The following is a 115,343-nucleotide window of genomic DNA, read 5'->3' on the forward strand; positions in this document are numbered from 1 at the left end:
CCACATACTGACGATACAAGTAAGGTCCGGTGCGGCCCGGATTGCTGTGACCATACAGGCCAATCACCGGCGTACCGACTGTCACCGCCATATGCGCGGGTCCGGTATCCGGCGCCAGCACCACAGAGGCTTGCTCCAGTAACGCCAGCAGTTGCTTCAGATTGGTTTTGCCAACCAAATCGATGATGTCGGTTTGTGCCTGCGCTTTAATTTCCTGCGCTAATTGCTGTTCCATCGCGGTTGGCCCACCACACAGATAAACACTAAAACCCTGAGTAGCGGCATAGTCAGCGATCGCGGCATAACGCACTGGTAGCCAATTACGTTCGGCTTTGGAGGCGGCCGGACAAATCACCAGATGGCGTGTCGTGGCAGTATTCAGCTGTGTTTTGGCCCAGTCACGGTGCTCATCGGTGATGGGCATTTGCCATTGCGGTTTATCCTGCGGATTTTGTAAAAACGGCACGCCGAGATGACGGGCAAAGCCGGCAAAACCATCCAGCACGTGCGGCTCTTGCTGCGGCGCGATGCGTTCGCGCATAAAGAGAGCATGCAGTTCTTTGGCACGTGACCAGTCAAAACCAATTTTGCGCCGCGCCGGAATAAACAGCGATGCGACATTAGCCCGCAGCGCCACCTGCATATGCAACAGCACGTCAAACTGCTGGCCTCTGAGTTTGTTGCGTAAATCCGTATAGGCGCCAAGACCGAGCTTTTTATCAAACACAATCAGCTCAACGCCGGGCAGGTCTTTTAGCAGCATCGCTTCGACTTTACCGATGATCCAGCTGATTTTGGCTTGCGGATAATACTGCTGGATCGCCTGTACGACCGAGACGGCATGGCAGACATCGCCAATCGCGGACAAGCGCAAAATACAAATCGATTGCAACTGCTGCGGTGCCTGCAGCGGGAATGCTGGAGCGGACATCAGGCTCTACCCTTTGATTTTTTTGATAATGGCGCTGGTAGAACAACCATCGACAAACTGCAGCACTTTGACTTCGCCACCGGCTGCCAGCACTTCACGCGCGCCGACAATAGTCTCAACAGTGTAATCGCCGCCTTTAACCAGCACGTCCGGTTTCACCTGTAGGATCAATTCAAGCGGTGTGTCCTGTTCGCTGGGGTTATCGCCAAACGGCAGCACCCAGTCGACCGACGCCAGACTGGCCAGCACAGTGGCGCGTTCTTCCAACGGATTTACCGGTCTGCTGTCACCTTTTAGACGTTTGATGGAAGCATCTGAATTTAACCCCACCACTAAGCGATCGCCCTGGGCTTTGGCTTGCGCCAGATAACGCACATGGCCGGCATGCAAAATATCAAAACAGCCATTGGTAAACACAATGCGCTCACCATTTTGTTTGGCAAATTCAATATGTTGCAGCGCTTTATCAAACGGCGTCAGGTAAACATCGCCTTGCGAGAACAAATGCGAGTTTAGTTTCGCTGCCAGTTCTTGTGGCGACACGGTCGCAGCGCCTAATTTGGCAACGACCAGACCTGCCGCCAGATTGGCGACTTCCACCGCTTGCGGCAGCGCCATCCCAGCGCCCAGCATCACAGCCAAAGTAGCAATTACGGTATCACCGGCACCGGTGACGTCACTGACCTCCAGTACCTGCGCCGGGAAATGATGGTGCTCACTGGCGGTGATCAGCGTCATGCCCTGTTCAGAGCGGGTCAGCAGCATCGCCGCGACCCCGCAGCGTTCCAGCATGGCACGGGCGGAGCTGAACATGGCAGCTTCTGAGCTGGTGTCGCCACCGGCTAAACGGAATTCTGACAGATTGGGCGTGATGATATCGGCGCCGCGGTACACCGCTAAATCCGCTTGTTTTGGGTCGACCAGTACAAACTTGCCGGCCGCTTTGGCGGTCGCGATGATGCGCCCGACCGCAGCCAAAGAGCCTTTGGCGTAATCGGACACCAGCACAAAATCATAGTCCGGCAGCAGGGCTGCCACTTTGTCGGCGAGGGCTTCTGCCTGATTGCGGCTGAAGTTTTGTTCGATATCCAGTCGTACCACTTGCTGGTGGCGTGAAATAACGCGCATTTTGGCAATCGTCGGATGCTCGTCCTGCGCCAGTAATTCAGAGCGAATGCCGTCGGCAGCCAGAATTTGCGTCAGACTGTCACCGTTGTCATCGCGGCCGACCAAGCCAAGTAAGCCGACATGCGCATCCAGATGTGCGATGTTGCGGGCCACGTTGGCTGCACCACCGGCCTTGTCTTCAATTTTGCTGACGCGAACCACTGGCACCGGTGCTTCCGGCGAAATACGCTGCGTATCGCCCTGATAATAACGGTCCAGCATCACGTCGCCGACTACCAGCACCCGCGCTTCTGACAAATGATTTAAACGACTGATATCAATCATAAAATGCTACTCAATCCGCCAGAACCAGGTCCAGCGCTTCACAAAGCCAGTGACCAATAAACATATGCATTTCCTGAATGCGTGCGGTTTCGTCGTAGTTGACGATGATGGGGAGTTGCGCAATGTCTTTGACTTTACCGCCATCGCGGCCGGTCAGCGCCACAGTAAAGGCGCCCAGTTCATTGGCGGCAGCCAGCGCCAGATTGATATTCGGGCTTTTGCCGGAAGTGGTGAGCCCGATGACGACATCGCCGGCGCGGACCAGACCACGCACCTGACGTTCAAACACGCTGTCAAAGTGATAGTCGTTGGCGTGCGCGGTCAGGATCGAAGTGTCTGTGGTCAGGGCAATCGAAGCCAGTGGACCCCGTTCCGCTTTGTAGCGCACCATAAATTCGGCGGCCAGATGCTGACTGTCGGCAGCACTGCCACCATTCCCCATCCACACCACTTTGCCACCGGCTTTAAGACAGGCTACGACGGCATCCAGCAACTGCTGGCTTTGCGCGGCATATTGTTCGGCAACAGCAAAAACTTCGCGGTGACGGGCCAGCGCAGCGAGAAAACTTGGGGTCTGACTCATGCAATATGTCCTTCAGAAATTGGTTCAGAACGGCCTAACAGGCGGAAAATGTCTTTAAGCACTAACTGCAGCCCGGGTTCAAACTGTTGCGCCGGCTGCAGCGGCTTTTTTAATGCTTTATGGCATTGTGCCACGATGTCGGCTTTGGCTAAAGTCGCGGGATAAATCAAACCTTCAGCAGCGCAGGCTAACACGCGGTCGGGCTGATCGCCGGCCACCGGCACTGCGACAATATTTTTACCCAGTACTATGGCCTGTCCCATCATATCGCCGCCGCCACTGACAATCAGTGTGGCCTGATTTAATAAGGTCATCAGCTGTTGGTTTTGCATTGATTTGACCACGGTGACGCAGTCAGTGGATGCCAGCTCACCGCTGAAGTTGCCACCGGCAACCAGTAACGCCGGTTGCTCCGGTGTCGCAACAGCCAGCGCCGCCTGATAAAACTCTTCGGTGGCGCTACGGCCCTGTACCTGATGCCCGCCGCCGCCGGCCGCCCAGACGCTGTAGGCTTTGCCATGCAATTGACTGAATTCGTCTGGTAATCCGGCTTGCGGCGCGCTGAATACCGGGCCGGTGAAAATCGGTTCATCCTTGTGCAGCAGCCGCAGTTTGAAGCGCTCCAGCGCGGTCAGATCACCATCGACAAACTTAAACTGCACTATCCAGTGTGCATCCAGCGCACTTAAACGCCGTAGTGCAAAACCTTTGGCGCGCTTTTTCTTATGTTGTGAGACAAACACCACTTTGGCGCCGGCTTTTTTTGCCGCGCGGGCCTGGGAGGCTCGGCCTGAGCAGTCAAAAATCACCATGTCCGGTTTCAACTGCTGCAGCAACGCATTCACGGCCGCTTTTTCTTTGGTGGCAGAGTTATTCAGCAGATGGGTTTTAAACGGACAGCTGGCAGCGATGGGGGCATGCCGGTTCAGTACAAACTGAATATCCAGCGTTGGATCCTGCTTGATTAAAGCTTCGGCAATGATCAGCGAACGCATATATTCGCCGATGCCTTTAGGGCTGGAGACGGGCAAAAACACAATTCGGGGAGCAGCAGTTGTCATACTTGTCTGACCTTAGGCAAAGTTGACGTCAGTATAACGGAAAGGCGGTCCATCAAAACAGCAGCAAATGACCATCACGCTGCACGTTGATATGCAGGTCCTGTTGAATACGTTGTTGCCATAACAGCGCAATTTGTTCCAGTTCGCCGCGTTGTTGCAGGATTTTAGCCGCTTGCTGCCAGCGTTGTAGCAGCTGAGGGTCTGCCGCTTTGGGCATGATCAGATAAACATTACTGCTGCGCAGCGTCATCGCCAGTTTCGGAGCAGCTTTCTGTTCGGTTTGTTGACGCAGGGCATAGGCCAGTTCGAGACTATCAGCAACGATGGCCTGCACCCGGCCATTATGCAGCATCTGTAAATTCTGTTGATGGCCAGTGACCGCCACCAGATTGGTAAAACCGAGTTGAACCAGATAACTTTCCCGCACATCCCCACGTACGACACCAATGGCATTGAGTTTGCGCAGATCAGGCAGGCTTTTCAGCTGTAACTGACTTTGCGCCGGAACATACACCTGCCAGCGTTTTTGCAAAACAGGCAAGACCCAATGGTATAGATGTTCGCGTTCTGCAGTGCGGGAAAAACTAAACAACAACACATTGTTTTCCTGTTGTGCTGTCAGCATCGCGCGGCCTTCCGGCATGATCTCGAGTGGACTTTGGTCTTTCAGCTCTGCTTGCAGCGCCTGGACCACGTCGACCACAAAGCCATCAGGTTGACCGCCGGGGCCAATAAAACTGGCCGGCGGTTCATCAACGGTAATAATCCTTAGCGGAGACTCAGCAGCCCAACTAGGGCTGGTCGCCAGTACATACAGCAACCACAACCAGCGACCAAACTTTTGCATAGACTGAATGGACTGATATGAAGACTTATCAGCAGTCTAGTCAGCATTTTTGGCTTCGGCAAAGTCAGCGGTTGTTTACTCCTGCACTGATTTGCTGGCGGGCAACGAAGTCCAGCACTGTGGCGTTGATACAATAACGGGGCAAACCGCCGGGTCCGTCCGGAAAGACGTGGCCCAGATGAATACCACTGACTTTGGCGCGAATTTCAGTTCGTTCCATGCCGTAGCTGCGGTCCGGCAATTCCACCACACTGCCGGCCACCGGTCGGGTGAACGACAACCAGCCGCTGCCGGAATCAAAACGATCGCGGGTGTCAAACAACGGCAGGCCGCTCAGTTTGTCGATAAACACCCCGTCCGGGGTATTCTTGAAAATTTCATATTGTTTGCAAAACCGGCTGTCGGTGCCTTTATCAAAAGCGACGTTGAAGGCCTCCGAGTCACCGAGCTGAAATGCGCCCAGCGCCTGATAAAATTCTTTTGGATTCAGATAACCCTGATGGCCAAACACTTCTTTGCCATCCTGCAAAAAATACAGGGTTGGCGTAGCAAAGGTTGGCGTGGTCAGCGTCAGGCCCTGTAACTGCGCACTGGTGCGAGTCGTCACCGGAATAGTGCCGCGATACTGTTCCAGCACGTCTTTACGGAATTTCTCGCAATAAGGGCAATAACCTTCCGCCTCCAGCACCAGCAGCTGCTTGCCTTTGAGCAAAGCACTATTGTCGGTTGCAGCCACTGCAGTGGGCGCAAAGCGCACGCCGGTGCTGTGATCCGGACAATATCCATCCGGATTCTTCACTAAATAATCCTGGTGATAGTCTTCGGCCGGAAAGAACTCGCTGAGCAGTTTAATTTGTGTGGTGATGGCGCCAAAACCGGCGGCACTCAGTAACTGCTGATACTGCGCTTTGACCGCCTCAGCGAGTGCTTGCTGACTGGCGTTTTGCACCAGAATAATCGAGCGGTATTGAGTCCCCACATCATTGCCCTGACGATTCAGCTGTGTGGGATCGTGCTGCTCAAAATAGACCTGCAGGATCTGGCGTAACGACACTTTAGCCGGGTCAAAACTGACTTTGACCACTTCGGCATGATTATTCGGGTCCATCCGCCGCGCCGTTGCCGTGATAGCGCGGTAGGTGGGTTCCACGCCTTTACCGTCGGCATAACCGGATACCGCATTGAGTACTCCGGGGATGGCGGCATAACGTTTTTCCGCGCCCCAGAAACAGCCAGCCCCCAGCACTATGCTGTCTTTTTGCATACTGGCCTGCGCCGGGACGGCTTCAGCCGCGAGTGCAGCAGGGGAGCACAACAAAGTTAAACCGCAACAAGCGGCAACGAACATAGAAACGACAGTGCTACGCATCACAAATCTCCGGCCAACGCCATTCGGTAGATACCTATACGTGTAGACCGGCTGAATAGTGCAATCTGTGCAACGGACAGAAAAGAAAAGCCCGGCAATGGCGCCGGGCTTTTGGAGTTACGAGTGATTTACTGTCGGACTACAGCGGTCAGAACTTATAACTGACGCCTAACCGGGCAGCACGCGGCGATGCCGGCGTGATATTGTTATTGCTATGCGCGGAAGCGTAATAGGTTTTATCGGTCAGGTTTTCCAGATTCAGCTGTAAGCGCAGTTCAGGCATTGGCGTGTAAAACACTGCCGCATCGACACGGGTGAAACCCGGTAAAGTCACCAGATTATCAACCGCAACAAAAGCCGAAGATTGGCTGACGACACCCAGACCTGCACCCCATTGTTCGTTGATCTGATAACGGTTCCACAATGAGAAACTATGCTCAGGCACCTGGCTCAGCTGTTTGCCTTTTTGTGCGGCTGGCGCCAGGATCTCGCTGTCCTGAAATGCATAACCGGCAACAAAATCCCAGTGCGCACTGAGTTGGCCATTCACTTCAAACTCAACACCGTTAACCTGCTGGCCATCGACCAGAATCGACAGCGTCGGATTGACCGGATCTGTCACAGCCACATTGGTGCGGTCGAGCTGATACAGCGCGGTCGCTACCGACAAGCTGTCGCTGATATCCCATTTCACACCGAATTCGTGGTTGATAAATGACTCCGGATCCAGAGCGGCGTTGCTGATAGTCAGCGATGCCATTTGCTCACCGGCGCGCGGGACATAGGCTTTGCTGTAATTCAGATAAATCGACACATCTTCGACCGGTTTATAAATCAGACCGGCGCGTGGCGACAGCAAATCATCTTCGCTTTCGATCACGCTGCCATTGCGATGGTTTTCCAGTTCGACCTGGTAGTCGTCATATCGCAGACCCAATACGGCCTGCCACTGTGGCGTGATTTCAATTTGGTCCTGTACATACACCGCTTTGGCTTTGGCATCGCTGGTGTTGTCTGCATCTGTCGCCGAGGCGCGGAACACGATGTTACCGCGATAAACCGGATTGGCCAGCGTGACAAAAGCTGCAGTGGCAGTGGCGCTGACATCAGTGAAATAACCGGTCAGCCGCACGTTATCGGTGTCTTGCTGATTCAGCTCAGCACCGACCAGCATTTTGTGGGTGACAGAGCCGGCTTTCGCTTCGAAAGTCAGATCGGTTTGATTCATCAGGTTTTTGCGATCGGTACCACTGGTATAAGCAGATACCGCAACACGACCATTGGCCGGCGTGTAAGCCCCCGGAAACACATTGCCATAAAACTTGTCGTAGTCGGCGTAGCGCGTCTGGTTGACCAGCAGAGCACCGCTTAAAAACTCGTGGCTGAGTGTGGCAGAGACTGCATCTACTGTAGCGGTTGAATCGCTCAGATCCGGGTTACCGATAAAAGTCGCGCGGTTGATTTGCAGCGGTTTATTGGTCGCCGGGTCAAACGGGATGCCGCGATCCGTAATACGCTCATCGTCAAAATGTTCATAGCTAAGTGCCAACGTGGTGCGATCAGCCAGGCGATAGGTCAGGGTCGGGTTCACTGCCGACCGTTCCAGCCGGTAAAAATCACGATAGCCTTCAGAATCTTCGTACATGCCGGTCAGTCGCACTGCCAGTTCGTCGTTGACGGCATAGTTGTAATCGCCACTGACACGGGCTTGCTGCCACGAACCGATAGACGCATCGATGCCGCCGGTATCTGACCAGTTGGCCTGTTTGGTCACACGGTTAATCAGACCACCAGCGCTGCCACGGCCGAAAATCATACCACTCGGGCCTTTTAACACTTCGATGCGCTGTACGTTGTATAAATCGCGCAGGTATTGCACGTCATCGCGCATGCCGTTGATGTAGAAGTCGGCGGTCGAAGTATTGCCGCGGAAGATCGGTGCATCGCGGTGGCCTTCGCCTTGCGCCATTTGCACACCCGGCACATACCGCACCACATCGGCCATATTCTGCATGGCCTGGTCGTCGATTTGCTCTTCGGTCAGAACCGTAATGGCCTGCGGAATATCGCGCAGCGGCGTATTGGTTTTAGTCGCTGTGCTAATGGCTTCGACTTTGTAACTCTGAGCTTCACCTTTGACTTCAATATGTTCGATTTTCTTCGATTCATCATCAAGGATATCTGCGGCGAAAGCGCTGCATGGCAAAGCGGCAGCAATCAACGCAACACGGATTGCTTGGCTAACAGGAGATAAGGACATTGAGAACAAGGCTGACATCTGAGAACTCCGGCGGATTAACCTTTCTTTACTGCGTAATATAACACGAACCATTCTTATTTAGAATGGCATTGTGTTTTACGCGAAGCACGAGCCTTGCGATCAGCGCTTTGGTGGGAAAAAGTCAGCTCACTGGCAAAGCCAAGACACAGCCAGTATGATCGGGTTCTCCATTGCAAATAGACGGAAGCCGTTTTGTCCCGACTGGCCTTAGTGTGTTACAGCCTGCTGATGTATCTGCTGCGTCCTGTGTTGTTGCTGCTGTTTGTCTGGCGTAGCCGCGCTGATGCTGCTTACCGGCAGCGTTTTCTTGAGCGCTTTGCGTTACAACCAATCCCGGTACAGCTTCAGGGCGGATTGCTGGTGCATGCGGTGTCGATGGGTGAGGTGGTGGCCGCTATTCCGTTAATTGAAGCTTTGTTACGGGATTATCCGGCGTTACCGCTGACGGTAACCTGCACCACGCCGACCGGCTCTGCACGTATTCGCCAGCATTTTGCTTCTTATCTTCAAACTGGTCGGGTTTATCACTGTTATCTGCCGTTTGATACGCCGGGCGCAAACCGACGCTTACTGCAAAAACTGGCGCCACAACTAATCCTGTTGCTGGAAACCGAGTTATGGCCGAATTTACTGCGCACAGCCAGCAGGCATCAGGTCCCGGTTTTGCTGGTCAATGCGCGTTTGTCGCGACGTTCAGCCCGGGGTTATCGCCGGTTTGCCTGGTTGGTCAAACCGATGCTGCAACAGCTAACGGCGATTCTGGCTCAGGATGATGCTACTGCGATCCGTTTTAATGTGCTGGCGGGCTGTCAGCATTCTGCTGTACCGCTTGCCAGTCGTGCCGGCAATTTGAAATATGATATGCGTATCGCGCCGGATCTGGTAACGAGAGCCGAGGCGCTTCGTGCGGATTGGGGCGCGCGGCCGGTATTGGTCGCTGGCAGCACTCATGCCGGTGAAGATGAAATCATCCTCAGTGCTTTTGCCCAGATAAGGCAACATCAGCCAGACTTATTGCTGATCTTAGTGCCGCGACATCCGGACCGGTTTGACAGCGTCGCGCGGCTCATTGAAGCACAAGGCTTGAATTATGTGCGGCGTAGCCGTGATAGCCAGATTGTGGCTGACACTGCGGTGTTGCTCGGCGACAGTATGGGCGAACTGATGTTGTGGTATCAGGTCGCGGATTTGGTGTTTATCGGTGGCTCGCTGATCCCGCATGGCGGGCATAATCCGCTTGAAGCCATGTGTCTGGCGAAACCTGTGTTATCTGGCCCCCATGTGTTTAATTTTGCCCAGGCCTATCAGCTGTTGTCGCAACAAGATGCGGTGCGTTGGGCGGCGGATGCTGAAGCGTTGAGCCAGCAAGTGCTGCAGCTTCTGGCTGCGCCAGCTGAATGTCAGCAACTGGCGGCGGCTGGTCTGCAGTTGTATCTGCAACAGGGCGGCGCGACAGCACGAATTCTGGCGCAGGTTGCGCAATTGGCGATGGCCACGCCGGCGGTATTGCCTGGCGAATTGCGTTGGTCTGCGCCGCAGTTACCGGCTGAACTGCAGACGGCTTCGGTGTTTAACTCCACTTATTGGCAAGCGCAGCAGGCTGTCACCGGTCATTCTGTCGGCCGCAATACGGTGTATTTTGTCCGCGCTGCCGGGGCTGAGACTGACTGGGTACTGCGGCATTATTACCGCGGTGGTTTGATCGGCAAACTAAACCGCGACTGGTTTGCACCTGTGCCGGTGGCGACGAGCCGCGGTCTTGCTGAATTCCGCTTATTGTTGTGGATGCGTCAGGCCGGGCTGCCGGTGCCGGCGCCGGTGGCTGCCCGTTATCAGCAACGCGGCTTTGGCTACAGTGCTGATATTCTGCTGGAGCGGATCCCACAGAGTCAGGACTTGTATCATTATTTACAGCAGCAGGCTTTGACTGCCGCACAGTGGCAGCAGCTTGGCGCGCTGGTAGCGCAGTTGCATCAGGCTGGTGTTTATCACTCAGATTTGAACTGTCACAACATTCTGCTTGATGCTGCCGGACAATTTTGGCTGATTGATTTTGATAAATGTGCACGGCGTAAAGGCCAGCACTGGTGGCCTGAACCGCTGGCGCGATTGCAGCGCAGTTTGCAAAAAGAGCTGGGTCTTAGAACCGTGTTCCATTTTACCCCCGAACACTGGCAGGCGTTTGTCGCCGGCTATCAGCAAAACATCGGTATAAATGCCCGAATCCATTGATTACATTGCTCAACCACCAATAAAAAAGCCGCAACAAACATGCGGCTTTTTTAATCCTAGCTGACTGGTTACTGATGGCTGGTTGTCAGTGTCAGACCTGCGACTGCGGCATAACCGTACAAACCGATATGGTAAGTCCCTGCGGTTGGGTTGGTGAAGCTGCAGCTCTCGGTACTACCGGTTTTGTATGGACGGCAGGTATAGCTGCTCAACGTTGGCTGTGAACCCAGACGAACATAGAGGTCAACATCACCGGTGCCACCGGCAGTATTAATAGTCAGCGTGGTGCGGCCTGCCGGCACTGTCAGGGTGTAATATTTCCAGGCGCTTTTCGCCACCGAGATATTCGGTGTGGTTGAAGTGACTGGTGTAGTTCCACCGCTGGTACCACCAGCTGCTTTAGTCACAGCAGCCGCAGCATCAACAATACCGCTACCGCAGTTACTGCAGGTTGCCGGAAAGGCGCGGGTAGTGGTTTTCAGGATAGATTCGATTTCATCCGGTGTTGCCGTTGGTTTTTTCTGTTTGATCAGAGCTGCAACGCCGGCTACATGCGGGGCTGCCATTGAAGTGCCTTGTGAGTAGCCATAGCTGTCTGAACCCGGCGTTGTTGTGCCTGTGTTGTAGGTTGAGAGAACGCCGTTGCTATCGTTCGCTGAGTTCATGGCGCCACCTGGTGCTGCCACGTCAACCGAAGTACCGTAGTTAGAGTAATAAGCCCGACCACCATTACGGTTGGTCGAAGCGACGTTCACCACGCCACTACAGTTGCCCGGGTTATAGTTGTTGGCGTTGTCGTTGTCATTACCGGCAGCAATAACAACCACAGTACCGCGTGAGCGTGCGGAGTTAATCGCAGCCTGAGTTGTTGAGTCGCAAGCGCCTGAACCGCCTAAGCTCATATTGATGACCTTAGCAGGGTTCGCGTTGGCCGGAACACCGGCGACTGTTCCGCCTGATGCCCAGATAATCCCGTCAGCGATATCCGAGGTGTAACCACCACATTTACCTAAAACACGAACGGGCACTACTTTGGCTTTATATGCGACACCAGCGACGCCGCTGTTGTTATTGGTCACTGCAGCGATAGTGCCAGCAACATGGGTACCATGCCAGCTGGAATCTTGCGCTTGTGTCGGCTCACCGCCACCACAGGCGCCAACAGCCACCCAGTCACCAGGATCTTTCGGATCGCTGTCACGGCCACTGCCATCGTTGCCGATGAATGAATCGGAGATCATGTCATAACCTGGCAGAATGTTGGCATTCAGATCCGCGTGTGGGCGATAGCCGGTATCGAGTACGGCTACAACTACGCCGGAACCATCTGCCTGATCCCATGCCGCTGGCGCGCGCAAGCCACCGGTATTTTCGTAGTAGTGCCACTGGTTGTTGTATTGCGTGTCGTTTGGCGTAGCCATGATTTGTAACAGCCGATCTTCCTCAACCTCGCCAACGCTTGGGTCATTTTTCAGCGCTTTGATCATGTCAGCCTTTTCTTTTGCGCTGAGGCGACGCTCGGCGCGGACAATATGCCGGCCATTCACCGCACTGGCGCGGACATAATCCAGCTCAGAACCGGCCAGCACGGACAGTTCCTCTTCAATGTGTTGCTGCACATTGATTTGTTCATCGGCGAAACTCTGTGACATCAGATCCGACTTGGCTGAGCCTGTGGCATTGCCGGTCTGTTTGTAGGTCAGGATAAATTGGGTATTGGCTTCAGAGGCTTGTTTGGTATCCGCCAGAATGATTTCTTGAGCGGCGACTGGGGGCAGCATCAATGCTGTCAGGGTTCCAATGGCGATTTTATGTAATTTGAATTGTTGCATTGTAAGTTCTCAATAACGACATGTTGTAATTGCCTGGACAGTACCCGCTATAGTTTTTTGCTGTTGTAACGGACGTACAACGCTGTGCTGCGGGCAGGGCAATAATTCATCAATGCATTAGTGCTGTAAAGATAACTAAATTAACATTTGGTTATATAAATGGGACTCGAAGAAAATCAGAATGCACTGAAATGGTGCAATTCATTGGCAAGGATCGCGCTACAACCGGCATGACAGCTACGAATTATTACAAATAGTTACAACTGTAAAATTATAGCTGTCGGGAATAAGTTAGATTTAAAAGGTATAAAAAACACGAATGTTTCTGGCGTTTTTGTCATGTTTGGCTGTTAAAGCCTGTCTGGAGTTTGCCTTTCGGGGCAATCCACCGGACAATAGCCGGCTTTTAGCGCGATACTGCCTGTAGTGGCGCTGAACCTTCCATTCAGAGGTAAAAACCAGATGCAGCAGTGGGATGTGATTGTGATTGGCGCCGGGGCCGCCGGCTTGTTTGCAGCGATTGAAGCCGGTAAACGCGGTCGGCGGGTGCTGGTGTTGGATAACGGTAAAAAGATCGGTCGGAAAATTCTGATGTCCGGCGGCGGGCGTTGTAATTTTACCAACATCTATGCCAGTCACCAAAATTACCTGTCGCAAAACCCGCATTTCTGTAAGTCTGCTTTGAGCCGCTATACCCAATGGGATTTCATTAGCCTGGTGCAGCAATATCAAATTCCTTACCACGAAAAAACACTGGGTCAGCTGTTTTGTGACGACAGTGCCAAAGACATTGTCGAGCTGTTAAGTAGCGAATGCCGCAAGGCCGGCGTACAGATTGCGCTGCAGCAGCAGATTAGTAGTGTTTCGTACAGTAATGGCTTGTTTCAGCTGGTGACGCCGGAGTTGACGCGGACTTGCCAGAGTCTGGTGGTCGCGTGTGGTGGCCTGAGTTTGCCGAATTTAGGTGCCACCGCTTTTGGTTATCAGCTGGCAGAGCAATTTGGCCTGAACGTTTTACCAGTGCGCGCGGCGCTGGTACCACTGACTTGGCAACCGGCCGACAAAGCGGTATTTGAAGAGATCAGTGGCGTCGCACTGCCAGTCACTGCTGAAGCGAACGACGTGGTGTTTCCGGAAGATATGCTGTTTACCCACCGGGGTCTGAGCGGCCCGGCGATTCTGCAAATTTCGTCGTTCTGGCAACCTGGCGATGAATTGTTGATCAATTTACTCCCTCAGCTCGATTTGTCGGCGTTTTTGCAGGAACAACAGCAAAAACATCCGGATCAGGAACTGAAAACTGCGCTGGGAAAAGTGTTACCGAAGCGTTTGGTTGAGAAGTTGTTAGAAATTAAAGTGATCAACAATCAGCCACTGAAAGCGCTGCAGCATAAATCCATCGCAAATATCAGCCAGACTTTGCATCACTATGTATTCAAACCCAACGGCACCGAAGGCTATCGGACTGCCGAAGTGACGCTGGGTGGTGTTGACACCAACGAGCTATCGTCTAAAACGATGGAAGCGAAAAAGCAGCCGGGTCTGTATTTTGTCGGCGAAGTGATGGACGTCACCGGCTGGCTGGGTGGGTATAACTTCCAGTGGGCCTGGAGCTCGGGCTGGGTTGCCGGGCAGTATTGCTGATGGCCACTGTGAAAGCCGGCCCTGACTGGCTCAGTCGCAAATTGTCGGCTCGTTGCCAGCAGCAAGAGCAGAAACTACGTGAAGTGCTTCAAGCGCTGTGGCCACTGTGGCAAGCACAAGGCTGCAGCGGTTTTGCTTATCAGCTGCAGTTTGAACATTTTCCGCAAAGCTTGTTGGTTCATCTGGTGGCGCCGGCAACGCAACGTGAGCTGTTGCTTGGCCTCTTACCCGGCTGGCAATTACAGCTGCAGCAAGCCCTGTTAAAAAAGGGCATTCTGCTGAAGCCGCCATTGCGTCAAATCAGCGTCTGCAGCGAATTGCCGGTAGTCGATCGCCGAAGTATGCACCTGTTCTGCACCGATCAATAGGGTAGCACGCTACCATCCCAATGCAGCAATGCACCGGTTTGCGCCGGTGTCAGGTCTGCCACAGTCGCTGCCAGTCGTCGTGCGGTATCCGCAGGATGTTGTAACTGTCCGGCTGGCAGATTGCGCTGAAACGGCTTCGACATCGAGGTATCTGTGGTGCCCGGATGCAGCGCCACCAGCGTCGCCTGCGGCAGTGAACGCTTCAGTTCAATCGACGCACAACGCACCAGCATATTCAACGCCGCTTTACTGGCACGGTAGCTATGCCAGCCGCCGGCCTGATTGTCGGTGATACTGCCAACCTTCGCTGACAACCAGCATAACTTCACTTGTGGCGACTTGCTCAGCCATGGCCAGACTGCCTGCAGCCACAACGCTGGTAATACCGTATTCACTTCGAATGCTTGACGTAAACCAGCCGCGCTGAGCTGACGGATACTTTTTTCCGGCTGCAGCTGGTCCTGATGCAGCAGACCCAGGCAGCAAAACACCAGATCTACCGGTTGGCTGAAGACGGTTTTCAGCGCTTCATGCAGCGGCGACTGTGGTTGCTCCAGCATCTCGGGCTGATATAAAAAATGCTGTAACCCCGGCAGAGACGTATCTGCCAGAGCTGCACGGCTGAATACCGACACCTGTGCCTGTAGATGCAAATAATGAGCGGTTAGCGCTGCACCGATCCCGCCGTTACCACCCAAAATAACTATGTGCATTTGCTGCCTCCGTTTGCTGCCTTTACACAGTTACGTAGCAGCACTCGCTTCGATCAGGGCTTCGGCGTCAGTAAAAATTGCAACGGAATGTCGAGGCGTTTGGCCCAGGCCTGCTCCGAGTGATCTGTGCCTGGGAAAAACCGGCTTTGCCATAGCGCCGGTGGATATTTCAACTGCTGCATTAGCTGGTCGACTTGTCGTTGCAATGGTGGGTAGAGCGCATCCAGCGTTTGGTCACCATGATCAAAATACACTTTATGCTGGCCAGCTTTTGGCAGGTTGTGTTGCATGTAGCTGAGAAAGGCAGCTGGTACCGGATTTTCTTTATCCGGGAACACACCTGGCCAATGTGTCGATAAACATCCTGCGCCACCAAATACCTGCGGATATTCACTGATGGCATACATCGAAATCAGGCCGCCCATGCTGGAACCCATCACAAATGTATTAGATTGGTCGGTTAGTACCGGGAAATGGCTATCGATATAGGGCTTTAGCTCTGTGACCAGAAACTTTAAATATGCATCTGAATACACCTCGCGCTGAAACAGTTTTTGACCGGGCTGACGATCTAACTGGTAGAAATTTTGCCGAGTCTGTGGTGTTAAACTCTGGAAGGGGCGCTGCGGGAAATATTCAGCATGCCGGTTCAGATCAGCATTATGCACACCGACCACAATAAAAGGCCGGGTTTTGCCGCTGTTGATCAGAGCCTGAGCGGTTTCATCAACCTGCCATTCCTGTTTGTTCCAGGTACTGTTGGCGTCAAACAACATCTGGCCATCGTGCATGTATAACACAGCGTACTTTTTGGTTGCGCTAAATCCGGCCGGTAGCCAGATATCGATATGGCGCTGTGGAACCAGTTGTGATGGGAAGTTTTCCAGCCGTTGCAGACTGCCCTGACTGACTTGCGGCAGTGCCTGCGAAAAAAAACTAAAAAGAGTAAACAGCACCAGCAGAGACCTACGCATAAAACCCTTCCCGCACAAAAACTATCATTGTCAGCAATATAGGGGATCTTACTGCCAGATAAAGCTGCATACGAATGCATCGCCTGTAAAGCTGACGTGGCGCAGAACGCCGGTGTTTTAACAATATCGCTTGGCGAATTGGCAGCCTTGACTATAGTAAAAAGGTTCAGGCAAACACCGCAGGAGGGATGCTATGGCAACAATCTCGGAAAATGCATATCGGATGATTCGTTCGCACGCGATTGATCCGGTCGAGGCAGAACAGTTTTATCAGCAAGGTCTGGCCTATTTCGGCTCTGATGCATTGTTTGCGCAGTGGCTGACTAATGCCAATGCTTATACGATGGGACAGGCACCTATTAATGCTTTATCAGCAGAAAATGGCATCGCATACCTGACCAGCCTGATGGATCGGATGCAGGATGACTACTAATCCGGTTACTCCGGAACGGGTCATCAAAAACAATAAAGGCGGCCGAAGCCGCCTTTATTGTCCTAACCACACCGGCCCCAACAGCCGGTTCCCAACCTGGTTTGTGTAACCCGACGCTTAAAACGTTAGGCGTACAGCCGGTCGAAGATATTCAGGAACGTTGGTTGCCGTTCAATATCCAGCGGCGGTAAATGTAAGCGGCTGGCAATATCACGTGCACTGATCACACCGCGGATCTGATGGTTTTCCAAATCGATGACGACGCAATATGACTCACCATTGTGTTGCAGTGTATTCAGCACATCGCCGACTGTGCAGTATTGGATCTGCTGATAAGACAATGCGATCAGATTTTCGCGTGACCGCATTAAATCAACCACTTGCAGCTCGCTGGCTTTAAGATCTTTGCTGACATGCTGCATGATGTTTTGGGTCGATAGCTGTTCAGTGCTAATCAGACCAATCATCTCTTTGTGCGCATCAACCACCAATTTAAAGGTGCAATGTTCATGCGTCATCATATCCAGCGCTTCCAATGCATTGGTTTCAGCATCGAGGATGGCCGGTGCGCTGTGACGGAAGTCATTAAAGATCTGCAACGCAGGTGATTTTAACGTGGTGTCAGCGAATTCAGTTGGTTGGATCAAGTGGTCGATATGATCAACGGTATAAACGTTTAACTTTCTCATACATGCCTCACATGGACCCGCGCCGGCAGGTCCTATCTAAACTGGAAAAAAAGAATGCGGTGCTGTGTCTACAGCGGACAAAAACCAGATCAGGCGATAGCAGGTGGCGCGCGTGGAGCTGCTGTTAGCAGAGCTGAGCGCTGTGGCAGCTGCTCAGGGGCAAAGTGGGCAATGGCATTAGAGTACAACGCAGTGGCGGCAGTTTTGCTCTGCAACAGCACTGGATGTTTGATTTCGGGATCTTTTGGCGTTTCAGCGTCGGCAATTTTTGATGATTGCTGGCTGATCAGGGACTGACTGTGACTGAATTGCGCTTCAGTGTTATCCACCCAAGCCTGAGATGCAGATCGGGTTTCCCCCGACAACAGGACGCTCAGATAAAGGATGGCTAAAAACACATTCAGCAGACGCATAGAATTTCATCTCAGGCAGGTTCAACGGCAGAACCATAATCCGACTATAGCAGCGGCTGTTTTGAAAAGACAATGAAAAAAAATCTACAGCCTGACTGGGAAAGTCAATCAGGCTGTGTTTGAAAACCCTGATCCACGTCAAGATTTACTGCAGTTTTTTCTGTAGGAGATTGTTTGAAAACCCAGTGATTACAGCATTTTTATACCAAATTTCAATAAGCTGGCGATCGCCATGATGCACAGTAGCCCCCCCAGATACAGCAGAAAAAACCAGTGATTACCCGGGCGTTGTAACCGCTGCCATTTGCGACGAATGGTAGTTGTAAGAGAAAAAATTTCAGCTGTTTGCGGCTGTTTGTCCATCATTAATCCCCTCAATAACCTTCGGTGAAGTCTTCTACTTTGCCGGCAAAAATGCGGTAGCCCCAACAGGTATACGCCAGAATTAAGGGCACAAAAATCAGCACACCCGGCAGCATAAATTGCAGGCTGGCCTGCGGTGCTGCTGCTTCGATATAACTCAGCTTACCTGGCATGATGGCTGGGAACAGGCTGACCAGCAGGCCGGCAAAGCCCAGTGCAAATAAACTCACGGCCAGCCAGAACGGACGGTCTTCATGGCGGCTGTGGGGGAGTGCGCCGGCTTTTAGCTGGCGTTGTACCCGGCCCAAATCACGATAGAGCAGGCGGGCAGCCAGCACTGACAAAAGCGGCAGTGGCCATAACCACAGGAAGTGCCAGCCACCAAACCAGCGTTGCCAGATCTCTTCACTGCCAACGGCCGTGGAGATACTGACCACCAGCATCGCGCCCATCAGCACCCACACCAGCCGCCGGCCATAACGGGCTGCGCGCTGCTGGCGATCATCACGGCATTTCATCACCAGATAAGTACATCCGAGTAATGCATAACCCGCTAACAAAGCAAAACCAGTAAACAACGTAAACGGCGTCAGTAAATCCAGCGGCGATGCCGAGACCAGCGGAGTACCGCCAATCAGAACTCCCAACATCAGGCCCTGGCAGAACGCGGCGACAGTCGAGCCAATGGCAAAAGCCCGGTTCCACCAGCGTTTGGACGTGGTGGATTTAAAACGGTATTCAAAAGCGACTCCGCGGAAAATCAATCCAATCAGCATCAGCATAATGGGTGCGTACAATGCCGATGTCAGGCCGGCGTACGCGGCCGGAAAAGCGCCGAACAGAATGACCCCGCCAAATACCAGCCAGGTTTCGTTGCCGTCCCAGACGTGTGAGATGGACCGCATCAGCTGGTCTTTGTCGGCTTCGTCCCGAAACCATGGGTACAAAATGCCGATCCCTAAGTCAAAGCCATCCAGCAGGACGTACATCAGAATGGCAAAGCCGAGTAACAGGAAATAAAACAGTGGCAAATCCATTATTTCGCTCCTTCGTTGTGACGGTCGGTGTCGGTGCGGTGTTCAGCCGGGTGCAGCGTTTTGGTCAGCGCCAGCGCATAACCTGAGGCTTCCACGCCAATCAGATGTTGTTGTAACGACTCCAGCGGCGGTGGGCCTTTTTTAATCAACTTGCGGAAGAAATACAGGTAGACCGCAAATAACAGGCTGTAAGTCAGCACAAATAAAGTCAGCGACAACGCGACGCGCTCCGGTGGCAGTGGCGATACCACATCACTGGTACGGACCAGACCATAGACAATCCAGGGTTGCCGGCCTATTTCGACCACATACCAGCCAGCCAGCACGGCAATTACGCCAGTGGGAGCCAGCATACTGCACAGCCACAAGAACAACGGTTGCTGATACAAAGCTTCCCGTCGGCGCAGCCAAAGCCCCCAAAGTGCGACAACAATCATCAGCACGCCCAGCCCAACCATGATGCGGAACGAGAAAAACACCAGCGGCACATTAGGTCTGTCGGCTTTAGGTACTGATTGCAGACCGGTCAATTCACCTTGCCAGTCATGCGTCAGGATCAAACTTGCCATGCCGGGGATCGCCACTTCAAAGTGGTTTTTCTCCTGTACCGGGTCTGGGATCGCAAACAATAATAGCGGCACGTTCTGTTCGCGCGCTGGCCAGATCCCTTCCATCGCCGCCAGTTTCACCGGCTGATGTTCTTTCACATTCAAACCATGCAAATCACCGACAAAAGCCTGCAGCGGCGCAAAAATCAATAACCACCATAGTGAAAACGACAGGCCTTTGCGGGCGAATGCGATATGTTCTTTGCGGCGCAGATACCAGGCCGAAGTGGCCAGTACGACCAGGCCTGCGGTCAGCATGGTGGCGAGTAGCATATGGCTTAGCCGGTAAGGCATCGATGGGTTAAAAATGACTTCCAGCCAGCTTTCCACCACAAATTTGCCGTCGACGATGGCGTGACCGGCCGGTGTTTGCATCCAGCTATTGGCGGCGATGATCCAAAATGCCGAGATCCAGGTGCCGACCGCCACGGTACATGTGGCGAAGAAATGCAGACGGGCGCTGACGCGTTGCCAGCCAAACAACATGACGCCGAGGAAACCGGCTTCGAGGAAAAAGGCAGTCAGCACTTCGTAAGCCATCAGAGGCCCGATCACTGCACCTGTCAGCTCGGAAAACTTCGAGAAGTTCGTGCCGAATTCGTATGACAGCACGATGCCGGACACTACGCCCATGCCAAAAGTGATGGCAAAAGGTTTGATCCAGAATTTAGCCAGTTGCAGATACAGCGGGTTACGGGTTTTCAGCCACAGGCCTTCCCAAATCGCGATCAGTGTCGCAAGACCAATAGTGATAGACGGGAAAATAATGTGAAAGCTGACAGTAAACGCAAACTGCAGCCGGGACAATATCGCGGAATCTAATTCCATCATGCAGCTCCCCGGCGATTTTCAGCCCAATACAGCAGCGGGGCCAGCAAGGCGGCAATGCCCAACAGGAAACAGAACTCAGTGAAAAACACAGACCATAACATCAGGTAACTCCTCTCACGGCGAACCAATCAGTCAAAAGCGATGCCAGCTCAATGCGATTGTTGGGCCAGTGTTTTGATTTCTGACAAAACATTGATCTGTATCAATAAATTGAAAGCTGCTTGAGGTGGCTGACAAGCTGGTTTACGCTGTACATCTTTGCATCTGTCAACAGCGTTGACATGCAGAACTCTGGAACCGGGAGATCCAATGGATTTAGCAATGTTATTTGAGACCATGCTGGGGCTGACCAGTCTCAGTGCCCTCTGGACCGGGCTCTGGTTGTGGTGGCATGCCCGTTTTCAGCCGGTACTGAAACCACTGGCCGGCTTTTGCGCCATGATGGCTGTCTGGTGTGGTGGTCATCTGGCGCTGCAACATGATTTGTTGTTACCGGGTAAAGCGCTCATTCTGGCCAATCCGTTAATGCCGGCCTTTTTCCTGCAATTCGCTTTGGCTTATGTCACAGCGCAGCCGCAACAGCCACAGCTGCGCTGGATTGAATGGTTGCGGCAATACCAGTCCTGGTTTTTGCTGGCGTCTGTGCTGGTGGTGTTACTGAGCTGGTCGCAGCCGTCGGCCCGGGTGCAGGCGCTGTACGGCATGCCGGTTTTTTTCCTGTTTGACGGTTTTGGCTGGTTCAATCTGGCGTACACAGTGCTGCTGGGCATGCTGGCGCATTGGGTGCTGTGGCGTGGCCGTCATGCCTATCACGGCAATAAACATCATTCGGTGGTAGCCATTTCGATGACGGCTGGTCTTGGTTTGTTGCTGGCCACCAGTTTTGTCTTCCCGTCGCTTGGTTTGAACTGGTATCCCTATCCGATGCTGGTATTGCCGTTGTATCTGGTGTTGCTGGTGTACAGCGTGGTGCGGTATCAGATGCTGGCGGTGAATGCCTTTGCCAGCCGTGCCCTGGTCTATCTGGTGATGGGCTTGTTGCTGCTACTGCTGATGGCGCTGATGAGCTCGCTGTTTGGTCAGTTTGGCATGCCTGCGCTGGCCGCAGTGCCGGGCTGGCAGCTGTGGTTATATTCCAGTTTATTGCTGTTATTGGCAGCTGCGGCCTACAGACCCGCCAGTCGCCTGGCTGAGAGGCTGATTTTTCCCGGCGTGCAGCTCAGTGAAGCCATGGTTAGTCGCTGGCAACAACAGCTGTCTCTGGCGGCGGACTGGCAGCAACTGGCGGAGCAGTCGGCTTTGCTGATCCGACAGCCACTGAAACAACCGGTGCAGATTTGCCTGCTGCAGGGGGCTGAACTGCTGGCACAAAGTGCTGAGGTGTCGGCTTTAAAGCTGATGGTCATCGCCACTGACAGCGACGACCAAAGCGGCAAGCACTGGCAGTTCAGTATTCCGGGTGAGCAGGGCCTGACACCGACGTTAAAGTTGACCGCCGAAGTGTTTGGCTCGTTGCTGGTCAGCAGCTGTGGACGCTTGCAGTCGGCGCTGGCGCTGGCCGAAGCACAAAAACAGCAGCTGGCGCAGCAACACCTGGTTGAGCTGGGCGCGCTGGCAGCATCGATGGCGCATGAGCTGCGCAATCCGCTGAATATTATTTCGATGGCGTCTGCTGCCGTGGATGCTGAACTGCGCGGTCATATTCAAACTCAGTTAAAACGGGCGGACCGGCTGATCGCCGACATGCTGGTGTATGCCGGCCGGCTGCAGCTGCAACCGACGTTGTTCCCGCTGCAGCCCTTAGTGCAGTCGTTATTGCTACAGGCGCCAGATGGCGTGCGCACTGAGCTTGCGATGCCGGCCGATTTGCAGTTGTACGCCGACCCTTATCGGATTCAGCAAGTGCTGCAAAACCTGTTCGACAACGCCTTTGCTTTTTTACGCAATCAGCCCGGCGCTTGTTTGCGCGTTGAGGCTAGTACTTCAGATACAGAAGTGCAGATCCGGGTGCTGAATAACGGTCCGGCGCTGGACCCTGCGTTATTGGATGGTCAGCTGTTCCGGCCTTTTGTCAGCAAAAGAGCCGGTGGCAGTGGCTTGGGTCTTGCCATCGTGGCCCGCATCATTTTGGCCCATCAGGGCCGTATTCAGCATGATACCGACCCTGACTGGCCGGTCTGCTTCACCCTCTATTTGCCTGTTGTTTCCGGAGAGATACGCTGATGAGCGCTGCTTTTTCTTTAGATAGTTTCCGCACCGCCAAAGTGTTGCTGGTGGATGACGAACCGGCATTCCGGCTGCTGGCCGAGCGCTTTTTGCAACAGCAGGGTCATCAAGTGTTACTGGCTGCTGATTTGGCACAGGCCAAAGCCATTCTGGTGCAGCAACAGGTTGATTTAGTCTTGCTGGATTTATCCCTGCCGCCAGTTTTTGACCCGCAGGCGACGCTGAATGCGCTGCCGGAACTGGCTGGGCAGCCAGTGATCATTCTGACCGGTCACGCCGAGCGTGAACTGGCGCTGCAGGCGATTAGCCTTGGCGCCTGGGATTTCCTCGCCAAGCCGATAGATCCCGATTTGCTGGCGGTGGTGGTGAAACGCGCCGTCAGCAAGCACTTGCTGGAACAGGAACTGAATAGTCTGAAGCGCGGCGTCAGCGCCGCACAAGGCTTATTGCCGCTGGTTGGGGTGTCGCCGGCACTGCGTAATATCCGTACGCTGATTGAACGAATAGCACCGACGGACGTGCGGGTATTGGTGACCGGGCCGTCTGGTACCGGCAAAGAAGTGGTGTCTAAAGCTTTGCATCAACTCAGTTTGCGCGCGGCCGGGCCTTTTGTGTCGGTGCATTGCGGTGCTATCCCGGCTGAATTACTGGAAAGCGAGTTATTCGGCTATGTACGTGGTGCTTTTACCGGCGCCGACAAAGACCGCCAGGGCTTACTCAATATGGCTGACGGCGGTACGTTGTTTCTCGATGAAATTGGCGAAATGCCGCTACCGATGCAGGTGAAACTGCTGCGCGTGTTGCAGGAAGGCACTTTTTATCCGGTCGGTGGCCGCGAGCAAAAGAAAATTGATATCCGGCTGGTGTCGGCAACCAATGCGCAGTTACCGGAGCTGGTGAAACAAGGCCGGTTTCGCGAAGACCTGTATTACCGCATCAAAGGCATCACGCTGGAAACGCCGGCGCTGGATGAACGTCGCGAAGATATTCCATTGCTAATTCAGCATTTTTTACAGCAAATCGCCGCAAAATCAGCACAAAGTGTCCAGTTATCGGCACCGGCGCTGCAATGGTTTTTACAACGGCCCTGGCCCGGCAATGTGCGTGAACTGCGCAATACGCTGGAAAGTGTCGTGGCGATTGCGCGCCATGGCGTGGTACAGCTGGCCGATATTCAGCTCTTGCATCTGGACGTGCAGGAAGTGTCTTTTCCTGACGTACAGCTACCGCCTGGCAGTTCGCTGGACGAACAGGTGCGCCAGCTGGAAATTCGCCTGTTGAGCGAAGCACTGACTGCGCATCAGGGCAATCGCAGTCAGGCGGCGCGCCAACTCGGGTTATCGCGCCAGGGTTTACTGAAAAAAATTGAGCGCTATGGTTTGCAGCAAATGGGCTTGAGCGACTGACGCAGTGCGACCAGAGCACCGCACGAGTCCGGTTTAGCCGGCAAACACCGGCTCCAGCAGCTGCAGAGTGCCGGCGGTGGCGTCGAGCCGCACCTTGGCGCCGACCGGTAAAATAAACTGTCGTTTCAGATGACCAATCATGGCGCCGCGATAGGCCGGGATCTGCAGCGGCAATACATAGTCCTGCAGGATCTGGTCGAGGGTCAGATTGCCATAGCCATGTTCCGGTTCACAGTCCGTACACTCACCAAAAACCAAGCCTTTGATTTGCTTGAGTGTGCCGTTTAACGCCAGCGTGCTGAGCATCCGGTCGATGCGGTAAGGGGCTTCGGCAATGTCTTCAATAAACAGAATTTTGTCGCGGCAATCCGGAAAATAAGGCGTGCCTGATAAAGCGGTTAATACGGTCAGGTTGCCACCAACCAGCCGGCCCTCCGCAATACCGCTGCGAATGGTCAATGTCTGACTGTTGCGTGGCACCAGTTCATCGTTGATTTCTGCTTCGTTTTTATACAGTGGCAATACTTTGGCAAAAAATAGCTGTTGAAATTGCTGCACATTAAAGGCCGGCCAGCCATCGGTGCCGTTTGGGCCGTGAAAGCTAATCAGGCCGGTTTTCGCCTGCAGCGCACAGTGCAGCGCTGTGATGTCCGAATAGCCGAGTAGAGGTTTTGGATTGGTCGCGATCAGCGCGTAATCGAGCAGCGGCAAAATACGGGCGGCACCGGAACCACCGCGCAGACAAATCACCGCTTTGACTTCAGGATCAGCAAACATCGCATTGAGATCCGCGGCGCGTTCCGCATCGGTACCGGCCAGATGACCACGCCGGTTGGCGATAAAGTTGCCGTTTTTCACTTTGAAGCCAAGCGCCTGCATCGCCTGTTGCACCAGCTGAAAATCCATCGCGTCTGCGGTGGCAGCAGAGGGGCTAACGAGTCCGACCGTATCGCCCGGCTGCAGCGGCCGCGGTTTGATCATCGGCAGAGGCGCCGCCGCCATCGCGGCGGGCGCGGCGAGACTGAATAAAGTCCCTGTTGCCGCCAGACCGAGTATATTTTTCGCGAGCTGGCGACGGGGTAAGTTGGCTTCTGACATCTGCATCTGCAACCCTGTGGTGGAATTTTCACCACAGTTATATCGCGTTGGTGACGCAGCGGCCAGAGTTTGTTGATAATTTATTCTTGAAAAAGATATTCCAAGGAATAAATTACGGTAATTTCATCAAATCCAACACTGGCGCTACGGTCGCATCGCGACTGAATTTGCTGCCAAATGTGGTGAAATCATCAAAAAAACCACCATTTTTTAAGTAAAAACGGCCATTCTTCACGCCACCCTGATAGTCCCAGCGCGATTGTCGCCGGGCCGTATCGTCATAGCTGAAGCTGGCGTGTTGCAGCGGCAGCCACTCGCCAGAGGCGGTACGGACCCAGCCATTGCCATAGTGGGCTTCCCGGCTGAATTGACCGGCTTCAGGGATAAAATTTTCCAGAAAAGCATGCTGATTGGTCAGCCAGGTTTGCGTTTTAGGCCGGCGGAAACTGGCGATCAGGCGCCACTGTGCCTGTTCTGGTGCATAGAACCAGGCACTGTAATCGGTGCTGTTGTTGTCCACCGGTTTGGCTTTGAGTAAGAATTTATAGGTGGTAGCCGCTTGCCACGGATAAATCAGGTAACTTTGCCCGCCGGAGCCTTCGTTACCAAATTCACCGGCTTGTACGTCCGGACCTTTGCGCAATAACTGTACCCGGTCTTCCGGCGGGATTTTACTCGGATCATCGGTTTCATAAGGGCTCCAGACCGAAAACAAGACGCGGCGTTCGCTGGCGGAATTCACCTGAATGCCAAAATAGCCCTGACCAAAACCATTGGCCATGTAGTAAGAGCCAATCACATCCTGACCGGCAGGGACTGTCAGTTCAGAGTAGAAATATTCCAGCGGCGCGCTGGTTGGGCTTTGATAGTTCAGGTGCACTGATGGTCCACGCCGGCCCCAGTAAAACTCGTCTTTGATAAAGTAGGTGTCACTGCCGACTGCGCTGCCGCCGATCAGGATGTCATCGATATCGGCAAAAACGTCGGCACTGGCGCTGACGCCCTGCAATACAATTTTCTGATAACCGGGCTGGCTGACCGCAAATTTGCCGACATAGACCTGCTGCAGCGTGGTGTTGTTCAGTTCAATTTTTTTACTCAGTCCGCCGACACTGACTTCGATCGCCGACGTGCCGGACAGCACTTTAGCATTCAGTGCCAGCTCCAGTTCACCAGCTTTGCCAAGGCGCAGGTAAGTGACAATTTTGTCAGAGCTACGACGCCAGTTGCGGATGCCATTGGCCTGAATGATGGTTTCAGTTTCTTTCGGATTGCCTTCGACCCAGCTATTGGCTGCAGTGGGGACTTTCAGGCTCAGTTGCGGTGCCTGTGGCTGAGTAGGCGTTTGCTGCACCGGCTGCGGCGCGGCAGCCGTTTCTTTACCACCACTGCTACCGCAGCCTGCGCTTAATAACGAAATGAAAAGTAAAGCCGGACCTGCCAGCAATCTATTGAACATGACAACACTCCTGCGACATTGCTGAAATAGTGAGAAATATTTGTAAACAATCTGGCAGGATGCTAGCTTTTGCTTAAAAAGAAAGCAAATGAAACTTACGAATATATTTATTGTAGTGGAAAATATTGCATCAGGTCGGCATGGATCAGGGCATAATCCGAGGCACTGAAAAACTCGCGATGGTAACGGACTAAATCTGCCTGATATTGCCGGTCCTGCATTTTCTGGTCGAGCAGGCGAATCAGCTGTAAGCCGAGCGGGCTTTTGTTGCAGACGATAAAGCCGCGCGACAAGGCCACTCCTTGCAGTTGCTGACCGATGATGGTTTGGTTCAGCCCTTGTTTTTTCAGGCTGGCCCGCACAATAGCGGCAAATTCAATCACCGCATCCAAGCGATTTTTTCCAAGCATTAATGCGAGGTTTTCCGCGGCATCGTCGCCGCTACGCTGATAGAACTGCTGCGGATATTGTTTGATCAGGGCGTCGATGCGGGCATTGTAGCTGCGACCACTGACTACGCCGATTTTTAACTCAGGTTGTTGTTTTAATAAGACTTCGAGGTCGATGGGATGATCGGATAAAGGCCGGGTACTGAGCAGCTGCAGTGGTGGATAGACGCTGGTTGGCAGTTTGGCAAAATACAAAAAGGTAGCGCGCTCAGGGGTATGGACTTTATTCAGCGCGCAATAATGGCCGGGTTGACGCAGCATCTCCCAGGCGCGGGCATTGCTGAGTAATTGGGGTTCGATTTGAATTTCAGGTAAGGCGATTTGTTGTAGCTTCGGCAAGATCCGCGTTTCAACATTGATCCTTTTGTCGGCACTGAGTGGCATGTGGTTTTCCAGCAATACCATTTGCAGCGGCGCTGCCACAGCCGCAGTGCCGGTTAAAAACCAGAGAGCAGTAAAAATGCGTCGTATCAAAGTCGTTCCCATCATTGGGGCTTTGCTCAGACTGTAACGCAGCGACCGGTATTTTCGACGGGGTTCAATCGAAAAATACCGGCGTTTCGACGCAATTTAGGCAAAATCGTCGCTATTGCGCGCTGATCAGATGTAGTTGCTGTTGTCTGCCATCGAGATAATGGAACTTGGTGCCGTCAAAATAGCCATCTTCTTCCAACATGATGCGGATCTCGTTACCCCAAGCCGGGATGTCCACTGCGACGTTTAGTTCAATCGAGTAAGCCGTGTTGGCGTGCAGCGGATAATCGCCGCTGCCAGGCGTGCCATGCTGATTGTCCCACATGCCGATGGTTGGACCGGCCGCATGGCCGTGGTGCCCAATTGGATGGCTGTAGATTGTCGCTTTCAGGCCTTTGTTTTTTGCGTCATTCAGGCTTTTTGCCAGTAACGCATTGCCGGTTAAACCTGTTTTAAAGTTGCCGGTCAGGATGTCCTGCGCCTGATTACCCAGTTTCAGCGCCTGTTTTAAATCATCCGGCGCATCAGTTTCGCCGGGCCGTAACACATATGCATGTTGTTGCTGATCCGAATTCAGCCTCAAATAGGTCAGGCCAAAATCGACGTGCAGCAGGTCGCCCGGCTGAATGATACTTTCTGCTGCGGTGTCGGCTTTCGCCGCATTCTTTGCCGACGAGAAGGCTTTAATCTGGTCGAATTTGCCGGAGCTCGGCCGCTGAATGGAGACAGTGGGATGGAACCAAACCGGTAAGCCAAGCTTGGTGCTTTGCTGACGTAACCACCAGACCACATCTTCAGTGCTGGTTTTACCCGGTGTCACCACCTCGTTAGAAAAAGCCCGCGCAATCAGTTGATGGCCAATCGCGGTCAAATTTTTATATTGCTCGATCTCGGCCGGCAAGCGCGTTTCCAGCCAACCCACCGCGAGTTTCTCCGCACTGACCAGTTTGCTGGATTGCTCAGCACCGAGTGCCTGCTTGAGCAGATCAAGTTCAGTCGCGACCATGCCATCGGCATGGCCATAACTGGCCGACTGATTAATGCCAATGCGTTTCGGCTTTTTACTGCGGATAAGATCTGCCAGAGCCTGCCATTGGTCTGGTTGTTTTTCCACATCCCAGGCTTTTTTAAACGCAGTGCCGACGTCATAACGCGCTACGGCGTAGAGCTCTGGCGCTTTGCCGGCGCCCGGATTAAAGATCACCAACATGGTGCGCCGGCGCGCCGACAGCCAGGTAGCCGGCAACATCGTTTTCAGCACCGGGTCTTCGTTGTATTCGCGGGAAATAAGCAGCCACATATCGATGTTTTCGCGCTGCATCAGCGGCGGCAAAATCTGTGTCAGCCGTTGCTGCAATAACTCATCAATCAGCTGCGCCTGCTCACGCTCCGGCAGTACATTTGTGTTGATTGCAGATTCATTGGCAAAAACCACCGGGCTGAAAGCCAGCAGCAGAGCAAGATAAAGTGGTTTCATAGGTAATTTCCTTTGGATGCGCCTGACTGATGTGCGGACAATTGGCTGAAATTTATCCTAAAAGAATTTTCTGGCTACCAACAGGGGATTGAACCGGGATCGGTGGGGTTTGGTCTTGTTCGTTGATTTTTATCAGTAATGGCGGGTATGTATAGGTGAGGGGATTTGAGTGGCGCCGGACAGGCACAGATGTCGTTCGCCCTGTGACTGTCCGGTAAGGATCAATTTGTCCGGGTTTCAATCTTCACTTCAGACTTCTGCGCCAGATCCATAATCTCCTGATAGGTCAAACCATTGATTTTGGTTGCGAGGTAGGCGTAGTTGGTAGATTGCAGAGACTTGTTATTGAGCAGGTCGATTACACTGTTCATGTCAGACAGTTGGATCCGCATCAGCGCCACCGCAAACTCGAGCCGCTGCCGCTCGTTCAGTGCCCGATTGATTTTCACGACGCTTTTTTCGGTCGACGTTGCACTCGAGCCATCGACTCTGAAGTCAGCCTTGGTGTTGGCGCAAGCGGCTAAAGTGGCGACGAGCAAAAAGGGGATTAACTTCTTCATTGCTTATACTTCCTGTGGCAAATAATTTTATCCGTACGCAGCTAAGTTGCTGACAAATATTATTTTTTCACAGGTAGTCCAAGGTGGCAACCAATTTTCTGTTGCATCCAGACCTGTACCGCAGTGGCCGAATTTGGTTGTTGGATCTGACTGCTGCTATTGAACCCTCAGGCCATTGCAATTGAAAAACACCATCACACAGTCTGCGGTGTGATGGTGCTTGTGGCAGATGCCGGCGACTTAATTATTCGATTTCTTGGTCCAGCTTATTAATTTCAACCTGTATTTTTCTGGCCGCATTGAGGTTCATGGCGAAGACAACGAGGAAAGGAACAATCACGACTGACGTGATCTGCCAGGGAAAATCCGCTGGATTTGGTTGCGCCATGCCCCAGAAAAATACACTGATCCCCGGCAGCACCGGGCCAAACTGATAAAGCCAGATGCTCTGCAGCATATTGCGTTGCCGTACCAGCTCGGCACGGTAATAACTGATCATAGGCAGCCCGAGTTGTTCAGCGGGCAGTTCTTGTAATGCTGCCCGATATTGCAGTTGGTACAGGATCACAGCACTGCCTAACACGATTAAACCGCTGCCGACACGCATGAGAAACTCTGGTAATGCCCAGCAGTAATAGCCGAAAATCAACATGACTATCACTGCACAAATGCTTTCCTGCTGATTACGACTGGCAATTTTATGGCGAAAACTGCGGATATCTTGCTGAATGTTTTGCTCAAATGCATGACTCAGGCTTTGTGTATTGCTGATGGGTTGCGACTGCCATAACGACTGCAGGTTTTCGTCATTCATGGTGGTTTACTCCTGACTTGAATATATTGCTTAACAGATGTTTAATCCGGTGAATTTTCGTGGCGATGTTTCGAACGGACAGTCCGGTGATATCACTGGTGGTGGCTGCATCCACGCCCTCCAGATACAGCAACATGATTTCCCGGTCTATCGGGCCAAGCGAGTGAATGAATTGCATGACGCGCGCTAAGTCCAGATTGCGGTCTGTTAAAACTACATCTGTGCTTTCATCAATATGCAGAGCAAGTGCAGCCAAATCGGCGTGATTTTGCTCAGCCGGCCGCATGTTGCGTTGCACATGGGTAGCGCCGACATTGTGCGCAACCCGATAAACCCAGGTGCGTAAAGAACACTGTTCCTTAAATACAGCCATGCTGCGCCAAATCGCAAAATGGATTTCCTGCAGCAGATCCGCGCGTTTTGCCGGGTCGCGTTCGTAGCCGGCGACAAATCGGATCAACTCAGACTCATGCGCTGCCAGCGCTTGTTGGTACAAGAGATCTTGCGGAAGATTTAAATTTTGTGGCTTCATTGCGTGATTGCTGACTACTTTTTTCAGACATAACAAGGTAGTCGGTTTAACAGCAACTTTCTTACATGACTGATTGGCAAAAACTGCTGCAAACACTGGTTGATTTTTCAGCGGACGCCGGACGCCGTGGCGCAGCGGCCCGTTGCTGTTCTAGCTGGATAGGCAGCTAAAAACTGAGTAACTCTTTTAATTCAATCGCATTACGCCGAGAGATCTCCAATTCCTTGCCATCGCTCATCGTCACGACAAAGCCGTCACTGATGGACTCTTCGATCCGGCGGATCTCTTGCAGGTTGACTACATATTGCCGGTTGGCGCGGAAAAAAATACTGTTTGGTAAGCGTGCTTCGATACTGTTCAGCGATTTTTTCACAAAAGCTTTATTGTTTTCAAAGAAAAGCTGGACGTAGTTTTTCTGACTTTCGATATAGCGGATAGTATCGAGCCGGATTAAAAAGCAGTGGTCGCCGTCTTTGACTAATAATGTGCTATGTTCTTCTAATGGATCTTTAACTGTTTGATTTTTATCATTGTCTGACTGAGTTTCATCCTCAGTGTCGATGTCATTGTTATTGGTGTTTGTGCGGGCCAGTAACTTATTAACCGAAATGGTTAAGCGTTCTTTGCTGATGGGTTTCAGTAAATAATCAATGGTATTGAAATCAAACGAGCGGATCGCATGTTCTGAATAAGCCGTTGTAAAAATGATCTGCGGCAAATAACTGAGTTTTTCCAACAGGTCAAAGCCAGTGCCACCCGGCATATGGATATCGAGGAAAATCACATCCGGGTGTGTCTCATTAACCAAAGTTAAAGCGCTGCCGGCATGATCTGCTTGCCCGACCACCGTCAGCTCTGGATAGTCTTTGAGCATCCGCACCAGGCCTTCGCGGGCCAGTCGTGAGTCTTCCACTACTATTGCTTTCATCGGGTACGCTCCTTCGGGATCGTCAGCGTCACGACAAACTGATACATAGCGGCTGCAGTCTGTTGATTGGTGATGTGCAAACTGGCCTGCTGACTATACAACAGTAGTAACCGCTGTCTGATATTGTCTAAGCCGATGCCCATGTTTTCCGTGGCATTTGTCGTCTTGCTTGCGCTGGTTGTGTGCGCTGAGTCGGCACGGATTGCGGCAAAATCATTGCTGATGGTGAAAACTAATGTTGCTTCATGTTCTTCGGCCGTCAGCTCGAGCCGGCCGCCGCCTGCGATATTGTCCACGCCATGTTTAATCGCGTTTTCTATCAACATTTGTAACATCATCGGCGGCAACAAATAGTGCTGTAGTGTCGCCTCGACACGCTGTGAATACTGTAGCCGCGCTTCCATCTGAATGCTGACGATAGAAATATAACGCCCGATGATGTCCAGCTCCTGGCTCAGCGTGACCTTGGCATGTTCACTGCTCGCCAGCGAATAACGCAGAATGTCTGACAAAGCGATCAGCATATTCTCCGCATGAGCTGTATTTTCGTGCATCATAAAACGGATATTATTCAATGCGTTAAATAGAAAGTGGGGGTTCAGTTGATTCGCCAGGTTGGTTAGCTGTGCTTCTTTGAGGCTATGTTGCAAACGCAGATTGTTGATTTCGGTCGCTCTGGTTCTGCGGCTATTGCTGATATATGCATAGACAAAAATCCACGAACAAATAAATAGTTGAGTATTCAGGCTGCCGCCGATCAAATTGCGGAAAATGAAACTGCTGGTATCAAAATGAGCCTGACTTTGGCTCAAAATGGTCCAGAAAAATGGCAGCGTCAGCAATAAAACGCTGGCTACCACCAATACACCAGCCACAGTGCTGTAGAGGATGATCATGGTGATCAGCGCTGTGATGGATTTTTGCTGCCACTGACGTTGTTTATAGATAAAGCGCAGCAGCAAGACGGCATAAGTATAGGGCAGGGCCCAAACCACAGATGCCGTGATGTTAAAGCCAGAAAAATCGCCCAGAAAGAAAATACTGAGCAGCGTGATCCCGCAAACAAACAACAAAGCGCCACTATGGAATAACCAGAACTGCCGGTCCCGTGGGTAGAAATACAATGCAGGCATAATGCGATATGACCTCAGTTGCTGTGCAGGTGCCAGAAAAATGCGCCGTCAGATTTGCCCATCTGACGGCGTTCATCAGTGTTGACTGATCACCGGCTGGACCTTACCAAATCCGCAGCCGGTTTGCTTGGCTGTTAAACATGCCATCACCAGGTTGGGTGTGAAATGCCTGATGGAAGCCATCGATATTAATCACCACGCCATTGATACGAAACACATCAGGCGCGTGTGGATCTGTGACCAGCCATTGTGCCGCTAGCTCAGGGCGAAATTTACTGCGCCGGCTTTGGGCGTAACTGTAGAAGAATCTTTGTTCACCGGTCAGGCCGTTGATCAGCGGCGACTTTTTTCCTTTTAATGTGTTGATGTACGCATCATAAGCGATTTGTAAGCCGGCTAAATCTGCCATGTTCTCAGACAAGGTCAGCTGCCCGTTCACATGTTTGCCCGGAAACAGTTGGTAAGCGCTGAATTGTTGCACCAGCTTGTCGCCCATCGCTTGAAATGCAGCTTTGTCTGCCGTTGCCCACCAGTTGCGAAAATTGCCGTCGCCATCAAACTGACTGCCCATATTGTCAAAGCCGTGGCTGATTTCGTGACCAATAACCGCGCCGATCGCGCCATAGTTGCTGGCATCATCAGCACTCATATCGAAGTAGGGCGCTTGCAGGTGCGCCGCCGGAAATTCGATATCATTGCGCAGCGGATTGTATTGCGCATTGACCATTTGCGGCAGCATATCCCAATCGCGTTTGTCGGCTTTTTTGCCGGCTTTAGCGGCTTTAAATTCCCAGTCAAACCGGGCGGCACGATGCTGATTGCCGAGCGCATCACCGGCAACAATATTTAGGCTGCTGTAATCACGCCAGACATCAGGGTAACCAATTTTCGTGCCGTATTTGGCGATTTTATCCAGCGCCTGCTGTTTGGTCGCAGGGGTCATCCAAGTCAGTCTGCTGATAGCGTCGCGGTACGCGGTCAGTAAGTTTTTTACCAGTTCCTGCATACGCGCTTTGTGGTCGGCGGGGAAGTGACGCGCCACATAGAGTTGGCCAAGCGCTTCGCCCATCGCGCTATTTAACCTGGCCACTGCTTTTGTGCTCTGCGGCTCTGGCTCGGTCTGACCATTTAAAGTGGTACCGTAAAAGTCAAAATGGGCGGCACGAAATTCGGCCGACAGCAGCGGTGCCGCTTCATTCAGGCTTTGTAGTTTGCTGTAGGCTTTCCAGTGCGCCAATGGGATCTTGGCATACAGCTGAGTGATTGCCAGCACGGCTCCCGGCTGCAGATTACTTAGTGTGGTTTGCCCCTTTAAGTTCGCGCCGTCTAAAAACGCCAGCCAGTCAAAGCCTGGCGCAGCTTTGATCAGCTCTGCGATTTGCATTGTCGCGATGTTGCCAGGATCCCGGCTCTTCGCCAGTTCCCATTGTGCCTGTGCGATTTGGCTTTCAACACTGAGTGCCTGCTCGACCAGTGCTTGAGCCTGTGGCAGTTGTGCTAGCTTGGCTAATTTCAATAAATAGATACGATAAGCCGTGAAGATGTTGGCAGATTGCGCGTCGTTGCCCGGCAGATAATAACTGCGATCCGGTAAGCCTAAGCCGCCTTGTGCCAGCATGGCCTGATTGGTGGTTGGGTCCTGCAAGCCAGGCATTACAAACGGAAAATGGACCGGCGTCTCCATACGGCCTTGTGCTTTGCCCTGCCAATGCGCCAACTCGCTGGTGCTGGCCAGTGCATCGATTTCGGTCAGAATTGCGTTAAGCGGTGTCCGGCCAAGCTGGTCTAACCGAGCTGTATCGAGGTATGTGGCATAAAAAGTGCCCACTTTTTCCGCTACGCTGCCAGCAGGATTTTTGCTACCGGCCAGCTCTACGATGATTTTATGGAGTCGTTTTGACGTGATGCCGGACAAATCTGCACCAAAAACAAACGACGCATCGGCGGGGATCTGCGCGCTATTTAGCCAGTCGCCGTTCACCGCCAAATAAAAATCATCCTGCATACGCGGCTTTGCCGCCGTTGAGTGTTGCATTGCCGGTGTCGGGTTGAGCGGTGCTGCCGGGGTTGCCGCCATCGCGCAGCTGCAACTGAACAGGGTGGTGCAAATAAGGCGCTTGTTCATCTGATTTCCTTTTAACTAAACCGTGATCTGCGAAGTGGACGCAGCCGGCTGTATGGGTCTGGTCGGTATTATCAATCAGCGAAAATCAGCAGAGGAAATTAGGTGCCAGACGGAGATTTGCGGGTTTAAGCGGTAAAAAGCGGCAAGATTTGTTGCGAGCAGTGGATTTGATTGCATAGTGATTTTTCCCTGTTACCGGCAGCACAATCCGGGGCAGACACCATCTTGTTCTGTTGGAGCCATTCAGCTCTTTGCATGCGGATGACAGACAGCGCTAATGAGGCTTGTAGATGATTCCACACCGCATTTTCAGCATGGCGTGTGCCAAATTTTATCCCATGTATGGGCAAATAATCCTGAGGCAATAGGGGGGGCGGTACTGAATGGAATTTCTCAATGCTCGCTAGAGACTTTCATCGAAAATGAGTTGGACATTGTTATAGTAAAATCATAATCTACAGGCGTTATGTTAATTTTTTGTTTTTCAGCATTAATGCGGACCGCAGGACCGCCAAGATTTACTAAAGACACTGTTTAGTGGAGTCGTAGGTACACATGGAATTTTTAAAAGGACTTTTACATTGAACACAAAAATGTTGAAGAAGCTTTTCATACTGCCACTGAGTTGCTTTTTTATTGGTTGTGGTGGTGCTTCTTCAGATAAGCAAGAAATCCCAACGGAACCTGCCAAACTCAGTTATGAAGTTTCAGCAATCACTTCCATAGGTGGCAATATCACCCCCAAAAGCCAGTTAATTTTGACTGGCAACACAGCGACTTTGAATGTTGCTGCTGATAATGAATATGAAATTGAGAGCATCGTTGGCTGTAATGGACAGCTCAGCGGAAATATCTACACAACCGGCCGCATTACCTCCGCTTGTGAAATATCCGCAAAATTCAAATTAAAATCACATTCAGTCACAGCGACGGCCTCGCAAGGCGGCGCCGTCACCCCGGTCAGCCAATTAATCCAGCATGGTGGCGTGGCGGTGGTAAATATTGCAGCTGCCGCGGGCTTTGACATTGATAAAGTCGAGGGCTGTAATGGACAACTCAATGGCAATCTCTACACAACCGGCAGCATTACCGCTGCGTGTGAAGTGTCTGCAAAATTCAAATTAAAATCCTATACAGTTACAGCGACGGCCTCAGAAGGCGGTACCGTCACCCCGGTCAGTCAATTAATCCAACATGGTGGTGTGGCGGTGGTAAATATTGCAGCTGCCGCGGGCTTTGACATTGATAAAGTCGAGGGCTGTAATGGACAACTTAGTGGCAATATCTACACTACCGGCAGCATTACCGCTGCGTGTGAAGTATCGGCAAAATTCAAAATAAAAATACATACTGTGACAGCCAGCATACCAGACACAGCTGTAAGTATTACTCCGATGGCGCAAACGGTTGGACATGGTGGTCGTTTAATATTTTATACTGCTCAGAATACAGGTGTTGGGCAATACAAAATATCAGGTTGTGGCGGTTATCTTAAGGATAGTATTTATATTATTGACTCAGTGACAGCCGATTGCCAGATTGTTGCAGAGTTCACTGAAGGTATTTTAAATTTAGATTTATATCCATATCATGAAGATAGTTCTATTGTTGTTTCTATGGATTTGAGTCAAGTGAATGTTCCAAACACTGATTTAGGCTACCTTATTTACAAGGAGAATGGTGTTGTTCATTCCTCTACTGAGGAAGTAAATATAAACTATAGTACTTCGATTCGAATGCCGATAGCCAGAAATGTGTATAAAAAAGTTATTTCCAATCTCAAGCCCGACTCAGAATATGAAGTATGTATGCGTGGTGTAAACGATTTTAAAACCACTGGCTTCTTTGGCTGTAAAAAAATTAAGACGGCACCAAAACTTCATGAAAAAGCAATAATCATTGTTAATCATGATGTTGAACCAGAGGCTGTCGTGCTTATTGAAAAGTGGATGGCGGCAGTTAAGCGTAATAATCAACATATACAGGCTGATTTGCGCAAACTCCAGCCAGGTACTTCTGCTGCAGTTCTCAAGCAGTCTTTAAAAGATAGCTATAATTCTTCGAATCTTAAGCATGTTGTGTTTATTGGCTACGACGTTCCTGCATTAGCAGATAATAATACTGGTACTAAATATCTAGGGATGTACTCCTCTTTGTCAAATATAGTCAAAGGGGATTGGCATAATGAACATGAGATGGGCTCAGGTGAAGTCACCGTAGCTGTTATCAAACCAAGGGACACAACTGTTTCCCAATACTTCAAACGCTTGAACGACCATTATGATGGTATAAATATTTATCCGCGTAGAGTTTTATTGGCTGATGCTCAGATAGATTCAGAGAAAACCTTTTTCCGAAAGGATTTTGAGAAATTTAACTTCGAAATAGATATGGTGACCGGAATTAAGGACTATAACGACCTATCAGAAGCAATCCGCTGGCAAGATGAATACTCCAGAAATCTTCTGGAAAACAAATACGAAATATTATTTATTGGTGCTCACGGTTCTACAGAACTTCATTACCCGTGTGCTTATGAATGTATAGACTATAACTTCATTGAAAAAGCAGAGCCTAAGACAAAATTTGTAATTGCCATCAGTTGCAATATAGGCCATGTGCTTACATATGGTTCGCCCATTATTTCTTATATATTCGGGAAAAATTCAGGGTCACTCAGTGGTCTCGCCAGTGAAGTTCTTTATTTTGATGTGAATGGTTCTTCTGGTCGGCGGATTATAAATGAATTAAAGATTCAAAAAAAATCTATTGGTGACGTGAGCAGGTCGTTTGGCTTTTTAGTTGTAGGTGACCCATTCTTAACTTTGATTTGAGGTCGACTATAGATATGAGACCAAGTCATCGAGTGTTTTCAGGGAGCAGGTGTGAGTCTCTTTCGGTTGCTATACAAGCAGCTGACGGTGGCCGTCAGAGTTATGTGGGATCACCTTTACTTGCCCAAAGCTGCCGCCGGCCTTAAACTTTGCGCACTTTTTTCCCGCCACAGGACTGCCACTTTGACCGACGCGACTTCGTTATTCCGGCTTAACAAATTTATCAGTGACACCGGCTTTTGCTCGCGGCGTGAAGCGGACAAGCTGATTGAATCCGGACAGGTTAAAGTGAATGGGCAGGTGGCGGTGGTTGGCACCAAAGTGTCGGCCGACGACCGCGTCGAAGTGGCCGGCAAGCCGCTGAAAAACAAACCGCGCCGGGTTTATCTGGCTTACCATAAACCGGTGGGTATCACTTGCACCACCGAGCTGCATGTCAAAGGCAATATTGTTGATGCGGTGCAATATCCGGAGCGGATCTTCCCGATAGGCCGGCTGGATAAAGAATCCGAAGGTTTGATTTTTCTGACCAACGATGGCGATATCGTCAATAAAATCCTGCGTGCCGGCAATGCACACGACAAAGAGTATGTCGTCACGGTCGACAAACCTATCCACGACCATTTCTTGAAAAAAATGGCCGCTGGCGTGCCCATTCTTGAGACTGTGACTTTGCCTTGTCAGGTCACGCAGAAATCGCGGCAGACCTTTAACATCGTGTTGCGCCAGGGCCTGAACCGGCAGATCCGGCGCATGACGGAATATCTGGGTTTTAACGTGACTAAGCTCAAACGGGTACGCATCATGAACGTCCGCCTCGCCGGCCTCGCACCGGGTCAATGGCGCGAACTGACGCCGGCCGAGATGGCCGAGCTGGAAGCCATGTTGCTGACGTCCAGCAAGACTGAAGAAGCGTCCAAGCTTGGCGGCGGAGCTTATCAATACGAAGAGTGACGGGGAGATTTTTACCCTGCGGGCGGCTGTTGTATTTTTCGTTTTTACTTGAAGCCGCAAGTCCGTCTAGCAAAGATTTCACCTGTCGGTGAGTTACTTTCTTTTGTTTCAGCAAAAGAAAGTAACCAAAGAAAAACCGACCCCGGTTACGCTCGAAAGCCCGATGAAAATCAACAGTTTGAGGCGCCGGGGCAACTCGCGCGGCACTACCGTCGCCGCACTCAAACACTCCCCAGCTTAAAACCTCAAACTATTGATTTGCATCGGCTCACTTCAACGGGGGATTGGTTTTCTTAGTTGTTGCTGTTTTTAGCATAAGAGAATTGAAAGCAAGGACCACTACTGAGGCCAGCTGCCCGTTGGAGCGAGCCGGCTGAAAATCGTTGGCCAAGGTTTTAAGAAAATGGGTGTCTGAGCACGGCGACGCTAGCGCCGTGCGAGTTACATTTTCGCCTTGGACGGCGACTTTTCAGACGGGCTTTCGAGTGGAATCGGGCGAGCGCTTTTTGGTTACTTTTTATCGCGATAAAAAGTAACTCGCCTGCAGGGCGAAACAGCCGAACGCCAGTTCAAAGACAATATGAGTCTTTGCTAAGCAATCTTACCGCAAAAGATAAATTGAAAGGTAAACCAAAGCCGCCCACCGGGCAAAACCAATCTTACTCAGCGTCCGCTAGACCTAAATAATACTGCTCAAACAGCACTTTTTGCAGCGCCTGTTCCATCGCTTCGTTGATTGGGAAATTCATCCCGCCCAGTTCGTAGTCGATTTGGCGGATTTGTTCTTTGCCGTTGCGGATCATCGGTGGTGGGTCGGATTCCAGCGCGATTAAGCTGTCCTGATAGGCTTGCGGATAATCGGCTTTGATATTTTTGCAGACACTGAGCTGCACTTCGCCTTCGCGGCCATTATAGCCGGCGGCGCCGAACAGACGGCAGATGCCAGGGCGTTTCATGTAGACACTGCACTGGCCTTGTTTGCCGTCTTCCGAATGGCGGCTGTAGAAGAAACAACCGGGTTTGTCGTGTGCAGCTAAGGCGTCGAGCGTGCTTTCCGCTTTGCCTTCTTTGATCAGTTCAAATGCCAGCGGCAGCATTTCCAGCACTGTGGCTTCAATGCCCGGATGCAAACAACATTCACCACAACCGCTGCGGCAAAATAGCCCGCGGTCGCGCTGATATTGCGCATAACGCTGGCCAATGTCGCTGAATACCAGCTCAACCTGATCGGATAATTGTTGTAAACGTTGCATAGCGGCACCTCAGAATGGGCGCGTATTGTACTGAGCGGCAGCCCAGCGCGGCAAGCGCTGTCTGCAGCTACCAGCGTTTATCAGCTCTGAATATCTGCCAGTGGCCGCGGTTTGGCGATGCCGTAGCCTTGCGCGTAATTGACGCCCATCCGTTTCAGTTCCAGCATAATGTCCTGATTTTCAACAAATTCGGCGATGGTCTGGATACCCATGGCGGTCGCTACATCGTGTATCGAATTAACGATGGCGCGGTCGTATTTATCTTCCAGCAAGTCGCGGACGAAATTGCCGTCAATTTTGACAAAATCGACCGGGAAGTTTTTCAGATAGCCATAAGACGAGAAACCGCTACCGAAATCGTCCAGCGAAAAATGGCAGCCTAATCCTCTGAAATGATGAATAAATTCCAGTGTATTCTGCAGGTTCAGAATGGCCATACTTTCAGTGATCTCAAAACAGATATGTCGCGCCGGGATCTGATATTCATCCAGCAAGCCCTGCACATAAGCTTTAAACAGCGGGTCGACCAGAGACGCGCCGGACAGGTTGATGCTGGCAAGGCCAAGCGTGGTCAGATGCTGGGGATGTTGCGCCAGCCAGCGGAAATAATTACGCAGTACCCAACGGTCAATCTGCGGCATCAGACCATAACGTTCGGCTGAACTTAAGAAGTTACCCGGTGCGATAATGGTTTCGTCTTCACCGACCAGCCGTAGCAGCAGTTCATAGTGCGCCACGCTATCGCGCTGCTGAATGGCCTGGATAGGCTGCATATACAGTACAAATTTATCGTGTTCCAGGGCATGACGCAGCACCTGCAGCCATTGCACTTCGGACTGATGTTTTTGTAATTCCTGATCGTCGGCATTAAACAGATGGATACGATTGCGGCCTTTTTCTTTGGCAACAAAACAGGCGGAATCGGCTTTTTTCAGCGTTTGTTCGGCGGATAAATCATCCAGCGTGATCTCGGTCAGGCCAATACTGACACTGATACTGAACAGGCTGTCCTGCCAGAAAAAGCGGAATTCTTTCACCACATCCAGCAATGAATAGGCAATGCTGAACGCTTCCTGCGCGGTTTTACCTGGCAATAATACACCGAATTCGTCACCGCCAATCCGCGCCAGCGAGCCGGTCTGACCGAGCGCGCGTTTCAGTTGATCGCTGATTTGCTTCAACAATGCATCGCCGGCCGCATGGTCGCAGGTGGTGTTAACCAGCTTAAACTGGTCGATATCGATAAACAGCACTGCACTGGTTTGTTGTTCCAGTTGGCGGCGTTGCCAGGCTTGTTGCGCCAGCACCAGGAAATGGTGGCGGTTATACAAGCCGGTCAGCGGGTCATGTGAGGCCAGATACGCCAGCTGTTCATGCGCAACTTTTTGTTCGGTGATATCGACCAGCGAGCCGTGGATAAAGGCTTCACCTTGTGCGTTGCGGCTAAGCCGCGCCGACATCAGCGCCCAGAAGGGTGCACCGTCGGCGCGCAGGCCACGCAATTCAAAACTCTGATTACTGATATGTTGCAGCTGACGCACCATCTGCAGCCGGTCGTCCGGGTTGGCGTAATAACGACCCATGCCGTGTTTTTGCACGTCGACTTCCATCTGACTCAGTTCCTGATAACCGAGAATATTCAGCAGGGCACGGTTGGCAGACAATAAATGGCCGTCCAGCGTCGTGCTGAACAGGCCTTCCACGGCGTTGTGATAGATGTCGTAATATTGCTGCAGGGAGCGGATGGTCTGCTGATGGGCTTCGGCACTCTGAATGCTGGCACTTTGCAGCCGTTGCGCCAGGCTATAGCTCATCAGCAGCATGCTGCAAATCACCGATAACACCAACAGCCATTGCCACAGGTGCAAGTGATCGAGATAGCCAAATTCAGTCAGTAACAACACCGCACTGGCGACAAAAAACAACAGCCAGCCGATAGCAAAAGTGCGCGCCAGCGGCAGTCCGCTGAAACCATATCGCACCGCCTGCAACAAATTGGTCAGCATCACCTGACAGACCACAATCAGCAATAAATCCAGCTGGATACTGCGCGGCGCATACAAAGGCGTGAACAACAGTGCTGCGCTGGAAGCCAGATTCAACCATAACAACCAGCGTTGCTGGTTTTGCACTATGGCGTTGGTGAGCAGGGTTAAAAACAGCATGCAGGCGCCGCCGGCGACATAAAACACTGACGGGTTCAGCTCTGGATATTCCGGCCAGACCATGGCAAAACCAGCACCGTTTAAAATAGACACCATCAGGCTGAAACTGAAAAAGAAGCCGGAGAAATGGCAATACAGCGGTTCGCGCACGTTCAGATACAACATGGCGTTGTACAGCGCCATCACTAGTAAAATACCGAGGATCAGGCCATCAGAAATTTGCCGCTGCAGCAGCTGTAAGCCAAATTCTTCTGCGCTGAACAGCTGCAGGTTGGATGGGATCACTGCGCCATCCTGCACTTTGACCAATAAATCCAGTTCCTGATCAGCTTTAAAATTCAGGGTTACGGCGAAACTGCGTGCCTGCAGCATCCGTTCGCTAAAAGGGAACTCAGTGCCGGAGCGGTTGATTAGGCTTAGTTCGTGGCTTTGTCGGTCATACAGATAAAACTCGACCCGGTCGGCATTGATGGATTCGTAATTCAGCACCACAGTGCCTGGCTGCTGGCCGCTGTAATGCAGGCGGGCCAAAAACCAGACCGCCTCCGGATAACTGCGCAGCGCCTGATTTGGCTGATCCAGCGGCACAAAAGCATGCAGACGCGCTGGTTCAAACACGATGTCTTCGACGCCAACGTTGGGGTCGACCTGTTGATAATATAAGTTCGGGAACAGACTTTGCTGTTTCAGCGCAGGGTCAATGCGAATAGTTTCGGCATGGAAGGCCAGAGCAGCCGGACTAAACCAGCCTGACAACAGCAGCCAGCAAAACAAAAAAAAGCGCTGTCTCATGTTTTTCTTCCCGATCTGGACTTAAGTGAATGAATTCTAAACAAGATCTTGCGCAAGTAGCGCATGGAGTTCCGACAGTAGCATATCTGCCTGCGCACTGTCAGTATCAATCCAGCAGGCCTCAGTATAGTGTTCCAGATGCAGATAAAACGGCTGGTCGCAGAAACTGAACCGGATCAACAGTAAGTCCATACTGATCTCGGTTTGCAGTCGGCACAGCGGTGCAAATTGCTGTAGCCATTGTTGCAACAGTGGCGCGTCGCTGACCGGGTCCAGCGGCTGGCAAAACACCAGTTGCAATTGTGGTGCAGGCTCAGCAGAAGCGTTGATCTGTTGCAGACGGAGCATAGGCGGCAGTCCTGTTGCTGAAGATATAAAAGCCGATTTTAGCAATTTTCTTGTGTAATCAGGACCTTTTGCTTTACTCAAACCAGTTATCACAATCAGGAGCGGCGTATGCGAACATTGATGTTATTGATCCTGCTAGCTTTTTCGGTATCGGTATCGGCAGGATCAGCCGATATCAGCCGCGGTCAGAGCAAAGCGGCAATGTGCACGGCTTGTCATGGCGCCAACGGCATTTCAGTACTGCCGGATTACCCGAATCTGGCCGGACAAAAAGCCGGTTACCTGGAGCAGGCATTAAAAGCCTACCGCGACGGGCAACGCCAACACCAGATTATGGCGCCGATGGCGCAGGGCCTGACGGATCAGGAAATCACCGATGTCGCGGCGTTTTATGCATCGCAGCAACAAGCCCCTACCGCAGCGGCAGCGACTGTTGCCTCACAATAGTCAGCCGGATTAACGACCGTCTTCAAACCGCAGCGATGCGTTCAGATTTTCATAGGTTCCATCGGTGTACAGCACCAGCACTGACGCTGAATATTCTACAAAGGAATAAGCGGTGAAGGCGCAGCTGGCAGTGGTTTTACTTTTACACACTGAAGGTGATTGCCAAATGTACTGGCTCACCGCTTTGGTGGTGTTTTCTACTTTAAACGATGCTGGCGCTGTACGTTTGCCCCAAATCATCGTGTCGCAGTAGCCAATTTGGCTATCGCCCCCGACTGTGCAGCGCAAATCTGCGGCAAAGGCGGAGGAACTCAGTAAAAGTGCGGATAACATCAGTAATTTTTTCATCGAGATGTCCTGTATCTTTTTGTGGCTTTTGGTTGGATGTTTCCGGCAAAGGAAACGATCCCAGCATGCAAAAAGCACAGTTGCTGGCCTAGAGCCTGCAGTGCGATATCAAAAATTTATGCAGGCTTTATCAGCTGTCCATCAGAAGCTTGGCGCAGGTTTGGTTTTCTGCCCTGACGGGCGGCGGTTTTCTGTTTTCATTATAAATTTTTTTGCATCAAGACCGCATAGAAAAGAATTCATTTTGTCTTTGAACTTGCGTTCGGCTGTTTCGCCCCTTGGGCGAGTTACTTTTTATCGCGATAAAAAGTAACCAAAAAGCGCTTGCCCGATTTCGCTCGAAAGCCCGGCTGAAAATTTGCCGTCCAAGGCGAAAACGTCACTCGCGCGTCGCACGATTAAAACCTTGGCCAACAATTTTCAGTCGGCTCGCTCCTACGGGCAGCTGGCCTCAGTAGTTGGCTTTGCTCTTAAATTTCTTTCGTTCAAAACAAAAACAACGAAAAAGACCAATCCCCCGTTGAAGCGAGCCGATGCAAATCAGCGGTTTGAGGTCTTAAGCTGGGGAGTGTTTGAGTGCGGCGACGGTAGCGCCGCGCGAGTTGCCCCAGCGCCTCAAATTGTTGATTTTCATCGGTCTTTCGAGCGTAACCGGGGTCGGTTTTTCTTTGGTTACTTTCTTTTGCTGAAACAAAAGAAAGTGACTCACCGTCAGGTGAAATCTTTGCTAGACGGTCTAACCGTGAAGGTAAAAACGAAAAATAAGCCAAGTGCCGCCCGCAGGGCAAAAGCCAGCGCCAGCATACAACCTATTGGTCCAAATACTCGCTAATCAAATCGAGGAATTCATCGCCGTAGCGGGTGAGTTTGGTCTGGCCGACGCCGCTGATGGCGAGGAAGTCGCTGCGGCTGGTGGGCATTTGCTGGGCCATTTCTATTAAGGAGGCGTCGCTGAACACAACAAAAGGCGCGACGTCGCTGCGTTCGGCGATTTGTTTGCGTAAGGCTCTGAGTTTACTGAATAAGATCCGGTCGTAATCTTGTTTTTGCTGCACTTTGCCGGCTTTGGGTGATGTCGGTGCATTTAAGCGTGGAATCGCCAGCTGCAGGCTGGTTTCGCCTTTGAGCACAGGTCTTGCCGCCGGCAATAATTGCAATACGGAGTGGCGCGTGATGTCCTGTTGCAATAAACCGTAATGGATGAGCTGACGCAGCACCGACAGCCAATAATCATGGCTTTTGTCTTTGCCGATGCCGTAGGTGGATAGTTTGTCGTGGCCAAGTTCGGTGATCTTCTGGCCCTGACTGCCTCGCAGCACGTCGATAACATGGTGCATGCCAAAACTCTGGCCAACGCGCCAGACGCAAGACAGCGCTTTTTGCGCCAGTTCAGTGCCGTCAAAACGCTGCGGCGGATCGAGACAAATATCGCAGTTGCCACAGGCTTGCTGACTGGCTTCGCCAAAATAATTCAGCAGCACCTGACGCCGGCAAGTCTGGGCTTCGGCAAAAGCGGCCATCGCATTAAACCGTTGCAGAGTGACTTCAATCCGGCTTTGGTTTTCGTCGGTTTCAATCCATTTGCGTGTGCGCGCCGTGTCAGCCGGGTCAAATAACATGATGGCTTCAGCGGCGACGCCATCGCGGCCGGCGCGGCCGGTTTCCTGATAATAAGCTTCGATGGTGCGTGGCAAATCAAAATGCACGACAAACCGGATATTGGGTTTATTGACGCCCATGCCAAAGGCAACAGTGGCGACAATCAGCTGCAACTGGTCGCGTTTGAACTGGTCCTGCACCAACGCGCGCTGTTCGTTACTAAGGCCGGCATGATAAGCACCAACGGCAAAACCTTTGCCTTTAAGCTGCTCGGCTAACTCGTCGACTTTTTTCCGTGACGAACAATAAACAATACCGCTTTGATTTTCCTGACTTTTCAGCAATGTGACCAGCTGCTCCAGCGGGCGGAATTTTTCCAGCACTGTGTAGCGGATATTGGGGCGGTCAAAACTGCTGATGCTGATAAACGGCTGATACAAGCCGAGTTGCTGGCGGATATCCTGCTGTGTGGCCGGATCGGCGGTCGCGGTCAGCGCCAATAACGGCACTTGCGGGAATTGTTGTTTCAGCCGAGATAGCGCTATGTAATCCGGGCGGAAATCGTGACCCCATTGCGATACACAATGCGCTTCGTCGATGGCAAACAGGCTGACACCAACATCGCCAAGGCGCTGCAGAAACTGCTCTTGCAGCAGGCGTTCGGGCGCCACGTACAGTAATTTGATCTGGCCGTCACGCAGGCGGCGGAATACATCTAATACCTGGTCGCGCGTCAGGCTGCTGTTGACGAAATCAGCGGCGATGCCCATCGCCTGCAGGCCGTCGACCTGATCTTTCATCAGCGACATCAGCGGCGACACGACTACCGTGAGCCCCGGCAATAACAGCGCCGGTAGCTGATAACACATCGATTTGCCACCGCCAGTCGGCATCAGCACAAAGCTATCGCGGCCGGCCAACACCTGCTCAATGATCTCGACCTGACCAAAACGAAATTCGCTGTAACCGAAGGTTTGTTTCAGTGTCTGGTGCAAGAGGTCAGGGGTGGAGAGAGCTGGCTGCAAAGCGGCGGTCACGTTGTTACTGAGAGAGGCCGCTATTCTACTGTGTTCAGCGGGAGAGGCAAAGCGGTTCCTGCCCCGTCGGACAGGAACTGTGTAGCGCAGCGATTCAGTTGGCGCTGCGTGACGCCACCGAATCCCGCTCAATCAGTTGGGATAAAAACAGGTGGGTGCGGTGCGCTGGTTCTGCCGTTGAGTTGCTCGACAGCTCGATAGCAAGGCGGGCAGCGTAGCTGGCCATTTCTTCGACCGGATAATGCATAGTGGTGAGCTGTGGCCGGCAAGCGCGTGCGACAATCAAGTCGTCAAAGCCGACCACAGACACATCTTCCGGCACGCGCAGGCCGGCGGCAAACAGCGCATGGATCGCGCCGACCGCCATCAAATCGTTGTAAGCGAGCAGCGCGGTGAACCTTACTTTGCGCGCGAGCAACGCTTCGACCGCCTGCATGCCACCTTCGATGTTGGCGGTCGATTCTTCAATCGCTTCATCTTTTAATGGAATTTGTGCACCGGCCAGCGTCTGACGGATGCCCTGCAGGCGCGCGCCAGGGTCACGGTTTTGATAAATACTGGTGATCACGGCGAAGTCGCGGTGGTTCTTGTCCAGCAGCATCTGGGTGGCATGGGCAGCGCCAGCAATGTTATCGAGCCAGACACAACGATGGGCGATAGCCGGAATATAGCGGTTGATCAGCACCAGGCCGGGGATTTCTTCGGCGAGTTTAATCAGAGTTTTTTCGTCGGAATATTCACTGTGTAGCACGATGGCCTGGCAGTTGTGGTCGCGCAGCGAATTGATCGCATCGAGTTCCGACTGCGTTTCATACATCGAGTTTGCCATCAGCAGTTTGTAGCTTTGTTCGCGGGCGGTTTTCTCTACGCCGGCAGCCAGAGTGCCGAAAAAGGTCATTGCCAGTTTTGGTGTGACCAGACCAATGGTACTTTTGGTTTTACTGACTAAGGCCTGCGCATTACTGTTTGGCCGATAGCCCAGCTCTTTAATGACTTTTTGTACCCGGGCGCGGCAGGCGTCACCGACCTTGTGGTTGCCATTGATGACGCGCGATACGGTCGCAATCGACACGCCGGCGACGCGGGCGACGTCCTTGATATTGGCCATCAGGGGTGTTCCTCCAAAAACTGCAGCCGCTGATACCGCCAGAGGGCAGCCAGAGCTAAAAGACTACAAAGCACAGTGCCGCCACTGAGTAAGGCGCGCATCTGGTCCAGCACGCCGGCGGCTTGCGCGGCACCGGCTGCTGCGGCGAAGCCAAGACCATTTAAAGCAAGGCCGGACAATAACATAGACAGCGCCGCACTGACACTGACCACCCAGTGGTGCAGCGCAGAAATGGCACCATACTGCGTTCCTTGTGACGGGGCGGTACTGGCCGGCTCCGTCTGCGCCAGCAGGGGAGGGATCAACATCGCCATACCGGTCCAGGCCGCGCTGCAAAGGATAGCATCGAGCAACAGCCAATAAGTCGGATCACCCTGATACAACCACCATTTCGCCGCACCACCGAGTGTATTCAGCACAAAAACCCACAGCAAAGTGCGTACCGCGCCAAAGCGGGCACTGCTCCAGGCCAGCACCGGAACAAATGCCAATCCAGCCAGGGCATAGCCACTGGATAGCAGTGCTTTCCACCAGGAACCGGCGACTAAATCGGCCTGGTTCATCGCATAAACCAACAGGTAATAATCCATCGTCGCGACAAAAGCGCAGCCGCACAGCTGCAGCAGGCATAACAACAGTAGCCAGCGTAACGCCGGTCTGCGACGTAGCAGGTCCAGGCTGGTCTGTGCGACCGGCGGCGGCTTGGCGTGAACGGTGTCAGGAGTCGCGCGGCTGCTTTCGTGGCCAATGCTTTCACGGCTACACAGTGCCAGCCATAGGCCGGGTAGGGCGATAAGCACGGTGCCAATCAGTGCGCCGACCCAGCGCACGCCTTGCTGAAAACTACTGAACAGCGCCAGCTGCGACAACGGCACCAGCCATTGATAGCCCAAAGACCCCAGCTTTTGCACGGCGCTGGCTAGACCAAACACCGCTGTGCGTTGCCGTGGCTCTGGTGTCTGTTCAAACACCAGGCTTGATAAAGGCACGGCCAGCAGCGGTAATGCCAGAAAGAACAATAACGATAGCCCGGCGAAATAACCCAGTTGCCACAGTGGCGGCCAGTCAGCCGGTACTTGCCACATCAGCACAAAACTCAGGCTTAAGCCTAATACACCTGCCAGTAAAAACGGCCGGCGCCGGCCAAAGCGGCTTTGGCAGCGGTCTGAAGCGCGGCCGACATAACCGCTGATGCTGCTACCCAGCAGCATAGGTACTGCGATGGCGAGACTGAGCCAGACCGGGTCCAGCGCCAGCGTCATTTGATAAAACGGCACCGCCAGCACCAGCACACTTTGGTTGGCAAAAAACAATGCCAAAAAGCCAGCGGCTAACAGGTAGCGCTGGACTTTGGATGCGGCGGCAGCGTTTGTCGGCAAATTGGCTCCAAAGTGGTTGAATGTTTATCGTTATGCGATATCACGTTACGCGGTAACCGTTACGCGGTAACCGATGGGTTTCGCTTTGCTCAACCCACCCTACGGTCATCCTGCGAATTGCACCACGGCGGTTTTACCGCATTAAACTCACTTCGGCAATTTCTAACGCATTATTGCCATCGCTCGGTGCTAGTAGCTGCCACTGGGTACCCTGTAGCTGCGACAAATCACCGAGGCTCTGGCCCTGATGCGAAAGCTGTGCTGGCATAAAAGTCGGGTACGCCTGTGTCAGCAGGGTTGGCTTGGCTTGCAGGGCAGACAGCGGCACCAGTTGATAACGCCATTCACTGCTGGCTTCAAGGTCAATACCAAAAGCCAGACCATCTTTGTTCAGCAGCGCGAAACGTACCGGCAACTTATCTTTAACAGCCCGCATTTTGATGGCGACCTTCGTGTAACCGGATAAATCACGTGGCGTGAGCCCCATCACCGCATGGGTTTCGGTGCGCAGCAAAGGCAAAGGTGGTTGTTGCCAATCCGGCGTTTTTGCTGGCCGCAGCCGAAGTGTCAGGCCTTGCTGACGTTCACCGGCCAGCCATTGCTGGGTCACCTGCGCGTCTTTTGGATAGAGCAGGGTGGTCTGGTCGACCCGCGCATCAAACAACGGCACTGCCGCACCTGGTTGCTGCAGCAAAGTAGTGAAACTATGAGCGCTGCTCTGCGGGAAATCCCAGTCCGACGGCAGCGCAGCAACCGGGCCCGGGAAACTCAACGCTGTAGCGCCGACGGTCGCAACCAGCTGATACTGCAGCATGCCGCTATTAGCCGGCAGCTTCAGCTTAGTGCAATAACGGCTCAAATCTTCCGCTTGCAGCGCTTGTTGTTGCACCTGGCCTTCCCCGCTGAGCCGGTAAAACAGGCTGACTTTGATGCTGCTAAAATTGCCTGTCAGCTGTGTTGCTGATAGCTGGCCACACACCGGCAGCAGCTGGTCAATCGGCCATTGCCGCAGCGGCTGATGCACTAACAGCGGCTGTTGGGCAGCGATTTCCGGTAACAGGAAAGGCCGGGCCTGCGTTTTGGCTTTGGCCAGCAAGGTGGTGTTTTTCGCCACGACATAACGGCCCGGTTGCACTGACACAGTGCCGTTTTGTGCCTGAGCCTGCTGGCCATCGGCGCGCTGTAATACAAAACTTTGCCCCAAGTCGGCCAGCTTCAGCCGGATATCGCGCTGACTAACCGACAGCCGTACCGCTTCGCGTTTTAAGCTGGAATTCTGGTGCGGGTCGTCAAGCTGAGTCGCATCCGGATAGACTTCCAGCTGCCACAGACCGTCTTGTTGTTTATCGAGAAAATAAGCGCCACTGCCCTGATACTGCACCAGCGGAGAGCTGCCGACGCCAGCGATATGGCTCAGTGTTGCCGCATCCACCGGCACGACGTTCGTGCTGTTGCTGTGATAATAGCGACTGCCGTTATTCAGCAGCGCGAGGCCTGTTGCCGGGTCTAACGTGGTATTCAGTGCTGCGCCACCAAACTGATTCGACGCCGGATAGACACCGGTATCCGCGCCGCGCGGCAGGTTGCGAAACACTTCTCCGGCGATCAAAAAGCTGATCGCTTTGGCCGGCGTGTACAACAAATTTAGATAATGCGTGTTGTACTCGGCGTTGCTGGCGGCCAAAGCGGCCGGGTCGTAGGCAAACTGGGTTGCCCACTGAAAACCCGCGCGGCGGAAGCTGCGCGCCATTGCCGGATAGAGCACCGGTGCCGTCACATCGGCCGCATCAAATTCGTAAATCATCCGCGCTTTACCGGCGCAGGCTGCCACATTTTCAAATGGATTGTGATACTGCGCCACAGAGCCCAGCACGTTGCTTTGCAGGCTGCTGAATTTCAACAGGCCAGTCGGGTACCATTGGAACGACACGCCGTCGATATTGCTTTCACACAGTGCTTTGGCAAATTCCGGCCAGTTGCCTTGTTCACTGCTGTTGTAAAACAGCGGTTTAGTCACACCGGCGTCGCGCATCACTTTAATCAGGCCGTTGACGTAACCGGTAACTGCACCGGCGTCCGCGTGTTTCGGCTCGTTAAATAGCTCAAAAGCCAGGATATTCGGATCTTTGGCGTACGGCACACCATCGAGATTTTTGTGTGCCATCAGCTGGGCTAAATAGCGCTTTTGTGCGCTGATTGCATCAGCTTTTTCGTTCATCTGATTTTTGCTGTACAGCACCGAAAAGCCGGGTTCGATCGGGTCCGGCGCCGGATAGCCGCTGCCCCACCAGCCAATCGGCGTCACCACGGCTTTGATGTTGTACCGCTTCAGTTCTGAGAGCAGAAAATCAAATAGCTTGAGATGTTCGTTGTTCAGCAGATTGCCGTCGCGATCACTGATCAGGCGGTCCCACAAATGGATGCGGTACGCCGTCACGCCTAAACGCGCCAGGTGGGCCACATCCATCCGGATCGCGTCCTGATGCGACAAGCCCATGGCTTTGACCGAGCGATAACCAAAGGCAAACGGCAGGCTGTAGTTAGCGCCAAACAGCGCCACTTCTTCTGCCTTACCATCAGCCCCGGTCTGATACCAGACGCCGTCTTTGACATAGGATCCGCTGGCCGCTACCGGCAGCACCGTTGCCCCCAGCAGGCTTACCGTCAGGGTGGTTGTGATCGCGGTTTTTAATCTGCTTTGCATCATCACCACCAAACGCTGTAGAACACGATCAGTACCAGTACCACCAGTAGCAGCGACAGGCTGAAGCCTTTGCTGGTGTCGAAACTGATGTCATTCAGCTCGACGGCACCGGCCTGAGCCTTATTGCCTTGCAGCAGAGACACCACAATAGCCAGGCCAAGACACAGCAGGAACACCAGACCGACCCGGTCCATAAACGGCAGCGCCGGCCAGAACTGATAAAACAGGAAGCTGAATACAGCAGAACCGACCGCCGCCAGCAGCGCAGCGTCTGCGGTGGTTTTTTTCCAGAACATGCCCATAAAAAACAACACAACAATACCCGGTGTAAAGAAACCGGTGAATTCCTGAATATATTGGAATGCCTGGTCAAAATCGCCCAGCAGCGGCTTGGCAGTAAGGAGCGCGATAACCAACGACAACAAGCTGGCGCTGCGGCCGACCAGCACATAATGTTGCTGGCTTTCCGCCGGTTTGACCTGCGCATACAAGTCCATGGTAAACAGCGTGGCGACTGAGTTGGTCATCGACGCCAGGCTCGACAAAATCGCGGCGACCAGCGCAGCAAAAATCAACCCTTTCAGGCCAGACGGCATCAGCGCCATCAGTTGCGGATAGGCTTGGTCCGGTTTGGCTAAATCCGGCAGGATCAGCACAGCAGCAATACCCGGCAGCACCACGATAATTGGCATCAACAGCTTCAGGAAGGCCGCAAAAGCGATACCTTTTTGCGCTTCACGTAGGCTTGGTGCAGCTAAGGCGCGCTGGATAATATATTGGTTAAAACCCCAGTAGCTTAAGTTCATCACCCACATACCACCGACCAGCACTGAAATCCCCGGCAGACTGACGTAATGCGGGTTATCCGGGCTTAAAATCATGTCGAATTTTTCCGGCGCTTTGGCCAGCAAAGTATCAAAACCAGCCAGCACACCAGCGCCTGCACCAATCATGTCGAGCGCCAGATACGACATAAACAGGCCGCCGAACACCAGCAGCACCACTTGCAGAATGTCGGTAAAAGCGACGGCTTTGAGGCCGCCGTACAGCGAATAGCTGACCGAGAACAATGCCAGCAGCGCCATACTCCAGAACAGATCAATACCGGTCAGCGCATTGACGGCAAGAGCACCGAGCCACAACACTGCGGTTAAATTGACAAACACATACACAGCCAGCCAGAAAATGGCGAGGGTAGTCCGCACGCGGTTGTCGAAGCGCTGCTGCAGGAACTGCGGCATCGTATAGATTTGTTTTTTCAGGAAAATCGGCAGGAAGTATTTACCAACCAGCATCAGCGTCAACGCCGCCATCCATTCATAAGACGCGATGGCAAGGCCAATGGCATAACCGGAGCCAGACATACCGATGATTTGCTCGGCCGAGATATTGGCCGCGATCAGCGATGCGCCAATGGCCCACCACGGCAGGCTGTTGCCAGCCAGAAAGTACTCATTGGTGTTTTTCTGGTGGCCTTTTTCTTCGCGCGACACCCAATAGGCGACGAACAGCAAGCCTAGGATGTAAGCGACAAAAATCGTGATGTCGAGATTGGATAGAGTCATAGCCAGTCCTGGATTTTCCTGTTAACTCCCGTTGCACGGGTGCTGTTGTTATCTCCCTTTTCATGGGAGCTGTTGTTAACTCCCTGAAATGGGAGTTTGTTGTTATTCGCTTCAGCTGAAACGGTAAAAAATCTGCTGTTGATACAGCTCGCCCGGCAGCAGCCGCGCTGACGGGAAATCATTGCGGTTTGGTGCATCCGGGAAATTTTGCGCTTCCAGGCAAATGCCCTGAAATGGCGCAAAAGGTGAACCCAAATAAGTACCGACATAGACCTGCACGCCCGGCTGTGTGCTGCGTAGCTCCAGTGTCCGCGTGCTGTCGACACTGCTGTAACGCAGCCGTGCCCGCAGCGGGACGGGGTCTTGTGCTGGCGACTTGGCAACGACTGGATAGACAAAGCAGTGGTCCAATCCGTGTGGCAAATCTGCCGTTTGCCGGCACACAGAGCCCACCGCTTTTGCGCTGCGAAAATCAAACTCATGCCCGGTCACAGGTCGGAACGCGTCCGGCAGCGGGATGCCGCTTGGATCCACCGCCAGATATTGTTCGGCCATTAACTCTAACTGATGCGCTGCAAGCGCTTCCACTGTTTGTTGTGGTGCCAGATTAAAGTAACAGTGGTTGGTCAGATTGACGACCGTTTCAGCGTCCGTCGTGGCCGTGAAACAAAGCTGTAACTCGCCGGCCGGCTGGCCTGTGGCATCTGTCGTATCGACGACCCGCAGCTGCTGGCGTACCGTTAAAGTGCCGGGAAAACCCTGGTCACCATTCAGGCTGACTAATTCCAGCAACAACGCGTCGGCACTATGTTCCAGCACAGTCCAGACCTGCTTCGCAAAACCTTGCTCGCCGCCATGCAGGCAATGTGGCGGCTGACTGGCGTTTAACGGCCACTCTGTACCCGCAGTGTCGGTATAGGCTGCGTTGGCGATGCGGTTGGCATAACGGCCAACGCTGGCGCCGAGAGCGGCGCTGTCGGTCAGATAAAATGCCGGATCCGCCTGCGACAGGGTCAGTTCCTGACCATGCAGTTTGATGCTCTGAATACGGCCGCCATAGGGCAGCACCGTCACGGTCAGACCGTTGCTGCAGGCAATGGCGCGAGGCACCAATGCGTCTGCCGGTGGCGTGATCTGGCCGACCAAGCCCGTGTTCATAGCGCCCGGACTCATAATGCGCGCGCTCCGGCACTGGCCTGACACAGATAAAAGGTCGGTTCCAGTTGATGCGCTGCCGGGTAGACTTTGCTTAAGTGCAAACACACTGGCTCGACCAAATCTGCTGGTAACAGCGCGACAATACAACCACCAAAACCACCGCCGGTCATCCGCACACCACCGCGTTCACCACATATCGCGGCAACTTCTGCCACCAGGAAATCAATGGCTGGGACCGTGATGGCAAAATCGTCGCGCATGGACTGGTGCGACTGCGCCATCAGTGCGCTTAAGGTTTTGATATCACCGCTTTTCAGTGCGACAGCTGCGGCTTCTGTGCGGTTGTTTTCACTGATCACATGGCGGGCGCGGGCATAAATCAACGGGGCGAGCTGCGCTTGTGCGGCTTCGAGTTGAGCGAGTGTCACGTCGCGCAGTGCTTTGACGCCAAAAAATGCAGCGGCGGCTTCGCACTGTTCACGGCGTTCGTTATAGGCGCTATCGACCAGACCGCGTTTGACGTTGGAGTGAATGATCAGTACCTGTAAAGACGCTGGCATTGGCACTGTCTGGTAATCCAGGCTGCGGCAATCGAGCAGCAACGCCTGACCCGCCTGACCTGCGGCGCTGACCAGCTGGTCCATAATGCCGCATTGGCAACCGGCAAACTGATGTTCCGCCTGCTGGCCGTTCAGCGCATTGTCGCGCGGGGATAATGGGCTACCTGCGAGCGTACTCAGACCTAAACCCAACACCATTTCTAATGACGCAGACGAGCTTAAACCGGCGCCTTGCGGCACGTTACCGCCCACCACCAGATCGCAGCCTGGCAATACCAGACCGCGTTGCTGTAATCCTGCGACGACGCCGCGGACATAATTGGCCCAGCGTGGCGTGGCAACTGGTGTCACAGTTTCAGTTAAATCAATGATATGCAGTTCCTGATAATCCGCAGCGAAGATGCGGATCTGGTTCGAACCCGGCACCAGAGCGCTCGCCAGTACGGTTTCAAACTGAATCGCACAAGGCAGCACAAAGCCGTCGTTGTAGTCGGTGTGCTCGCCAATCAGGTTGACGCGACCCGGTGCGCTGAACAGTTGTGTCGGCGCGCTGCCAAATTCGCGGTGGAATACTGCGGTGATCATATCCTGAAGATTGCCGGCCAGACTCATGCCTTCACTCCTGTTGCTGCTTGCTTGTAATGCGTAGAAGGCAGGTCGCGTAAGCGGGCTGCGGCTTGTTCCGGGGTCATATCGCGCTGCGTTTCGGCCAGCATTTCATACCCTACCATAAACTTTTTCACGCTGGCGCTGCGCAGCAGCGGCGGATAAAAATGCGCATGCAGTTGCCAGTGCGCTGTGTCGCTGGCAGCGCCATAAGGCGCACAGTGCCAACCCATCGAATATGGGAAAGAACACTGGAACAGATTGTCGTAACGGATGGTCAGCGCCTGCAGAATTTCAGCCAGGCTCTGTTGTTCTGCATCGGTTAATTGTTCCAGATGCTGTACCACGCGTTTGGGTAGCAGCAGCGTTTCAAAAGGCCAGCTGGCCCAATACGGCACCACCACCAGCCAGTCGGCATTTTCCAGCACCAGTCGTGAGCGGTCGGCCAGCTCCAGTTCGCTGTAGCGTTGCAGTAAATTCTTCCCATGCTTGGCGAAGTAAGCCGCTTGCTGGGCATCTTCGCGTGCCGGCAGCGTCGGAATGCCTTTACTTGCCCAAATCTGGCCATGCGGATGCGGATTGGAGCAGCCGTTAATGGCGCCTTTGTTTTCAAATACCTGTACCCAGCCATGGTCGCGTGACAAATCCTGATACTGGTGGATCCAGCACTGGATCACTGCCTGGATTTCGCTGATCGACAGCTCCGGCAGCGTCTTGCTGTGATCCGGTGAATAGCAGATCACCCGGCTACAGCCTTGTTCGGACTGCAATTGCAGTAAATCTTCCTGATTAAAACTGGCATCCGGGGTCTGGGTATTCAGCGCAGCAAAGTCGTTCTGAAACACAAAAGGGCCCTGATAAGCCGGGTTGTGTGCGCCGTTGATGCGCACATTACCCGGGCACAGGTAACAAGTTTCGTCATAAGACGGTTGTACGCTGTTGTCGGCCGCTTCGACCTGACCTTGCCATGGCCGTTTGGCGCGGTGCGGCGACACCAGCACCCAGTCACCGGTCAGCGCATTGAGGCGACGGTGGGGATGCTCGACCGGATCAAAAGCAGTGTGCACAGGCGCAACATTTAAATCAGACATCAGCGTTTTCCTCCGGCGTCCGCAATCGGCGTATTCGTGTGATAGCCCTGCGGGTTCAGTTGTTGCCAGCGCCAGGTGTCGCTGACCATATCGGTTAAATTCAGTTGAGCCTGCCAGCCCAGTTGTTGCAGTGCTTTGCCGGCATCGGCGTAACAGGCGCTGACATCGCCAGGGCGACGCGGTGCAAAGGTCAGCGGCACCGGGTGACCAGACACCTGGCGAAAAGCATCAACCATCTGCAGCACCGAGTAGCCCTGACCAGTGCCGAGGTTAAACAGATGCTGGCCAGGCTGGTTGTGCAGCTGCTCCAGCGCGCGGACATGGCCGTCGGCCAAATCCAGCACATGGATGTAATCACGTACACCGGTGCCATCAACGGTCGGGTAGTCATTGCCAAACACGGTGAGCTGGTCGCGCCGGCCGACAGCTACCTGGCTGATAAAAGGCAGCAGATTGTTCGGAATGCCTTGCGGATCTTCACCGAGCAGGCCTGAAGGATGCGCACCGACCGGGTTGAAATAGCGCAGCGCCACCGCGGAAAACGCCGGGTTGGCAGTGCAATAATCCGCCAGAATTTGTTCCACCATAAACTTACTGCGGCCATAAACACTTTGCGGGCCGGTTGGTGACTGTTCGGTCAATGGCAGGCTTTGTGGGTCGCCGTAGACGGTCGCCGATGAGCTGAATACCAGACAGTTCACCTGGTACTGCTGCATCAGTTGCAGCAAGGTCACAGTGCCGGCGACATTATGTTGATAGTATTTCAGCGGTTCCCGTGCCGATTCGCCGACAGCTTTTAAGCCGGCAAAGTGGATCACCGCGTCAAAGCTCTGGCCGCTTTGGCTATGCTCTGCAAACACGGCGCCAAGCGCTGCGGCGTCACAGATATCCAGTTGTTGGAAGCTAAAGGCTGCAGCGTTTTCGCTACCACTTTCACCACTGAGATGGGCCAGCCGCTTTAAAACTTCCGGTTGGCTGTTACTGAAATTGTCCACCAGCACCAGCTCGTGGCCGCGCGCCAGCAACGCCAGCGCCGTATGGGAACCGATATAACCGGCGCCGCCGGTCAGCAGGATTTTCATCCGTTTCTCTCCGTTAGAATGCAATAGATGCGGCCGGCAGCCCGGCTGCAGTGACCGTCAGGCGGCCTTTGAGACCCGCGGCGCCGGTTTTGACCAGCACCACGCCGACGCCGCGCTCGGTGACCACCGGCTGCGGATTGACGATATCGAGCTCGTTACTGTGGAAATTCAGCGTGACACCGCTTGAACGCAGCGGGTTGCCTTTGCTGTCGACCAGTTGCGCTTTGACAAAAACTTCATCAAAGGCCGCCGGCGCCGGGCCTGTGTTGTCGAGCTGAATTTGGATGGCTGCCGCCGGGCCCGGGGTGTGGACCTGATGTTCTGCCACCACTTTGCCGTTGATTAAGGCTTTGGCTTCGAGAGTGCCCGGCACAAAGGCCGGCAGACTGAACTCCACCGGTGGCTGCGCCATCCGGTCAGTCATTGAGTTTTGTCCTGCCGCACGCTGCGCTTTACGGGTGTCGATTAGCTTGCCATTTAAATACAGCGCTACTTGTTCGGCATTGTTGAACACCCGTACCTTGGCGGTTTGTCCTGCAACGACGCCTTCACCAGTCCAGTCGCTGGCGATAAACACCATCGGGCCGGATGCATACAAGGCGGACTGTTCGCTGGCCGGACGCTGGCTTTGGAACAGGTAATAGCTGTATTTCGGCTGCCGGTAGATGCTCATCAGCCCCGAGGCTTCCAGGTCATCGGCGTAGCCGCGGTTGTAGTCAAACATCACCCAATAACCGTCGGCAAAGGCCGGCGTACGCAGGTTGTCGTTATGCGCTTCCTGCAGATTGGTGGCTTGTTGCAGCAGGCGGGTTTCACCGGCTGACAGCAACTGACGCGACGTGCGTGCTTCCGGTTTTAAGCCCTGCCACTGGTGCTGGGCAAAACCGGCGTCCTGCGCGTAATACTCCCAGTCGCCGTATTCCGACACTACATACGGCTGAGTTGGCGGCGTGTAATGTTGTAACCGGTGCTGGCGGGCCTGCAGATATAAATCAAAACCTGGCATCCAACCGGCAGAAATGCCCCAGGGCGCTTCCTGTTTGACGGTCTGGTGCAGGCGCTCGATTAACGCCGGCGACATCGCGGTTTCATTCAGCGAACACTCAAACGCCAGAATACTCGGGTGATTGCGGCTGCGGCGGATCAAATCGCGGCAGTTCTGCTCCATCAAATCGGCAAATGCCGGGTCCAGCGACTGATACTGCCAGCCCGGAATGGCGTCGAGCAGCAGCAAGCCTAAGCGGTCGGCCGCGTCCATAAAGGCTTTGGACTGCGGATAATGCGACAGCCGGACATAATCAAAACCGGCAGCTTTGATGCGGATAGCGTCGCGCTCGTCGGCCAAAGGCCCAACGGCATAACCTAAATGTGGGAATTCCTGATGGCGATTAACACCGCGTAAAAAGGTTTTTTGCCCGTTTAATAGCAGCTGATGCTGTCCGTCAAACGCGATAGTGCGCAGGCCGATATTACGCTGTTGCCGCTCCAGCAGCTGCTCGCCTTGCCACAGTTCAGTCACCAGCTGATACAGCGCTGGTTGTTGCGGGCTCCAAAGCTTTGGCGTGTCGATAGTCAGCTGTTGCTGCAAAGTCTGAGTTTTGCCGGCAGCCAGGCTGAGTTGCGCCTGTGTCTGACTAATAAGCTTGCCGTTGTGCAAAATCTGTTGTTTTAACCGGGCGGGTTGCGCGGCTGTCGCTGCAGATTGCAGTTCAGTGGCCACCGCGACAGTCGCTGTGGTACTGCTGATCTGCGGATAACTGACCGCCACGCCACCACCGGCGACAGTGTCGCTTAACTGCTCGGAACTGATATGCAGCGCCGGGCGCAGCGCCAGAACCACAGGCCGGTACAGGCCACCATAAGGGTTAAAGTCGAGTTGTTTCAGTGGTTTGAGACCCGTCAACGCATGGTCGCGGTTATCCAGCCGCACCAAAATCTCGATCTTTTCTGGCCGTTTGCTTTGCAGTGCCAGATAAGGCGTTAAATCGACGCTAAAGGGCAGATAACCACCCAGGTGCTGGCGCAGATGCAGGCCGTCGACATAGACATCGGCCACATTCATTGCGCCGCCAAACTGCAGCCACAGCTGCTGGTCGTTCCGGTTGGTTGGTAGCTGCAGCGTGGTTTTGTACCACATAGTGCCTTGCCATTGGTCGTTGACCACCATTGGCTCGCGTTTGGGTGTATGCGGCAACCGCACCAGTTCCCAAGCGGCGTCTGCAGCAGGCAGCTGGCCGGCGCCATGTTGGTCTTTGCTGAACAGCCAGTGATGCACGGTCAGGTCGCAGGCTGTGGTCTGGATCTGGGTCGGACAAGCAGCAATCTGAGCAGGCACGGCCGGCGCAGTTGCTGGTTGCGCGGCAGCGACCTGGCCGCACAGGAGAAGCAGGCTCAACGCTGAGGAGGGAACGAAAAAACGCGTCATGAAAAATCCTTGCACAAAAAAATAGTGATTCAGTAGGGCCACGGCTACGCCCAGTTGCGTTCCACCGGCGGCCGCACGACGACTTCGTGCCAATGCGCAGCGGCCGGGGCCTGCAACATGGCAAGTGCTGCGCTGGCAACCGCCTCAGGCGCCAAATATTCAGGCCGTGCTGTGGCGCGAAAACCAGTGTCGACGCCACCGGGGATCAAATGCAGCACGCGCACGCCGCTGTCCTGCAGCTCCCGTCTGAGCACTTTGCTATAACTTTCCAGCGCACTTTTACTGGCGCTGTAAGCGGCAACTCCGGGATTGGCGAAACTGACGCAAGTGCTCAGCACCTGCAAAATAGTGCCGTGACCACGCGCCAGCATGCCGGGCAACAGGCATTCCTGCAGCAGCAGCGGTACGCGGAAATTCAGTGCCAGCATCTGTTCCAGCGCTGGCCAATCCGGGTTTTGCGCTGGGGCCCGGCTTAAGTTGGCACCGGCACAGTTAATCAGCCCATCAACCGGGCAAGCCGCTTCCGCCTGCTGACAAAAAGCAATCACTGCAGCCGGATCGGTTAAATCAAAACTAGCGCTGTGCACCAGCTGTGACGCCGGAGCGACAGCCAGTACTTGCGCACAGGTGGCCGCCAGTTTGGCCGCATCGCGGCCCTGCAAACTCAGACGATAACCGGCTTTGGCCAGTTGCAGCGCTAAGGCGCGGCCAATGCCGCCCGATGCGCCGGTCAACACCAGATGTTCAGCCGGCTGCGGTTGCGCGGACGGGTGCTGGGCAAAAGCATATTCAGCCATGGCTTGCTCCGGATCTGAGGTTGGCGCCTGACAGCGCAGTTGAAAGGTCTGTAACCGGCTACCCGTTGGTGGTAGCCGGCGTAGTGGCCTGCTGGCTTACATCGAGTACGAGAAACCGATCAGGAAACGGCGGCCCCAGTCGAGGTAGCTGCCAATCCGGCTCGGGTCGTTGTCGAAGTAAGAGGTTGAAGCTTCGTTGGTCAGGTTCTGGCCCTGCAACATCAGCTTCAGCTGGCTGTTCACTTCATAGGACACACTGGCATCCAGCGTGGTTTCTGCGTCTATGCTGTTGATTTCAGACGGTGTCCAGCTGCCGACGCGGGTAAAACCACTGCGGTAGTTGTAAGACACTTTGGCGTCGAAACCGGCTTTGTAGTACCACAGCGTCAGGTTGGCGACGTCTTTAGACAGGCCACCCAGCGGCAGCGGATTGTCTTTTGGCACAAACTCATAGACGTTGCTGTCGGTGTAGGAATAGTTGGCGTAGAAACCCAGACCATCGAACGGCGCCGGCAGGTTTTTAAACGCCTGCTGATACATCATTTCGAAGCCTTTGATCTGACCGCCATCGCCATTGACCGGGCCGGTGAAGTCATAAGTCACGCCATTGAGCGTCAGCTTGTCGGTGCTGCTGCCGATGTGGCTTTCTAAGTCTTTAAAGAAGGTCGATACGGTCAGCGCCTGATCTTCAGACAGATAGTATTCCACACCGATATCCAGCTGATTCGCCACAAATGGGTCTAACAGCGGGTTACCGCCAGAACCGGTTTTGACCGGGCTTTGTGAATCCAGCTGGAAGCCGGTACGCATTTCGACTAGTGGTGGCCGTGCTAAAGCACGCGACAGACCGACCCGCAGTTGGGTTTCATCGGTCAGCGCAAAGTTCAGGTTCAGCGATGGCAACACTTCGGTGTAGCTGTGGTCGACACTGACCGCTGAATACTTGTTGTCTTTAAACTGGTAACCACTTGATTCAGAGTCTGTTTTGACCAGGCGAATACCGGCGTTACCGGTGTAGCTGAAACCAAACAGTTCAGAATTCAACCGAACCATGCCGTATACCGCCTGGTTTTTCTCGCTGACAAACCAGCTGTTGATGCGGTCCTGGTCGGTTTTGCTGTAAGCCGAACGATTGTCGATGCCGCCAAAAGCCTGTTGCACTAAATCGCCCCAGTTGTTAAAGCCGTACATGTCCGGCGACTGTAAGCCGCCACCTAAGGCATAACGGCGGCCGTAGTTAGCTACGTTCGGGTTCTTCACCGCCTGCCACCAGCTCTGCACGTCGTTGTCTTTTTCGCGGTCGGAGAAACGGCCTCCGAAGGAGACACTTTCAATCAGCGCATGATCAATCCGGCGCTCAAAGTCCAGTTTCAGGCTGCTCATTTCGTCGGTCAGGTCGCGATCGCTGTCGACCGTCATGCCATTCACTTTGTAGTATTCCGGCTTGCTGATGTCCTCGTTGACCACCACACCTAAACGGCCACCGGCAGTCGACCACTGCACGTCGAGCGGCGTTGGGCCTGAGTAGCTGGATGTCACATTGACCCAACGGGATTTAATGCTGGCTTCGGAATAACCAAGGTCAGAACTGATAGTCCAGACGTCGCCTTCCCACACTGATTTCAGGCCGGTGCTCAACAATTCGTTGGCCTGGAACCAGGTGGCGTTATTGGCTGAGTGTGCGCCCCACAGCATGCCGCCGCCGGTCAGCTGCTGGCTGCCATCGGCTTTGGTGATGATTTGTGGTTTGGCTGCCGAATTGTTGTAATTCCAGTTACCGCCGCCGCCCCAGTTACCCCAGCCGTCAAACCAGAACTGGTCTTCCAGCTCTTCAATATCAAATTCAGAATAGAACAGGTCGTATTTCAGGTTCAGCTGTTCAGAAGCCTGCCATTCCAGAATGGTCATAGCGCCGGTACGCTGGTTGTCACCGAGTTTAGTCGCGGTTTTGCCGCCCCAAGGTGCTGCTTCGCGGATGCCGTCGCCGTTCACATCGCCTTGATCGGCTGTGTTTTTGTTGTAAGCCCAGCTGCTGGTTTCACGTTGCAGCGATGGCTGGTCCTGATAAGTCAGGCCAAGTACCACACCAAAAGTCTCGCTCCACTGGTCGACATAACTGAAGCTGCCTTTCTGGCCGCTGGCTTCGGCACCGTCGATGTCATGACCCAGCTGATAATCCATCAGGTGGCCGGTCACGTTGATGATACGTTTGTCTTTGGCCAGCGGGCTGACAAAGTTCATATTCACCAGGCCTGAGATGCCGCCTTCGACCTGACTGGCCAGCGGGCTTTTATAGACTTCAACCGAGTTGATCAGTTCGGCCGGGAATTGCTCATAGCGCACTTCGCGGCTTGGCTCGGCGCTGACAATCTCGCGGCCCTGCATCGTCGCCATATTCAGGCGCGGGCCCATACCACGAATAGAGATACTGCTGGCGTTACCGCGGTCACGTTCTGCTGCCACGCCCGGCAAGCGGCCTAAGGCGTCGGCGATAGTCACGTCTGGCAGCGAACCCAGGTCATCTGTGGAAACGATTTCCACAACAGAGTCCGCTACTTTTTTCTGTAATAAGGATTTGCCAAGGGTGGCACCAAAGCCACGGACTTCGATTTTTTCAATTGCGACTTCGTCTTTTTTGGCTTTATCGGCGGCAGTATCTGCCGTGGTCTGCGCCTGGCTGTAAGCGCTGAAAATAGCTGAACTGACGGCTAGCGCCAGCAATGATTTCTGACATTTGTTCTGCCACATTGTCTTCATATTCCACCCTTGTCTGAAACGGTATTTGTTGTGTTGCCTGCCTGTTACCCGACAGTGCGCAGTCGTACCCGGAACTCCTTGTCGTTTTTTTCAACAGCAGTTCCCCGGCGGATTTATAGCATGAAAGGGAAAACGTTTTCCAATGGATTTTCGCGATGTTTTCACAGGTGAATCTAAATAGCTGAATTTATTTAATTTAAAGTGTGGAAACGCTTGCTTTGGAGGTAGGGTATTTGGAAAGTACCGGTAAACATCGGCAAGGCACCGGGTAGGTATCGGCCAGCAAAGCCCGCTGGGCGTCACACGCCGTACAATAGCCTCGCCGGTAAAATCTCTCGGTCAAAATGGGCGAATTTAGCCCAACATCAGCCAATATCGGCAAAATGTGGTGATTTGTAGTGAATTGTTACCTTGCCTGCCGGCGGCGATCTCAAGCTGCTAGCATGCGCCGGTTTTTCTATTGTCTGCGGTGTTGTTGCCGCCAGACCTGACTTTTCCGGATGAGGTGTTGATGAAATCCTGCAGAATGCTGCTACCGATGTTAGTAAGCCTGCTATTGGCGGGTTGTGGTAAGGATGGCCCGGCGCCATCACCGATTGATTATCTGCAACCCGGCGCGCCGATCCAAAGTGGCAGCGCAGCCAGCCGCCAGGCCAGCGGTGTGGCACAAATCGCTGGGCTTGGCAGCCAATGTACAGGATTCATTATTAATCATGGGGTTGCGAATGCGCCGGCCTACCTGATGACCAACGGCCATTGCGTCGAATTGTTTGATTCCGCCACTGTTCAGTACCAAATCCCCGCCGAAGGGGAAGCGCGTTTTAACCTGTTTAAAGACAACCTAGCGGGCGCCGTCAGCGTCAATATCAGCGAGATCAGCTGGGCCAGCATGCGTGGCACCGATATCGCCATCCTGAAAACCGACCAGACTTTGGCGCAGCTGCAACAACAGGGCTTACGCGCTTATACGCTGGCGCCGCTGCCAAAACCCGGCACAGCCCTGACGATTGCCGGCGTGCCGGTCAAAGATTTACCACAGGAAGAATGGGCGCTGCGCCAGGTGCAATGTAAAGCCGGCCAGACCACGCGGCTGTTTGAGTTTGTCTGGATCTGGGACCGCGCGCAGGCCGGGGACTGTGGTGGTATTCTGCCGGGCCATTCCGGCTCGCCGGTGTTTGACCCAGCCGGCCAAGTGGTTGGCATTATCAATACCAGCACCATCGGCGCCGAAGCGGGCGGCAACTGTTACCTCGGCAAACCTTGTGAACTGCGTAAAACCGGCGTAGTCGCCGCGCCGAACACCAGTTATTGGCTGGCGGTCGACGGCGTGCGCGGCTGTTTCACGGCCAACGGCGAGTTTTCGCTGCAGCAGGCCGCTTGCCAGTTAGAGCAGCCTGAGCCATTCGTGGCACGCAACGCTGCACGCGTGCAAAAAGCACCGGCCGGCTGGCAGGCTGAATTAGAGGGCCCGCGCACCATCAGTTTAAAAAGTGGCCCGTTACACAGCACGGATTGTCGCGATCCGGTCGGCTACAGCGGCAGTTATTTTGCCGGCGAGCAGTATGAACAGGCGATCAGTAGCCGCCAGGATGGTCATTGGCTGCTATGTGCGGCCGGTTATGGCGAAGATGGTAAAATCCAGACCCGCAGCGCCGGTTTCACCACGCTGGAAATTGACAATACAGCCCCGGTTCGGCCGATGAAGCTGCACGTGGTCCGTTTTGACGACGCCATGCAATACCAGCCGCTGTTTTCGCCACCGGAACTGTCGTCGTATCGCTGGAAAGTCGGCAAACCGGTTGAAACCGATTGTGCCGACAGCGCCGGTTACCGCACCTTTATCCGCATCCCACGCTTTGCCGATTTGACCGAGTTGCCGCTGAAAGTCTGTCTGATCGGCAGCGACGAAGCCGGTAATGAAAGCAAACCACAAACGGAAATGCTGGAAAAATAACACCAGGCGCAGGTCGCAACGTCGCTGCCATTAACCAAAAGCCCAGCCATCGCGCCGGGCTTTTTCGCTGGGGCAGCAGATATTTCACCGCATTTCAGCGAGCAGGGCGCAGCAGGTTGCTGCAGCGCCAGCAGTTAGGAAGTCTTTGGCGCCAGGCTTAGCGATGCGCAAATTTTCGGCATTTTTTCCACTGTCATGCCCTCATGCAAAAATCCATCGCTCGAGCTAATCGCGGCGCGGCTTTGCTCGTCGGCGGCGACGACCTGATCAATCCAGTCGGCATGGCTCGATACCCGGGTGTACAGTTCTTTGACGCCATATTCACCGACGCCTTTAAACCAGGATTCGACCCGCGAGCTGACGCCCAGCAGGTAAAAATCGTCCGCTTTTTTCAGGAAAGCGGGGCCGCCGCTGTCGCCGTTACCGGACACGCCTTCGAGTGCTTGCGCCTCGTCGCCGGACTCAAATACAAACCGCAGGTCAGATTTGGTCACCGCAGTGACCTGATTTTGCGCCTTGCGCAGCACGCCATTATTGGCTTTGTAGTCCACCGTTTCGCCGGTTAAGCCCGTGCCGGTGCCGCCGGCGCCAATAAACCACAGCACCTGATCCGTCTCGTCAGACTGGCGGTAAAGTTGCGCTGGTTTGACGGTTAATACCGGTTTTTCCAGCTGGATCAGCGCCAAATCGTGTTGCTTGCCCATTTTATAGGCGGGATGGCTATAGCGGCCCTGCACTTTGACGAACTCATCACCCACCTGAATCGTTTGGCCTTTATCGAGGCAAAATACCGTATGCGCGGCGGTTAACACCCACTGCGGCGCAATCAGCGTGCCATGCACACCAATATTGTAAAAAGTCGCCAGCGGCGGAAAGTCGGCTTTGCTTGCCAGATATTGCGCCGCTGGTTTGTCGTGGCGGACCACGATGGCGGACGCCGAAAAGGCCTGTAAGCTCAGTGCGATCAGGCAGCTTGTGGTCAGCAGGCGCGAACGAAAAGGGATTGGCATCAGAGGGCTCCGGGTGGCTGTGGTTAAATTTCGGTTAAATTTCAGCCTGCCATAAGCCAGCCCCAACACTCAGCAATTAAGTGTAAGCAGTTGATACAACGCATAACTTTGCGTGATGGCGGCAAAGTAAAAGGACGTGAAAACGCCTGGTTTACATGAAATCTGCTAGCCGGCGCATCAACTGGCACAACGCAGTTTTAAGCGACCGCTCTACGTTTTAACCTGTCCCCGGTTCAGCGAAAACGAAAAAATATAGTTTTGATCTCAACAGCAATCAGTCGCGTTTAGTCTGAGGATTTTTTGTGCAACCTCAAAGGAAACGAAGATGAAGCTCTCTGTCCTGTTCAAATCTGCCGTGATCTCTGCAACTCTGTTAGTCGCTGGTGCTGTTCATGCGGGTAGTGCCAAATCTGATATCGTCGACACCGCTGTTGCGGCCGGTAGTTTTAATACGCTGGTGACGGCCGTCAAAGCCGCCGAGCTGGTGGACACGTTAAAAGGCGCAGGCCCATTTACTGTATTCGCGCCGAATGATGCCGCGTTTGCCAAAGTACCGGCAGACACCTTAAAAGGCCTGCTGGCCGACAAAGCCGCACTGGCGAAAGTGCTGACTTACCACGTCGTTCCGGGCAAAGTGATGGCTGCCGATGTCGTCAAGCTGTCAACCGCCACCACAGTGCAAGGCCAGGCACTGAAAATTGAAGTCAAAGACGGCAAAGTGTTCGTCGACGGCGCGCAAGTGATCAGCACCGACATCGAAACCAGCAACGGCGTGATCCACGTGATCGACAGCGTGGTGCTGCCAAAAGGCTAATTGTTAGTTTGAATAGAAAAAGCCCGCCGGCAGCTTTGCGACCCGCGGGCTTTTTGTTTTGGCAAACAATGTTGTACTCACCTATCGCCTCACCGAAATGCCAACAAAACCCGAGATAGCGGCAAGCAAGATGTTGGACGTCACACGTTGCGCGTCACACGCTGCAAAATGTGCATTCAAAGTGTAGGTACGGTCAGCGCAGCCCGGTGGGCGCAGCGCCACCGTACATAGTGCTTATCATGCTCAATTATTACGGTATTTTTACGAAAAATGCCGAGAAAAGTCAGGAAGTAGCTGCTTTGTGCACTGATTGCATTTATCGTTAATCACGTTTACCTTAAATACCTACATAACGATTGGGTCAGTGATGAACGCATGCCACTCTGATGCAGATAGTCCGACGGGTCTTCAGGCCGGTTGTACAAAAGATTGTGCTAAAGACTGTACTGTTGATTGTTCTGCTCTGCAGGAAAAGCACAACAGCTATCAGGCGATCAGCACCATTCTCAATAGTCTGGATGCATTGGTATATGTGTCGGACCTGCAGACTTACGACTTAATCTATCTGAATGATTATGGTACTAAGGCATGGGGGCAAATCGGCGGCCGCAAGTGTTATCAGGTGCTGCAGGCCGGCCAGAATGCGCCTTGTCAGTTCTGTACTAACCACCTGTTGGTTGATGCTGCAGGAAAGCCCACCGGGACTCATGTCTGGGAATTTCAAAACACCATCAATGGCCGCTGGTATCAGTGCCGGGATCAGGCCGTGGTCTGGGTCGATGGCCGGCTGGTGCGGATTGAAATCGCCACTGATATCACTGAACGCAAAGTGATGGAGCAGCAGCTGGCAGCAGCCAAGGCGCTTGCCGAGCGCCAGGCCAGTACTGATGAACTAACCCAGCTGTATAACCGCAGAGCGTTTTTTGCGCTGAGCCGGCATCTGTTTCATCAAGGTCACAGAGCAGGGCAGAAACTTGCTGTGGTGATGGTCGATTTAGATCACTTCAAAAGAATCAATGACGAGTGGAATCATGCGGCCGGGGATGCAGTGCTGGTGAAAATCTCAGCGCTGGCGCGCAATCTGTTGCGTGGCTCCGATGTTCTGGCCCGGATTGGTGGTGAAGAATTCGCAATTTTACTGCCAGATACCAATGAAGCAGAGGCCTGGCAGCTGGTAGAGCGGCTGCGCGCGGGGTTTGAACATGGCACTGCCAATGACGAGATCCACTGTACCGCCAGTTTTGGCATCACGTACGTGAACCTGCAGGACTTCCAGTCTGAGCTTGAACCGGAAAGCCTGTTGGGCACCTTGCTGCATCAGGCCGACGTCGCCATGATGCAGGCCAAAGCGACAGGCCGGAACCGCGTCTGTGTTTTTGCGCAGTGACAAGCCCGCAGCTTTGTTGCTGCCTGGCCCTTACGGATAACCCTCGCTGCCAATCCGGTTAGCCCAATGATTGTGTTGCAAAGCAAATAAACCGCCAAAGCCTTACCCAGTAGCGCTATCGCGTAATGCGGTTCTCTAGCCGAAATTAACGTGTCACTTGCTGAATTTATCGGTGCAGCTATCGGTGCAAGTATCGATGCATTAATTGGTGCAAAAAATGAGTTAAACCTTCTCAAGTCCATGTAAATAATGGCTTTTAAATCAGACTATCGGTTCATTTATCGATGCAATCATTGCCGCTTTTCGCCAACACCGGCATTTCAACAAAACAGTAGGTATCGGCAAGCGAAAGCCCGCTGGGCGTCACACGCCGTACTCTGCCGAATCCCGGAAATATTCAAGCGAGGTTGAAGTTGTTCTGTGAGCGAATACCGGTAGTTTAAACGCCTTTTACGATAGGCCTAAGTTTGGCTACAAACGGCACAGACGATTACAATAGACTGGGCGTCACACGCACGCCGTGAATACTCCTGGGTCTCACAGACTTGCAAGCTCCTGTGCGGCATCCTTACCGCACAGGTTCTGCTTTAGTAATCGCCTGGCCGATTTGAGAGTTCATTTGAATCGTCATTTTGTGCCAGCAGCGGACTTTGGTGCCCCCCCTTGTGCGACAACCGTTGTGCGACAACCGGTGGGTTTCGCTGCGCTCTACCCACCCTACCAGCCAGCGGCCCGATCGTAGGGTGCAATGAGCAAAGCGAATTGCACCTTTGACACCTGTCGCAGCATCAAACAGCCTGAACGGAATGTCTGCAAATCGCTCAAAGCTGCTATCTCCAAACCCCAACAAACCCAGCACCGGCAGCCACGGAGTGAGCGGTTAAGAGTGAGCGCGGGAGGCGCGAACGGGCGAACGCAGTGGTGGCGGTGTTGGGTTTGCGACGATAGACAATCCGTTTGTACGGCTTGATTCGATGCCTAAATTTGTCTTTGGAGTATATTTATTTGATGGTTGTATAACGGTTTTTATATATTTCACTTTCTCAGCATGCTTCATTTTTTCTCAAATATAGTATTTTATTTCGTATGTTACGATTAGTTAGTGGGCGGTCTTTTCCTATTTTAAAGTAGCGAAATAATTAAAAGAGAACAGGGTTATGATAGTTGTTCCCAAAAAGCCTTGTGAATATCGTGCTCTGATTTTTATCAGGAGTCTTCCAGTATCTCTGCAGGTTTTCATCGTTTTGATATTGCTGATAATGGCGTGGAATTTTCGTTATTTCGAATCAGGTGTAGATGCAAGTCGCCTCAAAAAGGTGTCAGGGATACTGTATGAAGTGTCGTGTATGGCTAGTATTAAAGGTAGCGATACAATAAAAATGAGAACATCACTGCAACCAGAAATAATCACTTTTTCAGGTTGGCAAAAATGCGACAAAATCAATTGGAATTTGATCTCGCCTGATAATGAAAATACAGCTGTGTTTTACACCGAGATTCGTAAGGCTCCATTGAATAAGGATTCCAAAGGGTCGTTGTGGGTACACGCTGTCGACTTGGTTTCACCGTATGAATATAAATTTATTTATCCAAGGAACGGCTTAGTGATTGAAAATGACCCGAATATATTTGGCATATTCTTTTTGTTTATGGCTGTTCTGATAACTCATGGGATCTGGACTGATTTCTCTGAAAAGAGACAGAAATCCAAAGATATAGCTGGTCCTGACAAATAACCCAATTAGGCAACTGCCACATCTTACCTTTTGGTAAAGCTTCATATGAATTGCGTCATTTTAAAATTAATGTTGTTGGAACAAGCCCCAACAAACCCAGCAGCGGCATCCACGGAGTGAGCGGTTAAGAGTGAGCGCGGGAGGCGCGAACGGGCGAACGCAGTGGTGGCGGTGTTGGGTTTGCCACTGTGTCAGGTGTTTGTGGTTTGAGGTTTTTGCTGTGTATCGGGTAGGGACGATCGTGCGACGACCGGCCACCCCCTACAATCCCCGACCGGCCACCCCTACCAAGCCCCAACATGACAACTTTGTCATCTTGCCGTCAGGTCGCTGTTGGGCGGGCTTTGGCACACTGCCAGTCTCGGAAATGTTCTGGACTGGGGTTTTATGAAAGTTTGGGGTTTGGTCAGGTCTTTGGCGCTGACAATTTGTTTGATATCTGCACCGCTGCAGGTATTCGCCCACGGCGGTGAAGATCACGGAGAAGCAGACAAAGCGGCGTTAACGCTGCCGGCCGAAGGGCAAAGCCGGCGGGCTTATGCCAGTTCGGAGTTGTTTGAACTGGTGCTGGTGGCGCCGGAATCTGCAAACGCCAATAACAACACCAGCCTGCAAATCTACCTCGATCATTATGCCGACAACAGCCCGGTCAAAGACGCAGTGATTGAACTGAGCAGTTCAGCCTTTAGCGGCACCGCGAAAATGCTGCAGCCTGGCTTGTATCAGCTTGACGTTAAAACATTACCAGCCACGACCCACGCTATCGCGCTGACCATCGAAGCGGGCGACGACATTGACCTCCTCAATACCAAACTCGACCTGACCCCGCAAAGCAACACGGTAGAACATCAACACAGCTGGACTGAATACAGCACGCAGTATGTGATTGGCGTGGGTGCTGTTTTAGTCGGCTTGCTGCTGTGGCGTTTGGCCCGTCAACGCAAAGCCGCAGGCAAAACTCCCGGCAAAAAAATGGGGGCAGCAGTATGACCCTGCGAAACATCCTCAGCACGCTGGTGCTGTTAGCACTCAGTCAGCAACTCCTGACCCAACCAGCCCACGCCCACGGCGGCGAAGATCATTCGCATGACCCGGCGCCGTTGGCGCAGGCGACCGGCGAACAGCCGCGCCGGTTAAGTGACGGCAGCTTATACATTCCTAAATCTGCCCAGCATTTATGGCAGCTGCGCACCAGTTTGGTCAAAGCAGCACAGCTGCCGCAACAAATTGAATTACAAGGTAAAGTGATCGTAGACCCAGCCTTCGCCGGCTTAGTGGAAGCAGCACAGCTTGGCGTGTTAAGCGCGGGGCCGGACGGTTGGCCGACGCTGGGTCAACTTGTCAAAACCGGCCAGGTACTGGCTTATTTGCAGCCGGTGGATACCACGCTGGATCGCAGTAATCAGCAGGCGTTATTGGCCGAACTGGATGCGCAAATTGCACTGGCGAAAGATCGGGTACAGCGCTTTAGCACGCTCGGCGCGCTGGTGCCGCGCAACGAACTGACCACCGCGCAGATTGAATTAAAAGGCCTGCAGGCGCGCAAAAATTTTGCCGCCAAAGGCACAGGTGGCGGAATTGCCGTGGTTGCGCCGGTCAGCGGTGTGGTCAGCACCGTGTTTAAACAAAGTGGTCAGGTGGTGGATAGCCGCGACGCGTTGTTCCAAATCATTGCACCAGATCAGCTGCTGGTTGAAGCGCTGGCCTATCCGGCGCTGCCGGCGCATGCCGGGCTGAGTCTGACGGCTAACAGCCACGCCAGTGCGCGCTTTCCGGCTGCGGCCGAATCTCAGGACAGCCATGCTTATCAGCTGAGCTTCCGTGGCCAGAGCCTGCAGCTGCAACAACAGGCACAACCTCTTTGGTTTGATTTGCAAGAGCAGGGGCCAGAAACCAGCACCGACTTAAACGTCGGCCAGCCGCTGTTGGTGGAAGTCGCCACTGGCCGCCAAATCAACGGCATGGCGGTGCCGCGCAGCGCGCTGCAAAAACTCGATAACGGTGAAACCGCGGTCTGGGTGCATCAGGCACCGGAGCGGTTTATCGCGCAAAAAGTGCGGGTCGAACCGTTCAGCGCCAGCGAAGTGGTGGTGGTCAGTGGTTTACATGACGGCGACCGCGTCGTCGTGCAGGCCGCGTCGTTACTGGCACAGGTGAGGTAAGCATGTTTAACGCGCTGATCCGGCTCTGTTTACAGCAACGGCTGTTTGTCCTTGGGGCGGCTTTATTGCTGCTGATTTACGGCAGCTTCAGCCTGCGCCAGCTGCCGGTGGATGTGTTTCCAGACTTAAATAAACCGACCGTGACGCTGCTGACCGAAGCGGGTGGCATGGCGCCGGAAGAAGTCGAGCAGCTGGTCAGTTTGCCGCTGGAAACCAGTATGAGCGGCATGCCGGGCGTCAGCCGCGTGCGCTCGGTGTCCGGTGTTGGCCTGTCGGTGCTTTATATCGAATTTGACTGGGGCTCGGACATTTACCGCAACCGGCAGCAGGTGGCCGAACGCTTAAGCCTGGCGGCGGAACAACTGCCACAAGGCGTGGTGCCGCAGCTGGGGCCAGTGTCATCCATCATGGGTGAAATTCTGCTGCTGGCCATTCCGGCCGATCCGGACAAAGTCAGCCCGATGTTGGTGCGCGAGTTCGCCGACTGGGTGGTGCGGCCGCGGCTGTTGAGTATTCCCGGCGTGGCGCAGGTCATTCCGATCGGCGGCGAAGTGCGGCAGTATCGGGTTGAACCTATCGCCGCACAAATGGCGGCGCTGGGTGTCAGCCTGAATCAAATCGAACAGGCGCTGACCGGTTTTGGTGCCAACAGCAGCGGTGGTTTTTTAGAAGCGCAGGGCCGCGAGTGGCTGATCCGTAATATTGGCCGCACCACAGATCTGCAGGATTTACAGCAGCTGGTGGTGACTGTTAGCAACGGCCAGCCAGTGTTGCTTAGTCAGCTGGCCAACGTCGAAGTGGTGGCTGCCACCAAACGTGGTGATGGCGGTTACAAAGGCAAACCGGCGGTGATTTTGTCGGTACAAAAACAACCGCAGGCCGACAGCGTCGCGCTGACCAAACAAATCGAAACCGCGGTGGCAGAGCTGAGCAAAGGCTTGCCGGCCGGTGTCGAAGCGCCGACTTTTTTGTTTAAACAGGCTGATTTTATTAATAATTCGATTGATAACGTCATCGAAGCGCTACGCGACGGCGCAGTGATGGTCGCGATCATTCTGTTTATGTTTCTGCTCAATAGCCGCACCACGGCGATTTCGCTGCTGGCCATTCCGCTCAGTTTATTAACGGCGGTACTAGTGTTCCGCTATTTTGGCTTGTCGATTAATACGATGACGCTCGGCGGCCTTGCCATTGCGCTCGGTGAACTGGTCGACGATGCCGTGGTGGATGTGGAAAACGTGCTGCGCCGCTTAAAAGAAAATGCGCAAAAAGCCGTGCCGCAGCCGGTGTTAAAGGTGATTGCTGATGCGTCCGGTGAAGTGCGCAGCGGCGTGGTCTATGCGACGCTGATTGTGGTGTTGGTGTTTGTGCCGCTGTTTGCCTTATCCGGTATTGAAGGGCGGCTGTTCAGCCCCTTGGGTATCGCTTATATCACCTCGATTCTGGCCAGTATGTTGGTGGCGATTACGGTGACGCCGGTGCTGTGTTATTACCTGCTGCCCGGCCTCACGCAAAAACAACATGGCGACAGCGCGCTGGTGCGGGTGCTGAAAAAACGTGACGAAACGCTGCTGCGCTGGTCGTTCCGTCATGCCCGCACGCTGCTGGCGGCGGCGCTGATTGCAGTGGTTGCAGCGGCCAGTACAGTACCGCTGTTTGCCCGCAGTTTCCTGCCGGCCTTTAACGAAGGCACGCTGACCATCAACCTGTTATTGCAGCCGGGTACCGCGCTCAGTGAATCCAACAAAATCGGCGCGCTGGCTGAGCAGTTATTGCTGCAGGTGCCGGAAGTGACGCAAGTGGGCCGGCGCACTGGCCGCGCCGAACTGGACGAACATGCCGAAGGCGTGCATTACGGCGAAATTGATGTCGATTTAAAACCGTCCGAGCGGCCACGCGAGGAAGTACTGGCGGAGATCCGCCGTGTGTTATCGGTGTTGCCGGGGAGTGTCAGTGTCGGCCAACCCATTTCCCACCGGCTCGACCATTTGTTATCCGGCGTGCGGGCGCAAATTGCCATCAAAGTATTTGGTGATGACATCGCCACCTTGCGCGCGCTCGGCGCCAGTCTGCAGGCCGAGCTTGGCAAAGTGGCCGGCGTGACTGACCTGACGCTGGAGAAACAAGTGCTGATCCCGCAGCTGAAAGTGCGCGTCGATTATCAAAAAGCCGCCGCTTATGGTGTCGCGCCTGGTGAATTGCTGCATAGCTTGCAGCAACAAATCGACGGCGTGAAGCTCAGCCAACTGGTCAGCAATGAGCGTCGCTTTGACTTGCTGCTGCGCTTGCCGGACAGTGCGCGCGAACCCCAGGCGTTGGGTGCTTTGCTGATCCAAACCCCGAAAGGCGCAGTGCCGCTATCGCTGTTGGCTGAAGTGCTGGAATCGGACGGGCCCAATCAAATCAGCCGTGAAAATGGCCGGCGTCGGATTGTGTTATCAGCTAATGTCGAAGGCCGTGATTTAAGCCATGCGGTGACCGATATCCGTGCTGTGCTCGCCGCCACCAAGTTGCCGGAAGGTTATTTCACTGTGCTGGAAGGCCAGTTCCAGGCGCAGGAAGAAGCGTCTTCGCTGATTGCGATGCTGTCATTAGGTTCGCTGCTCGCGATGTTGCTGGTGCTGTATAGCCGTTATCAGTCGCTGCGCCTGACGTTGATCATCATGGCGAATATTCCGCTGGCGCTGATTGGCAGTGTGCTGGCGCTGTGGCTCAGCGGTTCGCCGCTGTCGGTGGCAACCTTAGTCGGCTTTATCACGCTGGCCGGTATTGCCACTCGCAACGGCATCTTAAAAATCAGCCATTACATCAACTTATGCCGTTTTGAAGGCGAAGTGTTTAGTCAGGCGATGATTATCCGCGGATCCCTGGAGCGCTTAACGCCGGTGCTGATGACCGCCCTGGTTGCCGCCTTTGCGTTATTACCTTTGTTATTTTCTGCCGACGCGCCGGGCAAAGAAATTCTGCATCCGGTGGCGGTGGTGATTTTTGGTGGGCTCATCAGTTCGACGTTGCTGGATACAGTACTGACGCCGCTGATGTTTTGGTTATGGGGCCGCGAGCCGCTCGAGCGCTTGTTGGCCAATGCTGATAAAACTGAAGTTTATTGATAAGGAAGGAATTTATGCTGTTCAAGTCACTTTTTAAAACAGGATTAACCACGCTGGTCGTTGCTGCCGGATTGCTCAGCAGCGCTGCGTTTGCCCACACGGACGAGTACTTAGATACCGTTGTCGGCCCGAACGGCGGTCAGCTGCGGATGGCCGGTGCTTATCACTTTGAGCTGCTGCTGGTGAAAGACGCCAAGGCCGGTGCGGCCAGTGCAGTGAAGCTGTACTTGCTGGACCATGCCAATAATCCGCAGCCGGCCAAAGAAGCCAAAGCCACGGTGCTGATTGTATCCGGCAAACAAAAAGCCAAAGCTGATTTAACTCTGGCGCAAGCCAACCTGTTAAGCGGCAGCGCGGATTACACTGCGGCAGAAGACTTAAAAGCGGTGGTGAATGTCACGATTAAAACTGAGCATGGTGAAGTGACCGAACAAGCGAAGTTCACGCCGTTTAAGCCGGTGCCAGCTAAAGCAGAACACGAGCATGAGCATGGCGACGCGCATGAGCATGGCCACGAGCATGCAGAAGACAGCAAACACACACATGAAGACGGCCACGAAAAAGGTCATCAGCACTAAAAACGGCTCGGCAGCGCTGATCGGCAAAATTGTTAACAGGATGTCTTTGCCAGCCACGCGCTTTATGCCTTATGCTGAACGCTGAATTTTTCAGCAGAGGCTGCCGATGCCGGTTGCAAAACTGTGGGGCAAATTGTTGTTATGGCTGGTGTTTATCACACCAGCTTTTGTGTTTGCTGCAGCACAAAAGCCCGGGGCTGAACACAACAAGCTGCCGGTGCGGATCGCCGCTGAAAATAACTGGCCGCCATTTTCGGACGAAAAAGGCAAAGGCTTGTCGGCGCAGTTAGTCAGTGCCGCCTTCGCCCGCAGCGGTTATAAAATAGAAACTGTGGTGGTGCCATACGCCCGCGCCTTGTATTACACCGCCAAAGGTAAAACCGACGCTTGCTGGAATGTGACGCGCCAGGCCAACACCGAACGCGATTACCTGCTGCATCAACAGCCGCTGTTTCAGGCGCCTTCTTCGTTTTATTATCACAAACTGGCGAAAAGCTACCGCTCTGTGACTGAGATCCCGGACGGTACTGTGGTCGGTGTGATCCTCGGTTATGAATATGGCGACTTATTTGAGCAGCATAAAAAACGTTTTCAGCTGGTGGAAGTGTCGACGCATCCGCAGCTGATTTCTTTGCTGCAGCATGACAAAGTGGAATTGGCGATCTTCTTTGATGACGTGCTGGATTATTATCTGGCGCAGCAAGCGTTTCGTCAGGTCAGGCTGCAAAAAGGCCAGCTCAATCATGTCAGCGATATTTACGTCGCTTTCAGCCGCGCCACACCCAGAAGTGCAGAGCTGGCCAACGCGCTGGATGCTGGCCTGACTGAATTGCAGCGCAGCGGTGATTATCTGCGTATGCTCAAGCAATTCAAACAAAACCAAAGTAGCGGCGCCGCGAATACGCCGAGCCGCATCGACTAGCGCTGCAGCAGCTGGCGGATACGCTGCAAATCCGGTTGGCGGTGTTGTGGCAATAAAGCCAGATCAACCTGCGCAAACAACTGTTGCGCTTCAGCATGGCGCTGCAAACGCCATAAAGCCTCGGAGCGGTATAACAAACTTTCGGTTTGAGCTATCGGGTCTTCCGCCTGACGGTAATCATCAAACGCTGCGACAAAATTGCGTTCAGCGTCCTGCCACAATGCTTTAAATGTGCTGACCCGAGCCAGATTAAAATGTGCTTCGGCACGTAAAGCCGGATGGCCGATTTTTTCAGCCCAACCCAGTGCCTGCTGGCGGTGCAGCAACGCCTTATCCTGCTGCTGTAAATAGCCGGCGTAGTGGCCGAGATTGTTCTGCAGTTCATAGTGCAACCGCGCGTCCTGGCTGGTCAGGAAGCGTTTTTCCAGCATGGTCAATTGGTTATAACTGTGCTGATAGTTGCCACCGGCATACAGTTGCACGTTATAAAGCCGGATATAACTCATTGGATCGGCGGTACTTTGCTGCCAGTCGCTCATCAGCGCCACAGCTTTATCCAGATAGAACTTGCTCTGCGGCTTTTGATCTTGCGCGTACAGCAACTTAGCGTGGTAGATGTAGATCCGCGCCAGAAAAGCGGTGGGGGCGGATTTGTCTTTGACAAATTCTGAGGTTAAGGCGAACAACGGAGCGGCTGATTGCTGGCTGAACATCGCATCCAGTTTCAGCAACTGCACTTCGTACCAGAGCCGGCTTTGTGGCTGGATTTGTGGCAGTGCTGCATCACTGGCTGCCACACAACGCGGGTACGATTGCAGGCAAATTTGCTGCAACTGGCTGAGGTCAATGGCCGGACGCGCCTGCAACGGCTGAATAGCGCAGGTCAGGATCACCAGACTGATCAATTGCCAAAATTGTTTCAAGGCGCTGTTTGCCCCGTTGCTGCAGTGCTGGCCTCAGTATATCTGGCAGAGTTGTGGCTGTCCTGTATTGGCTTGCCGGAAACCTCATCTGGATCAAAGTTTCATCGACTGGACTGAGCAGTGTCGTTCAGTTGCGATAAAGCTATTAACTTGTTTACTGGCTGTTATCATTTGCCCTGCAATCTTGCAGCCGCTAAACCCGGAGCCCGTTCCATGAAGCTGAAACTGTTGTCCACCGCGTTAGTCACCACTGTGGCGCTATCTGCCTGTAAATCCACCCCCGAAGAAGATATGTCGTTGCCGGTTGGTTTTGAGCAACAGGCGCAGCTGATGCCACTGAAACGCCCGGTGCTCACTTTGACCGATGAAGCCTGGCATCAGGCGATTGGCCCGTTTCAGCTGACCAACATGGATTTATCCAGCAAAAGCACCGAAAAAGTCAGTACCAGCACTGGCTGGCAAACCACCGCCCGCGGTGGTTTGTTGTTTCAGCTGATGTTTCATGATGAGGTGAATTTATCCGGCGACGTGGTCAACAAATTTAATACCCGCGCCGAGCAAAGCTTCAGTTTTGATTTACAGGCGCAGGGGGCTGCTGCGGTACATGCTGAGTGTCAGATCCTGGTGTTTGGTCAGGGTGAAGAGACGCTCGACAACGGCGTCAACAGTTACAACTGGCAGACTTCGGAACAACAGTTAAGTTACCTCGGCTGCAAGCTGACGCAAGATGGCCAGGTGTCGACCTTGGTAGTGGAAGACAAAGCCGGCACGGCGCCGGTATATAAACTGAATCAGGGCAGCACAGCCCTGACGGTTTCGCCGGTGCAGGAAGTACCGGAACTGGCGAAATACAATTCGTTTTTTCAGGGCGGCGAATACGGTTATCTGGTTGGCGACGGCCAAAACACCAACGCGGCGTTACAGCTAAGCCTGGATCAGTCGCGGTTATGGGTTAGTAAAGACTTACCGGCGGCCACACAGCAATGGTATGTTGCGGCATTATTCAGCCTGCAGATGTACGACTGGCAAAACCGGCAGTGGCCAGTGAGCAGCCCAACGCATTAAGCTTTCACCAGCGTTCCCCAGTGCCAGAGCTGGCGCAGATAACGCGCCAGCACATAACCACATACCGCCATGGCCACGGTAAATTCAAGTTGCGCCAGCCCGAGTTGCCACTGTGCCAGCTGCTGTAGCATCGGGTCGGCCTGCTGGGCCAGATATCCTGACAGTTTCAACAGTGCGGTGGCGCTAATCACCAGCGGGAAAGTACAGGCGGCAAACGCCGGGTTAAAGCTGCCACTGAGCAGCTTTGGCAGTTGCCACCAGACGCGTAACGTCAGCAGCAGTGCAACTGCACTTAACAACAGTAATGCTGCGGTTGGAGTAGCAGTCAGCGGCAGACAAAGCAGGCCACTTAAAGTCAGGCTGCCCGGCGCGGCCAAAATGGCCAGCAGCGGCCGTTGCGGTGCCGGTAGCGGACTGCCGCGGCGTAAGCGGTACAGCATCAGCGGTAACATCAGTAAATACACCAGTAAGCCGACACCTGCTAAGGTCTGCAGCAGCCACAGCGGCGCGCTGGCCGGTGCACTCAGCACCGCCACAACAAAACCAATCGGTGGAATAAACCAGGCCGGCACTAAATCCGTCAGCACAAAATGCGCCAGCCGGTGGCGGATGAATCCAGCCAGCAAACTCAGATGTGCAATAAGCGCCAGCCACCACAGCGCTGTGGCAGGGGCTGCTGCGATCTGCTGCAGAGCGGCGCTTTGCACTAAAGTCGCCATACAAATCACCGGTAACAGGCTGCCGGCCACCGGGTGCGCCAGCTCTTGCTGCAATAACCGTGGTGCGCTCAGAAACTTCAGCACGACCGCTAACAATAACGGTAGCGCCAGCAGCGCTGCAGCCAGTTGTACTTTGCCTTGTTGCTGGAACAGTTGGTCGGCACACCAACCGAGGCTGGCAAGACCCAATGCCAGACCCGCAGCTGCAGTCGGCACCGTGGATAGGCGTGCAGTCAGATGTGCGGCCAGATGTGGAAATACGAGCTTGCTCATGGGTTCACCTCTTTCATTGCGAACGGTCAGAGCTAGCTTAGAGCCGCCTTATCATTTAGCATATCTGTATATATTGAATGCAGCGTATAGAAAAACTATATGAATATCAGTTTTCGTCAGCTCAAAGCTTTTGTTGCCGTGGCGCGGCTCGGTAATTTAGGCGCTGCGGCCGACCAGCTGTGCCTGACGCGTGGCGCCATTTCCCAAGCGCTGAAAGAGCTGGAACTGCAGCTCGGTACGCCGTTATTTGACCGCGCCCATCCACATCTGCTGCTGAACAGCGAAGGCGCGTTGTTACTGCCAATGGCGGATGAAATGCTGACGCGGCTGGATGATATCGGCGCGCTGTTTCAGCAGAGCGGTGAAACAGGCGGCAGCGGCAAAGCCGTGCTGCGCATCGGTGCCAGTCAGACCATCGGCAATTATCTGTTGCCGTCTTTGTTGGCGCAGCTCGGGCCCGAGTGGCGGCTTAGTGTGTTTATCGCCAACAGTCAGCAACTGGCCGAACGGTTGCTGGCATTTGAGCTCGATTTGGCGCTGATTGAAGGTGAAGTGACGCATCCGCAGCTGCACAGCGAAGCCTGGCAGCAGGACCAAATGCTGCTGGTGACCAGCCCAATGCATCCGCTGGCGCAGCGCACGGCAGCCAGCGACGCAGTGCTGAGCGCCGCCGATTTGGCTGGCCAATATTGGGTGCTGCGGGAAGCGCAGTCCGGCAGCCGCGAGCAGTTTGATAAATACCTGCGGCCGCAGCTATCAGCGCCAGGTACTGTGCTGGAACTGAATACGTTAGAAGCGGTGCTGAATACCGTGCAACAAGGCCTTGGTCTGACACTGGTGTCTGAACTCGCGGTGCAGGACCGCTTGCGCAGCGGCGCTTTAGTCGTATTGCCGTTCAGCCAGCTGATGCCGCGGCAGTTACACTTATGCTGGCATCAGGATAAATACCTGTCTGCGGCCAGTCAGCGCTTTATCCGCTTTTGCCGGGAGGGTGACTGATGGCTTTATTACCCTTGACGGCGCAGCGACCTTCTCCATATAATTCGGGAAAGTCCGAAGTGTTGTGCCATGGTGTTATGCAATGACTATCCCTGCTGATCTGAACAAATTCCTGCATGCGCTGGCCAATGATAACCGGCAACGGATCATGCTGCTGTTTGCCGAAACCCATGTGATGACAGTCGGTGTGGTGGCGGAGCGCACTAATCTGGGCATGTCGACGGTCTCTGAGCATCTGAAGCAGTTAAAAGAAGCTGGCTTGCTGCGCAGTGAAAAATTTGGCAAAGAAGTGGAATACCGACCGAACGTGGAGCAAATTCAGGCCACCCTCGATTTGTTGGGGCAGTTCCTGAAAAAATGTTGCTGATACATTTATTTTATAATTCGTTATTTCCCGAAATCAAGAAGTTTTAATGATGTTAGATGTCATTGTGATAGGTGCAGGACAGGCTGGGCTTGCAGCGGCGCATGCGCTGACTCAGGCCGGTCTGAGTTTTAAAATTCTGGAAGCCGGCAACCGCGCCGCCGGGTCCTGGCCGCACTATTACGACAGCCTGACGCTGTTTTCGCCGGCCCGGTTCAGTAGTCTGCCGGAATTGCCATTTGCGGGCGATCCAGAGCGCTATCCGCTGCGGGATGAGGTGATTAGTTATCTGGAAAACTATGCTCGGCACTTTGATTTTCCACTGGTTTACCAAGCGCGGGTTCGCCAGATTGTGCGCGAAGGCGAGGGATTTCTGCTCAGCACCGAAGCCGGCCAGACCTTTCAGGCGCGCGCAGTTATTGCAGCCAGCGGGCCTTTTAATCAACCAAATATACCGGCATTTGCCGGCCTGCAGCAGTTTGGCGGCCGCCTGCTGCATTCGTCGGCCTACCTGCGTCCGGCTAATGTCGCTGGCTCGAGGGTCGCCATCGTCGGTTCGGGTAACTCTGCCGTACAAATCGCCTATGAACTGGCCCACACTCATCAGGTGATGCTGACGGCACGTCAGGCACCTCGTTTTATGGCGCAGCGCCCGTTTGGTCTGGATCTGCATGTTTGGCTGACCCGAAGTGGCCTGGATCGGTTGCCACTGGGCGACTGGTTTCAGCTAAATCCGACCACGCCGGTACTGGACCATGGTCTGTACCGCCAGGCCTTTGCCAGCGGCGCGCTGAATTTCCGGCCCTTGTTTGACCGCGTGACCCGCGATGGCCTGCAGTGGGGCGACAGCGTCGAACCTGTCGATACGCTGATCATGGCGACCGGGTTTATCAATAGTCCGGCTTATCTGGCCGGGTTGGATGGTCTGGGCGCCGCAGCGGCGGCAGAACAGCGCGGTGGTGTGGCTAGTCAGGTGCCCGGATTGTTTTTTGTCGGTACCGCCTGGCAACGTTCGCACGCCTCCGCCACGTTACGTGGTGTTGGGCCCGATGCGGTGCACGTGGTCAAACAGCTGCAGCGTTATTTGCGGGCAAAAGTTACCGCAGTGCCGGTGGTACGGGCCTGTTGCCGATGAATGGCTGGCTCGACAGCTGGGCCATGCTGAATAGCATTCTGATTATGCTTGCGCTCGGACTGGCATGGCGACAAGGCGATGCACGCCAGCAAACAAGCGTGCTGCTGCGGGCGACTCTGGGTTATAACCTGTTGATCCCGGCGCTGGGGCTGTCGATTCTGGCGAGTCAAACCAGCTGGTTCCAGCACGATACTTTGCTCGCGATGGCACTGTGCATCGCCGCTGGTGGTGGCACTTCGGTCGGTGCCTTTGTGCAGAAAACCGGTGCCGCACCGGCATTGACGGCAACGCTGATTATCCTGTTGCAGGGGCTGAGTCTCGCGGTGATTGCAGGTCTTACCTGGTTCGGTGTATTTGCGTTCGGAGCTGTGTCTTTGGCCGATTTGGCTGGTTATTTACTGCTGATCACAGCCGCACCCTGGCTGGCCGGTATCGCGGTCACCCGGCACTGGCCAAAATTGAGCTTGCGCTGGCAACCGCGGCTTGAGCGGACAGGGAGCGCGCTGGTGCTGATGCTGGTGCTCGCGCTGCTGCTGCGGCATGGCGCTGAGGTGCTCGGTGGACCAGCTGAACCGCTATGGGCTGCTACGACACTGGTACTGCTGCTGGTTCTGCCGCCGTTGTTATTGGAGCGCCAACGCGTACTGAGAAAAACGCTGGTGCTGGTCAACCTGGTGCGCAATCTGACGCTGACGCTCGCATTGCTGGCGCTGATGCCACAGGCCAGCGCGCTATTGCCGACCGTGTTGGCATTTGGCTTAGCCATGTATCTGCTGTGTGGCTGGTTGTTATGGCGCTGGCGGGCGCTGCGCTGAACGCCGGACCCGCTTGCTATGTACCCTCAACGTTTTTTGCGCTGACGCAGGTTCTTTGCCTTGCAGGCGGCAGGTTTTTCTTTAACTTTTTGTTTTCACTTTAACTGTGAGACCGCTTAGCAAAGATTTCACCTGACGGTGAGTTCCTTTCTTTTGTCTTGCCAAAAGAAAGGAACCAAAGAAAATGCGCTACCCGGTTCCGCTCGAAAGCCCGCTGAAAATCAACGATTTGAGGCGCCGGCGTAACTCGCGGGCTGCTAGCGTCAGCCCGCTCAGACACCCGCCGTCTTAAAACCTCAAACCGCTGATTGTCAACGGCTCGCTCCAACGGGTATTTGGCTTTCTTAGTTGTTTCTGTTGTTAACGCATACCAAATAAAAATTGGGGTACTGCAGTAAGCGGCCAATCGGGCGAAACTGCGTGCCAGCAATAAAGTTAATCGCACCAAAATAATAACTAGCCGTCAGTACGAATCTCTTATATGCGCTTCCACACTAGGCGAAAAATGATTAATAGAACAAAACGCTACGCTAAAACCTGTTACTGACGTTGAGTTCAATCTCCCAGCTGTCGACGCCGGGGGCTGAGGTCATTGGCGTTGACAGGTCGATGTGCACCACGTGGTTGTTGCTGGATTTGGATGAATAAATCCGCATACCGACGCCCACGCTGCCGAGCCAGCGATCGGTCAGGTTTTGCCGTAATAAGTCGCTGTTACTGCGGTAGATCTGGTCTGTCGGTGGTAGCGGCGCCATCGGCGTGATCATGTCGACAGCCAGTGGCAGCGCAAAGCGCGCGGCGATAGCGGCCGGATTCAATTGTTGTGGTTCGGCGACACTGCCGCCGTTGACGCGGCCGAGGTCAGCAAAAGCGACAAAACCCAAATCCAGCATTTTGTAGAGGTTGATGCGCGGGTACCAGCGCAGTTCGCTGCTCAGCACTGTTTTGCTGATGCCGTGTTGGTATTGCAGCGGATAACCGCGCAGACCACTGTCACCGCCCAGTTCCAACGGCAGATCGGCAAAGCTGCGGTTGCGCCTTGTCAATTCGGCTCGGTTGTACCAGGTAAAATCGGCATTGAGCTGATAAAAATCTTCGGCCTGAAAACGCCATTCGCGTAAATCGCCGCCTTGCAGGCCATCGATCAGGTCAAGGCCGGCCTCGAGCAGGATTAAGTGCCGGCGGTCACCAAAGCCTTTGCTGCTATGGCCAATCAGCCGGTAACCGAGCGAGGTGTCAGCCTGCAGTTTGCTGCTTTGCACACCGATTTTTAGGCTATGGTGCCAGCCCAGATTGACGTCTTCGGCGCGGTCGATAAACAAAATATCGCTGAGCACGCGGTAATCATGTTGTTTGTATTCAACGCCAACCCAGGGATAAGCCCAGCTGCGGTCTTGCGGTAGCGCCAAAGTCGGTTGCAGCAAGGCTGGCGCAAAGCGCCAGTCTTCACTGAGTACACCAGCCAACAGCCGGGTCGAGGCGCGGTCTTGATAAGACCAGAGCTGTCCGGCACTGAGATCCAGCCGGCGATGGTCGGTTTCAAAAATATTCTCCAGCGCGCCGTTATGAAACACCTGAGTTTGTTGCAAGTCGCTGAGCCACTCGGTGCGATACATCCAGCGGCTGTCGTCCTGATAAAATGGTTTTTCCAGCAATAGCTGCTGCACGTGGCCGTCGTCGTTATTGGTCCACTCGGCGGTCAGATAGCTGTGGGCAAACAGGTCATTGCCGACTGAGCCGGTGACCAATGACAGCGGCATTTCCAGCTTAAATTCGTAGCCGCTGCGCTGAGCGTCGCTTTGGTATTTCACTGAGGTGCGTACGCCAAAACCGAGGAAATTATCTTCTTTAAAACCAACCGCGTATTTGTTCTGGCCACCGCTGCGGCCAAGGCCAAACGAAGGCAGCAGGCTCCAGTTATCTGAGGTCTCGACAAGCACATCGTAACTTTGGTCGACATTGCAGGTTGGGCTTAACCGGACTTTCGCGTCGTGCAGATAGGATTTATCGCGCAGTAGCCGCTCTGCTTCGGCCAAATCGCTGAGCTGGATGTCCTGGCCGCTGGCAAAGGGTAATTCGCGCGCCACAGTGTCGGTGCGGGTCGTGACATGGGCCCAGTTGGCAAAATGATGCAACCAGATAGCGTCGGCATCTTCGATAAAAATCGGTTCAGTGCGGATATGGACTTGGCCGACACGGATGGTGCGGTCATCCTGCGTTGTTTTGGTCGCCGCTGCGTCTTTGTTCCGGCCGGGCTTTTTCCCCAGCCAGTCACAGAACAATTCACTGGAGACCGGTTCCACCTGTTGCACCGTTTCACCGGCGCTAACGCCGCCTGCAGCGAACACCAGAGGCGCCACAGCGCTGTACAGCGCACAGTGCAATATCGACAAACGCAGGGACTGCATATTACCTCCTGCTGCAGGCAGCAAACAGATTCAGATCGGGCCGGAACTCTTTACTGCTGCGGGCAAACAATGCTGGCAGACTGTGGAACAGATTGTCATGACTAAGTGCTTGTTGCTGCTGATGTTTCAGACATTCATAACTCAAATTTTGGCCTTGTGCAAAACTTTGTGACATCCACCAAATCAGTGGCACGCCGGTTTGGGCTTTCGGTGCCATCCAATACGGCAGACCATGTAAATAGACGCCATTTTCACCCAGCGATTCGCCATGGTCGGATACATACAACATAGCGCTGTCCGGCAAAGTTTGCAGCTGTTGCACCACGTTGGCCAGCAGTTCGTCGGTGGCGAGCAGGCTGTTGTCGTAGGCATTGATGATCTGTTGTGCCGGGCAATGATTCAGTTCTTTATCCGTGCATTCCGGGCCAAATACTTTTTGCTGCGCTGTGCTGCGGCGTGAATATTCCGGACCATGGCTGCCGAGCTGGTGCAAGACAATAATGCGGTCTTTGCCCGCAGGCTGCGCCAGTTCACGCTGCAGCGCCTGCAGCAAGACCGCATCGGCACAGCCGTCATTGGCCTGACATTCAGGTAATTCGAATAACATCTGATTTTTTATACGGTTACAAACACCTTTGCAGCCGGAATTATTGTCATACCAGCTGACGTCCACACCGCTGCTTTGCAGGATATCCAGCACATTGCTGCTGTTTTTGGCCGTGGTCTCGTCATAGCGCTCACGACCCATGCCGGAGAACATGCACGGTACTGAGTGTGCCGTGGCGGTGCCGCACGAACTGACCTGACTGAAACTAATCACCGGTAGCTGGCTTAAGCGCGGATTGGTCGGGCGGCTGTAGCCGTTTAACTGAAAATGGTCGGCGCGGGCGGTTTCACCGAGCACCAGCACTAGCGTTCTTGGTGCTGCGGCAGGAGCCAGATTGCGTACATCAGTGCCAAGCACTTGAAAAGTCGGCGGAAAATGCGCGGCGATTTGTTGTTTGGTCACCGAAATACTGGCCGACAATGGGCTGATCGGCAGCGCGAAAAATTTCACATCGCGGTAGTTACGGAAAAAACTGGCGAGTTCTGCATATTGGGTGGCGGCGACTGCACCAATCCCGCTACACACTAACACCAGCGTCAACAGCCACTGGCTGGCACTACGCCGCCAGGACTGGGTTTTGAAGACAATTTTCAGATTGAGCCAGCCGAGTAACAGCAACCAGCCGGCCGTGGTGAAAATCAAGTCTGGATTCAGTAAACCACTGGCTTCGGCCAGATCCGTTTCCAACACGTTTTGCAGCATTTCGCGGTCAATCACAGTGCCAAAATGGCTGATGAAATAATGGCTGATTGCGGCGATAAGGAAAAAACTGCAAAGCAGAGCGCGTTGCAGCCGTGGCAGACCGGGCAGGCTCAACAGCACGTATATCAAGCTGTTCAGCAGCAACAACACCAATAACAATACCGCCTGCAGGCCATATTGGCCGGGGATCTTCTGCTGCACCTGGCTTAAAAACGGCGTTTGAAATAACAGCGTCGTCAGTACGGCCAGCAATAAGGCATAAACCATCGGCGACAATACAAAACGCCGGCTTGGGTTCAGCAAAAAACCGTGGGTGCGTTGTAGCCAATGCAAGGTCAGTTCGGTCATTACAGCGTGCCTCGTTGTGTCCGTGTCGTAGTATTCAGGAAATTGAGTCGGTGGACTGTGCGCTGCAGGGCGCAGCGTAGTGTCGGCCAATAAGCGCATAAACAGGCCATGCTCCAGCACCAGGCGGCGCTGGCAATGTCATGCGAGATAAAATGCGCACCGCGCAGTTGTTGCACCAGACCAAGACTGATGCCAAGCAGCAGGCTAAAGATCAATGCTGGCCGCGCAAGTAGCGGATACAGTTGTAAACAGAAGAAGTACAGACCCAGCCAGGCGTAACCGATACTGGCGTGACCGGCCGGGAAACAGGCGTTTGGTGCCCGGTTTGCAGGCCAGCTGCTAAACAGACCGATGAAAGTCTGGTCGCCGCCAAAAGGCTGTAAATCCCAGGGGCAATCCATCGGTAAACTGTGTTTGAGGATGGCGACACCGGCCAGGCTCAGCGCCAGGCTCATTAACAGCCGGCCATGTGCCTGCTGACGCGCCGCTGTCCAGCGGCTTGATGCCGTTGGCACAGAGCGAGAGCGTTGTTGCTGGAATTTTTGCCGGATGGTTTGTACCGCGAAATGCAGCAGTAAAGCGGCGATGACCCATTGATTGAGGCTACGCACACCACGGTGTAGCACTTCTTCGGTCAGCCAATAATGTTGTAGTGCCCAATCGTGCCCCTGCAGCTGATACCAGAAACCGGCCAGCGCAAAATCGGCATTCAGGCCATAACAGAGGCCAAACAGCAGACTCAGCACCAGCAGCGGGCGCAGCAGCAATTGTCGGGCAGATGGCAAAACAGCGGTCAGAGACACTCAAAACCCCAAAAGGCGGTACGGCAATGATCGCAGCCTAACGGGGTAGTCTTAAAGTAAACTTAAGTGAACAAATTATCGGTCAGTTCGGCGGTCCGACGCTTCGGCGGGCAGGTAGCGGTCGGTGGCGCTTTGCTTACCGACCCTACGAGTATAACTGGCATTGGTGGCGACGCTTCGGCGGGCAGGTGGCGGTCGGTGGCGCTTTGCTTACCGACCCTACGAATATAACTGGCATTGGTGGCGACGTTTCGGTGGGCTGGTAGCGGTCGGTGGCGCTGCGCTTACCGACCCTACGAATATAACTGGCATTGGTGGCGGCGTTTCGGTGGGCTGGTAGCGGTCGGTGGCGCTGCGCTTACCGACCCTACGAATATAACTGGCATTGGTGGCGGCGTTTCGTTGGGCTGGTAGCGGTCTGTGGCGCTTTGCTTACCGACCCTACGAACTTATCTGGTATTGGCGGCGGTCAGCGTTGCTGACTTTGCGCTTGTTGCGACTTCACATGCTCCATTAGATTCAGGAAGGTATCGGTCCAGTATTCGTTTTTATGGCTGGCCAGAAACTGCAGCAGCTCAGCGTGCGCGGCACTTGAGATCTGCAGATGGTCGCCGCCGATGCCGTGAAAAGTGAAATTGACCATAGTGCCTTTGGCACCGGCTGCTTTGACCCAGGCAATCAGCTGTGCGCCGCTGACCTCAGATGGCGCGATCACCGGCACCGCGTGGATATTCAGTGTTTTCATATCCGCCACTACGCCACCGACTGTGGTTTTCATCGCGACAAAATCACTGCCCAGCAGTGGCAAATAAGGCGTGCCCGCCGCGAGTTGATCGGTACAGGGCGCGGTAAAGGTGCGTTTGGTTTTACCGTCGATCGCCTGTAAAAATGCATTGCCAATACGGATCTCAGCAATTAAACGCGACGCCGGCGTCTGGTCTAAATCGCGGTCTGTGCTTACCCAGTCGCGGCCCGGCAAGGATTTAGCACATTGATGAAACAGCGTGTGATTGCCCAGTTCATGGCCTTGTGCTGCCGCCGCGCGCCATTCAGCCAGCCGGTGTTGCACCGCCTCTGCCGATAGCGGCAAATAAAAACTGCCTTTGAGGCCCACCGCATTCAGCTGCGGGATCGCCGTATCGAGCTGGCTGGGCAGTGCATCGTCGTAGGCCAGACTGACGGCCGCTTTAGCGCCATTCGGCCAACTGAAAGCGGCGCTGGCGTTGGCAGTAAAAACCAGCGCGCCACCGGCGACAACGAGCACTGGCAACAAGCAGCGGCGGATCCGCATTAACAAAAACAGTTCAGACATCAGGGGATTCCTTGGTTGCCAGTGTTGTTGACGTCACAGGCCCGGCGGTTGGCGTCAATGGTGTTGCCAGCGACGTGTCAGCGTAACTGCTGCCGCACCGGTTTTGGTAGCTCCAGTGGCGTCAGAATTTGCGCCCAGCGGCCATTTTTTTCCAGCAGCTGCAGACCACGTTCAAACTGCTGCAGCAAATGTCTGGCATGAGGATGGGTTTTACTAATCAACAGATGCATAGACTTGCGTGCCAGCACTTGTTCTGATGGCTGGATCTGCAGTTGAGTCTGCACGGGTTGTTGTTGCAGCCAGTATTGGGTGGTGGCACTGTCGGACAGGATCAGATCAACTTTGTGCTGTAGCAACAGGTCCAGCAGGGCATGATCGCTGTTGACTATGGTAATTTCAAAACCCGCTTCACTGACTCGCTCCGGATAGGCATAGTCTTTCACCAAACCGAGTCTTGGCAGCTGTTGAGCCAGCAGTTTTAAATTTCGTTGGTCAATTTTCTGATACGCAAAAAAGCGCAACTCGTTGTAATAAAGCGGGCTGGAAAACAGATAATGTTGTCGGCGCAGCGGATGGTCCCAACCACAAACCAGACCAGCGAAATCTGCAGTTTGAGCCCGCTGCAACGCCTCGGTCCAGGGCATAAATTCAATCGACGATTCGACTTGCTGGCTGGCAAATGCGCTATGAATGAGCTCTGCCAAAGGGCCGTGGTTTCTGGCCTGTGGCCCGTAATAAGGTTGATAATCGCTGCTGGCGAGCCGGATTGTCATTTTGCTTTCGGCAGCGGTGCTGACAAAGCTGCCCAGCAGGCAGACAGCTAAGATCCATGGCAATAATTTCACGTCCGCGCTCCATGCTGAACATGTGGAATGATGATGGCTGATGTTGCAATGAAATACATTTTTTGTACAGAGCCGTTGCTTAAACCGCCAGTAATTGTTGTTTGAGCCCTTCTGGCAGGGGCACGCTACTTTTGTCAGTAAAATCATATTGCACCAGCACAGCCACACCACTGGCACAGCGTTTTCCCCGTTGCCAGGCTTCCTGCGTCACATCAAATGAACTGCCGCCGATCCGGCTGATATGGCTTCTGATCTCAACCGGCGTGCCGTAAAACAACTCCGCATGAAATTCGACTGAAAACTTCGCCAGGATCAGTCGCCACTGCGAGGGGTTCAGATCAGGCGTAAAGAGCCGGAAAATCGGGTCGCGCGCGCCTTCAAACCAGGCCGCGACGACCGTATTGTTGATGTGGCCAAGCGCATCAGTTTCATTAAAACGCGGCTGGATAGTCTCTGTCAGCATACAAATCCTGTTACGAAATACCCACTATGGTGGCAGCTGTGCATGATAAGTTAAGCCACAAGGTACCCCAGTGTCCGGCGCTTGCAAAGCATCACAGCAACGCCGCCGATGCGTTGAAGGCAAGCGGAGTCGGCATGTGAAGAACCGGTGGATTGGTTACTGCGTTGCGCTGTTGAGTGTCAGTGCCAGCGCGCAGGAATACCCGCGTGAACTGACATTCTCGACCGGCGAGCAGCAGATCTGGCAATTGACGATGCAGCGGCCGGTGGCAGCGCGTGAGCAGGTCGCTTCAGCACTGAATGCACTGGGCATATCGGCGCCGGCGGTGCAGGCATTGTGGTGGGCGCAGCGCTGTCGTTTCGCGCTGCAGGCAGGTGATAAAGCTGCGCTGGACAGTGCCCGTGTCATGCTGAAACAGCTCGAAGCCCGCAGCAGCAGTGAATTTGCCGGCAGTGCGGCTGGTTATAAATGCCAGCAGCTCAGTAAGTTCAACGCCGGTGAGTCGATGGATACGCGCCAGCTTAGTTTTCTGGCCTATCACAGCCTGACCGAGCGCGACGCGCCCGCTTTACATGCCTGGATAGGCCTGGATTATGCGCGTGATGCATTGGCCGCCGGCTTTGCTGACAGCGCCGCTAGTGCCGTCGCGCTGGTGCTCAGCATTGCCCGCGATAATCTGTTGCCACAACTTGAAGCCGACAGTCTGGCGGTACAAGCCGAAGTGCAAACTGTGTTGGGCCAATATCCGGAAGCCCTGCGCAGTATTCACAAAGCGTTGGCACTGCAAACTGATGCTAGCCAACAGCAGCCCTTACAGCTGATTCAGGCCGGGATATTGCTGGCTATGGGGCGGCTGCAGCAAGCGCAGGCCTTGTATCAGACGTTGTGGCAACAGCGATCAGTACCGGCTGGCCTGGCATTATTGGCGCTGCATCTGCAGCAATCACACATCGATCTGGCATTGCCGCTGAGCCGGCAACTGCAACAAATGGCAGCGCAAAGCGGCGATCGTGAATGGATAGCGATCAGTGGGTTGCGCCATGCGATGACCTTGCTGGTGCAGGGACAATTTGCTGAAGCGCAGGCCCAGTTTGACGACGCCAGCGGTTGGCTGAGCCAACACCGGCTGGCGCTGTATCTGCCTGAGCAACAACGCTGGGTGCAGTTATTGGCGCAGCAGGGTCAGCAGCAGGCGGCGTTTGACGCATTACAGCAAAGCCTGCGGCTGCAGCGCCAGTTCGACGCAGAACAGCATCAAACGCAGGCCCAGCTCAGCAGCACTTTATCAATAGCCGAACAACGCAGCCGCGAGTTAAAACTGGTCGACCTGCAGCAACAACTGAACACCAGTCGTGCCGAATTGGCTGCAAGTGGCCAACAGTTATGGCTGCTGACGGGACTTTGCGCCGGCTTGGCGCTATTGCTAATGTTTCTGCTATGGCGACGGTTTTATCGTTGACGCTGGTCTGATCGCGTCGTAACAGCGTATCCTTGCTACCAAAACAAAACCTCATTCCTCTGACGGAGCATACAATGATTAGTTATGTCACACTCGGTACCCGCGACCTACAGCAAGCTGCTGATTTTTATACCAGTTTACTGGGCGATTTAGGCGCAAAACGGCTGATTAATATGGAGCGGATTGTGTTCATCGGTAAAAATAACAAAGAACCGATGCTGGCGGTTTGTGTGCCATTTAACAAAGAAGACCCGCATCCGGGCAACGGCGTGATGCTGGCGCTGGCGCCGGGCTCAAAAGAGCTGGTTGATCAGCTGTATCACAAAGCCATCGCGTTGGGTGCCACTTGCGACGGCGCACCTGGCCAGCGTATTCCAGGTGTGTTTTATGGGGCTTACATCCGCGATTTAGACGGCAACAAAGTTTGTTTTAACCACTTCGGTTAAGTCTCGTCTCTTTTAGGGCGTTGTGCGGCAAAATAATGATTGCCGCCTTCGTCCTGATACTGCGCCTGCAGCTGTAGCCCCGCATGTTCCAGCAGCTGCTGATACGAAGCCGCACCAAGTGATACCGACTCCTGTCCTGTCAGCACATCAACCCAACGACAAATTTGCGCAGGGGCACTGAATAGCCACCTACCGTCTGGGGCCAATGCTGCGGCGACTTTCGCAAACAGCTGGCGCTGAGTAGCTGCCGGCAATAAAAACAACACCCCGACACAAAGCACCCCGGCAAACTGGCGCTGAAAAAAATCCGAGTCTTCCAGCGCTTCACAGGCCACGGTGGCCTGCGGTAAGTGCTGCTGATACGCTGCGGCCAGAGCAGGTGCCGCGTCGATACCAAACAGTGAAAAACCTTGCTCAGACAAGGCTTTACCCAGTGGTAAACCACTGCCGCAGCCAAGGTCCAGCACAGCAGCCCCAGCCGGCAAATCCTGCGCCCACTGCAACACAGTCGCCACGCCAATCGACGATTGCTCCCGCCAATAACGAAATTCCGCCGCTTTGGTTTGGTAGCCGTTGGAGGGGTCCTGTGTATGAAGAGCCTGTTGCAGCAGCTGCGCAATAAAGTGGTCTTTGCCGGCTTGATAACGCTGAGTGTCATGCGGGAATTGTTGGGCAAGTGCCTGTTTGAGTGCGGCATAGTCTGCGACAGCGACCGGGTGTTGCCGCAGGTAATCGCGCAGGGCCAAATGTTGGCGGATTTGCGGAGCGCCGCGGACAAAGGCGTGCAAATGATGGCTGCGTTGCTGCGGGTGTTCAGCGCTGTTTTTATAAAAATAACGCCGCCCTGCAATGCCATTTTCGCCTTTAGCGATATAGCCCAGCGCTGCCAGAGCTGCCGTCTGCTGATCCAGTGCAGCGAGGTCTGTCACTTCCAGCAGCAAATCCAAAATAGGTTTAGCAGCGAGGCCGGGCACTGCGGTGCTGCCGATATGATGCAGCGCCAGCGCGGTTGAACCGAGAACTTTCAACAGGGCCGCCTGCTCGTTAGCAAAAGCCAGTGGCCAGTGATCCTGATAGGGCAGGACGGTGACGGTACGCTGTGGCTTGGTCATAGGCTTGAACCTGTGGTTGTTTTTTGCATTTCTGCGCTGTTATTCAGATCGGTATTCGCCACCAACTCAGCACTGAGCCACTGCGCAAATTCACGCATCGCGCTGGTTTCTGGCTTGGATTGCAGCCGGGTTAGCCAATAACTGCCAAAGCTGATTTCGCTGCAGAATGGCCGCTGAATTCTGCCAGATCGCAGCAAATGACTGAACATTCTTGCTGGAGCCATCGCCACGCCAATACCGGTTTGTGCAGCTTCCAGCATCGTCACACTGGAATCAAATACGATGACCGGATGGGTTGGCGGCAGCTGCGGCCCGCCGGCTTGTTGCAGCCAGGCGGTCCATTCGTCGCGCCGGTACGAGCGCAGCAGCGTGAAGTTCAACAGGTCAGTCGGGTGCTGCAGTTGCGCGGCCAGTTCAGGCGTGCATAGCGGCGTCAGCGGGCTGTCACATAGATACAAAGCCGCCGTGCCGTGCCAGGCGCCGCTGCCAAAGCGGATGGCATAGTCGAGCCCTTCAGCGGCCACATCGACTCTGTTGTTATTGGTGGAGATCTGCAGTTCGATATGCGGAAATTTCTGATAAAACGCGCTGAGGCGCGGCAACAAAAAACCGGTGGCAAAAGTACCGACCACGCCGATTTTTAGCTTTTCCTGCACTTTGCGACCGGCAAAATAATCTAACAGCTGTGCAATGCGGTCAAAAGATTCATTCAGCACCGGCAGCAATGTTTCACCTTCCGGCGTCAGTGCCAACCCACGTGGAATGCGCAAAAACAGCGGGCAATTCAGTTGATCTTCCAGCAATTTTACCTGTTGGCTAACCGCCGAATGCGTCACATTCAGCTCGATGGCGGCGTGGGTAAAACTTAAATGCCGGGCGGCGGCTTCAAAAGCGCGTAGCGATTTCAGCGGGATATAACGTCGGGTCATCGGCTTGTTGCGCCTTTCTGTAAGTTTTTCTAACAGCTGATATGCAAATTAACCGTTTGTCCAGCGAAGTCAACTGGCGCAAGCTAACTGTCGCCGGCCAACCTATTTTCGCCAACTTATCAGCCAAGGAATTTACATGCATTACCGCAAATCATTGATAGCACTGACCTGTGCCCTGTTTAGTACCGGTCCGGTGCTGGCACAAACCACCACTATTGCCGACGAAGCAGCATTAAAAACCGCCGTCAGCCAGCAAGTGACACAACTGATGCAACAACAGCAAATCCCCGGCATGGCCGTTGCGGTGTTGTGGCAAGGCAAAACGTTTTACTACAGTTTTGGCAAAGCCGACCTCGCCGCCAACAAAGCGGTGACGCCGGATACGCTGTTTGAACTGGGCTCTATCAGCAAAACTTTCGCCGGTGTGATTGGCGCTATGGCGCTGGAACGCGGTGAGATCAAGCTGACTGATCCAGTCGCTAAACATTGGCCGGCGCTGACCGCCAAACAATGGCAGCCGATCAACATGCAACACCTCGCCACTTATACCGCCGGTGGTCTGCCGCTGTTTATGCCAGACAGCGTCATCGATAAAGCCAGTTTGCTGAGCTATTACCAGCAGTGGCAGCCGGAATATGCACCGGGTACACAACGCGTCTACGCCAACAGCAGTATCGGTTTATTTGCACATCTGGCGGTGGCTGCCGGCGGCAAAGGCTACGCCGAAGTCTTTCAGCAGATGACGAACACGCTGAAGATGCCAAGCACTTATCTGCAGGTGCCCGCGGCGGCACAGGCACAATATGCCTGGGGCTATAAAGAAGGCAAACCGGTGCGGATTGGCACTGGCGTGTTGCTGGACGAAGCCGGTGGCGCTAAAGCCAGTGTACGGGATATTGCAACCTGGCTGCAGGTCAACCTGAAACCGGAACAAGTAAAAGACCAGGTGTTGCAAGCGGGTATCGCCCGTGCGCAGCAACGTTATGCTAAAGCCGGGCAGATGTATCAGGGCCTCGGTTGGGAGATGCTCGATTACCCAGTCCAATTATCCGCTTTGGCTGCGATGACAGACCCAAGCTTTGTCGAGGGCAGCGCCGCTACGTTGCTGGCACCACCGGCTGCGGCGAACAGCTGGGTACATAAAACCGGCGCCACTGGCGGTTTCGGCGCCTACGCGGCTTTTATTCCGTCGCGGCAGGTCGGTATCGTGTTGCTCACCAACAAACGTTACCCGAATGCAGAGCGGGTTAAGTTGGCGTATCAAGTGCTGGAAAACCTGAAATAGTCTCGGCGCTACAAGCCGTTTGTCTGCCGCGGTATGTGTCACAGTACCGCGGCAACTGTTAGACTGCCGGCCATTGGATACAGGCTGAGGAGCCGTGTTGTGACTGCAACTTTAACGTTGGACCAGATTTTATTGCGGTTAAGTACCGAACAACAGGTGTCGGAAGATACTGAACAGTTGTTGTTTCCGGTTGAGGCCTTGCTGGCCGCAAAAAGTCATTGGGCTGAGTTCTGGCCGCATATCGCCGTGCTGATGCAACGGATGCAGGCGGATGAAGAATTGGCCGATGACGAATATCAATTATTGTTTTACGGCGTGATGCTGCTCGCTGATGTGGCGGATTTGACCCAGGCCCCGGCGTTTATGCAGTGGGTCGATACCAATGACGGCTTGGGGTCGGATCTTGAATACACCTTAGGCGACGCCATGACCGAAGATCTGGCGACGATGTTGTTTGTGTTGTCGGCTGGTCAGCAAGCGCCGCTGCAACAACTGCTGATCAGTGAAAAAGCCGGGATTTACGTCAAGGCCGCAGCGCTCGCGGCGTTGTTCGCGCAGCTGGAGCTGGCCGAGCAACAAGGCCAAAGCGTCGACACTGCAGAGCTGCGCGCGTTATTACAGCAAGTGATTAACGTCGCTGCCCGACACGGCCAGAAATTTGTGCTGGCCGAAATGGCGATCTGGTGTATCAGTTTTGGTCTGCAACATTTCAAACCAGCGTTTGAGCTGCTGCTGCGGCAGAACAAAATCGATACCGAGGTGATCCGCAGCCGGGAAATCAGCCGCTGGCAGTTGGCTGATCCTGAAAAACCGCTGGCGTCCGGTTTGGTCCGCCAAAGCTTTGATGTGATGTCATTACAACATTGGCTGGCATTTCAGCCACCCAGTCCAGAAGCAACCAGTGCAGAAGCAAACAGTGCAGAAGCAACCGCTGATCCGGCGACTGCGTTGAGTACCGCTCCTGCGACCAGCCCAAAAGGTCAGATCGGTCGTAATGATGCCTGCCCCTGCGGCAGCGGCAAAAAATACAAAAAATGCTGTCTGAACTGAGTTTTCGCCAGTTCGCGCCTCACTGATATTCACTGCGACTTTGACGTCGCCAGTACCCGGTTAAAAATACTTGACTGTGTATATCTGTATATATACTGTGTATATACGGATATGCACAGTCACGCCTGCATTGAGGGAAACGCATGACCTATGGCTTGTTTCTGTCCGCGACGGACAAGAAACCGATGTACCTGCAAATTGTGGAGCAAATCACCAGCAAAGTACTGCTGGGCGACTGGCCGGCGCAGATGGCGTTGCCATCTATCCGTGAATTAGCGGCGGATACGCAGGTGAGTGTGATCACGGTCAAACGTGCTTACGCCGATTTGGAGCAGGCCGGCGTGATAGTGACACATGCCGGCCGGGGTTCGTTTGTTTCGGCGCAGCCGGATCTGCAACAACAGCTGCAACAACAAGAGTTGGCGCAGCTCTTAAGTGCGGCGGTAGCGGTTGCGCGACAACTGCAGCTCAGTGACGCCGAACTGTTCGCGCGGCTGGAACAGCAACTGGCGCAGCACACATAGCAATAAACACAGCCGCCCCGGCCGGTTAGCCGCCAACCAAGAAGGATAACAGCATGCAACAATTTGCTTTTGAAATGCGCGATATCAGCATCCGCTATCCGCATTTTGTGATGGAAAACATCAGCTTATCCTTGCCGAAGGGGCAGGTGATGGGCCTGGTTGGTGTCAATGGTGCCGGGAAATCCACCACCATCCGGATGCTGATGGGGCTGGTGAAACCGGATGCCGGGCAAATCAATGTGCTGGGGTATCAGCTGCCGGCACAGCAAGTGCAGGCGAAATACGACATCGGTTTTGCCTCAGACGATATGCGCTTATATAAAAGCCAGACTTTACAATGGCATATGGATTTTATCCGCAGTGTGTATCCGCAGTTTGACCCAGCCTACGCCAAAGAGTTACTGCAACGCTTTGAGCTGATTGGCGAGCAGAAAATCAAAGGCTTGTCGCATGGCCAACGCGTCAAAGCTTGTTTGTTGTTAGTGCTGGCCAGACGGCCGAAACTGCTGGTGCTGGATGAACCCACCACTGGGTTAGATCCGGTGGCGCGCGACGAAGTGATTAGCGAGCTGGCAGAGATCCTGCGCGACGATGAGCGCAGTGTGTTGTTCTCGTCGCACAATACCCACGACATTGAAAAACTCTCAGATCAAATCGCCTTTTTAGATCGCGGTAAGTTATTGGCGTTGCAGGATAAAGAAACCTATTTAGACAGCTGGAGCCGGTTCAGATGCCAGTTGCCGGCTAACGCCAACGCCGATGCAACAATGTCCGTTGCCGGCGCGGTCAGTATCAAGCGACACGGTCAGCTGGCCGAAGTGATCACCGACCAAAACAGTGCCGGCTTTGTTGCGCAGCTCGCACAGGCCGGTTTTCAGGTGCTGGAACAGCACCGCATGTCGCTGGAAGAAATTTTCGTCGCTAACGTCAAACGCAGCAGATAGGAAGAGTTCAGATGACCCACACATTTAGCAATTCGCAGATGATTAAATTGCTGATCCTGAAGGACTGGCAACTGATGAAAAAATCACTGGCCGCTTATCTGGCGGGTGGTGTGCTGATTATCGGTCTGATGGGCATGGCGACGCCGCTGCTGTTTAATACCGGCGCTATCCTGATGATTACGCTAATGATTGTGATAGGCGTACGTTCGGCGATTGAGCTGGTGGTCAATGAAAAGAAAGACCAGACCTTAACTTTTATGATGAGTTTACCGGTAACGGCGCAGGATTATGCCTGGGCCAAACTGGGCGCCAATCTGGTTTTATATCTGGTGCCTTGGCTATTGTTGGTGGCCGGGATGCTGCTGGTGATTGTCAGTTCACCAGTGTACAACGGCGTGATCCCGCTGGTGGTGTTGGTTAGTGTGTTTATTTTGCTGTCGTATTGCAGCTATCTGGCAACAGCTTTACTGACCTATTCCGAAGGCTACACCACGGCTGTGATGATAGTGACCAATTTGCTACTGAACGGTTTTATCATCTGGTTGATGCGAATGCCGGCTATCCACCTGACGTTGGAAGCGCCGACGGCGAGCTGGAACAGCACGTCTTTGCTGCTGTTAGCGGCGGGTGTCGGGCTGATTGTACTGGTGTTACTGGCAACAGCTTTACTGCAGCGTCGCAAAACCAGCTTTTTGTAACACCGGCTTTTTCAAATAGCGCCGGCGCATACCAAAACAGCGTCAGCGAATGGAGCGACGATGATGCAACAAAGTCCCGGCCGCTTTGATTATTTGGACAATCTGCGCGCTTTTGCCATGCTGGCTGGTGTGTTGTTCCATGCGGCCTTGGCGTATAGCCCGATGGCGCAGGGCTTTTGGCTTAGCGCCGATCCACAGCAACACGCGCTGTTTGATGTTTTCGCCTGGGCTAGCCACTTGTTTCGCATGCCGCTGTTTTTCTGTATAGCTGGCTTTTTTACCGCGCTACTGTGGCAAAAAGCCGGCGGTATGGCCTTTGCGAAAAACCGTCTGCTGCGGGTGGCCTTGCCTTTACTGCTGTTTTTACCGCTATTGACGCTGGCGATGCACGGTGTGTTGCAGTTCGGTTTGGCTTATGTCTCGCAGCCGTCCGCGTTGATGCAGCTGATCAAACCGATGTTAAGCGCCGGGTCACCTGCCGAGCTGCCGTTCAGTACTATGCATCTGTGGTTTTTATATCATCTGCTGTCTTTGTATATTTTGACTTATTGCGCCCGCACCTTGCTGAGCGACGCGCTGCAGGCCCGTTTATTGGCCTTGCCACCCCGGTTATTGTTATTGCTGCTTGTGCTGTGCATGCTGCCGCCGCTCTCTCTGGTGCCAGCGCCTGTGCCGGCGCCGGAATGGATCTTCCCCGCGCTATGGGCTTTATGGTTTTACGGGCTGTTTTTTGCCTGCGGTTATGTGATGTTTCGTCATGGCGATGCATTGGCACGTTATAGCGCGGACCGGCGTGTTTTGCTTGGGCTGGGGACGCTCAGCTATGCGGTGTTTTATCAGTTGTTGCCGGCGGATTTACGGGCACAGCAGCCGCAAGGCTGGACCAAGCTGGTCGTGATATTCTGCGAAGCCAGTGGCGCATTGTGCTGGACGCTGGCGGCATTGTTATATGCCAAACGTTATTTGAACCGCAGTAATCCGCTGTTGCGGTATTTGTCCGGCGTCAGTTATTGGGTCTACCTGGTCCACATTCCATTGCTGTTTCTGGTGCAGTTTGGCATGACCGATTTGCCGTGGACGGCAGGGGTGAAGTATCTGGTCGCAGTGCTGGTGACGCTCAGCGGTTGCTTACTGAGCTTCCATCTGCTGGTTAAACCGACTCCGCTTGGCAAAATGCTCGCCCCAGCCACAGTGCGGCTTTAGTTCGTTGCAGCCCTTTCGTTTTCAGGTTGTGCTTTGGCGAGCAGCGCCTGATGACGCTCCCATTTTTTGACCAGCCAGAAATAGCTGACCGCCGCAATCGACAGGATAATGATTTTCTCCTGCAAACTAATCCCATTGCGGATCAATGCATTAAACATCATGATCTGAATAATCAGGTGAAAGCAGGCGCAGGTCAGAATAGACTTGGTCGCTTCGGCAACCTGGCCGATCCCCCAGCTGCCTAAAATCATCATACCGAGAAAAAATAAGTTATCACCAAGGCTGGCGCTGGTTAAAAAGGTCAGGTGCCACAGATACCAGCAAAAACCAACCACACCATACTTCAGGCCGTTGGCCAGCGGTGCCAGCTCAGTTTGCAGATAGCCACGCCAACCGTATTCTTCCATGATGCAGTACAACAAAGTACCGGCGGCGGCCACCAGACCGTACCCATGTGGGTCCATGCCATAACTATTGTTCACACCCACGACAGACAGTAGCAGCAGGGCAATAGCTGACATCGTGAGCGGGATCCAAGGTAGATTGCCCAATAACTGCAGCGGGACCGGGCGCACCTTGCCGAGAAAGTGCCGGGCGATGAGCGCAGCAAGCAAAATACCGGCGCCTTCGGCAATGACCGAGAGCAATACCGCAAGCCAGCCCGGTAACGCAGTCAGCATCGCTTTGTGGCCCAGTAGGTCAAAGCGGAAGATATTGGCCAGCACTGTTGCAATGAGCATAAAGGCGGCGATGCGGCGCCAGCTAATCGGTTGATGATCCACGGCAAAATCCTTGTATAGCGGACATGGCAATCCATGCGTGAGTTGCGGGTAAGTGCTTAGTTTTAGAGCGTTTTTCTACAAACTGCCAGTCAGAAAATGTAAGGGATTGCAACAAATGCACATCGCATTCAGACCCTTTGCTGCAACCTCGGTCATCGATGGTGCTATAGTGCCCATCCCAGCCTTTTACGGCAAAATCCGATGAAAAAAATCGCTGTGTTTGTTGATGTGCAAAACATCTATTACACCTGCCGCCAGGCGTATGGCCGGCAGTTTAACTACCGCCGCTTCTGGCAACAATTGCTGCATCAGGGTGACATTGTACAGGCCACCGCCTATGCGATTGACCGCGCCGATGACCAGCAACGCAAGTTCCAGGACGCGCTGCGCCATATCGGTTTTCAGGTCAAGTTAAAGCCGTTTATTCAGCGCGCCGACGGCAGTGCCAAAGGCGACTGGGATGTCGGGATCACGATTGATGTGTTGCAGCAGGCGGAAAACGTTGATGAAATTGTCTTGCTGTCGGGTGATGGCGATTTTGATTTATTGCTGCAGGCGATCCGACAGCGCTTTGATTGTCGCAGCACTGTGTATGGCGTGCCCGGGTTGACGGCGCATGCGTTGATCAACAGTGCTGATCATTATGAAAAGATTGAGGAAAGTTTATTGTGTTAATGCTGAGTGCTTTCGATATGGCTGGCGTCGATGTGGCTAAATGAACAGCAAATCAGTGCTGAGGCTGTGCGCGGTTATCGCCAGCAATTAAAACACAGTTGTCCGCGCCATCTGGTGCTCGATAACCTGTTTGATCCGCAAAAATTGCAGGCGGTGAGCCGGGTGTTACAGCGCAGTTCGCATTGGCAAACCCAGCAACACAGTTATGCGGCGCTTTATGTCGATGCCGCGCAGTGGCAACAAACCCCGCAGGCCGAGCGTTTTGTGCAGCGCGATCTGTGGCAGCGCAGCTCTGCGGCGCAGGGCGATGATGCCGAACAACTGGCGTTGGCGTTTCTGCAGTTTTTGCGCAGTGAGACCTTTCTGGCGTTGTTATCGCGTATTTTCCGCGTCCAACTGACTGATATTCATGTGGCGAAGCCAACGCTGAATACCAATTACTTTCGCTTAAGCGCGGCTGATTTTGTCAATCTGCACGCTGATGATTCGCCCGGGCGGGAAGTCTGTATGTTGTTGTATTTAAATGAAGACTGGCAGAGCGGCGCCGGTGGTGAGCTGATGTTCGCCGCCGATGGCAACAGTCCGGTGGCGATAGCGCCGCTGTTTAATCGCTGTGTGTTGTTTGACCCTGCGTCGCCGGGCGCTGAGCATTGGGTAAACGCCGTCAGCAGCGCTTTGCCCGGGCACTATCGCTATAACGTCACCAGCTGGTATTGGACTGAGTAATAAGCGCCATTAAATATGTGTTTGAGAAATGCCGGCTGTTATTTACTTTCCGAATCCAATGTGCGCCAGCACTGAGACAAAACCGTTGCAGGCGCGTACTGCTGGGATAACTCTGATCTGATGGATAAATTGACAATGCGTAACCTACTAAAAGCTAGCCTATTGGCCACCACATTGCTGCTGACCAGCTGTACCGGCATCCCCGAGGGCCTGACGCCGGTACAACCGTTTGAACTGAACCGATATTTAGGCGAGTGGCACGAAATAGCCCGGCTCGACCATTCGTTTGAACGTGGTCTGACGCAAGTCACCGCCAATTACAGCCTGAACCCGGATGGCACGGTGAAAGTACTGAACCGCGGTTTTTCTGCCGAGGACAACGAATGGGAAGAAGCGGAAGGCCTGGCCAAAATGAACGGCCCTGTCGATCAGGGCCGGTTAAAAGTGTCGTTTTTCGGGCCTTTTTATGGCGCGTATAACATCGTCAAACTGGCGCCGGATTACAGCATGGCGCTGATTGTCGGGCCGGATTTAACCTACGGCTGGATCCTGGCGCGCAGCTCTAATCCGGATAAAACCCAGTGTCAGGAATTTTATGCCGAAGCCACGCGGATAGGCATCGCGCCACAAAGCTGGATCCGGTTGAGTCCTTGCTAAGACTGGCGCAGGCCGTGGCGTCAGGCCACGCCATTAAAACAGAACTGCTGCGCCGCCGGGCGCTGAGCCAGCCTTTGCTGATAGGCCGCTAAATGAGGCAGTTCCAGCCGGTCGGACAGCGGTGTTTGCAACCAACGGTTCAACGAGAGCCCCAGCACAATATCAGCCAGCGTGAAATCGTTCCCGCAGATATAAGCGCCGGTTTTGGCCAGTTCAGCATCAAGGATTTGTAGTTTCTGCTGCCACTGCTGTGCGCTTTGGGTGATCGCCGCTGGGTCACTAAAATCCGGGTGCTGGCGCACCAGTGCCATAAAGGCATAACGCCAGGCCGGGTTCAGTTCGCAGGCCTGCCAGTCCATCCATTGTTCAACTTTAGCCATTTGCTGGAGATTGCTGCCAAGTAGCGTCGGATGACCGCTTTTTCGCACCAGATAACGGCAAATGCTGTTGGATTCCCACAACACAAAATCGCCATCCTGCAACACCGGCACTAAGACATTGGGGTTGAGCTGGCGGAATTCCGCCGTATCAATGGGGGCAAAGCCGCTACCACAGGGGATGAGTTCAGCGTTGATGTCCAGCTCTGCCAAAGTCCACAACACTTTGCGCACGTTAATCGAAGTAGGTTTGCCGTACAGTTGCATCGCAGCTCTCTGCGCCGGTCTGGCCGGCCTGGTTGATTGAGTTGGTGGTATTCAGAAAATGCCGTGGCTATTCACCACAGCTGTTTGGCCGCCACATCACATGTGTTTTTATCATAATGATTGGCACCGCGCAGATAAACCAAGCTGCGGTAACAAGGTGTTTCCTATAGCTGCCGATTGGTGTCGGAAGTGTTCGATTTCAATCAGTTCGGTCATGTAGCAGCGCAGCCGTACGTATAGGGAACAACGCAATTTCTTGGACCAAACTGTGCCGGCTTTTGCTGTCGTAGCCAAAGAGAAATCTAGCTTCTGTTGGCGCGATGGAGCTGGTCAGTCGGTTCTTACGCCGTTAGCGATGGCTGTGATTTTATCAGCGCTGCATGTCCAAGGTTTTTCCTCAATTGATCGTAGCTGTTTGGCTGCTGGCCGGTAAAAATGGCAACTGGATTTGTCTTGAAATCATTGATGGTAGCTGTTGTTGCCTTTATGTAACATACCGGCCGACATTGAGCAAAACAGACAAGGATAATCAGGATGTTACGTTGGGTATTGCTGGCGTTTAGCTGCACTTTTACTGCCGTCGTTGCTGCGGCTGATGGGCAATGGCATGCGGGTGAATATCAAGTGTTGTTGCAGACGCGCAGTGCCGTCGCACCGGAAAACGCAACTGAGCCGGAGTCCTGTGTCCGGGTGCTCAAAGATGGACAAGAGCTGTATCAACGTTGTGAAATGCATTTAACCGTGGGTACAGCTGAGGACAACGACTACCAAATTACTGACCAAACCGGAGATGGGATTCCTGATCTCGTATTGTCGAGCTGGAGTGGTGGTGCGCATTGTTGTCGGACAGTCTATCTGCTGCAGCTCGGGACAACCGTTCGCGAAGTGCAAGTGTTCGATGCAAAGCATAGTGATGGTGTGACATTTCGTAACCTTGATACCGACGCCCCTCTAGAGCTGGCAGGCATGGCAGATTGGAGTTATGCCTATAAATTCGGTTCGTTTTCGTCGTCGTATGCACGGCCATCCGTGTGGCAACCAGTTGGCGATCACTATGAAATCGACACTGGGTCATTAAGTCAGCCCGCGTTGAGTGCAAGCGAATTCAGCAAAAGAGTCAGTGAGTTTCAAGCAAATGAGGAATGGCAATATCAGAGGGTACCCGCTCCGTTAGTCTTTACAGCATTGGAACTCGCAACGGCTGGCCATTTGATGCAAGCCATAGCCTTGGTTCAGGAAAGTCAGCCTGAGGCAAAACCGGATTCGGCCGCGATCCGTTTTTTAGCGCAGCTCACTGACGTTTTATACGAGTCGGAATGGTGGCGCGAATACATCTATTTAAATTTATCCAGTGCTGTGCGTTTGCAACGCGACAGCATAGTGCAAGTACCATCCGGCGTAGTGGTTGGCAGGGAAAAATCTACCGCAACAAATTATGCAATAGGGGTACGGCCGGCTCATGACAGCAACTATTTTGCCTATCAGGCTGACGGCATTGCACTGCACAAAGTCGCAGCGGCCAGTCAACGGGTCGCTGCAATTCAAGTGGAGTTCGAAAAAGATGATCGCGGGCACTATCAGTCTCAGCTGAAGTTGAAAAAGTCACAAGCGCCAACGCCGGTGACGAAGTCGTTCACAATGGAATATGTCAATCATATCAAATCATTAAACGCTGCGATTATGGCACCCAGCCCCGCCACTCCCGGTAAGCATTCGTTGGCGGCAGCCGCGGTGCAGCCACTCACAACTAAGTGTCCAGCCGCGGTATTGACCATACAAACTGAGCAGTTCTTGGGTAAAACTTATTCGCGTTTACAAGTACAAGCCCCAGAGCGGCAGAGTTTGTTATTGCCTTGGGGCTCTAACCTCGAGTATTTATCCTGTGAACCCGGACAACCGTTACTCGTCGGCCTGTTAACGTGTCGCGGCAACGGCTATTGCGGGCAAGCCCTGGTTGCGCAGTTTTAGAGATCCTGCTGATGTTTCCTGCCAAAGGTTTGCTGGCACAGATTGCGCTGCGGCGAGAGCATCTTGAACAACCAACAGTGTGAGATGTTGTGATTAGATTCGTTTGGATATCCGTGGATTGTGCGCTGTACGGTCGTCGCGCCGGAAAATGAATTGAAACACTTTAAAAATCAGTTTTTAACGGCGCCAGTTACGATAAATGCCGGAATTTTCCGCTATACCACTTTAAGAGTTTTTCCATGGATAATCTGACGCATTCGCCACTCTTCTGAGTGGTCACCAGCATTTAGCGCTGCGGCGCGGACTGACGCCGGCTGCATTTTTTGCAAAAACGCGATGAAAGCTGCAGTGTGCATGAACACGGCGTCATATAAACAAGGAAGTAATCTGCATATGGCTTTAGATGTAGTGGGCGATTTACTTGAAGTCGTTGGTCGATTTCTTTTTAGAATATTAAACGAAGTATTAGTCGAGTTTCTCTGTAAAGGAACCGGTTATTTAATCTGTAAACCATTCAAATCAAATGTAGATCCTGATGGATTTTTAGCCTTTGCGGTCGGCTTTATTTTTTGGCTGGCTGCAGTGATTCTAGGTTTTCAGCTCTACGAATTTATTAAGGTTGACCAATGCCTGGATTCTGGCGGTAGCTTTGATTATGCAAACAAGAAATGTGTGAAATAGCGTTTTGGTCAAGCGTCGCTACCACCGAAAATCTGCATGCGAGCGCCTCAATGGTGGAATTGAATGAATCACGTCAGGGGCTGGATTTGCGCGAACCCGGCAGCGGCAGCCACGGCGCGAACGGGCGAACGCAGTGGTGGCGTTGTTGGGTTTGTTGGCGCCACACCCAGTCAATATATAAATAAATCAATAGTTTATAACAGTTCCCGCCAGGCAAATTGAGCCAGCGGGTGTTGCCGCGTTTTTAAATCCCGCACAAACAGCTGGGCTATCCAGCTGGCGCCTTGCACCGATAAATGCGTGTTGTCGATTTTGCCGTCCGGGAATTGTTGGTACAGCCCGGCGGGGACCTGGATGAAATAGGCTTGGCTGTTGGTGGGGCCGAAGCGGGTTAAGTCGGCGCAGCTTTGCGTGTTTAAATCAAACAACTCAACTTTTTCACTGGCGGCGACTTTGCGGGCAGCTGCGGCGTAGTCGGCCAGATTGTTTTCCAGTTCGCCTTTGTCGTTAAAACTACGGCGGCAAATCGAGGTGGCCAGCATGGGTATCGCGCCTTTGCTGCGCACTTCGCTGATAAAACGGCGCAGCAGTTGCGGGTAGGTGGAGTCCACTGCGGCGTAACGCGCCGGGTCGTCTTGTTTCTGGTCATTGTGGCCAAACTGGATCAGCACATAATCGCCTGCGCTTAAATCACTGACCAGCAATTGCCAGCGGCCTTCGTTGAGAAAACGCAGCGTGCTGCGGCCATTGGCGGCGTGATTGATGATCGACAGTTCCGGCAACATAAAAGCGCGCAGCAGCTGGCCCCAGCCGCGTTCGGGATAATTCAGATTAGGTTTGTCGCCCATAGTGGAATCGCCAACCAGATGCAGGCGCGGCGCCGGTATCGACGTGCTGGTGCCGGTTGGAATGCCGGTGGCTTGGGTTGGAGTAGGCAGCATCAAAAGTCCCATCAGGAAAAAACATACAGTAGCGAATTTGGTCATTGGGGTCATCCGGTTGTTGGGTTAAAAGCAGCGGCGTTTCGTAAGTCCGTACCCAAGTGATTGTTTATTTGTTGCTGAGCCATTGCCGGCTGCGGGCCAGTTCGGCCAGTGGCTGCCAGCGGGCACCGAACAGCGTCATGCTGGCGCTTTGCGCATCGGCGTAGGCTGTTGCTTGCTCAGCGTTGAAATTGTCGGCTAGCCAGGGATATGCCGGGCTTTGGTTTTGAATTTGATTCTGCAAATAGAAATTACGGTCGCCATAACGGTTCGGCTGGTCGCGCTGTGGCTCGTCGGGGTAAGTGCGGCGGAAGATTGGCTGGTTTGCCAATGCGCTGCTGAATTGGTTGCCGCGCAGCACAAACTGGCCATCGTAATGACGCCGACCGAGCTGAAAGCCGCTGACGCCGTGAAAACGCGAATTTAGCACCACCAGCTGTTGCTCGGGCGACAGCTCGCCGTCGTGCCACAGCGTGGCTGCCTGGTTGTAGTTAACAAAATCGCTGTCGAGCACCAGCGCGCTGCCACGCGGGCACAGCAGGTCGACCCGGCCGCTGAAAAAACTCTGGCGGTGCAAATACATGCCGTTTTGTTTGTTCCACAGGCTCATGGTATCGGCGCCGTTGCTGGCAAACTGGCTTTGGTCGGTGATGATGCGAGTGGCTTTGGCAAAACTGCGCACGGCGAACTGATGTTCAAACCGGGCCGGATCCTGCGGGTTTTCCAGCGCGTAGCTGTTGTGCACAGCTAAATCCAGCAACTGAATATCACTGGCGGCGATATTGACCACCGCTGCGCCCCAGTCTTTTTCTAAATCTTTGCCAGAGGGCAGGGCGCTGCTGTTGCGGTTGGCCAGAAAATGCTGCCGAAGTATCGGGTATTGGATAACGGTCTGGCTTAAGCCACTGCCGGCCAGCACCACTTTATCCCGCTTTAAGAACAGTTTTTCGCGATAAAGCCCAGGCGCAATACGGATGACGGCCCAGCGCTTTGCATCTGGTCCAGTGGTCGGCAAACTATCGAGTGCCGCCTGAATGGTGTGGAAGCTATTGGGTGTGGCGGTCGGGGCAACCTGACGCCACAGCGGTGGCTGGTCTATGTCCGCCGCCACTGGCGCTTTAGCTGTAACGTCTGCCGCGGCAGCACTACTGACAAACAGCAGCGCGCAGCACCAGGCTAAAACCCAAAGCAAAACCTTATTGCAGCAGACGCGCAACCTGCACCCCGGCCATGATAAATGGACCGACGCCTTTGGCATCGTTGCGGATCACCGGCTCATTCTGGTAGTAGTCGTAGCTGCCGTCGCGGCCAAAACCGAGGCCGGCGACTTGCACCATCTGGGTCAGATGCGCAGTGCCGTTGGCGTCGACCAGCACAAACTGGTTCAGCAGTCCCTGATACGCCTGCAGTGTAAAGTCGCGGTAGCTGTTGTCGATCAGGCCCTGATTCAGTGCTTTGGCATAAAAATAGACAAACATACTGCTGGCGCTTGATTCCAGATAATTGCCAGGCGTGCCGGGTTTATTTGGAATTTGATACCAGACCTGTGAGGCCGGGTCGACGTGGGCTTTTAACGCCACCGCCAGTTCACGGGCCATCTGCTCCAGTGGCGCGCGTAAATCGCTGCGCTCGCGCGGAATAAAATCGAGCGTATCGACCACTGCCATCGCTAACCAGCCGATGCCACGGCTCCAGAATTCCGGCGACAGGCCGGTGGTTTTATTGGCCCAGACTTGTTGTTTTTGCTCATCCCAGCCATGGAAATACAAACCGGTTACCGGGTCACGCAGTTTATCGCGCACCGCAACAAATTCATGTACCGCTTCTTCTAACCCCTGGCCGTTGTTGAACAGCTGGTTGTGATGCGCCAAAAAAGGGATGCCCATGTAGACGCCGTCCAGCCAGACCTGATGCGGGTAGATTTTTTTGTGCCAGAAGGCGCCATTGCTGGTTTTCGGGTGATCTTTGAGCTGGTCGCGTAACAAGGCAGTGGCTTTTTGGTATTTGACTTCACCGGTTTGCTCATAAGCACGCAGCAGCACATTGCCGCTGTTAATGCTGTCGATATTAAATTTTTCGCGCTGATAGCTGTGAATACTGCCATCGGCGGCGACAAAAGAGTCGGCCATATTCAGCATCGCTGTTTTATAGGCCGGGTTTGGTGCGAGCTGATGCAAGTCGTCAAAGGCCTGCAACAGCAGGCCGGTGGTGTATTCAAAAGTGGTGGGGCGCTCGCGCTCAAAATCCCAGCCGCCCCAGACATAATGCGGGGCCTGCAGTTTTAAACCGGCATCGGCCAGTTGCTGGCTCCAGTAAAGCGCCTGCTGCGCCGTGAGTGGCTGACTGACGGCCGCTTTTGTCGCTGCATTGCTGATTTTGACGCGGATCGGCCGGTCCAGAATTTCCAGCTGTTGCTGTAAATAGCTGACAAAATCAGCCTGATTCGTGATGCCGTTTTTCTCGCCTTGCCAGGCGGCCAGCAGATGATAATCCAGTTTGCGTGCCGAATTGATGCCACCAACTTTGGCAGGCGCTAAGCCGGTTAACTCCATCACCGCGACATGGCTGTTGGCATCGGCGGTCAGCTTTTGCAGTTTGCCGCGTTTGAAGATCACCGCCATCCCCAGCAAATCATTGTTCAGGCTTTGTTTGCCATAAGTCGCGAGGTAGGTGTACTGATGACCGGACACTTCCAGCGTGCCTTGCAGCAGCTCGGTTCCGGCGTGTTTCACCAGACCAATTGCCAGATTATCCAAAGGCGCGGCGTTGCCTGCTGGCGCTGCTAATTCCAGCTGATTGCGCAGCAAACGGCTGCCCGCCTGCATGCTCAGGTGGGCACGTACATCCAGCGTGCGGCCGGCGATTTGCCAGTCGTGATAATCAATGCTGAGCGATGAAAACAACGGGCCGGACTGGTGAATAGTCGCGCTGTGGCCTTTGAGCACCGACACGCCTTGCGCTGCACTGCCGTCCCAATAACCAAAACCACCGGCACCTAAAGACTTGCCGACTTTGAGTAAATCCAGGCCCCAGGGCTGCATATTGTGATACGAGCTATAGCCATCCAAACCGACCTGATGCAGCACCGGGCTGCCGGTAATATTGCCAAAAATGTCAAAGCCATTGCGCCAGTCGAGGTAAATGCGATACGCCACGCGGTCCGACTCAATGCCCGGGCCTTCGTAGCGGATAAATTCAGAATGATCAGTATATTGCGGTGGCGGCGTCAGGCTTTGCACGTTCTCAAAAGTGCCGCCTTGATAGACTTTACCTTGCCACTGCCCACCGGTTTTTTGCGAAATTTCCGCAGCGGTACGTTTGACGCTGGCTTGGGCCGGAATGGGTTTGACCTGCCATTGTTGCTGTTCGCCGGCAGCAAAATCCGCCATCGCCAGCAGGCTGTCGAGGCTGCCATTACCGTCGCTGTCGATGAGCTGGCTCGGCACTTCGCGCGCACCTGCCCAGACCGATAACGACCCCGGAATGCCGACGACGCCTAAATCGGCGAAGGCCACCGTCACTGCTGAATCCGGCCGGGCGAAGGCTGATGGATTGGTGACGGTCAATTCAGCCAGGCCGGCTGGCGCCGCGGTCGTGACGGTCGTCGCAGATGGGGTAGGTTTGGCGCAGGCGCCAAGCAGTGCGGCGGTAATCAGCACAGCCAGCGGGGCGCGAAAAGAACAAACAACATGAAAATCAGAATTCTGCAGCACAGGCGATACCGTCCAAAAAAGGCAGCGGGCAAGGCGCACCCGCTGCAAACATCCAGGAAATCAAATCGGTTGGAACTCGCCGATCTGCTCCTTGCCGGGAGATAAAACCGGAGCCGGCGTTGACCGGCTCCCCTTACAACATGTCAGTCAAGCATCAATATTTGTATTGCACGCCGAGGTAATACTGGCGGCCTGTCTCGTGGTAATAAGTCAGGCGGTCACCGGCGCTGTCGACCCACTGGTCGTCCACTTCGTTGGTCAGGTTCAGCGCTTCAAAGCTGACTTTCCATTGCTCAGTGAAGGCATAACTCATCGACGCATCGACGTTGGTGGTGGCATTAGTGCCTTCCATGTCGTTGTTTTCACGGCCGATGGCAGTGGTTAAGTACTTGTCGCGTTTGGCTAAACTGACACGGGCATTCAGTTTTTCATGCTCGTAATACAGCGTGGCAGCCACAGTCGAGCGGGACAAACCGGTCAGGTCACGCGTCGCCTGCACCACGCCAGTGGTGTTGATGTAGTCCATCTGGGCTGACACGTGGGTGTAGTTGCCGATAAAACCAAAGCGGTTCCAGAAATCCGGCAGGAAGGTAAATGGCAGCTGATAGCTGATCTCATAACCTTTTAAGTCGCCGCCAGGACCGTTTAATGGCGTGGTCACTGACCAGTCAACGTTTTCAGTACAGCCGGTCGCCTCGCCATAACCAGGGCCTGCAGTACAGGCTGCAACTGCCGCGGACACAGGTAAGCCGGTTTCAGTGAACGCTTTGGTTTCCCGCAGTGTCTGGACATGACTGTCGATATCTTTCTGGAACAAAGCAATGCCGAGCATCGACTCGTCGCTGAAGTACATTTCCAGGCCTAAGTCATAAGTTTTGGCGCGGGTTGGTTCTAAGTACGGGTTACCACCGGCGACACTACGCGCGCTACCAGACACCGATACCGACACGTTCGGCCGAATGGCACCGAGGCCAGCGCGTGCCATCACTTCGGCATAACCAAAGCGCACAATCACGTCTTCCCAAGGCTCATAGTTCAGGTTCAGTGACGGCAATAGCTCGTCATATTTGTGCTCGACTGTGACCTGGGTTGGCGTGACACCCACTGTCGCCCAGGCGGTGGAGCTTTGTTCGGTTTCGACACGGCGTACGCCGGCGTTACCCCAGAACGGCGCTTCATTTAAGTAGGTATTGAAGTTCGCCATCAGCCAGATGCCTTTGGTGTTTTCTTCGGCCGAATAGTTATCGTCGCGGCGGAAATCTCTGCTGACCGTGAAGACACCGCTGTTGCTGTAGATACCGTATTTAGCATCGATGGCGGCAAAATCCGGCACCAGCCAGTTTGGATTCGGGCCCAGGCCAGAGTTATAGGTTTTGATCAGGTCTGGTGTATAGACAATCCCTGCACCGTTTTCTGTCTGGCGGCGCGCTTCAAAGCTCTCGAAGCTGAAGTCTTTCTGGTGCAGACCACCTTTGAGGGTCCAGACGTCGTTGACGGTCCAGGTCAGGTTCAATTCAGCACTGTCGAACTGGTTTTCGGCACCGAGCGGGCGCAGCCGCACTGAGTTCGAGGTCCAGCCGGTTGGTTGGAAAATGCTGTCGCCGAAGCTCAGGATCGGGCTTTGGCGCGCACCGTCGCGGTAGTCGTAACTGAAGGCTGCACCGGTTTTTTCCATCACCAGCGTGGTTTGTACCGGGTTATCGAATTTCGATACTGCAGTGCCAACCATCGCATCAATTTTCCAATTGTCGTTGATGTGGTGGGCAAAATTCAGGTTGACCTGGTGGAAGTCGGTGCCGAGTTCGTCAAAGCGGTTTTCCGCGCGGACTGTGGCATTTTCGAACTTGCCGTAGGTCATGGTGTTGGTGTCGTCGATAAAATACTCCAGCACATTCATGTTGCCGGTATTACCGCTCGCAGCTGTAGCTGTGGTCGGGCGGTTCGCGCCGGCGTTTAAGATGCCTTGCAGGAAAATTTCATTGCGCGTGGCATCAGTGCTGGCGTACAGCATATCCAAATCGATTTTGGTGTCGTCATTCGGCCGGTATTGGAAGGCCGCGCTGGCACCAACCCGTTCCATTTCATGGGTGTAAGAATCGTAACGCGGCAACCGTGGCCGGAACGCGTTGTTGATGGTATTCAGTTCAGGCGCTGTGGTTGAGCCTTTGTAACGGCCGAAGTCGTTGACATTGGCCCAACGTACGGTACTGGCACCCTGGTCTTTTAAGCTGCGCTCGGAAAAAGAGCCGGAGATTAACGCACCGAATTTGCCGTCGGCGAAATGGTCGCTGATCAGGAACGAGGCTTTCGGGTCATTTTTCTCTGATAAGTCGTTGTAGCCGAGCTGGCCAGAGGCGGAGAAGGTAAAGCCGTCATAGTCAAAAGGCCGCGCGGCACGCAGGTCGACGGTCGAGCCCAATGAGCCTTCTTCAACGTCGGCACTGGCGGTTTTACGTACCGTCAGCGAGCTGAATAAATCAGACGAAAAAGTGTTGAAGTCAAAACCGCGACCGCGGTTGGCGCCACCGATTTGGTCGGTACCGCCCGACGTTGAAATTGCTTCCATGCCGTTGATGCGGACACGGGTAAAGTCAGGGCCTAAACCCCTTACTGTGATTTGGCGGCCTTCACCGGCGGCACGGCTGATGGCAACCCCCGGGATACGTTGTAGCGATTCTGCCAGGTTTAAATCCGGGAAATCGGCAATGTCTTCCGCCATGATGGCGTCGATGGCGCTGTCAGACTGACGTTTAACGTTCAGTGCATTGGACAGACTGTCGCGAAAGCTGCCGGTCACTTCAATGACTTCGATGTCTTCAGCGGCTTTGGCTTTTTCTGCGGCTGTTTGTGGCGTGCCTTGTGCGGCTTGCTGTGCGGCGTCTTGGGCGGCCAGTGCAGCGGCACTGTAGCTGCCGGTCAGTGCGATGGCCATTGCCAGAGTCAGCGGTTGCAGGCGCCATGCCTGTTTGAGAGCTGCCATGATGTCTTCCTCGTCGGGTTTGTTCTTATGGTGCCATACGACTTTAGCCGTTGACGCTTTTTTATCTGGCCCGTCTTTA

Annotated in this window: 95 protein-coding genes; 37 read left to right on the top strand and 58 right to left on the bottom strand. The window is 53.8% G+C overall.

Features of this window, described 5'->3' with window-relative positions:
- The 7 genes from ACFFJP_RS00530 to ACFFJP_RS00560 all read right to left on the bottom strand — a co-directional run.
- The coding region (locus ACFFJP_RS00530) for a glycosyltransferase family 9 protein (RefSeq protein ID WP_377239348.1) at nt 1–931 on the bottom strand (931 nt) is incomplete at its 3' end.
- Nucleotides 932–937: 6 nt separating this feature from the next.
- Nucleotides 938–2,383, bottom strand: coding sequence for a bifunctional D-glycero-beta-D-manno-heptose-7-phosphate kinase/D-glycero-beta-D-manno-heptose 1-phosphate adenylyltransferase HldE (gene hldE / locus ACFFJP_RS00535; RefSeq protein WP_377239349.1), 1,446 nt, complete (start codon nt 2,381–2,383; stop codon nt 938–940).
- Nucleotides 2,384–2,393: 10 nt separating this feature from the next.
- A complete protein-coding gene (locus tag ACFFJP_RS00540; protein ID WP_377239350.1) occupies nt 2,394–2,966 on the bottom strand; it encodes a D-sedoheptulose-7-phosphate isomerase in 573 nt (190 codons plus the stop codon).
- Nucleotides 2,963–4,027: a hypothetical protein gene (locus ACFFJP_RS00545; protein ID WP_377239351.1), complete on the bottom strand. Its 1,065-nt coding sequence runs from the start codon at nt 4,025–4,027 to the stop codon at nt 2,963–2,965. The genes ACFFJP_RS00540 and ACFFJP_RS00545 overlap by 4 nt, the downstream gene beginning before the upstream one ends.
- A gap of 52 nt (nt 4,028–4,079) precedes the next feature.
- On the bottom strand, nt 4,080–4,874 hold the full coding sequence (locus tag ACFFJP_RS00550) for a substrate-binding periplasmic protein (RefSeq protein WP_377239352.1): 795 nt from the start codon (nt 4,872–4,874) through the stop codon (nt 4,080–4,082).
- A gap of 64 nt (nt 4,875–4,938) precedes the next feature.
- Nucleotides 4,939–6,243 (bottom strand): peptide-methionine (S)-S-oxide reductase MsrA, encoded by a 1,305-nt coding sequence (msrA, locus tag ACFFJP_RS00555; RefSeq protein WP_377239353.1) that lies wholly within the window; start codon nt 6,241–6,243, stop codon nt 4,939–4,941.
- 148 nt (nt 6,244–6,391) lie between these two features.
- Nucleotides 6,392–8,521: a TonB-dependent receptor gene (locus tag ACFFJP_RS00560; protein WP_377239354.1), complete on the bottom strand. Its 2,130-nt coding sequence runs from the start codon at nt 8,519–8,521 to the stop codon at nt 6,392–6,394.
- Nucleotides 8,522–8,716: 195 nt separating this feature from the next.
- Here ACFFJP_RS00560 and waaA point away from each other — a divergent pair, with 195 nt between their 5' ends.
- Nucleotides 8,717–10,756 carry a lipid IV(A) 3-deoxy-D-manno-octulosonic acid transferase gene (waaA, locus tag ACFFJP_RS00565; protein ID WP_377239355.1) on the top strand — a complete coding sequence of 680 codons (2,040 nt, stop codon included), beginning with the start codon at nt 8,717–8,719 and terminating at the stop codon, nt 10,754–10,756.
- A 68-nt stretch (nt 10,757–10,824) separates the two neighbouring features.
- Here the strand turns inward: waaA and ACFFJP_RS00570 are convergent, their stop codons facing one another.
- Entirely contained in the window at nt 10,825–12,588 is a 1,764-nt protein-coding gene (locus ACFFJP_RS00570; protein ID WP_377239357.1) for a S8 family peptidase, read from the bottom strand.
- A 462-nt stretch (nt 12,589–13,050) separates the two neighbouring features.
- On the opposite strand from ACFFJP_RS00570, the gene ACFFJP_RS00575 reads away from it, so the two are divergent.
- Both ACFFJP_RS00575 and ACFFJP_RS00580 read left to right on the top strand, forming a co-directional pair.
- The gene (locus tag ACFFJP_RS00575) at nt 13,051–14,232 is read left to right on the top strand and encodes a BaiN/RdsA family NAD(P)/FAD-dependent oxidoreductase (protein WP_377239358.1); all 1,182 of its coding nucleotides are present in this window, start codon (nt 13,051–13,053) and stop codon (nt 14,230–14,232) included.
- Complete coding sequence (locus ACFFJP_RS00580) at nt 14,232–14,600, top strand: hypothetical protein (protein ID WP_377239359.1); 369 nt, start codon at nt 14,232–14,234, stop codon at nt 14,598–14,600. Before ACFFJP_RS00575 ends, ACFFJP_RS00580 begins: the two co-directional genes overlap by 1 nt.
- On the opposite strand, the gene ACFFJP_RS00585 is transcribed toward ACFFJP_RS00580, so the two are convergent.
- Both ACFFJP_RS00585 and ACFFJP_RS00590 read right to left on the bottom strand, forming a co-directional pair.
- The gene (locus tag ACFFJP_RS00585) at nt 14,594–15,313 is read right to left on the bottom strand and encodes an SDR family NAD(P)-dependent oxidoreductase (protein ID WP_377239360.1); all 720 of its coding nucleotides are present in this window, start codon (nt 15,311–15,313) and stop codon (nt 14,594–14,596) included. The genes ACFFJP_RS00580 and ACFFJP_RS00585 overlap by 7 nt on opposite strands.
- Before the next feature lie 53 nt (nt 15,314–15,366).
- Entirely contained in the window at nt 15,367–16,287 is a 921-nt protein-coding gene (locus ACFFJP_RS00590; protein ID WP_377239361.1) for an alpha/beta hydrolase, read from the bottom strand.
- A 193-nt stretch (nt 16,288–16,480) separates the two neighbouring features.
- On the opposite strand from ACFFJP_RS00590, the gene ACFFJP_RS00595 reads away from it, so the two are divergent.
- Nucleotides 16,481–16,720, top strand: a complete 240-nt coding sequence (locus tag ACFFJP_RS00595; RefSeq protein WP_377239362.1) for an antitoxin Xre/MbcA/ParS toxin-binding domain-containing protein — start codon at nt 16,481–16,483, stop codon at nt 16,718–16,720.
- A 125-nt stretch (nt 16,721–16,845) separates the two neighbouring features.
- On the opposite strand, the gene ACFFJP_RS00600 is transcribed toward ACFFJP_RS00595, so the two are convergent.
- From ACFFJP_RS00600 to ACFFJP_RS00620, 5 genes are all read right to left on the bottom strand, one after another.
- Nucleotides 16,846–17,409, bottom strand: a complete 564-nt coding sequence (locus ACFFJP_RS00600; protein ID WP_377239363.1) for a CBS domain-containing protein — start codon at nt 17,407–17,409, stop codon at nt 16,846–16,848.
- 89 nt (nt 17,410–17,498) lie between these two features.
- Nucleotides 17,499–17,822 (bottom strand): hypothetical protein, encoded by a 324-nt coding sequence (locus ACFFJP_RS00605; protein ID WP_377239364.1) that lies wholly within the window; start codon nt 17,820–17,822, stop codon nt 17,499–17,501.
- 189 nt (nt 17,823–18,011) lie between these two features.
- On the bottom strand, nt 18,012–18,188 hold the full coding sequence (locus tag ACFFJP_RS00610) for a hypothetical protein (protein ID WP_377239365.1): 177 nt from the start codon (nt 18,186–18,188) through the stop codon (nt 18,012–18,014).
- Nucleotides 18,189–18,196: 8 nt separating this feature from the next.
- On the bottom strand, nt 18,197–19,222 hold the full coding sequence (cydB, locus tag ACFFJP_RS00615) for a cytochrome d ubiquinol oxidase subunit II (protein ID WP_377239367.1): 1,026 nt from the start codon (nt 19,220–19,222) through the stop codon (nt 18,197–18,199).
- Nucleotides 19,222–20,661: a cytochrome ubiquinol oxidase subunit I gene (locus ACFFJP_RS00620; RefSeq protein WP_377239369.1), complete on the bottom strand. Its 1,440-nt coding sequence runs from the start codon at nt 20,659–20,661 to the stop codon at nt 19,222–19,224. The genes cydB and ACFFJP_RS00620 overlap by 1 nt, the downstream gene beginning before the upstream one ends.
- A 309-nt stretch (nt 20,662–20,970) precedes the next feature.
- On the opposite strand from ACFFJP_RS00620, the gene ACFFJP_RS00625 reads away from it, so the two are divergent.
- Together ACFFJP_RS00625 and ACFFJP_RS00630 are read left to right on the top strand one after the other, a co-directional pair.
- Nucleotides 20,971–22,884, top strand: a complete 1,914-nt coding sequence (locus ACFFJP_RS00625) for a sensor histidine kinase (protein WP_377239371.1) — start codon at nt 20,971–20,973, stop codon at nt 22,882–22,884.
- Entirely contained in the window at nt 22,884–24,293 is a 1,410-nt protein-coding gene (locus ACFFJP_RS00630) for a sigma-54-dependent transcriptional regulator (RefSeq protein WP_377239372.1), read from the top strand. The genes ACFFJP_RS00625 and ACFFJP_RS00630 overlap by 1 nt, the downstream gene beginning before the upstream one ends.
- A gap of 33 nt (nt 24,294–24,326) precedes the next feature.
- On the opposite strand, the gene ACFFJP_RS00635 is transcribed toward ACFFJP_RS00630, so the two are convergent.
- The 10 genes from ACFFJP_RS00635 to ACFFJP_RS00680 form a co-directional block, all read right to left on the bottom strand.
- Complete coding sequence (locus tag ACFFJP_RS00635) at nt 24,327–25,397, bottom strand: S66 peptidase family protein (protein ID WP_377239373.1); 1,071 nt, start codon at nt 25,395–25,397, stop codon at nt 24,327–24,329.
- A 106-nt stretch (nt 25,398–25,503) separates the two neighbouring features.
- Nucleotides 25,504–26,850 (bottom strand): DUF3472 domain-containing protein, encoded by a 1,347-nt coding sequence (locus ACFFJP_RS00640; protein ID WP_377239374.1) that lies wholly within the window; start codon nt 26,848–26,850, stop codon nt 25,504–25,506.
- Between the two features lie 107 nt (nt 26,851–26,957).
- Nucleotides 26,958–27,788 carry a hypothetical protein gene (locus tag ACFFJP_RS00645; RefSeq protein ID WP_377239375.1) on the bottom strand — a complete coding sequence of 277 codons (831 nt, stop codon included), beginning with the start codon at nt 27,786–27,788 and terminating at the stop codon, nt 26,958–26,960.
- Nucleotides 27,789–27,885: 97 nt separating this feature from the next.
- Complete coding sequence (locus ACFFJP_RS00650) at nt 27,886–29,250, bottom strand: M24 family metallopeptidase (RefSeq protein ID WP_377239376.1); 1,365 nt, start codon at nt 29,248–29,250, stop codon at nt 27,886–27,888.
- 221 nt (nt 29,251–29,471) lie between these two features.
- Complete coding sequence (locus ACFFJP_RS00655; protein WP_377239377.1) at nt 29,472–29,810, bottom strand: DUF6694 family lipoprotein; 339 nt, start codon at nt 29,808–29,810, stop codon at nt 29,472–29,474.
- A 244-nt stretch (nt 29,811–30,054) separates the two neighbouring features.
- Nucleotides 30,055–30,624: a hypothetical protein gene (locus ACFFJP_RS00660; RefSeq protein ID WP_377239378.1), complete on the bottom strand. Its 570-nt coding sequence runs from the start codon at nt 30,622–30,624 to the stop codon at nt 30,055–30,057.
- Nucleotides 30,617–31,156: an RNA polymerase sigma factor gene (locus tag ACFFJP_RS00665; protein ID WP_377239379.1), complete on the bottom strand. Its 540-nt coding sequence runs from the start codon at nt 31,154–31,156 to the stop codon at nt 30,617–30,619. Before ACFFJP_RS00665 ends, ACFFJP_RS00660 begins: the two co-directional genes overlap by 8 nt.
- A 166-nt stretch (nt 31,157–31,322) precedes the next feature.
- Nucleotides 31,323–32,084 carry a LytR/AlgR family response regulator transcription factor gene (locus ACFFJP_RS00670; protein WP_377239380.1) on the bottom strand — a complete coding sequence of 254 codons (762 nt, stop codon included), beginning with the start codon at nt 32,082–32,084 and terminating at the stop codon, nt 31,323–31,325.
- A complete protein-coding gene (locus ACFFJP_RS00675) occupies nt 32,081–33,217 on the bottom strand; it encodes a sensor histidine kinase (RefSeq protein WP_377239381.1) in 1,137 nt (378 codons plus the stop codon). Before ACFFJP_RS00675 ends, ACFFJP_RS00670 begins: the two co-directional genes overlap by 4 nt.
- 103 nt (nt 33,218–33,320) lie before the next feature.
- Entirely contained in the window at nt 33,321–35,342 is a 2,022-nt protein-coding gene (locus ACFFJP_RS00680; RefSeq protein WP_377239382.1) for a M13 family metallopeptidase, read from the bottom strand.
- Between the two features lie 581 nt (nt 35,343–35,923).
- On the opposite strand from ACFFJP_RS00680, the gene ACFFJP_RS00685 reads away from it, so the two are divergent.
- Nucleotides 35,924–38,176 (top strand): InlB B-repeat-containing protein, encoded by a 2,253-nt coding sequence (locus ACFFJP_RS00685; protein ID WP_377239383.1) that lies wholly within the window; start codon nt 35,924–35,926, stop codon nt 38,174–38,176.
- A 183-nt stretch (nt 38,177–38,359) separates the two neighbouring features.
- Nucleotides 38,360–39,130 (top strand): 23S rRNA pseudouridine(2604) synthase RluF, encoded by a 771-nt coding sequence (rluF, locus tag ACFFJP_RS00690; protein ID WP_377239384.1) that lies wholly within the window; start codon nt 38,360–38,362, stop codon nt 39,128–39,130.
- A 659-nt stretch (nt 39,131–39,789) separates the two neighbouring features.
- Here rluF and ACFFJP_RS00695 read toward each other — a convergent pair.
- From ACFFJP_RS00695 to ACFFJP_RS00705, 3 genes are all read right to left on the bottom strand, one after another.
- Nucleotides 39,790–40,383 (bottom strand): YkgJ family cysteine cluster protein, encoded by a 594-nt coding sequence (locus tag ACFFJP_RS00695; RefSeq protein ID WP_377239386.1) that lies wholly within the window; start codon nt 40,381–40,383, stop codon nt 39,790–39,792.
- Between the two features lie 80 nt (nt 40,384–40,463).
- Complete coding sequence (locus ACFFJP_RS00700) at nt 40,464–43,340, bottom strand: EAL domain-containing protein (protein ID WP_377239387.1); 2,877 nt, start codon at nt 43,338–43,340, stop codon at nt 40,464–40,466.
- Between the two features lie 36 nt (nt 43,341–43,376).
- On the bottom strand, nt 43,377–43,688 hold the full coding sequence (locus ACFFJP_RS00705) for a DUF3630 family protein (protein ID WP_377239388.1): 312 nt from the start codon (nt 43,686–43,688) through the stop codon (nt 43,377–43,379).
- A gap of 108 nt (nt 43,689–43,796) precedes the next feature.
- Between ACFFJP_RS00705 and ACFFJP_RS00710 the strand changes: the two genes are divergently transcribed.
- Nucleotides 43,797–44,135, top strand: a complete 339-nt coding sequence (locus tag ACFFJP_RS00710; protein WP_377239389.1) for a c-type cytochrome — start codon at nt 43,797–43,799, stop codon at nt 44,133–44,135.
- 9 nt (nt 44,136–44,144) lie between these two features.
- On the opposite strand, the gene ACFFJP_RS00715 is transcribed toward ACFFJP_RS00710, so the two are convergent.
- Nucleotides 44,145–44,483 (bottom strand): hypothetical protein, encoded by a 339-nt coding sequence (locus ACFFJP_RS00715; RefSeq protein ID WP_377239390.1) that lies wholly within the window; start codon nt 44,481–44,483, stop codon nt 44,145–44,147.
- A gap of 406 nt (nt 44,484–44,889) precedes the next feature.
- Here ACFFJP_RS00715 and ACFFJP_RS00720 point away from each other — a divergent pair, with 406 nt between their 5' ends.
- Nucleotides 44,890–45,315, top strand: a complete 426-nt coding sequence (locus tag ACFFJP_RS00720; protein ID WP_377239391.1) for a hypothetical protein — start codon at nt 44,890–44,892, stop codon at nt 45,313–45,315.
- Here the strand turns inward: ACFFJP_RS00720 and recQ are convergent.
- From recQ to ACFFJP_RS00780, 12 genes are all read right to left on the bottom strand, one after another.
- A complete protein-coding gene (gene recQ, locus ACFFJP_RS00725; RefSeq protein WP_377239392.1) occupies nt 45,293–47,077 on the bottom strand; it encodes a DNA helicase RecQ in 1,785 nt (594 codons plus the stop codon). The two genes, ACFFJP_RS00720 and recQ, sit on opposite strands and share 23 nt — an antisense overlap.
- A 136-nt stretch (nt 47,078–47,213) precedes the next feature.
- A complete protein-coding gene (locus tag ACFFJP_RS00730; protein ID WP_377239393.1) occupies nt 47,214–48,227 on the bottom strand; it encodes a LacI family DNA-binding transcriptional regulator in 1,014 nt (337 codons plus the stop codon).
- Entirely contained in the window at nt 48,227–49,606 is a 1,380-nt protein-coding gene (locus ACFFJP_RS00735) for an MFS transporter (protein ID WP_377239394.1), read from the bottom strand. Before ACFFJP_RS00735 ends, ACFFJP_RS00730 begins: the two co-directional genes overlap by 1 nt.
- A 133-nt stretch (nt 49,607–49,739) precedes the next feature.
- On the bottom strand, nt 49,740–52,310 hold the full coding sequence (locus tag ACFFJP_RS00740; protein WP_377239395.1) for a glycoside hydrolase 5 family protein: 2,571 nt from the start codon (nt 52,308–52,310) through the stop codon (nt 49,740–49,742).
- Nucleotides 52,311–52,312: 2 nt separating this feature from the next.
- The gene (locus ACFFJP_RS00745) at nt 52,313–53,875 is read right to left on the bottom strand and encodes a sodium/sugar symporter (RefSeq protein ID WP_377239396.1); all 1,563 of its coding nucleotides are present in this window, start codon (nt 53,873–53,875) and stop codon (nt 52,313–52,315) included.
- Between the two features lie 111 nt (nt 53,876–53,986).
- Nucleotides 53,987–55,048 (bottom strand): aldose epimerase family protein, encoded by a 1,062-nt coding sequence (locus ACFFJP_RS00750; RefSeq protein WP_377239397.1) that lies wholly within the window; start codon nt 55,046–55,048, stop codon nt 53,987–53,989.
- Nucleotides 55,045–56,205, bottom strand: a complete 1,161-nt coding sequence (galK, locus tag ACFFJP_RS00755; protein ID WP_377239398.1) for a galactokinase — start codon at nt 56,203–56,205, stop codon at nt 55,045–55,047. Before galK ends, ACFFJP_RS00750 begins: the two co-directional genes overlap by 4 nt.
- Entirely contained in the window at nt 56,202–57,290 is a 1,089-nt protein-coding gene (locus ACFFJP_RS00760) for a UDP-glucose--hexose-1-phosphate uridylyltransferase (RefSeq protein ID WP_377239399.1), read from the bottom strand. The genes galK and ACFFJP_RS00760 overlap by 4 nt, the downstream gene beginning before the upstream one ends.
- Nucleotides 57,290–58,372, bottom strand: coding sequence for a UDP-glucose 4-epimerase GalE (gene galE / locus ACFFJP_RS00765; protein WP_377239400.1), 1,083 nt, complete (start codon nt 58,370–58,372; stop codon nt 57,290–57,292). Before galE ends, ACFFJP_RS00760 begins: the two co-directional genes overlap by 1 nt.
- Nucleotides 58,373–58,385: 13 nt before the next feature.
- Nucleotides 58,386–60,797 (bottom strand): glycoside hydrolase family 2 protein, encoded by a 2,412-nt coding sequence (locus ACFFJP_RS00770; protein WP_377239401.1) that lies wholly within the window; start codon nt 60,795–60,797, stop codon nt 58,386–58,388.
- A 44-nt stretch (nt 60,798–60,841) separates the two neighbouring features.
- On the bottom strand, nt 60,842–61,594 hold the full coding sequence (locus ACFFJP_RS00775; protein ID WP_377239402.1) for an SDR family NAD(P)-dependent oxidoreductase: 753 nt from the start codon (nt 61,592–61,594) through the stop codon (nt 60,842–60,844).
- A 96-nt stretch (nt 61,595–61,690) separates the two neighbouring features.
- Nucleotides 61,691–64,351: a TonB-dependent receptor gene (locus ACFFJP_RS00780; RefSeq protein WP_377239403.1), complete on the bottom strand. Its 2,661-nt coding sequence runs from the start codon at nt 64,349–64,351 to the stop codon at nt 61,691–61,693.
- 511 nt (nt 64,352–64,862) lie between these two features.
- Between ACFFJP_RS00780 and ACFFJP_RS00785 the strand changes: the two genes are divergently transcribed.
- The gene (locus ACFFJP_RS00785) at nt 64,863–66,305 is read left to right on the top strand and encodes a S1 family peptidase (protein ID WP_377239405.1); all 1,443 of its coding nucleotides are present in this window, start codon (nt 64,863–64,865) and stop codon (nt 66,303–66,305) included.
- A gap of 134 nt (nt 66,306–66,439) precedes the next feature.
- Here ACFFJP_RS00785 and ACFFJP_RS00790 read toward each other — a convergent pair whose 3' ends face one another.
- Complete coding sequence (locus ACFFJP_RS00790) at nt 66,440–67,315, bottom strand: S1 family peptidase (protein WP_377239407.1); 876 nt, start codon at nt 67,313–67,315, stop codon at nt 66,440–66,442.
- Nucleotides 67,316–67,640: 325 nt separating this feature from the next.
- Between ACFFJP_RS00790 and ACFFJP_RS00795 the strand changes: the two genes are divergently transcribed.
- From ACFFJP_RS00795 to ACFFJP_RS00830, 8 genes are all read left to right on the top strand, one after another.
- Nucleotides 67,641–68,129: a fasciclin domain-containing protein gene (locus ACFFJP_RS00795; RefSeq protein ID WP_377239409.1), complete on the top strand. Its 489-nt coding sequence runs from the start codon at nt 67,641–67,643 to the stop codon at nt 68,127–68,129.
- A 367-nt stretch (nt 68,130–68,496) separates the two neighbouring features.
- Complete coding sequence (locus ACFFJP_RS00800) at nt 68,497–69,516, top strand: diguanylate cyclase (protein WP_377239411.1); 1,020 nt, start codon at nt 68,497–68,499, stop codon at nt 69,514–69,516.
- 1,346 nt (nt 69,517–70,862) lie between these two features.
- A complete protein-coding gene (locus ACFFJP_RS00805; RefSeq protein WP_377239413.1) occupies nt 70,863–71,252 on the top strand; it encodes a hypothetical protein in 390 nt (129 codons plus the stop codon).
- 387 nt (nt 71,253–71,639) lie between these two features.
- On the top strand, nt 71,640–72,242 hold the full coding sequence (locus tag ACFFJP_RS00810; protein WP_377239415.1) for a COG1361 family protein: 603 nt from the start codon (nt 71,640–71,642) through the stop codon (nt 72,240–72,242).
- Nucleotides 72,239–73,414 carry an efflux RND transporter periplasmic adaptor subunit gene (locus tag ACFFJP_RS00815; RefSeq protein WP_377239417.1) on the top strand — a complete coding sequence of 392 codons (1,176 nt, stop codon included), beginning with the start codon at nt 72,239–72,241 and terminating at the stop codon, nt 73,412–73,414. The genes ACFFJP_RS00810 and ACFFJP_RS00815 overlap by 4 nt, the downstream gene beginning before the upstream one ends.
- Before the next feature lie 2 nt (nt 73,415–73,416).
- Nucleotides 73,417–76,524: an efflux RND transporter permease subunit gene (locus ACFFJP_RS00820; protein ID WP_377239419.1), complete on the top strand. Its 3,108-nt coding sequence runs from the start codon at nt 73,417–73,419 to the stop codon at nt 76,522–76,524.
- 14 nt (nt 76,525–76,538) lie between these two features.
- A complete protein-coding gene (locus ACFFJP_RS00825; RefSeq protein ID WP_377239422.1) occupies nt 76,539–77,102 on the top strand; it encodes a hypothetical protein in 564 nt (187 codons plus the stop codon).
- A 106-nt stretch (nt 77,103–77,208) separates the two neighbouring features.
- The gene (locus tag ACFFJP_RS00830) at nt 77,209–78,024 is read left to right on the top strand and encodes a substrate-binding periplasmic protein (protein WP_377239424.1); all 816 of its coding nucleotides are present in this window, start codon (nt 77,209–77,211) and stop codon (nt 78,022–78,024) included.
- On the opposite strand, the gene ACFFJP_RS00835 is transcribed toward ACFFJP_RS00830, so the two are convergent.
- The gene (locus ACFFJP_RS00835; RefSeq protein ID WP_377239426.1) at nt 78,021–78,947 is read right to left on the bottom strand and encodes a hypothetical protein; all 927 of its coding nucleotides are present in this window, start codon (nt 78,945–78,947) and stop codon (nt 78,021–78,023) included. The two genes, ACFFJP_RS00830 and ACFFJP_RS00835, sit on opposite strands and share 4 nt — an antisense overlap.
- Nucleotides 78,948–79,160: 213 nt before the next feature.
- On the opposite strand from ACFFJP_RS00835, the gene ACFFJP_RS00840 reads away from it, so the two are divergent.
- Complete coding sequence (locus ACFFJP_RS00840; RefSeq protein WP_377239428.1) at nt 79,161–80,012, top strand: hypothetical protein; 852 nt, start codon at nt 79,161–79,163, stop codon at nt 80,010–80,012.
- Here the strand turns inward: ACFFJP_RS00840 and ACFFJP_RS00845 are convergent.
- Nucleotides 80,009–81,004 (bottom strand): SLAC1 family transporter, encoded by a 996-nt coding sequence (locus tag ACFFJP_RS00845; protein ID WP_377239431.1) that lies wholly within the window; start codon nt 81,002–81,004, stop codon nt 80,009–80,011. The two genes, ACFFJP_RS00840 and ACFFJP_RS00845, sit on opposite strands and share 4 nt — an antisense overlap.
- 99 nt (nt 81,005–81,103) lie before the next feature.
- Between ACFFJP_RS00845 and ACFFJP_RS00850 the strand changes: the two genes are divergently transcribed.
- The 4 genes from ACFFJP_RS00850 to ACFFJP_RS00865 all read left to right on the top strand — a co-directional run bounded on the left by ACFFJP_RS00850 (nt 81,104) and on the right by ACFFJP_RS00865 (nt 84,317).
- Nucleotides 81,104–82,003 (top strand): LysR family transcriptional regulator, encoded by a 900-nt coding sequence (locus ACFFJP_RS00850; protein WP_377239433.1) that lies wholly within the window; start codon nt 81,104–81,106, stop codon nt 82,001–82,003.
- 82 nt (nt 82,004–82,085) lie between these two features.
- A complete protein-coding gene (locus ACFFJP_RS00855; protein WP_377239435.1) occupies nt 82,086–82,370 on the top strand; it encodes an ArsR/SmtB family transcription factor in 285 nt (94 codons plus the stop codon).
- A 46-nt stretch (nt 82,371–82,416) separates the two neighbouring features.
- Nucleotides 82,417–83,502 carry a flavin-containing monooxygenase gene (locus tag ACFFJP_RS00860; RefSeq protein ID WP_377239437.1) on the top strand — a complete coding sequence of 362 codons (1,086 nt, stop codon included), beginning with the start codon at nt 82,417–82,419 and terminating at the stop codon, nt 83,500–83,502.
- Nucleotides 83,499–84,317 (top strand): hypothetical protein, encoded by an 819-nt coding sequence (locus tag ACFFJP_RS00865; protein WP_377239439.1) that lies wholly within the window; start codon nt 83,499–83,501, stop codon nt 84,315–84,317. Before ACFFJP_RS00860 ends, ACFFJP_RS00865 begins: the two co-directional genes overlap by 4 nt.
- A gap of 530 nt (nt 84,318–84,847) precedes the next feature.
- On the opposite strand, the gene ACFFJP_RS00870 is transcribed toward ACFFJP_RS00865, so the two are convergent.
- From ACFFJP_RS00870 to ACFFJP_RS00895, 6 genes are all read right to left on the bottom strand, one after another.
- Complete coding sequence (locus tag ACFFJP_RS00870; protein ID WP_377239441.1) at nt 84,848–86,725, bottom strand: BamA/TamA family outer membrane protein; 1,878 nt, start codon at nt 86,723–86,725, stop codon at nt 84,848–84,850.
- Between the two features lies 1 nt (nt 86,726).
- Nucleotides 86,727–88,382 (bottom strand): phosphoethanolamine transferase, encoded by a 1,656-nt coding sequence (locus ACFFJP_RS00875; RefSeq protein WP_377239443.1) that lies wholly within the window; start codon nt 88,380–88,382, stop codon nt 86,727–86,729.
- Nucleotides 88,382–89,185 carry a phosphatase PAP2 family protein gene (locus tag ACFFJP_RS00880; RefSeq protein ID WP_377239445.1) on the bottom strand — a complete coding sequence of 268 codons (804 nt, stop codon included), beginning with the start codon at nt 89,183–89,185 and terminating at the stop codon, nt 88,382–88,384. Before ACFFJP_RS00880 ends, ACFFJP_RS00875 begins: the two co-directional genes overlap by 1 nt.
- A 469-nt stretch (nt 89,186–89,654) precedes the next feature.
- The gene (locus ACFFJP_RS00885) at nt 89,655–90,497 is read right to left on the bottom strand and encodes a polysaccharide deacetylase family protein (RefSeq protein ID WP_377239447.1); all 843 of its coding nucleotides are present in this window, start codon (nt 90,495–90,497) and stop codon (nt 89,655–89,657) included.
- Between the two features lie 77 nt (nt 90,498–90,574).
- The gene (locus ACFFJP_RS00890) at nt 90,575–91,342 is read right to left on the bottom strand and encodes a substrate-binding periplasmic protein (protein ID WP_377239449.1); all 768 of its coding nucleotides are present in this window, start codon (nt 91,340–91,342) and stop codon (nt 90,575–90,577) included.
- A gap of 79 nt (nt 91,343–91,421) precedes the next feature.
- Nucleotides 91,422–91,805 carry an acyl-CoA thioesterase gene (locus tag ACFFJP_RS00895; RefSeq protein ID WP_377239451.1) on the bottom strand — a complete coding sequence of 128 codons (384 nt, stop codon included), beginning with the start codon at nt 91,803–91,805 and terminating at the stop codon, nt 91,422–91,424.
- Between the two features lie 136 nt (nt 91,806–91,941).
- On the opposite strand from ACFFJP_RS00895, the gene ACFFJP_RS00900 reads away from it, so the two are divergent.
- Both ACFFJP_RS00900 and ACFFJP_RS00905 read left to right on the top strand, forming a co-directional pair.
- Nucleotides 91,942–93,264: a tetratricopeptide repeat protein gene (locus ACFFJP_RS00900; protein ID WP_377239453.1), complete on the top strand. Its 1,323-nt coding sequence runs from the start codon at nt 91,942–91,944 to the stop codon at nt 93,262–93,264.
- A 74-nt stretch (nt 93,265–93,338) separates the two neighbouring features.
- On the top strand, nt 93,339–93,710 hold the full coding sequence (locus ACFFJP_RS00905) for a VOC family protein (RefSeq protein WP_377239455.1): 372 nt from the start codon (nt 93,339–93,341) through the stop codon (nt 93,708–93,710).
- Here ACFFJP_RS00905 and ACFFJP_RS00910 read toward each other — a convergent pair.
- Together ACFFJP_RS00910 and ampR are read right to left on the bottom strand one after the other, a co-directional pair.
- Nucleotides 93,707–94,822, bottom strand: coding sequence for a GrpB family protein (locus tag ACFFJP_RS00910; RefSeq protein ID WP_377239457.1), 1,116 nt, complete (start codon nt 94,820–94,822; stop codon nt 93,707–93,709). The two genes, ACFFJP_RS00905 and ACFFJP_RS00910, sit on opposite strands and share 4 nt — an antisense overlap.
- The gene (gene ampR / locus ACFFJP_RS00915; RefSeq protein ID WP_377239459.1) at nt 94,819–95,751 is read right to left on the bottom strand and encodes a LysR family transcriptional regulator AmpR; all 933 of its coding nucleotides are present in this window, start codon (nt 95,749–95,751) and stop codon (nt 94,819–94,821) included. Before ampR ends, ACFFJP_RS00910 begins: the two co-directional genes overlap by 4 nt.
- Before the next feature lie 136 nt (nt 95,752–95,887).
- Here ampR and ampC point away from each other — a divergent pair, with 136 nt between their 5' ends.
- From ampC to ACFFJP_RS00945, 6 genes are all read left to right on the top strand, one after another.
- Entirely contained in the window at nt 95,888–97,036 is a 1,149-nt protein-coding gene (gene ampC / locus ACFFJP_RS00920; RefSeq protein WP_377239461.1) for a class C beta-lactamase, read from the top strand.
- Nucleotides 97,037–97,135: 99 nt separating this feature from the next.
- Nucleotides 97,136–98,086, top strand: coding sequence for a DUF1186 domain-containing protein (locus ACFFJP_RS00925; protein WP_377239463.1), 951 nt, complete (start codon nt 97,136–97,138; stop codon nt 98,084–98,086).
- A gap of 185 nt (nt 98,087–98,271) precedes the next feature.
- Nucleotides 98,272–98,610 (top strand): GntR family transcriptional regulator, encoded by a 339-nt coding sequence (locus tag ACFFJP_RS00930; protein WP_377239465.1) that lies wholly within the window; start codon nt 98,272–98,274, stop codon nt 98,608–98,610.
- A gap of 53 nt (nt 98,611–98,663) precedes the next feature.
- On the top strand, nt 98,664–99,554 hold the full coding sequence (locus ACFFJP_RS00935; protein WP_377239467.1) for an ABC transporter ATP-binding protein: 891 nt from the start codon (nt 98,664–98,666) through the stop codon (nt 99,552–99,554).
- A gap of 11 nt (nt 99,555–99,565) precedes the next feature.
- Nucleotides 99,566–100,252, top strand: coding sequence for an ABC-2 transporter permease (locus tag ACFFJP_RS00940; RefSeq protein ID WP_377239469.1), 687 nt, complete (start codon nt 99,566–99,568; stop codon nt 100,250–100,252).
- A 60-nt stretch (nt 100,253–100,312) separates the two neighbouring features.
- Nucleotides 100,313–101,455 (top strand): acyltransferase family protein, encoded by a 1,143-nt coding sequence (locus tag ACFFJP_RS00945; protein ID WP_377239471.1) that lies wholly within the window; start codon nt 100,313–100,315, stop codon nt 101,453–101,455.
- Here ACFFJP_RS00945 and ACFFJP_RS00950 read toward each other — a convergent pair.
- On the bottom strand, nt 101,452–102,237 hold the full coding sequence (locus ACFFJP_RS00950) for a CPBP family glutamic-type intramembrane protease (RefSeq protein WP_377239474.1): 786 nt from the start codon (nt 102,235–102,237) through the stop codon (nt 101,452–101,454). The two genes, ACFFJP_RS00945 and ACFFJP_RS00950, sit on opposite strands and share 4 nt — an antisense overlap.
- A gap of 201 nt (nt 102,238–102,438) precedes the next feature.
- On the opposite strand from ACFFJP_RS00950, the gene ACFFJP_RS00955 reads away from it, so the two are divergent.
- The 3 genes from ACFFJP_RS00955 (at nt 102,439) to ACFFJP_RS00965 (ending at nt 104,295) form a co-directional block, all read left to right on the top strand.
- A complete protein-coding gene (locus tag ACFFJP_RS00955; RefSeq protein ID WP_377239477.1) occupies nt 102,439–102,912 on the top strand; it encodes a LabA-like NYN domain-containing protein in 474 nt (157 codons plus the stop codon).
- 30 nt (nt 102,913–102,942) lie between these two features.
- The gene (locus ACFFJP_RS00960; protein ID WP_377239479.1) at nt 102,943–103,638 is read left to right on the top strand and encodes a 2OG-Fe(II) oxygenase; all 696 of its coding nucleotides are present in this window, start codon (nt 102,943–102,945) and stop codon (nt 103,636–103,638) included.
- A gap of 135 nt (nt 103,639–103,773) precedes the next feature.
- Nucleotides 103,774–104,295: a lipocalin family protein gene (locus tag ACFFJP_RS00965; RefSeq protein ID WP_377239481.1), complete on the top strand. Its 522-nt coding sequence runs from the start codon at nt 103,774–103,776 to the stop codon at nt 104,293–104,295.
- Between the two features lie 20 nt (nt 104,296–104,315).
- On the opposite strand, the gene ACFFJP_RS00970 is transcribed toward ACFFJP_RS00965, so the two are convergent.
- Complete coding sequence (locus ACFFJP_RS00970; protein WP_377239484.1) at nt 104,316–104,939, bottom strand: glutathione S-transferase family protein; 624 nt, start codon at nt 104,937–104,939, stop codon at nt 104,316–104,318.
- A 534-nt stretch (nt 104,940–105,473) separates the two neighbouring features.
- Between ACFFJP_RS00970 and ACFFJP_RS00975 the strand changes: the two genes are divergently transcribed.
- Together ACFFJP_RS00975 and ACFFJP_RS00980 are read left to right on the top strand one after the other, a co-directional pair.
- Nucleotides 105,474–106,907 carry a hypothetical protein gene (locus tag ACFFJP_RS00975; RefSeq protein ID WP_377239486.1) on the top strand — a complete coding sequence of 478 codons (1,434 nt, stop codon included), beginning with the start codon at nt 105,474–105,476 and terminating at the stop codon, nt 106,905–106,907.
- 393 nt (nt 106,908–107,300) lie between these two features.
- The gene (locus tag ACFFJP_RS00980; protein ID WP_377239488.1) at nt 107,301–107,588 is read left to right on the top strand and encodes a hypothetical protein; all 288 of its coding nucleotides are present in this window, start codon (nt 107,301–107,303) and stop codon (nt 107,586–107,588) included.
- A gap of 194 nt (nt 107,589–107,782) precedes the next feature.
- On the opposite strand, the gene ACFFJP_RS00985 is transcribed toward ACFFJP_RS00980, so the two are convergent.
- The 4 genes from ACFFJP_RS00985 to ACFFJP_RS01000 all read right to left on the bottom strand — a co-directional run bounded on the left by ACFFJP_RS00985 (nt 107,783) and on the right by ACFFJP_RS01000 (nt 115,264).
- The gene (locus ACFFJP_RS00985) at nt 107,783–108,574 is read right to left on the bottom strand and encodes a rhamnogalacturonan acetylesterase (protein ID WP_377239491.1); all 792 of its coding nucleotides are present in this window, start codon (nt 108,572–108,574) and stop codon (nt 107,783–107,785) included.
- 64 nt (nt 108,575–108,638) lie between these two features.
- Nucleotides 108,639–109,763 (bottom strand): pectinesterase, encoded by a 1,125-nt coding sequence (locus tag ACFFJP_RS00990; protein ID WP_377239493.1) that lies wholly within the window; start codon nt 109,761–109,763, stop codon nt 108,639–108,641.
- Between the two features lie 4 nt (nt 109,764–109,767).
- The gene (locus tag ACFFJP_RS00995; protein WP_377239495.1) at nt 109,768–112,284 is read right to left on the bottom strand and encodes a DUF4861 family protein; all 2,517 of its coding nucleotides are present in this window, start codon (nt 112,282–112,284) and stop codon (nt 109,768–109,770) included.
- A gap of 154 nt (nt 112,285–112,438) precedes the next feature.
- Nucleotides 112,439–115,264, bottom strand: coding sequence for a TonB-dependent receptor (locus ACFFJP_RS01000; protein WP_377239497.1), 2,826 nt, complete (start codon nt 115,262–115,264; stop codon nt 112,439–112,441).
- Between the last annotated feature and the right edge of the window lie 79 nt (nt 115,265–115,343).

It is taken from the genome of Rheinheimera tilapiae (genome assembly GCF_042432165.1).
GTDB lineage: Bacteria > Pseudomonadota > Gammaproteobacteria > Enterobacterales > Alteromonadaceae > Pararheinheimera > Pararheinheimera tilapiae.

Coding starts and splice junctions, on each gene's coding strand:
- hldE (WP_377239349.1), bottom strand. CDS start 2,383: ATGATTGATATCAGTCGTTTAAATCATTTGTCAGAAGCGCGGGTGCTG.
- ACFFJP_RS00540 (WP_377239350.1), bottom strand. CDS start 2,966: ATGAGTCAGACCCCAAGTTTTCTCGCTGCGCTGGCCCGTCACCGCGAA.
- ACFFJP_RS00545 (WP_377239351.1), bottom strand. CDS start 4,027: ATGACAACTGCTGCTCCCCGAATTGTGTTTTTGCCCGTCTCCAGCCCT.
- ACFFJP_RS00550 (WP_377239352.1), bottom strand. CDS start 4,874: ATGCAAAAGTTTGGTCGCTGGTTGTGGTTGCTGTATGTACTGGCGACC.
- msrA (WP_377239353.1), bottom strand. CDS start 6,243: ATGCGTAGCACTGTCGTTTCTATGTTCGTTGCCGCTTGTTGCGGTTTA.
- ACFFJP_RS00560 (WP_377239354.1), bottom strand. CDS start 8,521: ATGTCAGCCTTGTTCTCAATGTCCTTATCTCCTGTTAGCCAAGCAATC.
- ACFFJP_RS00570 (WP_377239357.1), bottom strand. CDS start 12,588: ATGCAACAATTCAAATTACATAAAATCGCCATTGGAACCCTGACAGCA.
- ACFFJP_RS00575 (WP_377239358.1), top strand. CDS start 13,051: ATGCAGCAGTGGGATGTGATTGTGATTGGCGCCGGGGCCGCCGGCTTG.
- ACFFJP_RS00580 (WP_377239359.1), top strand. CDS start 14,232: ATGGCCACTGTGAAAGCCGGCCCTGACTGGCTCAGTCGCAAATTGTCG.
- ACFFJP_RS00585 (WP_377239360.1), bottom strand. CDS start 15,313: ATGCACATAGTTATTTTGGGTGGTAACGGCGGGATCGGTGCAGCGCTA.
- ACFFJP_RS00590 (WP_377239361.1), bottom strand. CDS start 16,287: ATGCGTAGGTCTCTGCTGGTGCTGTTTACTCTTTTTAGTTTTTTTTCG.
- ACFFJP_RS00595 (WP_377239362.1), top strand. CDS start 16,481: ATGGCAACAATCTCGGAAAATGCATATCGGATGATTCGTTCGCACGCG.
- ACFFJP_RS00600 (WP_377239363.1), bottom strand. CDS start 17,409: ATGAGAAAGTTAAACGTTTATACCGTTGATCATATCGACCACTTGATC.
- ACFFJP_RS00605 (WP_377239364.1), bottom strand. CDS start 17,822: ATGCGTCTGCTGAATGTGTTTTTAGCCATCCTTTATCTGAGCGTCCTG.
- ACFFJP_RS00610 (WP_377239365.1), bottom strand. CDS start 18,188: ATGATGGACAAACAGCCGCAAACAGCTGAAATTTTTTCTCTTACAACT.
- cydB (WP_377239367.1), bottom strand. CDS start 19,222: ATGGATTTGCCACTGTTTTATTTCCTGTTACTCGGCTTTGCCATTCTG.
- ACFFJP_RS00620 (WP_377239369.1), bottom strand. CDS start 20,661: ATGATGGAATTAGATTCCGCGATATTGTCCCGGCTGCAGTTTGCGTTT.
- ACFFJP_RS00625 (WP_377239371.1), top strand. CDS start 20,971: ATGGATTTAGCAATGTTATTTGAGACCATGCTGGGGCTGACCAGTCTC.
- ACFFJP_RS00630 (WP_377239372.1), top strand. CDS start 22,884: ATGAGCGCTGCTTTTTCTTTAGATAGTTTCCGCACCGCCAAAGTGTTG.
- ACFFJP_RS00635 (WP_377239373.1), bottom strand. CDS start 25,397: ATGCAGATGTCAGAAGCCAACTTACCCCGTCGCCAGCTCGCGAAAAAT.
- ACFFJP_RS00640 (WP_377239374.1), bottom strand. CDS start 26,850: ATGTTCAATAGATTGCTGGCAGGTCCGGCTTTACTTTTCATTTCGTTA.
- ACFFJP_RS00645 (WP_377239375.1), bottom strand. CDS start 27,788: ATGATGGGAACGACTTTGATACGACGCATTTTTACTGCTCTCTGGTTT.
- ACFFJP_RS00650 (WP_377239376.1), bottom strand. CDS start 29,250: ATGAAACCACTTTATCTTGCTCTGCTGCTGGCTTTCAGCCCGGTGGTT.
- ACFFJP_RS00655 (WP_377239377.1), bottom strand. CDS start 29,810: ATGAAGAAGTTAATCCCCTTTTTGCTCGTCGCCACTTTAGCCGCTTGC.
- ACFFJP_RS00660 (WP_377239378.1), bottom strand. CDS start 30,624: ATGAATGACGAAAACCTGCAGTCGTTATGGCAGTCGCAACCCATCAGC.
- ACFFJP_RS00665 (WP_377239379.1), bottom strand. CDS start 31,156: ATGAAGCCACAAAATTTAAATCTTCCGCAAGATCTCTTGTACCAACAA.
- ACFFJP_RS00670 (WP_377239380.1), bottom strand. CDS start 32,084: ATGAAAGCAATAGTAGTGGAAGACTCACGACTGGCCCGCGAAGGCCTG.
- ACFFJP_RS00675 (WP_377239381.1), bottom strand. CDS start 33,217: ATGCCTGCATTGTATTTCTACCCACGGGACCGGCAGTTCTGGTTATTC.
- ACFFJP_RS00680 (WP_377239382.1), bottom strand. CDS start 35,342: ATGAACAAGCGCCTTATTTGCACCACCCTGTTCAGTTGCAGCTGCGCG.
- ACFFJP_RS00695 (WP_377239386.1), bottom strand. CDS start 40,383: ATGCAACGTTTACAACAATTATCCGATCAGGTTGAGCTGGTATTCAGC.
- ACFFJP_RS00700 (WP_377239387.1), bottom strand. CDS start 43,340: ATGAGACAGCGCTTTTTTTTGTTTTGCTGGCTGCTGTTGTCAGGCTGG.
- ACFFJP_RS00705 (WP_377239388.1), bottom strand. CDS start 43,688: ATGCTCCGTCTGCAACAGATCAACGCTTCTGCTGAGCCTGCACCACAA.
- ACFFJP_RS00710 (WP_377239389.1), top strand. CDS start 43,797: ATGCGAACATTGATGTTATTGATCCTGCTAGCTTTTTCGGTATCGGTA.
- ACFFJP_RS00715 (WP_377239390.1), bottom strand. CDS start 44,483: ATGAAAAAATTACTGATGTTATCCGCACTTTTACTGAGTTCCTCCGCC.
- ACFFJP_RS00730 (WP_377239393.1), bottom strand. CDS start 48,227: ATGGCCAATATCAAGGACGTCGCCCGCGTCGCCGGCGTGTCGATTGCG.
- ACFFJP_RS00740 (WP_377239395.1), bottom strand. CDS start 52,310: ATGCAAAGCAGATTAAAAACCGCGATCACAACCACCCTGACGGTAAGC.
- ACFFJP_RS00745 (WP_377239396.1), bottom strand. CDS start 53,875: ATGACTCTATCCAATCTCGACATCACGATTTTTGTCGCTTACATCCTA.
- ACFFJP_RS00750 (WP_377239397.1), bottom strand. CDS start 55,048: ATGAGTCCGGGCGCTATGAACACGGGCTTGGTCGGCCAGATCACGCCA.
- galK (WP_377239398.1), bottom strand. CDS start 56,205: ATGAGTCTGGCCGGCAATCTTCAGGATATGATCACCGCAGTATTCCAC.
- ACFFJP_RS00760 (WP_377239399.1), bottom strand. CDS start 57,290: ATGTCTGATTTAAATGTTGCGCCTGTGCACACTGCTTTTGATCCGGTC.
- galE (WP_377239400.1), bottom strand. CDS start 58,372: ATGAAAATCCTGCTGACCGGCGGCGCCGGTTATATCGGTTCCCATACG.
- ACFFJP_RS00770 (WP_377239401.1), bottom strand. CDS start 60,797: ATGACGCGTTTTTTCGTTCCCTCCTCAGCGTTGAGCCTGCTTCTCCTG.
- ACFFJP_RS00775 (WP_377239402.1), bottom strand. CDS start 61,594: ATGGCTGAATATGCTTTTGCCCAGCACCCGTCCGCGCAACCGCAGCCG.
- ACFFJP_RS00780 (WP_377239403.1), bottom strand. CDS start 64,351: ATGAAGACAATGTGGCAGAACAAATGTCAGAAATCATTGCTGGCGCTA.
- ACFFJP_RS00785 (WP_377239405.1), top strand. CDS start 64,863: ATGAAATCCTGCAGAATGCTGCTACCGATGTTAGTAAGCCTGCTATTG.
- ACFFJP_RS00790 (WP_377239407.1), bottom strand. CDS start 67,315: ATGCCAATCCCTTTTCGTTCGCGCCTGCTGACCACAAGCTGCCTGATC.
- ACFFJP_RS00795 (WP_377239409.1), top strand. CDS start 67,641: ATGAAGCTCTCTGTCCTGTTCAAATCTGCCGTGATCTCTGCAACTCTG.
- ACFFJP_RS00800 (WP_377239411.1), top strand. CDS start 68,497: ATGAACGCATGCCACTCTGATGCAGATAGTCCGACGGGTCTTCAGGCC.
- ACFFJP_RS00805 (WP_377239413.1), top strand. CDS start 70,863: ATGGCTAGTATTAAAGGTAGCGATACAATAAAAATGAGAACATCACTG.
- ACFFJP_RS00810 (WP_377239415.1), top strand. CDS start 71,640: ATGAAAGTTTGGGGTTTGGTCAGGTCTTTGGCGCTGACAATTTGTTTG.
- ACFFJP_RS00815 (WP_377239417.1), top strand. CDS start 72,239: ATGACCCTGCGAAACATCCTCAGCACGCTGGTGCTGTTAGCACTCAGT.
- ACFFJP_RS00820 (WP_377239419.1), top strand. CDS start 73,417: ATGTTTAACGCGCTGATCCGGCTCTGTTTACAGCAACGGCTGTTTGTC.
- ACFFJP_RS00825 (WP_377239422.1), top strand. CDS start 76,539: ATGCTGTTCAAGTCACTTTTTAAAACAGGATTAACCACGCTGGTCGTT.
- ACFFJP_RS00830 (WP_377239424.1), top strand. CDS start 77,209: ATGCCGGTTGCAAAACTGTGGGGCAAATTGTTGTTATGGCTGGTGTTT.
- ACFFJP_RS00840 (WP_377239428.1), top strand. CDS start 79,161: ATGAAGCTGAAACTGTTGTCCACCGCGTTAGTCACCACTGTGGCGCTA.
- ACFFJP_RS00845 (WP_377239431.1), bottom strand. CDS start 81,004: ATGAGCAAGCTCGTATTTCCACATCTGGCCGCACATCTGACTGCACGC.
- ACFFJP_RS00850 (WP_377239433.1), top strand. CDS start 81,104: ATGAATATCAGTTTTCGTCAGCTCAAAGCTTTTGTTGCCGTGGCGCGG.
- ACFFJP_RS00855 (WP_377239435.1), top strand. CDS start 82,086: ATGACTATCCCTGCTGATCTGAACAAATTCCTGCATGCGCTGGCCAAT.
- ACFFJP_RS00860 (WP_377239437.1), top strand. CDS start 82,417: ATGATGTTAGATGTCATTGTGATAGGTGCAGGACAGGCTGGGCTTGCA.
- ACFFJP_RS00865 (WP_377239439.1), top strand. CDS start 83,499: ATGAATGGCTGGCTCGACAGCTGGGCCATGCTGAATAGCATTCTGATT.
- ACFFJP_RS00870 (WP_377239441.1), bottom strand. CDS start 86,725: ATGCAGTCCCTGCGTTTGTCGATATTGCACTGTGCGCTGTACAGCGCT.
- ACFFJP_RS00875 (WP_377239443.1), bottom strand. CDS start 88,382: ATGACCGAACTGACCTTGCATTGGCTACAACGCACCCACGGTTTTTTG.
- ACFFJP_RS00885 (WP_377239447.1), bottom strand. CDS start 90,497: ATGTCTGAACTGTTTTTGTTAATGCGGATCCGCCGCTGCTTGTTGCCA.
- ACFFJP_RS00895 (WP_377239451.1), bottom strand. CDS start 91,805: ATGCTGACAGAGACTATCCAGCCGCGTTTTAATGAAACTGATGCGCTT.
- ACFFJP_RS00905 (WP_377239455.1), top strand. CDS start 93,339: ATGATTAGTTATGTCACACTCGGTACCCGCGACCTACAGCAAGCTGCT.
- ACFFJP_RS00910 (WP_377239457.1), bottom strand. CDS start 94,822: ATGACCAAGCCACAGCGTACCGTCACCGTCCTGCCCTATCAGGATCAC.
- ampR (WP_377239459.1), bottom strand. CDS start 95,751: ATGACCCGACGTTATATCCCGCTGAAATCGCTACGCGCTTTTGAAGCC.
- ampC (WP_377239461.1), top strand. CDS start 95,888: ATGCATTACCGCAAATCATTGATAGCACTGACCTGTGCCCTGTTTAGT.
- ACFFJP_RS00930 (WP_377239465.1), top strand. CDS start 98,272: ATGTACCTGCAAATTGTGGAGCAAATCACCAGCAAAGTACTGCTGGGC.
- ACFFJP_RS00935 (WP_377239467.1), top strand. CDS start 98,664: ATGCAACAATTTGCTTTTGAAATGCGCGATATCAGCATCCGCTATCCG.
- ACFFJP_RS00940 (WP_377239469.1), top strand. CDS start 99,566: ATGACCCACACATTTAGCAATTCGCAGATGATTAAATTGCTGATCCTG.
- ACFFJP_RS00945 (WP_377239471.1), top strand. CDS start 100,313: ATGATGCAACAAAGTCCCGGCCGCTTTGATTATTTGGACAATCTGCGC.
- ACFFJP_RS00955 (WP_377239477.1), top strand. CDS start 102,439: ATGAAAAAAATCGCTGTGTTTGTTGATGTGCAAAACATCTATTACACC.
- ACFFJP_RS00960 (WP_377239479.1), top strand. CDS start 102,943: ATGTGGCTAAATGAACAGCAAATCAGTGCTGAGGCTGTGCGCGGTTAT.
- ACFFJP_RS00965 (WP_377239481.1), top strand. CDS start 103,774: ATGCGTAACCTACTAAAAGCTAGCCTATTGGCCACCACATTGCTGCTG.
- ACFFJP_RS00970 (WP_377239484.1), bottom strand. CDS start 104,939: ATGCAACTGTACGGCAAACCTACTTCGATTAACGTGCGCAAAGTGTTG.
- ACFFJP_RS00975 (WP_377239486.1), top strand. CDS start 105,474: ATGTTACGTTGGGTATTGCTGGCGTTTAGCTGCACTTTTACTGCCGTC.
- ACFFJP_RS00980 (WP_377239488.1), top strand. CDS start 107,301: ATGGCTTTAGATGTAGTGGGCGATTTACTTGAAGTCGTTGGTCGATTT.
- ACFFJP_RS00985 (WP_377239491.1), bottom strand. CDS start 108,574: ATGACCAAATTCGCTACTGTATGTTTTTTCCTGATGGGACTTTTGATG.
- ACFFJP_RS01000 (WP_377239497.1), bottom strand. CDS start 115,264: ATGGCAGCTCTCAAACAGGCATGGCGCCTGCAACCGCTGACTCTGGCA.